Source organism: Kitasatospora sp. NPDC089913 (genome assembly GCF_044748625.1).
Taxonomy (GTDB): domain Bacteria; phylum Actinomycetota; class Actinomycetes; order Streptomycetales; family Streptomycetaceae; genus Kitasatospora.
This window is the reverse complement of the sequence record NZ_JBIVGI010000012.1, coordinates 1-112863: the sequence shown is the minus strand read 5'-3', so window position 1 is coordinate 112863 and position 112863 is coordinate 1. Positions and strand designations below refer to the sequence as shown.

The 112863-nt window shown below is 74.8% G+C and carries 101 protein-coding genes (1 of these 101 only partly in view); 50 read left to right on the top strand and 51 right to left on the bottom strand.

Translation table 11 applies throughout. The features are described 5' to 3' along the window. From ACIPYS_RS20055 to ACIPYS_RS20020, 8 genes are all read right to left on the bottom strand, one after another. Window positions 1–464 carry the 5' portion of an SDR family oxidoreductase gene (locus tag ACIPYS_RS20055; protein ID WP_173862005.1) on the bottom strand. 364 nt of this gene lie to the left of the window's left edge, so the window shows 464 of its 828 coding nt (coding positions 1–464); its start codon is at window positions 462–464; its stop codon lies off the left edge, out of view. Continuing rightward, entirely contained in the window at window positions 461–1459 is a 999-nt protein-coding gene (locus ACIPYS_RS20050; RefSeq protein ID WP_400747660.1) for a DMT family transporter, read from the bottom strand. Before ACIPYS_RS20050 ends, ACIPYS_RS20055 begins: the two co-directional genes overlap by 4 nt. A gap of 100 nt (window positions 1460–1559) precedes the next feature. Then, complete coding sequence (locus ACIPYS_RS20045; protein ID WP_400747658.1) at window positions 1560–1970, bottom strand: hypothetical protein; 411 nt, start codon at window positions 1968–1970, stop codon at window positions 1560–1562. 129 nt (window positions 1971–2099) lie between these two features. Beyond that, window positions 2100–3914 (bottom strand): condensation domain-containing protein, encoded by a 1815-nt coding sequence (locus tag ACIPYS_RS20040; protein ID WP_400747656.1) that lies wholly within the window; start codon window positions 3912–3914, stop codon window positions 2100–2102. Window positions 3915–3971: 57 nt separating this feature from the next. Beyond that, entirely contained in the window at window positions 3972–4664 is a 693-nt protein-coding gene (locus tag ACIPYS_RS20035) for a 4'-phosphopantetheinyl transferase family protein (protein ID WP_400747654.1), read from the bottom strand. Between the two features lie 134 nt (window positions 4665–4798). After that, complete coding sequence (locus ACIPYS_RS20030) at window positions 4799–5611, bottom strand: hypothetical protein (RefSeq protein WP_400747652.1); 813 nt, start codon at window positions 5609–5611, stop codon at window positions 4799–4801. 3 nt (window positions 5612–5614) lie between these two features. Beyond that, entirely contained in the window at window positions 5615–5905 is a 291-nt protein-coding gene (locus ACIPYS_RS20025; RefSeq protein WP_093858894.1) for an acyl carrier protein, read from the bottom strand. A 119-nt stretch (window positions 5906–6024) separates the two neighbouring features. Beyond that, window positions 6025–6957 (bottom strand): 3-oxoacyl-[acyl-carrier-protein] synthase III C-terminal domain-containing protein, encoded by a 933-nt coding sequence (locus ACIPYS_RS20020; RefSeq protein ID WP_400747650.1) that lies wholly within the window; start codon window positions 6955–6957, stop codon window positions 6025–6027. Window positions 6958–7103: 146 nt separating this feature from the next. On the opposite strand from ACIPYS_RS20020, the gene ACIPYS_RS20015 reads away from it, so the two are divergent. The 5 genes from ACIPYS_RS20015 (at window position 7104) to ACIPYS_RS19995 (ending at window position 11139) form a co-directional block, all read left to right on the top strand. Then, window positions 7104–7403, top strand: coding sequence for a hypothetical protein (locus ACIPYS_RS20015; protein WP_093858896.1), 300 nt, complete (start codon window positions 7104–7106; stop codon window positions 7401–7403). Beyond that, a complete protein-coding gene (locus tag ACIPYS_RS20010) occupies window positions 7400–8581 on the top strand; it encodes a glycosyltransferase (RefSeq protein WP_093858897.1) in 1182 nt (393 codons plus the stop codon). Before ACIPYS_RS20015 ends, ACIPYS_RS20010 begins: the two co-directional genes overlap by 4 nt. A 114-nt stretch (window positions 8582–8695) precedes the next feature. Next, a complete protein-coding gene (locus ACIPYS_RS20005) occupies window positions 8696–9661 on the top strand; it encodes an ATP-binding cassette domain-containing protein (protein ID WP_400747647.1) in 966 nt (321 codons plus the stop codon). A gap of 32 nt (window positions 9662–9693) precedes the next feature. Then, window positions 9694–10458, top strand: coding sequence for an ABC transporter permease (locus ACIPYS_RS20000; protein ID WP_093858899.1), 765 nt, complete (start codon window positions 9694–9696; stop codon window positions 10456–10458). A gap of 243 nt (window positions 10459–10701) precedes the next feature. Next, on the top strand, window positions 10702–11139 hold the full coding sequence (locus ACIPYS_RS19995) for a hypothetical protein (protein ID WP_400747644.1): 438 nt from the start codon (window positions 10702–10704) through the stop codon (window positions 11137–11139). 98 nt (window positions 11140–11237) lie between these two features. Here ACIPYS_RS19995 and ACIPYS_RS19990 read toward each other — a convergent pair whose 3' ends face one another. The 4 genes from ACIPYS_RS19990 to ACIPYS_RS19975 all read right to left on the bottom strand — a co-directional run bounded on the left by ACIPYS_RS19990 (window position 11238) and on the right by ACIPYS_RS19975 (window position 15632). Further along, complete coding sequence (locus ACIPYS_RS19990) at window positions 11238–12605, bottom strand: PLP-dependent aminotransferase family protein (protein WP_400747643.1); 1368 nt, start codon at window positions 12603–12605, stop codon at window positions 11238–11240. Continuing rightward, the gene (locus ACIPYS_RS19985; RefSeq protein ID WP_093858901.1) at window positions 12602–13543 is read right to left on the bottom strand and encodes an alpha/beta hydrolase; all 942 of its coding nucleotides are present in this window, start codon (window positions 13541–13543) and stop codon (window positions 12602–12604) included. The genes ACIPYS_RS19990 and ACIPYS_RS19985 overlap by 4 nt, the downstream gene beginning before the upstream one ends. A 135-nt stretch (window positions 13544–13678) precedes the next feature. Next, window positions 13679–14452, bottom strand: coding sequence for a methyltransferase domain-containing protein (locus ACIPYS_RS19980; protein WP_093858902.1), 774 nt, complete (start codon window positions 14450–14452; stop codon window positions 13679–13681). A 94-nt stretch (window positions 14453–14546) separates the two neighbouring features. Then, a complete protein-coding gene (locus tag ACIPYS_RS19975; RefSeq protein ID WP_231978299.1) occupies window positions 14547–15632 on the bottom strand; it encodes an alpha-hydroxy acid oxidase in 1086 nt (361 codons plus the stop codon). Between the two features lie 205 nt (window positions 15633–15837). Between ACIPYS_RS19975 and ACIPYS_RS19970 the strand changes: the two genes are divergently transcribed. The 11 genes from ACIPYS_RS19970 to ACIPYS_RS19920 all read left to right on the top strand — a co-directional run bounded on the left by ACIPYS_RS19970 (window position 15838) and on the right by ACIPYS_RS19920 (window position 26933). Beyond that, complete coding sequence (locus ACIPYS_RS19970; protein WP_400747806.1) at window positions 15838–17268, top strand: class I adenylate-forming enzyme family protein; 1431 nt, start codon at window positions 15838–15840, stop codon at window positions 17266–17268. A gap of 223 nt (window positions 17269–17491) precedes the next feature. Next, window positions 17492–17767, top strand: coding sequence for an acyl carrier protein (locus ACIPYS_RS19965; protein WP_030393194.1), 276 nt, complete (start codon window positions 17492–17494; stop codon window positions 17765–17767). Further along, complete coding sequence (locus tag ACIPYS_RS19960; protein ID WP_197698719.1) at window positions 17764–18093, top strand: acyl carrier protein; 330 nt, start codon at window positions 17764–17766, stop codon at window positions 18091–18093. The genes ACIPYS_RS19965 and ACIPYS_RS19960 overlap by 4 nt, the downstream gene beginning before the upstream one ends. Further along, window positions 18090–19211 (top strand): beta-ketoacyl-[acyl-carrier-protein] synthase family protein, encoded by a 1122-nt coding sequence (locus tag ACIPYS_RS19955; RefSeq protein WP_400747640.1) that lies wholly within the window; start codon window positions 18090–18092, stop codon window positions 19209–19211. Before ACIPYS_RS19960 ends, ACIPYS_RS19955 begins: the two co-directional genes overlap by 4 nt. After that, window positions 19208–19768 carry a hypothetical protein gene (locus ACIPYS_RS19950; protein WP_400747638.1) on the top strand — a complete coding sequence of 187 codons (561 nt, stop codon included), beginning with the start codon at window positions 19208–19210 and terminating at the stop codon, window positions 19766–19768. The genes ACIPYS_RS19955 and ACIPYS_RS19950 overlap by 4 nt, the downstream gene beginning before the upstream one ends. A 149-nt stretch (window positions 19769–19917) precedes the next feature. Beyond that, the gene (locus tag ACIPYS_RS19945; RefSeq protein ID WP_400747636.1) at window positions 19918–21564 is read left to right on the top strand and encodes a class I adenylate-forming enzyme family protein; all 1647 of its coding nucleotides are present in this window, start codon (window positions 19918–19920) and stop codon (window positions 21562–21564) included. Further along, on the top strand, window positions 21561–22823 hold the full coding sequence (locus ACIPYS_RS19940) for a beta-ketoacyl synthase (RefSeq protein ID WP_093858907.1): 1263 nt from the start codon (window positions 21561–21563) through the stop codon (window positions 22821–22823). The genes ACIPYS_RS19945 and ACIPYS_RS19940 overlap by 4 nt, the downstream gene beginning before the upstream one ends. Window positions 22824–22899: 76 nt before the next feature. Next, complete coding sequence (hppD, locus tag ACIPYS_RS19935) at window positions 22900–23913, top strand: 4-hydroxyphenylpyruvate dioxygenase (protein WP_400747633.1); 1014 nt, start codon at window positions 22900–22902, stop codon at window positions 23911–23913. Window positions 23914–23950: 37 nt separating this feature from the next. After that, entirely contained in the window at window positions 23951–24865 is a 915-nt protein-coding gene (locus tag ACIPYS_RS19930; protein WP_400747631.1) for a phytanoyl-CoA dioxygenase family protein, read from the top strand. Next, window positions 24862–25977: a thiamine pyrophosphate-dependent enzyme gene (locus ACIPYS_RS19925; RefSeq protein ID WP_400747629.1), complete on the top strand. Its 1116-nt coding sequence runs from the start codon at window positions 24862–24864 to the stop codon at window positions 25975–25977. Before ACIPYS_RS19930 ends, ACIPYS_RS19925 begins: the two co-directional genes overlap by 4 nt. Next, complete coding sequence (locus ACIPYS_RS19920; protein WP_400747627.1) at window positions 25974–26933, top strand: alpha-ketoacid dehydrogenase subunit beta; 960 nt, start codon at window positions 25974–25976, stop codon at window positions 26931–26933. The genes ACIPYS_RS19925 and ACIPYS_RS19920 overlap by 4 nt, the downstream gene beginning before the upstream one ends. A 142-nt stretch (window positions 26934–27075) precedes the next feature. On the opposite strand, the gene ACIPYS_RS19915 is transcribed toward ACIPYS_RS19920, so the two are convergent. Further along, the gene (locus tag ACIPYS_RS19915) at window positions 27076–28425 is read right to left on the bottom strand and encodes an acyltransferase (protein WP_159424780.1); all 1350 of its coding nucleotides are present in this window, start codon (window positions 28423–28425) and stop codon (window positions 27076–27078) included. A 250-nt stretch (window positions 28426–28675) separates the two neighbouring features. Between ACIPYS_RS19915 and ACIPYS_RS19910 the strand changes: the two genes are divergently transcribed. The 3 genes from ACIPYS_RS19910 (at window position 28676) to ACIPYS_RS19900 (ending at window position 33019) form a co-directional block, all read left to right on the top strand. Further along, window positions 28676–31054, top strand: coding sequence for an FHA domain-containing protein (locus ACIPYS_RS19910; protein WP_093858912.1), 2379 nt, complete (start codon window positions 28676–28678; stop codon window positions 31052–31054). Between the two features lie 100 nt (window positions 31055–31154). Further along, a complete protein-coding gene (locus ACIPYS_RS19905) occupies window positions 31155–31757 on the top strand; it encodes a hypothetical protein (protein ID WP_197698721.1) in 603 nt (200 codons plus the stop codon). 194 nt (window positions 31758–31951) lie between these two features. Continuing rightward, complete coding sequence (locus ACIPYS_RS19900; RefSeq protein WP_400747804.1) at window positions 31952–33019, top strand: protein kinase; 1068 nt, start codon at window positions 31952–31954, stop codon at window positions 33017–33019. Between the two features lie 38 nt (window positions 33020–33057). Here the strand turns inward: ACIPYS_RS19900 and ACIPYS_RS19895 are convergent, their stop codons facing one another. Further along, window positions 33058–33267 (bottom strand): hypothetical protein, encoded by a 210-nt coding sequence (locus tag ACIPYS_RS19895; protein ID WP_400747624.1) that lies wholly within the window; start codon window positions 33265–33267, stop codon window positions 33058–33060. A 127-nt stretch (window positions 33268–33394) separates the two neighbouring features. Between ACIPYS_RS19895 and ACIPYS_RS19890 the strand changes: the two genes are divergently transcribed. Both ACIPYS_RS19890 and ACIPYS_RS19885 read left to right on the top strand, forming a co-directional pair. Further along, window positions 33395–34153: a hypothetical protein gene (locus ACIPYS_RS19890; protein WP_400747622.1), complete on the top strand. Its 759-nt coding sequence runs from the start codon at window positions 33395–33397 to the stop codon at window positions 34151–34153. A gap of 169 nt (window positions 34154–34322) precedes the next feature. After that, window positions 34323–34727 carry a DUF4259 domain-containing protein gene (locus tag ACIPYS_RS19885; RefSeq protein ID WP_093858913.1) on the top strand — a complete coding sequence of 135 codons (405 nt, stop codon included), beginning with the start codon at window positions 34323–34325 and terminating at the stop codon, window positions 34725–34727. Between the two features lie 189 nt (window positions 34728–34916). Here the strand turns inward: ACIPYS_RS19885 and ACIPYS_RS19880 are convergent, their stop codons facing one another. After that, window positions 34917–36278, bottom strand: a complete 1362-nt coding sequence (locus ACIPYS_RS19880) for a streptophobe family protein (RefSeq protein WP_400747619.1) — start codon at window positions 36276–36278, stop codon at window positions 34917–34919. Between the two features lie 302 nt (window positions 36279–36580). Between ACIPYS_RS19880 and ACIPYS_RS19875 the strand changes: the two genes are divergently transcribed. Next, the gene (locus tag ACIPYS_RS19875; RefSeq protein WP_400747617.1) at window positions 36581–38062 is read left to right on the top strand and encodes a DUF6777 domain-containing protein; all 1482 of its coding nucleotides are present in this window, start codon (window positions 36581–36583) and stop codon (window positions 38060–38062) included. Window positions 38063–38160: 98 nt separating this feature from the next. Here ACIPYS_RS19875 and ACIPYS_RS19870 read toward each other — a convergent pair whose 3' ends face one another. Then, on the bottom strand, window positions 38161–39150 hold the full coding sequence (locus ACIPYS_RS19870; protein ID WP_400747615.1) for an endonuclease/exonuclease/phosphatase family protein: 990 nt from the start codon (window positions 39148–39150) through the stop codon (window positions 38161–38163). Window positions 39151–39378: 228 nt separating this feature from the next. Here ACIPYS_RS19870 and ACIPYS_RS19865 point away from each other — a divergent pair, with 228 nt between their 5' ends. Continuing rightward, complete coding sequence (locus ACIPYS_RS19865) at window positions 39379–41676, top strand: hypothetical protein (RefSeq protein WP_400747613.1); 2298 nt, start codon at window positions 39379–39381, stop codon at window positions 41674–41676. 94 nt (window positions 41677–41770) lie between these two features. Here the strand turns inward: ACIPYS_RS19865 and ACIPYS_RS19860 are convergent, their stop codons facing one another. Together ACIPYS_RS19860 and ACIPYS_RS19855 are read right to left on the bottom strand one after the other, a co-directional pair. After that, on the bottom strand, window positions 41771–43114 hold the full coding sequence (locus tag ACIPYS_RS19860; protein ID WP_400747611.1) for an LCP family protein: 1344 nt from the start codon (window positions 43112–43114) through the stop codon (window positions 41771–41773). Further along, the gene (locus tag ACIPYS_RS19855; protein WP_400747609.1) at window positions 43107–43721 is read right to left on the bottom strand and encodes a DUF6542 domain-containing protein; all 615 of its coding nucleotides are present in this window, start codon (window positions 43719–43721) and stop codon (window positions 43107–43109) included. Before ACIPYS_RS19855 ends, ACIPYS_RS19860 begins: the two co-directional genes overlap by 8 nt. A 202-nt stretch (window positions 43722–43923) precedes the next feature. Here ACIPYS_RS19855 and ACIPYS_RS19850 point away from each other — a divergent pair, with 202 nt between their 5' ends. Further along, entirely contained in the window at window positions 43924–44118 is a 195-nt protein-coding gene (locus tag ACIPYS_RS19850; RefSeq protein ID WP_093858918.1) for an antitoxin, read from the top strand. An 82-nt stretch (window positions 44119–44200) separates the two neighbouring features. Here the strand turns inward: ACIPYS_RS19850 and galE are convergent, their stop codons facing one another. The 5 genes from galE to ACIPYS_RS19825 all read right to left on the bottom strand — a co-directional run bounded on the left by galE (window position 44201) and on the right by ACIPYS_RS19825 (window position 50312). Then, window positions 44201–45220, bottom strand: coding sequence for a UDP-glucose 4-epimerase GalE (gene galE / locus ACIPYS_RS19845; protein ID WP_400747606.1), 1020 nt, complete (start codon window positions 45218–45220; stop codon window positions 44201–44203). A gap of 174 nt (window positions 45221–45394) precedes the next feature. Beyond that, window positions 45395–46096, bottom strand: a complete 702-nt coding sequence (locus ACIPYS_RS19840) for a hypothetical protein (RefSeq protein WP_400747604.1) — start codon at window positions 46094–46096, stop codon at window positions 45395–45397. A gap of 105 nt (window positions 46097–46201) precedes the next feature. Next, window positions 46202–48580 carry an RICIN domain-containing protein gene (locus ACIPYS_RS19835; protein WP_400747602.1) on the bottom strand — a complete coding sequence of 793 codons (2379 nt, stop codon included), beginning with the start codon at window positions 48578–48580 and terminating at the stop codon, window positions 46202–46204. A 327-nt stretch (window positions 48581–48907) separates the two neighbouring features. Next, window positions 48908–49444, bottom strand: a complete 537-nt coding sequence (locus ACIPYS_RS19830) for a hypothetical protein (protein ID WP_400747600.1) — start codon at window positions 49442–49444, stop codon at window positions 48908–48910. 88 nt (window positions 49445–49532) lie between these two features. Next, window positions 49533–50312 carry a sigma 54 modulation/S30EA ribosomal C-terminal domain-containing protein gene (locus ACIPYS_RS19825; protein ID WP_093858923.1) on the bottom strand — a complete coding sequence of 260 codons (780 nt, stop codon included), beginning with the start codon at window positions 50310–50312 and terminating at the stop codon, window positions 49533–49535. Window positions 50313–50743: 431 nt separating this feature from the next. Here ACIPYS_RS19825 and ACIPYS_RS19820 point away from each other — a divergent pair, with 431 nt between their 5' ends. Then, window positions 50744–53701, top strand: coding sequence for a cytochrome P450 (locus ACIPYS_RS19820; protein ID WP_400747597.1), 2958 nt, complete (start codon window positions 50744–50746; stop codon window positions 53699–53701). Window positions 53702–53717: 16 nt separating this feature from the next. Here ACIPYS_RS19820 and ACIPYS_RS19815 read toward each other — a convergent pair whose 3' ends face one another. The 6 genes from ACIPYS_RS19815 to ACIPYS_RS19790 form a co-directional block, all read right to left on the bottom strand. Further along, a complete protein-coding gene (locus ACIPYS_RS19815) occupies window positions 53718–53924 on the bottom strand; it encodes a DUF6126 family protein (RefSeq protein WP_400747595.1) in 207 nt (68 codons plus the stop codon). Continuing rightward, window positions 53921–54277 carry an ArsR/SmtB family transcription factor gene (locus ACIPYS_RS19810; RefSeq protein ID WP_400747593.1) on the bottom strand — a complete coding sequence of 119 codons (357 nt, stop codon included), beginning with the start codon at window positions 54275–54277 and terminating at the stop codon, window positions 53921–53923. Before ACIPYS_RS19810 ends, ACIPYS_RS19815 begins: the two co-directional genes overlap by 4 nt. A gap of 269 nt (window positions 54278–54546) precedes the next feature. After that, window positions 54547–55017 carry a hypothetical protein gene (locus ACIPYS_RS19805; protein ID WP_093858927.1) on the bottom strand — a complete coding sequence of 157 codons (471 nt, stop codon included), beginning with the start codon at window positions 55015–55017 and terminating at the stop codon, window positions 54547–54549. A 189-nt stretch (window positions 55018–55206) separates the two neighbouring features. Then, entirely contained in the window at window positions 55207–56034 is an 828-nt protein-coding gene (locus ACIPYS_RS19800) for a nucleotidyltransferase domain-containing protein (protein WP_093858928.1), read from the bottom strand. A gap of 442 nt (window positions 56035–56476) precedes the next feature. Further along, the gene (locus ACIPYS_RS19795) at window positions 56477–57766 is read right to left on the bottom strand and encodes a glycoside hydrolase family 3 N-terminal domain-containing protein (protein ID WP_400747591.1); all 1290 of its coding nucleotides are present in this window, start codon (window positions 57764–57766) and stop codon (window positions 56477–56479) included. Window positions 57767–58025: 259 nt separating this feature from the next. Then, window positions 58026–59645, bottom strand: coding sequence for a PLP-dependent aminotransferase family protein (locus ACIPYS_RS19790; RefSeq protein WP_400747589.1), 1620 nt, complete (start codon window positions 59643–59645; stop codon window positions 58026–58028). 157 nt (window positions 59646–59802) lie between these two features. Between ACIPYS_RS19790 and ACIPYS_RS19785 the strand changes: the two genes are divergently transcribed. Continuing rightward, window positions 59803–60597 carry a methyltransferase domain-containing protein gene (locus ACIPYS_RS19785; RefSeq protein WP_400747587.1) on the top strand — a complete coding sequence of 265 codons (795 nt, stop codon included), beginning with the start codon at window positions 59803–59805 and terminating at the stop codon, window positions 60595–60597. A 22-nt stretch (window positions 60598–60619) separates the two neighbouring features. On the opposite strand, the gene ACIPYS_RS19780 is transcribed toward ACIPYS_RS19785, so the two are convergent. Next, window positions 60620–61126, bottom strand: coding sequence for a MarR family winged helix-turn-helix transcriptional regulator (locus ACIPYS_RS19780; protein ID WP_093858931.1), 507 nt, complete (start codon window positions 61124–61126; stop codon window positions 60620–60622). Window positions 61127–61227: 101 nt separating this feature from the next. Here ACIPYS_RS19780 and ACIPYS_RS19775 point away from each other — a divergent pair, with 101 nt between their 5' ends. The 3 genes from ACIPYS_RS19775 to ACIPYS_RS19765 all read left to right on the top strand — a co-directional run bounded on the left by ACIPYS_RS19775 (window position 61228) and on the right by ACIPYS_RS19765 (window position 64749). Beyond that, window positions 61228–62175 carry an EamA family transporter gene (locus tag ACIPYS_RS19775; protein ID WP_162497187.1) on the top strand — a complete coding sequence of 316 codons (948 nt, stop codon included), beginning with the start codon at window positions 61228–61230 and terminating at the stop codon, window positions 62173–62175. A 66-nt stretch (window positions 62176–62241) separates the two neighbouring features. Further along, window positions 62242–62880: an NAD(P)-dependent oxidoreductase gene (locus ACIPYS_RS19770; protein WP_093858932.1), complete on the top strand. Its 639-nt coding sequence runs from the start codon at window positions 62242–62244 to the stop codon at window positions 62878–62880. Window positions 62881–63114: 234 nt separating this feature from the next. After that, on the top strand, window positions 63115–64749 hold the full coding sequence (locus ACIPYS_RS19765; RefSeq protein ID WP_400747583.1) for an alpha/beta hydrolase: 1635 nt from the start codon (window positions 63115–63117) through the stop codon (window positions 64747–64749). Window positions 64750–64920: 171 nt separating this feature from the next. On the opposite strand, the gene ACIPYS_RS19760 is transcribed toward ACIPYS_RS19765, so the two are convergent. The 3 genes from ACIPYS_RS19760 to fusA form a co-directional block, all read right to left on the bottom strand. After that, a complete protein-coding gene (locus ACIPYS_RS19760; protein WP_400747581.1) occupies window positions 64921–65286 on the bottom strand; it encodes a hypothetical protein in 366 nt (121 codons plus the stop codon). Window positions 65287–65461: 175 nt separating this feature from the next. Further along, window positions 65462–66364 (bottom strand): neutral zinc metallopeptidase, encoded by a 903-nt coding sequence (locus ACIPYS_RS19755; RefSeq protein WP_400747579.1) that lies wholly within the window; start codon window positions 66362–66364, stop codon window positions 65462–65464. Window positions 66365–66683: 319 nt separating this feature from the next. Beyond that, complete coding sequence (gene fusA / locus ACIPYS_RS19750; protein WP_400747577.1) at window positions 66684–68846, bottom strand: elongation factor G; 2163 nt, start codon at window positions 68844–68846, stop codon at window positions 66684–66686. Between the two features lie 648 nt (window positions 68847–69494). On the opposite strand from fusA, the gene ACIPYS_RS19745 reads away from it, so the two are divergent. Both ACIPYS_RS19745 and ACIPYS_RS19740 read left to right on the top strand, forming a co-directional pair. Then, complete coding sequence (locus ACIPYS_RS19745) at window positions 69495–70280, top strand: GNAT family N-acetyltransferase (protein ID WP_400747575.1); 786 nt, start codon at window positions 69495–69497, stop codon at window positions 70278–70280. A gap of 181 nt (window positions 70281–70461) precedes the next feature. Continuing rightward, window positions 70462–70773, top strand: coding sequence for a hypothetical protein (locus ACIPYS_RS19740; RefSeq protein WP_159424785.1), 312 nt, complete (start codon window positions 70462–70464; stop codon window positions 70771–70773). A gap of 166 nt (window positions 70774–70939) precedes the next feature. On the opposite strand, the gene ACIPYS_RS19735 is transcribed toward ACIPYS_RS19740, so the two are convergent. Beyond that, the gene (locus ACIPYS_RS19735) at window positions 70940–71839 is read right to left on the bottom strand and encodes a spherulation-specific family 4 protein (protein WP_093858939.1); all 900 of its coding nucleotides are present in this window, start codon (window positions 71837–71839) and stop codon (window positions 70940–70942) included. A gap of 196 nt (window positions 71840–72035) precedes the next feature. After that, window positions 72036–73079, bottom strand: a complete 1044-nt coding sequence (locus tag ACIPYS_RS19730) for an EamA family transporter (protein ID WP_400747572.1) — start codon at window positions 73077–73079, stop codon at window positions 72036–72038. A 224-nt stretch (window positions 73080–73303) separates the two neighbouring features. Between ACIPYS_RS19730 and ACIPYS_RS19725 the strand changes: the two genes are divergently transcribed. From ACIPYS_RS19725 to ACIPYS_RS19705, 5 genes are all read left to right on the top strand, one after another. Next, window positions 73304–73813 carry a MarR family winged helix-turn-helix transcriptional regulator gene (locus ACIPYS_RS19725; RefSeq protein WP_231978677.1) on the top strand — a complete coding sequence of 170 codons (510 nt, stop codon included), beginning with the start codon at window positions 73304–73306 and terminating at the stop codon, window positions 73811–73813. Between the two features lie 244 nt (window positions 73814–74057). Beyond that, window positions 74058–74312, top strand: coding sequence for a ribosomal protein L7/L12 (locus ACIPYS_RS19720; protein WP_400747570.1), 255 nt, complete (start codon window positions 74058–74060; stop codon window positions 74310–74312). A 120-nt stretch (window positions 74313–74432) separates the two neighbouring features. Then, complete coding sequence (locus ACIPYS_RS19715) at window positions 74433–75248, top strand: class I SAM-dependent methyltransferase (RefSeq protein ID WP_400747568.1); 816 nt, start codon at window positions 74433–74435, stop codon at window positions 75246–75248. A 213-nt stretch (window positions 75249–75461) separates the two neighbouring features. After that, the gene (locus tag ACIPYS_RS19710; protein ID WP_400747566.1) at window positions 75462–76163 is read left to right on the top strand and encodes an AAA family ATPase; all 702 of its coding nucleotides are present in this window, start codon (window positions 75462–75464) and stop codon (window positions 76161–76163) included. A 104-nt stretch (window positions 76164–76267) separates the two neighbouring features. Beyond that, window positions 76268–76999 (top strand): ribonuclease H, encoded by a 732-nt coding sequence (locus tag ACIPYS_RS19705; RefSeq protein ID WP_400747564.1) that lies wholly within the window; start codon window positions 76268–76270, stop codon window positions 76997–76999. 58 nt (window positions 77000–77057) lie between these two features. On the opposite strand, the gene ACIPYS_RS19700 is transcribed toward ACIPYS_RS19705, so the two are convergent. Both ACIPYS_RS19700 and ACIPYS_RS19695 read right to left on the bottom strand, forming a co-directional pair. Next, a complete protein-coding gene (locus ACIPYS_RS19700; protein ID WP_159424786.1) occupies window positions 77058–77384 on the bottom strand; it encodes a hypothetical protein in 327 nt (108 codons plus the stop codon). A 108-nt stretch (window positions 77385–77492) separates the two neighbouring features. Continuing rightward, window positions 77493–77876 (bottom strand): hypothetical protein, encoded by a 384-nt coding sequence (locus ACIPYS_RS19695; protein ID WP_093858946.1) that lies wholly within the window; start codon window positions 77874–77876, stop codon window positions 77493–77495. A gap of 475 nt (window positions 77877–78351) precedes the next feature. Between ACIPYS_RS19695 and ACIPYS_RS19690 the strand changes: the two genes are divergently transcribed. The 9 genes from ACIPYS_RS19690 to ACIPYS_RS19650 all read left to right on the top strand — a co-directional run bounded on the left by ACIPYS_RS19690 (window position 78352) and on the right by ACIPYS_RS19650 (window position 88741). After that, window positions 78352–79068, top strand: a complete 717-nt coding sequence (locus ACIPYS_RS19690) for a hypothetical protein (RefSeq protein WP_400747561.1) — start codon at window positions 78352–78354, stop codon at window positions 79066–79068. A 193-nt stretch (window positions 79069–79261) separates the two neighbouring features. Next, the gene (locus ACIPYS_RS19685) at window positions 79262–80443 is read left to right on the top strand and encodes a DUF4185 domain-containing protein (protein ID WP_400747559.1); all 1182 of its coding nucleotides are present in this window, start codon (window positions 79262–79264) and stop codon (window positions 80441–80443) included. Window positions 80444–80700: 257 nt separating this feature from the next. Then, a complete protein-coding gene (locus ACIPYS_RS19680; protein WP_400747557.1) occupies window positions 80701–82359 on the top strand; it encodes a PQQ-binding-like beta-propeller repeat protein in 1659 nt (552 codons plus the stop codon). 395 nt (window positions 82360–82754) lie between these two features. Beyond that, window positions 82755–82910, top strand: coding sequence for a pyrroloquinoline quinone precursor peptide PqqA (gene pqqA, locus ACIPYS_RS19675; RefSeq protein ID WP_093858950.1), 156 nt, complete (start codon window positions 82755–82757; stop codon window positions 82908–82910). Next, a complete protein-coding gene (gene pqqC / locus ACIPYS_RS19670) occupies window positions 82907–83674 on the top strand; it encodes a pyrroloquinoline-quinone synthase PqqC (protein WP_400747554.1) in 768 nt (255 codons plus the stop codon). The genes pqqA and pqqC overlap by 4 nt, the downstream gene beginning before the upstream one ends. After that, a complete protein-coding gene (gene pqqE / locus ACIPYS_RS19665; protein ID WP_400747552.1) occupies window positions 83671–85170 on the top strand; it encodes a pyrroloquinoline quinone biosynthesis protein PqqE in 1500 nt (499 codons plus the stop codon). Before pqqC ends, pqqE begins: the two co-directional genes overlap by 4 nt. A 37-nt stretch (window positions 85171–85207) precedes the next feature. Continuing rightward, window positions 85208–86140 carry a pyrroloquinoline quinone biosynthesis protein PqqB gene (pqqB, locus tag ACIPYS_RS19660; RefSeq protein ID WP_400747801.1) on the top strand — a complete coding sequence of 311 codons (933 nt, stop codon included), beginning with the start codon at window positions 85208–85210 and terminating at the stop codon, window positions 86138–86140. A 231-nt stretch (window positions 86141–86371) separates the two neighbouring features. Further along, window positions 86372–87940, top strand: a complete 1569-nt coding sequence (locus ACIPYS_RS19655) for a lytic murein transglycosylase (RefSeq protein ID WP_400747550.1) — start codon at window positions 86372–86374, stop codon at window positions 87938–87940. A gap of 144 nt (window positions 87941–88084) precedes the next feature. After that, window positions 88085–88741, top strand: coding sequence for an SIMPL domain-containing protein (locus ACIPYS_RS19650; protein ID WP_400747548.1), 657 nt, complete (start codon window positions 88085–88087; stop codon window positions 88739–88741). A 332-nt stretch (window positions 88742–89073) separates the two neighbouring features. Here the strand turns inward: ACIPYS_RS19650 and ACIPYS_RS19645 are convergent, their stop codons facing one another. Next, window positions 89074–89397 carry a hypothetical protein gene (locus tag ACIPYS_RS19645; RefSeq protein ID WP_400747546.1) on the bottom strand — a complete coding sequence of 108 codons (324 nt, stop codon included), beginning with the start codon at window positions 89395–89397 and terminating at the stop codon, window positions 89074–89076. Between the two features lie 438 nt (window positions 89398–89835). On the opposite strand from ACIPYS_RS19645, the gene fxsT reads away from it, so the two are divergent. The 3 genes from fxsT to ACIPYS_RS19630 all read left to right on the top strand — a co-directional run bounded on the left by fxsT (window position 89836) and on the right by ACIPYS_RS19630 (window position 95254). Continuing rightward, window positions 89836–92760, top strand: a complete 2925-nt coding sequence (gene fxsT / locus ACIPYS_RS19640) for an FxSxx-COOH system tetratricopeptide repeat protein (RefSeq protein ID WP_400747544.1) — start codon at window positions 89836–89838, stop codon at window positions 92758–92760. A gap of 180 nt (window positions 92761–92940) precedes the next feature. Further along, complete coding sequence (locus ACIPYS_RS19635; protein ID WP_093858956.1) at window positions 92941–93873, top strand: RimK family alpha-L-glutamate ligase; 933 nt, start codon at window positions 92941–92943, stop codon at window positions 93871–93873. A gap of 61 nt (window positions 93874–93934) precedes the next feature. Beyond that, a complete protein-coding gene (locus ACIPYS_RS19630; RefSeq protein WP_400747542.1) occupies window positions 93935–95254 on the top strand; it encodes a cytochrome P450 in 1320 nt (439 codons plus the stop codon). A 50-nt stretch (window positions 95255–95304) separates the two neighbouring features. On the opposite strand, the gene ACIPYS_RS19625 is transcribed toward ACIPYS_RS19630, so the two are convergent. From ACIPYS_RS19625 to ACIPYS_RS19615, 3 genes are all read right to left on the bottom strand, one after another. Then, window positions 95305–96426 (bottom strand): DUF5954 family protein, encoded by a 1122-nt coding sequence (locus tag ACIPYS_RS19625; RefSeq protein ID WP_400747540.1) that lies wholly within the window; start codon window positions 96424–96426, stop codon window positions 95305–95307. A gap of 150 nt (window positions 96427–96576) precedes the next feature. Further along, the gene (locus ACIPYS_RS19620; protein ID WP_400747538.1) at window positions 96577–97161 is read right to left on the bottom strand and encodes a TerD family protein; all 585 of its coding nucleotides are present in this window, start codon (window positions 97159–97161) and stop codon (window positions 96577–96579) included. A gap of 228 nt (window positions 97162–97389) precedes the next feature. Then, window positions 97390–98037: a bifunctional 2-polyprenyl-6-hydroxyphenol methylase/3-demethylubiquinol 3-O-methyltransferase UbiG gene (locus tag ACIPYS_RS19615; protein ID WP_107452478.1), complete on the bottom strand. Its 648-nt coding sequence runs from the start codon at window positions 98035–98037 to the stop codon at window positions 97390–97392. A 334-nt stretch (window positions 98038–98371) separates the two neighbouring features. On the opposite strand from ACIPYS_RS19615, the gene ACIPYS_RS19610 reads away from it, so the two are divergent. Beyond that, on the top strand, window positions 98372–100723 hold the full coding sequence (locus ACIPYS_RS19610) for a glycosyl hydrolase family 18 protein (protein ID WP_400747535.1): 2352 nt from the start codon (window positions 98372–98374) through the stop codon (window positions 100721–100723). A 149-nt stretch (window positions 100724–100872) separates the two neighbouring features. Here ACIPYS_RS19610 and yidD read toward each other — a convergent pair whose 3' ends face one another. The 9 genes from yidD to ACIPYS_RS19565 all read right to left on the bottom strand — a co-directional run bounded on the left by yidD (window position 100873) and on the right by ACIPYS_RS19565 (window position 111071). Beyond that, on the bottom strand, window positions 100873–101541 hold the full coding sequence (gene yidD / locus ACIPYS_RS19605; protein ID WP_400747533.1) for a membrane protein insertion efficiency factor YidD: 669 nt from the start codon (window positions 101539–101541) through the stop codon (window positions 100873–100875). Window positions 101542–101654: 113 nt separating this feature from the next. Continuing rightward, a complete protein-coding gene (locus ACIPYS_RS19600; protein WP_093858961.1) occupies window positions 101655–102428 on the bottom strand; it encodes a DUF4239 domain-containing protein in 774 nt (257 codons plus the stop codon). A 160-nt stretch (window positions 102429–102588) separates the two neighbouring features. Then, complete coding sequence (locus ACIPYS_RS19595; protein ID WP_400747531.1) at window positions 102589–102801, bottom strand: hypothetical protein; 213 nt, start codon at window positions 102799–102801, stop codon at window positions 102589–102591. A 1264-nt stretch (window positions 102802–104065) separates the two neighbouring features. Next, a complete protein-coding gene (locus tag ACIPYS_RS19590; protein ID WP_093858963.1) occupies window positions 104066–105472 on the bottom strand; it encodes a family 2B encapsulin nanocompartment shell protein in 1407 nt (468 codons plus the stop codon). 483 nt (window positions 105473–105955) lie between these two features. After that, entirely contained in the window at window positions 105956–106915 is a 960-nt protein-coding gene (locus ACIPYS_RS19585; RefSeq protein ID WP_093858964.1) for a hypothetical protein, read from the bottom strand. Window positions 106916–107189: 274 nt separating this feature from the next. After that, the gene (locus ACIPYS_RS19580) at window positions 107190–108011 is read right to left on the bottom strand and encodes a DUF1963 domain-containing protein (RefSeq protein ID WP_400747529.1); all 822 of its coding nucleotides are present in this window, start codon (window positions 108009–108011) and stop codon (window positions 107190–107192) included. Window positions 108012–108231: 220 nt separating this feature from the next. Next, a complete protein-coding gene (locus ACIPYS_RS19575) occupies window positions 108232–108744 on the bottom strand; it encodes a hypothetical protein (RefSeq protein ID WP_093858966.1) in 513 nt (170 codons plus the stop codon). 163 nt (window positions 108745–108907) lie between these two features. Further along, the gene (locus ACIPYS_RS19570; protein ID WP_400747526.1) at window positions 108908–110635 is read right to left on the bottom strand and encodes a PLP-dependent aminotransferase family protein; all 1728 of its coding nucleotides are present in this window, start codon (window positions 110633–110635) and stop codon (window positions 108908–108910) included. A 148-nt stretch (window positions 110636–110783) separates the two neighbouring features. After that, complete coding sequence (locus ACIPYS_RS19565) at window positions 110784–111071, bottom strand: hypothetical protein (protein WP_093858968.1); 288 nt, start codon at window positions 111069–111071, stop codon at window positions 110784–110786. A gap of 320 nt (window positions 111072–111391) precedes the next feature. Here ACIPYS_RS19565 and ACIPYS_RS19560 point away from each other — a divergent pair, with 320 nt between their 5' ends. Next, window positions 111392–111694 (top strand): chaplin, encoded by a 303-nt coding sequence (locus ACIPYS_RS19560; protein WP_400747524.1) that lies wholly within the window; start codon window positions 111392–111394, stop codon window positions 111692–111694. A 121-nt stretch (window positions 111695–111815) separates the two neighbouring features. On the opposite strand, the gene ACIPYS_RS19555 is transcribed toward ACIPYS_RS19560, so the two are convergent. Beyond that, complete coding sequence (locus ACIPYS_RS19555; protein WP_231978678.1) at window positions 111816–112229, bottom strand: universal stress protein; 414 nt, start codon at window positions 112227–112229, stop codon at window positions 111816–111818. Window positions 112230–112863 lie beyond the last annotated feature (634 nt).

Sequence of the window (112863 nt, the reverse complement as noted above, 5' to 3'; positions counted from 1 at the left end):
CGGCCCCGGTCGCGTTCCAGCATGGCGGGCAGGAGGAGCCGGGCCAGCCGGAGCGGGGCGGCGAGGTTGACCTCCAGCATCCGGTCCAGGGTGTCGGTGGGGGTCTGCGCGAAGGGGCCGCGCCAGCCGAGACCGGCGCTGGCGATCAGGGCGTCCACCCGGCCGGCGGCGGCGAGGGCGGCTTCGGCCAGGCGCTGGGCGCCGTCGGGTTTGGCGAGGTCCGCGGGGAGCGGGCGGCCTCCGGTGCGCGCGGCGACGGCGTCGAGGCGGGCCTGGTCGGTACCGGAGAGCAGCAGCCGCCAGCCGGCGGCGGCGAGCCGTTCGGCGGTGGCGGCGCCGATGCCGGAGGAGGCTCCGGTGACGAGGGCGATCGGCGGGTTGTCGGCGGGGCACCGCCGGGCCCCCCGGGAGCGTGGACGGGCGTCTTCGGTGCCGTCCGTGCTGTCCGTGGCGTCCGTGGTCATGGCACCTGCCGCTCTGTGCGCGTCTCGCCGTCCGATTTGTCCGGCAAATCACCTTTGCATGGCGGAGCCGTTCGGGCGACCGGGGTGACGTCCGGGCCGGTCACGTCCGGACCGGACGGCGGGGACGGCGGGGACGGCGCGGACGGCGCGGACGGCGCGGACGGGACCAGCTCGGACTCCACCTCGCCGAACCGGGACAGTACGAAGGTGCCGCCGACCGCCACCACGAACCCGGTCAGCGCGCACCAGGCGTAACCGGACCTGGCGGTGTCACCGAGCGCCACCACCCCGACCAGCGCCGGGCCGAAGGTCTCCGAGACGGTCCCGGCGGCGGTCACCGCCGTCACCGTGCCGCGCTGGAGCGCCAGCGCGTAGGCGAGGTACCCGCCGAGGCCGCCCAGGGCCAGCCCGTAGGCGGCCGGGTCGGTGAACACGTCCAGCGGCCCGGAGACGTCGAGGACCCGGACCGCGAGGCTGGTGACCCCGAAGCCGACCCCCGCCAGCAGGCCGAGGCCGACCGCCGCCGCGTTCCCGCTGCGGCGGGCGAGGACGAACGTGAGCAGCAGCATCAGCACGGTGGCGGCGAGCAGCGCCCAGTGGAACGCGGCCGAGGCGTGGTCCCGGCCCGCGTGCCCGGAGCCGAGGGCCAGCAGGGTCAGGCCGGCCACCACGGCGGCGATGCCCAGCAGGTCGGCGCGGTGCAGCCGGGCCCCGAGCAGCCGGGCGGCGGCGAGCGCGGTGACGGCCAGGCTGGCGTTGGTGACGGCCTGGACCAGGAACAGCGGCAGGGTGCGCAGGGCGACGACGCTCAGCGCGAAGCCCGCGATGTCGAGGCCGGTGCCGAGCAGGAACCGCCAGGACCGGAGCAGGGCGGCCAGCAGGCCGACGCGTACCCGGTCCGCGTGCGGCGCCTCCCGCGCGCCGCCCGCCTGGAACACCGAGCCGAAGCCGAAGCAGACGGTGGCGACCAGGGCGGTGGTGAGTCCGAGCAGCATGGCCCTCCCGGCGTCCGGGGCACCCCGGGGGCCGGGGTCCGTCCCCAGTCTCCGCCGGGCCCGGCCGAGCCGCAGCGGGGAGGCCCGGGGCCGGGCGGGGTCAGCCCTCGGCCGGGCGGCCCGCGGCGGCGAGCGCGCCGTGGGCCGGACGGCCCGCGGCGAGGGCGAGCACGCCGTTGGCCAGCGGCAGCGCGACGAACAGGGCGATCGCGCCGACCGGCCCGGTCCCGGCGGCGTCCGGCAGCACGCGGTCCGCCACCGTCGCGACCCCGACGGCCACCACACCGAGGACGGCCAGGCCGGACAGCAGCCCGCGCAGCCGACGCGGCGGACGTTCACGGTCGTACTCGACCGCGACCCCCACGGCGCCGAGGGCACCGAGGGCCCAGGGCAGGTCGCGCAGCCACTGCTCACCCAGCAGCAGCCACACCGCCAGGGCCAGCAGGCAGGCGAACAGCAGCCCCACCACCTCGGCCACCACCGTCGCCGCCACCATGTCCCGGACGTGCATCCGCCTCCCCCTCCGCTCGCCCCACCGGGAGGCTACCCGGGAAGGAGCGCGTACGGTACAGGGCCGAACGCGGCGCGTGAGCGGGTGCAGGCGTTCCCCGGGAGGACCGGGGCGGGCCCCGGCGGGCCGCTACCCGGCCGGCGCCGCCTCCGCGCGGCCCGAACCCTCCACGTGGGCGGGGAGGGTCGGCCAGGTGAGCGGCGGCAGCGGGCCGGGGTGGCGGTGGACGGCGTAGCGGTGCGGGGCCATCGCGGTCTCGTGGCCGGGGAGGGTGGCGACGACCGCGCGGTGCACCTCGGCCGGAATGAGGTCCTGCTCGGTGGTGGCGACCCGGGCGGTGAGCCGGCCGTCCTCGCACCCGAGGTCTACCGCCGTCGCCCGCGTGCCGAGGGCGTCGGCGACCAGGGCGCGGACGGCCTCGAGGTCGATCCAGTCGGCGCCGATCCGCCGCCAGTCGCCGGTGCGGGTGGCGGGGCTCAGGCCACTGAGGGCGGCCAGCCCGGAGAGCGGCAGCGGTCCCGCCGCCGCGGCCGCGAGTACGGCGGGGACGGCGCGGGCGAAGCGCTCGGTGTCGGCACGCTCGAACACCTGGGGGCAGGCCAGCAGGGCGAACTCCAGACTGCCGGCGGTCCGCAGGATGTTGAGCATCAGGCGCACCGGCAGCGGCTGGTCCGGCAGCCACAGCACCTCGGGGTCGGCGGTCGCGGCGGGGCGGGCCTCGGAGAGGGTCTCGGGGATGGCGAGGCTGAGGTCGTTGACGACGATCTGCCGGGCGAAGCGGGCGCCGCGCCGCTCCGCGACGTCCTCCACCAGTTGCCAGACCTTGTCCGCGTTGAGCGTGCTGTGCCAGTAGCCGGTGAAGGAGGCGACCTTGGTACGGCCGATCAGGGCGTCCAGGTCGTCGTCCTCGGCGAGGGGACCGACCTCGAGGGCGATCAGGGCGTCCTGGGCCAGGGTGCCGATGTGGTCGGCGAGGGCGGAGCGCTGGCGGTTCGCCGACAGGGCCGAGATCACCAGGTCGGTGCGGGCCGCGCGGTGTGCGGCGAGGGCGGCGAAGACGGCCAGCAGCACGGCCGACGGGCCGGCGGCGGTGCGGCGGCAGACCGCTTCGAGGTCGGCGGCGGCATTCCGGGAGCGCAGCAGCAGGGCGGCCGTGCCCTCGGACGGGCCGGGGGTCATGCCGTCGACGGAGAAGGAGCTCGACGGCCCGGTGGTGAGGACGCTCTCCCAGTGCTTGAGCGCGGCCGCGGTCTTGCGGCGCCCCTGGGGGCTCTGCTCCAGGGCGGCCAGTTCCAGCGGGGTGCGGGAGGCGGCGGGCGGCAGCCGCACCCCGGTGGCGAGGGCGAGCCAGTCCCGGATGAGCAGGGTGACGGCGACGCCGTCGACCCCGGCGTGGCAGCCCACCACGACCAGCCGGCGCACGAGTTGTCCGTCGGTGAGCAGCGTGAAGCGCAGCCGCGGGGCAGCGGTGAGGTCGAAGGGCAGGGCGACGTCGGTCCGGCCCGTCTCGTCGGCGAGGGCGTCGATCCCGGCACCCTCGCGGTCGCCGACGGGGACCAGGGCGACGGTGAACTCGCCCTCGGTGCGCACCTCCTGGCGTTCGGGGAAGCCGTCCGGGCCGGGGCCGGGCGGGAAGGCGGTGCGCAGCGACTCGTGCCGTTCCAGCAGTGCGCGCAGGGCGTCGACGGCGGTGGCGACGGTGGTGCCCTCGGGGACGGGCCAGACCGACTCTCGGTTGATCTGTTCGGGCCGGTCGCGCCCGATGCAGCGGAGCATGTTGTCCTGGCCGAGGGTGAGCGGGCCGGAGCCGCCGCCCACGCCGTGGAAGCGGGCCGTGATCAGGCCCTCGGTCTCGGTCACGTCGTGCGTCATCACGTCGATCGCGCCCTTCGGTTCGCAGGTCTGGGCGAGGTGCGGTCGGGACGCTACCAGCGGGCCGATCATGTGGTCCAGACCAGAAACCTGGGATACCGGCGGGGCACGCAAATTTCTGATGTTTCGTCAAGTACCTGTCAGACCAGGGGAGTTGGTCGGAGCCCAGATCCTGGCGCGGACGCTGCACGGGTCGGCGCCGACGGCGGCCACCGCGGCCCGGAACCGGCCGGGCGCGGGTACGTCCTCGATCCGGCAGGGGCCGGCGCCGAGCGTTCCGGGATCGGCGAGCAGCAGCGGCGACGGCCCGTCCAGCGGCAGCCCGAAGCCCTGGACCAGCCGCCCGCCGTAAGCCTTGACGCACGCCTCGCGGCGGCACCAGAGCACGGTGAAGCGCCCGGCCGGGTCCGGGTCGGCGGCGACCGACTCGGCCTCGGCGGGCGGGAACCAGCGCCGGGTCATCCGCAGCGCGACCCGCACGTCCCGGACCTCCTCGACGTCCACCCCGACGGCGCGCCCCTCGGTGAGGGCGACGGCCGCCAGCGCGCCGGAGGCGGAGTGGTTGACGGCGAGCCCGTCGATCCCGGGCTTGCCGTGCGGGCCGTAGTGCCAGGCCAGCCGCGCGGGGTCGCGGCCGAGCCGGGCACCGGCGAGCAGGCGCACCGCGCCGTGGGCGACGGTGAAGCGCCGCCCGAAGCGCCGGTCCGGACCGTCCGCGCGGGCGCGTTCGGCCGGGTCGAGCAGACCGTACAGGGCGCGGACCACCGGCTCGGGCTGGTCGGTGGGGATCAGCCACACGTCGACCAGGTCGGCGCGGAGCACCGGGACGACCGGAGCACCGGCAGTACCGGAAGCACCGCAAGCACTGGAAGCACCGGGAACGACCGGAGCACCGGGAACGACGAAGTGCGCAGGAGCAGTGGGACCGGTACCGGCCGGGGCCGCACCGGAACCGGTCACGACGGCGGACCCGCGCGCAGGGTCAGGGTGGAGAGCACGCCGAGCCTCGGGTCGAGGTCGGCCAGCAGCACGGGTCGCCGCTCGGACCGCCAGCCGGGCAACCGGTCGGCGAGCACCGACCAGAGTCCGGTGAACGGCTGGCCGGCGGGGGTGCGGACGACGTCCGGACCGGGCACCTCCAGCCCGGCGGCGAGCAGCACGACGGCCTCCTCCCCCAGCTCCTTCGCCTGCCGGCGGACCTCCTCGGCGGCCGACTCGGCCGTCGCACCACTGTCCTGACGGACCGTCAGCTCCTCGCCGGGCAAGGTCTCGCAGACCAGGACGACGGCGCAGTGGCGGTCCGGCAGCGTGACCGGTTCGGGCGGCAGATGGTGCAGGGTGGTCTGCTCGGCGAGGACGACCACCGCACGCCGGGCGACGCCGGTCCGCTGGTACGCGAGCGCGGCGCGCAGCGCGGCGAACGCCCCGGCGGTGCCCTGGTCGCAGAGCGCGAGCGCGGTGGGCGTTCCCGCGCAGGAGCGGCTGAGCGCGAGCGAGGTGGGTGCGCCGGGCCGGACGTCCGGCGAGTCGAAGGCCTGGATCAGCACGTCCGCCGGTTCGTCCGGCCCGAGAGCCTCGGCGAGCAGGCCGGCGGCCAGTTCCTCGTACGCGTGTCCGGCCCCTTCGGCCAGCAGGTCCTCGCGCAGCGGCAGGCCGTAGGGGCGGACCAGGTCGGTGACGAAGACCCGGAGGTCGGGGTCGAGGGAGAGTTCGGAGCGGCCGTCGGCGTACCGCGTCAGCACCCGGGTGAGACCCGGGGCGGCGGACATCGGTCAGTCCTCGGCGATGATGTGCGCGGCGACGTAGTCGGCCAGGTTGGTGACCGAGCGCAGGTCGTCCTCGGTGATCTGCTCGACGTCGACCTGGATGTCGAGCGCCTCCTCGACCTCGAGGATCAGCTCGATGGTGCCGGCCGAGGTGAGGCCGAGGTCGTCGAAGAGGCAGGCGTTCTCGGGGATCTCGAACGGGTCCCGCTTCAGGACGCGCGGGATCAGCTCGCCGAGGCTGTGCAGGATCCGGACGCGCAGCTCGGCGTCGGTGGTCTGGACCACTTGGTCGGACATGGATGGGACCGTCCCGTCGTGCGTGGTGGAGTGGGGCGGAGCGGCCGGAGGGCCGGCGCCCGGGGGAAGAGGACAAGGACCGGGGGAGGACGGACCGACGGCGGGTCGGTCGTCCGGCCTCAGTGCTCGACGACCATGGCGGAGAAGGTCGCTCCGATACCGGCGGCCGCGACGAGGTAGCGGTCGCCCCGCTCGAGCAGCCCCCGCGTGGTGGCGGTGTGCAGGTTGATGAGGCCGTCCGCAGCGAAACTGTGCCCCACCGACGTCACGTTGTCCAGCACCACCTTCCCGATCGGGAAGCCGATCCGGCGCGCGATCGTGCGCCAGGACGCCTGGTTGACGTTGTGCGGGAGCACCAGCGCCAGCTCGGAGAGGTCCAGACCTGCCTGGTCGAGGGCGGCCTCGATCGCCTCGACCATCACGTCCGGGTACTCCCGCTGGTAGCGGGCGAGCAGATCCGGGTCCTCGGCCAGCCGGCCGTCGAACTCGGGCCGCTGGCGCACCGCGTAGGACAGCACCCGGTCGTGCTCGCCGTCGGCGCTGACCAGACAGGCGGCCGCGCCCTCGGCGAAGATCCCGGTCTCGGGCACCACCTGGGCGTCCTTGGTGAAGGTCTTCTCCCCCGTGAGCACCAGGGCCAGCGCCCGCGGATCGCCCTCACCGGCGAGCAGGCGCCCGGCCAGGTCGACGGCCAGCAGGCCGACGGCGCAGGCATGGTGGGTCACGGTGAAGGCCTGGGCGTGGCCCAGGCCGTAGCGCGGGAGCAGGTCGTGCAGGGGGTTGAGCGGGTACGGCACGGCCACCGGCATGCTGCGCGCGTGGATCACGAAACGGACGTCCCGTTCGCGTCCGCGCAGCTCCGGAAGGGCGTCGACGGCGGCGCCGAGCAGGTCGGACAGCCTCCCGTCCGGGTCCAGCCGCAGCTGGTCCAGGCCGTGGAAGCGGCGGAAGAGTCGAAGTTGACGTGGGGTCAGGCCCAGACGCTCGCCCACTGCCTCGATGGGCACGATGTGGTGGGGGAGGTGGACGGCCACTGCCTCCAGTGCGGTCACGCGGGCTAGTATTCCCACGCCCGACGGGTCCGCACAAGTGATCTCGGGCGGTTGCGGCACACAGTCCGCACAGCTCACCCCACGGAACGCGCAGGCCGAGCGCCGCCGTCCCCCGCCCCCGCGTCGTCGAGCCGGTGGAGTCCCAGATGAACGATCGTGAACGTCCCGTCCCCGTACCGCCGGTCCGTCCGGCCCTGGTCGCACTGCTGGTGGAGGCCGCACAGGCGCCGCCGGGCTGGGCCGCCGGTGTGACCGGGCAGTCCCGGCTGGACGGGGACCTGCTGCTCGACGAGACCGAGCTCGCCGCACTGCACGAGGGTCTGCGCCGGAGCTTCGGCCCCTCGGTGGACCTCGCCGCGCTGCGGGCCGGACTGGACCTGGCGGCGCTGGAGGCCCTCACCGTCGCCGACGTCGAGCGGCTGCTGCCCGCGGAGGACGCCCGATGAGCCGCTTCCTGCTGGTGGTCCCGCCGTTGACCGGACACGTCAATCCGACCGTGGGCCTGGCCCGGGAACTGGTGGCGCGCGGCCACGAGGTGGCCTGGACCGGCACCGAGTCGGCGCTGCGGCCGCTGCTCGGGCCGGACGCGACCGTGTTCGGCACCGGCACCCGGGCGTTCCGGGCCCAGGGCGGGCACGGGCTGGCCGCCGTCCGCTCGCTGTGGGAGGGCTTCATCGTCCCGTACGCGCGGTTCACCACCAAGGCGCTGGACGCGGCGGTGCGGGAGTACCGGCCGGACGCGCTGCTGGTGGACCAGCACACCCCGGCCGGGGCGCTGGTGGCGCACCGGCACCGGCTGCCCTGGGGCACGCTGGCGCCGGGGGCGATGGAGCTGGGGCGGCCGTTCCGGGGGCTGCCGCTGCTGGAGGAGTGGATGACCGGCCTGCTCCAGGGCCTGTGGCGGCGGGCCGGACTGCCCGAGGAGGAGTACGTCGACCCGCGCTTCTCCCCCGCGCTGGTGCTCGCCTTCACCGGTCCGGCGCTGACCGGCCCCGAGCCCGTTGCCCCGCACTGTGCGGCCGTCGGACCGGTGCTGACGGACCGGCCGGCCGATCCGGCCTTCCCCTGGGAGCGGCTGCTGCCCGAACGGCGCCGCGTCCTGGTCACCATGGGCACCCTGTCCGGCGAGCTCGGCGCGGACTTCCTGGCCCGGGCGGTGCGGGCACTCGAGCTGTGCGGGCCGGACGTGCAGCCGGTGTTCGCGGCGCCCGACGGGCTGCTGCCGGAACTGCCCGGCCACGCGGTGGCGGTGGACCGGGCACCGGTGCTGGAACTGATGCGGCGCGGGGCGCTGGACGCCGTGCTGTGCCACGGCGGGATGAACACCGTCGGCGAGGCCCTGGTGCACGGACTTCCGCTGGTCACGGCACCGATCCGGCACGACCAGCCGTTCGTCGCGGCGCAGGTGGCGGCCGCCGGGGCGGGTCTGCGGGTACCGTTCGCCCGGGTGACGCCGGATCACCTGGCAGCAGCGCTGCGGAGCGTGCTGGAGGAGCCCGGGTACCGGTCGGCGGCCGCCCGGGTCGGGGCGGGACTGCTCGCCGGCGGCGGGGCCGCGGCGGCCGCCGACCGGGTGGAGGCACTGGTCACACCGGGTGCCCCTCGGGCCAATCCATTGGTCTAGGCCATTGTTTCCGGGGTGCCGGAACCCCTAGGGTGGCCCGCAGCACCACTTCCCAGGTGTCCCGCGCGCCGCCTTCCGGCGCCCCGGCAACCCCACCCCGCACGGGAGTTCTGGTTGATCGAGACCAAGGGGCTCAGCAAGTCCTACCCCTCCAAGAAACGCGGCCAGCCCCCCGTGGACGCCGTCCGAGGCATCGACCTGGACGTCGCTCCGGGTGAGATCTTCGGCTTCCTCGGCCCCAACGGCGCCGGGAAGACCACCACCCTGCGGATGCTCGCCACCCTGATCCGCCCCGACGGCGGCGAGGCCCGGATCGCCGGGGCCGACCTGTTCGCCGATCCCGCCGAGGTCCGCCGCCGGATCGGATACGTCGCCCAGGGCGGCGGCACCACCGACGCCGTCACCGCGCGCGAGGAACTCGTGATGCAGGCGCGGATGCACGGCACCGGCAAGGCCCAGGCGGTCCGCCGCGCCGGCGAGGCACTCGAGGCCTTCGAACTCACCGAGTTCGCCGACCGGCCGTGCCGCACCTACTCCGGCGGCCAGCGCCGCCGGGTGGACATCGCGCTCGGTGTCATCCACTCGCCCAAGGTGCTGTTCCTGGACGAGCCCACGGTGGGCCTCGACCCGGCCAGCCGGGGCCACGTCTGGACCGAGATCCGGCGGCTGCGCGACGAGGGCATGACCGTCGTCGTCACCACGCACTACCTCGACGAGGCCGACGCGCTCTGCGACCGGGTCTCCATCGTCGACCACGGCGGCATCGTCGCCGAGGGCACACCGGAGACGCTCAAGCGCGAGATATCCGGTGACGTCGTCCTCGTCGGCCTCGACACCGGTGAGGCCGAGCGCGCCGCCAAGGCCCTGCGCGAGCAGCCCGGCCTGCCGGAACTGCACCGGCTGGAACTGCGCGGCGAGGACGGTCTGCGGCTCTACCTGGACGACGGCGCGGCCGCCGTCCCGCACCTGCTGCGCGCCCTCGACGGGGCGGGTGTCACCACCGGCACGGTCCAGCTGCAGCGCCCGAGCCTGGACGACGTGTTCCTGGCCCGCACGGGCCGCTCCATCGACCAGTCCTGACCCTCACCTCCGAACCCCGAGGAGGGGCTCCGATGAAGCTCGCCCGCGACACCTGGCTGGTCTTCCAGCGCCAGCTGCTGCTGATGTGGCGAACCCCGGTCTGGATCGCCGTCGGCGTGATCCAGCCGATCTTCTACCTGCTGCTGTTCGCACCACTGCTCAAGCAGGTGCTGGCGCCGATGGGCGCGACCACCTATGCCGAGGCCTACCAGATCTACGTGCCGGGCCTGTTGGCGGTGCTGTGCATCTTCGGCGGTCTGTACACCGGCTTCAGCCTGCTCGGCGAACTCAAGGCCGGCATCATCGAACGGGCCCGGGTGACCCCGGTCAGCCGGCTCGCGCTGCTGCTCGGCCGGGCACTGCGGGAGACCGTGGCGCTGCTCGTCCAGGCGGTGATCATCACGCTCATCGCACTGCCGTTCGGCCTGCGGGTCGGCCCGCTGAACCTGGTGCTGGCCTTCCTGCTGATGGGCCTGCTCGCGCTGATGACCTCGGCGATCTCGTACGGGATCGCGCTGGTGCTGCCGGCCGACGAGGCGATGGCGCCGGTGGTGAACACCCTCGCCCAGCCGATCGCGCTGCTCTCGGGGGTGCTGCTGCCGCTGGCGCTGGCGCCGATGTGGCTGCAGACCATGGCCAAGTGGAACCCCTTCTACTGGGCCGTGGAGGGCATGCGCGCGCTGTTCTCGGGCCATGTCGGGGACAACGTGGTCTGGCAGGGGCTGCTGGTGGTCGCCGTGATGACGGTGGCGGCCGTGTACTGGTCGGCCCGGCTGTTCTCGACCCGGGTGCGCTGAGGGGGACGGCCCCCGGACGGGCGGTCGGACGGGAGGCGGGCGGGCCGGGCCGGAGGGGATCCGGTCGGCCCGCCTTCCGGCCTCCGCGTTCCCGCCGCCGTGTTCCGGCCTCCGCATTCCGCCCGGGTTCTGCTCCGCGTTCCGCCCCGTCAACACGGTTCGGGCGACGAGCGGTTGTGGGGTCGGAGGCCACGGCCCTATCGTCGGGACCGGTCGATCGTCCGTTCGTCAGGAGGAATCCGAATGAGCCCCCGGTCCGAGAACACCCCGGCCTCCGCCCGGCGCCGCGGCACCCGCCTGGCCATCGCGGGCGGGGCCATCGCCGCGCTGCCGGTGGTCGGCCTGCTCACCGCGGGCCCGGCCGCCGCGAAGCCGCCGATCAAGGCCGCCGAGGCCCGGCCGGCGGCGGTGGCCGAGGTCGCTCCCGACGCCGTGGCCGCTAAGCCGCCGATGAAGATCGCCGCCAAGCCGCCCGTCAAGGCCGTCGCCGCGAAGCCGCCGGTCAAGGCCACGGCCGCCAAGCCGCCCGTCAAGGCGATCGCCGCCAAGCCCCCGACGAAGGCCGTCCCCGCGAAGCCCCCCGTCAAGGCGATCGCCGCCAAGCCCCCGACGAAGGCCGTCGCCGCGAAGCCGCCCGCCAAGGCTGCGGCGAGCGACCCCCGGGCCGTCCAGGGCCACTGAGGCCCGACGCTCCGCCGGACCCCGCCCGCGCGCACGACGGAACGGCGGTGCCCCTTGCACGAAGGGGCACCGCCGTTCCGTCGTGCGCCGGTCGCGGGCTACCCCGCCGTCCCGGCTCCGGCCCGCAGGAAGCCCGCCAGCCGGGCCACGCCCTCCGCGATCCGCTCGGGCGTCAACGAGCTGATGGAGAGCCGCAACCGCCGCTCCCCGCCCCCGGCGGGGTAGAACGGCGCCATCGGCGTCCACAGCACGCCGTAGTCCCGCGCACAGCGCTCCATCGCCGCTTCGTCGGCCGCGAATCCCACCGTGAGCACGGCGAAGAACCCACCCTCCGGCACGTTCCACGACACGCCCAGGCGGTCCCGCTCGGCGGCCGGGAGCTGCCGCTCCAGCTCGGTCAGCAACGCCCCCATGGCGGCCGCGTAGTGGGCCGTCGCCGGGGCGTTGGCGGCCCGCAGCCGGCAGTCGTGGGTCAGCAGCATCCCCCCGATCACCGCCTGGCTGAGGGCCGGGGTGTTGACCGTCGTCATGCTCTTCAGCTTGGCGATCTCGTCGGCCAGCAGGGTGCGGCGGCCGCCCGGACCGGTCACCTTCTGGTCGGCGACCAGATAGCCGAGCCGCGCGCCGGGGAAGCAGGTCTTGGCGAAGGAGCCCAGGTAGACCACCCGGCGGTCGCGGTCGAGCGCCTTCAGGGTGGGCCTGGCGCCGATGTCCCGGGCGAAGAACCCGTACGGATTGTCCTCGACGACCAGCAGGCCCTCCTCGGCGGCCGTCTCCAGCAGCCGGGCCCTGGCGGCCACCGGCATCGAGGTGCCGGAGGGGTTGGCGAAGTCCGGCACCACGTACAGCGCGCGCGGACGCCGGCCGGTGGCGCGGACCTCCCGGGCGGCGGCGCGGACGGCCGCCGGGTCCGGCCCGCCCTCCGGGCCCTCGGGGACCGGCACCGTGGTCAGGTCGAGCAGCCGGGCCGCCCCGGTGACCCCGACGTAGCAGGGCGAACTGACCAGCAGGACGTCGTCGGGGCCCGCGCAGAGCGCCCGCAGCGTCAGCAGCATGCCCTCCTGGGCGCCGACGGTCAGCACCAGCGCCTCGGGCGCCACGGTGAGGCCCTCGTCGTGGGCCAGGGTGCGGGCGACGAGGTCGTTGATGATGCCCTTGGTCGGGCCGTACTGGAACAGCGTGGTGCGGATCACGTCGCGGTCCAGGCCGGTGGCCGCCAGGTGGTCGAGGTAGGCGTCCAGGTAGGCGGGGACGTCCTCGGGCTCGAAGAAGCCCTCGTAGGGGCGGCCCGGGGCGAAGGAGATCGCCTGCGGGTAGCGGGTGGTGACCTCGTTCAGGAAGGTCATCGCGTCCAGCAGCGGGTCCGCGAGCGAGCCGTGCAGTTCCGCGAGCGGAAGCGTGACGGGACCGGTGGCGGCCGCACCGGACGGAGCGGCGGGAGCGGCCGGGACGGCCGGGGCGCTCACGCGAGGGCCTCGCGCAACCGCGCGGCCGCGTACGCCTGGGCCTCGGCGGCGCCGTCCAGGGTGCCGGTCATGGCGAAGAAGCCGTGCGGCATGCCCTCCCAGCGGCGGAGCTCCACCGGGACCCCGGCCGCGCGCAGCGCCTCGGCGTACTGCTCGCCCTCGTCGCGCAGCGGGTCGTACTCGGCGGTGACGACGGTGGCGGGCGGCAGTCCGGTCAGGTCCGGGGCCCGCAGCGGGGAGGCGTGCGGGTGGTCGCCGTCGGCCGGGTCGGCCAGGTAGTTGCCCCAGTACCAGGCGACCGAGCGGCGGTTGAACAGCGCCGGGTCGTCGTGCTCGCGCAGCGACGGGGTGTCGGCGCGGGCGTCGGTGTTGGGGTAGACGAGCAACTGGTGGCGCAGCGCGGGGCCGCCCCGGTCGCGGGCGAGCAGGGCGAGGACGGCGGCCAGGTTGCCGCCCGCGCTGTCACCGGCGACGGCGAGGCGCCCGGTATCGAGGCCCAGTTCCTCCCCGTGGGCGGCGAGCCAGTCCGCCGCGGCGGCGCAGTCCTGGACGGCGGCGGGGAAGGGGTGTTCGGGGGCCAGCCGGTAGCCGACGGAGGCGGTGGCGCAGCCGACGGCGTTGGTCAGCGCGCGGCAGATCGCGTCGCTGGTGTCGGGCGAGCCGAGGGTCCAGCCGCCGCCGAACAGGTAGAGCAGGACGGGCGGGCGGCCGCCGTCGGCGGGCGGTGCGGGCCGGTAGAGCCGGAGCGTGAGCTCGCCGCCGGGGCCGGCGAGGAGGTGCTCCTCGACGGCCTCGACCGGCTCGGGCGTGCCCGCGGCGGCACGGATGTCGGCGAGGTCGGCGGCGCGGGCCTCGGCCACGGTGAGCCGGTAGAGCGGGGGTGTTCCGGCGCTCGCGCGGCGGTCGCGCAGGGCCTGGGCCTGGGGGTGCAGGGGCATCGGGGTTCCTCGGGACGGCGGTCCGGCCGTGGCGGCGGCCGGCGGTCGGGTGGGCGGCCGGCGGTCGGGTCGGCAGCCGTCGGTCGGGTCGGCAGCCGGGACGGCCTCGGTTCGGCGGCCGTGGCGGCCGTCGGGTCAGCGGTCGGCCTCGACGTAGATGGTCTCGTCGGTGCGGAAGGCGGTGTCCAGGTCGGCGACGTCGGCGCGGACGCCCTCGCGGTAGGCGCAGTGGCGGATCCGCGCCTCCTCGAAGCCGGCCTCGGTGAGGACGTACCGCAGTTCGTCCAGATCGTAGATCCACTGGTGGCCGTAGTAGCGGAAGATCTGGTTGACCAGGAACGCCGGGCGCTTCGGCATCGGCGGGCCGAAGCCCATGGTGCTGAGCCGGCGGTGGTGCTTGGCGAGGAAGCCGTCGCCCGTCGCGTAGCCGTTCAGGTAGCGGGCCAGGTCAGGAGTGGTGACGCGCAGGACGCCGCCGGGGCGCAGGACCCGCCGGGCCTCGCGCAGCCAGCCGATCGCCACCGGCATGGTGACGTGCTCGATCAGGTGCTCCCCGTACACCCAGTCGACGCTGGCGTCGGCGAAGGGCAGCGGGCGGGAGATGTCGAGCTGGGTGAACCAGCGGTCACCGTCGACCCGGTAGAGCGTGCCCGGCTCGGTGACGGTGCCGGGACCGCGGAGCGCGGTGAGGTCGCTGCCGAGGCCGCCCGGGTGGGCGGTCCTGAAGGCGGCGAACTCGATGCCGGTGAGGCCGAGGGCGGTGAAGTCCTGGTGGTCGAACGGGAGCCCGCCGTCGGCCGGTTCGAGGCTGCGGCAGGTGGCGACGTCGGCGCTGAAGCGGTCGAGCTGCTCGGCCAGGCCGTCGGGGTCCTCCCAGTCCCAGCCGGGGAAGGCGTCCTGTCTGTTCATGGTCTCGCTCTTTCGGTCGCGGCGGTGGGGACGGAAGTCGGGGTGGCGGTCGGGGCGGTGGCCAGCGGGTCGGGGGCGATCGATGCACGCACCGTCAGAGCGGCCAGGGGGCGAGGGCGGTGCGGTCCAGGTCCGCGACCGAGGGGCGGCCCAACAGGGCCATGGTGTGGTCCAGTTCGTCGCGCAGCAGGTCGAGGACCTGTCCTACGCCGGCCTCGCCGCCGGTGGCCAGGCCCCAGAACACCGGTCGGCCGACCAGGACGGCGCGGGCGCCCAGGGCGAGCGCGACGGCGATGTCGGCGCCGCTCCGGACCCCGCCGTCGAGCAGTGCCGGGATGTGCGGCGGCAGGGCGTCGACGACCTCGGGCAGTGCGGCGAGGGCGGGCAGCACGCCGTCGAGCTGGCGGCCGCCGTGGTTGGAGACCACGACCGCGTCCACCCCGTGGTCGGCGGCGCGGCGGGCGTCCTCGGCGGTCAGCACGCCCTTGAGGACCAGCGGCAGCCGGCTGCGTTCGCGGAGCCAGGCGAGGTCGGCCCAGGTCAGGGTGGGGTCGAACTGCTCCCTGGCGTGCTCGGCGATGCCCGAACTGCCCCGGCTCGCGCGGTGGCTGGCGGCCATCAGGGCGGGGTCGAGGTTCACCGCGCGGATCTCGGGCGGGACGGCGAAGCCGTTGCGCAGGTCGCGCAGCCGGCGGCCGATCCGGGGGGCGTCGACGGTGAGCAGCAGGGCCCGGTATCCGGCCGCCTCGGCGCGTTCGACCAGGGCGGCGAGGGCTTCCCGGCGGCGCAGCCAGTAGAGCTGGAGCCAGAGCGGGCCGGTGGCGGCCTCGGCGATGTCCTCCAGGGTGCGGCTGGCGAAGATTCCGGCGACGAGCAGCGCACCGGCCTTTCCGGCCGCCCGGGCGGTCGCTGTTTCCCCGTCCGGATGGACCAACCGGTGGTAGGCCATCGGGGCAATTCCCACCGGGAGGCGCAGCGTTGCGCCGAGCAGGTCGACCGCCTGGGCGCACTCGGAGACGTCGACGAGCGCGCGCGGGCGGAACGCATGGCGTCCGAACATTTCCCGGTTCGCCGCCGCGGTGCGTTCCGCACCACTGCCGCCTTCGACGAAGTCCCAGATTTCCGGGGGAAGTTGATCGCGGGCCGCGCGTTCGATCCCGGCCAGTCCAAGTGGTGCCACGGGCGTCCTCGTTCCCGGACCGGCCGCGTTCGGACCGGCCCACGGATCGGCAGCGTAGGAGGTCTGGACCTGATTGGTATAGACCTTGATTTGACCAATCGTCTGTGCAATCGTCTGGCAACGGAATTGGACGTATTGCCTGGTGTCGGCCACGGCCCGGGAAAGTAGCGACCAAGTGTCCATGACAAATCTCCTCACGTGTGGAGTGGCGTTGACCGGCTTTTCCTCTTCTTCACCGGCGCCCTTCTCACCCCCGCACGCCGATGCTCCCGCCGACTGGGTCGACCGGGTGCTGCTGGCCGGACCCGGGGGTGAGGAGTGCCTCCGCTTCGGCACACCCGTCGACCGCGACGCCCTGCGCGCGCTGGTCGCCGAGCAGGCCGAACGACTGGCCTCGGCCGGGCTCGGCCCGGGCGGCACCGCCGCCCTGCGGCTGCCGCCCTCGCTGGGCTTCGTCGCCGTGCTCCTGGCCGCCTGGCGGCTGGGGGCCCAGGTGGCACTGCTCGACCACCGGCTGACCGAGCACGAGGTCGAGCAGGCGGTCGCCCGGCTGCGCCCGCAGGTGCTGGTCGGCTCCGCCGGGCGGCCCGCGGCGTCCGCCCTGCGCGGCTACTCCGTGGTCGACCCGGTGGCCGTGCAGCGGCCCGACGGCCGCCCCGCCGGGACCGGCCACGCGCTGGTCCAGCTCAGCTCGGGCTCGACCGGACCGGCCAAGGTGATCGCCCGCACCGCGAGCGACCTGATCCGCGAACTCGACTGCTACCGGAGGCTGGTGACGTTCCCCGGCGAGGGCGAGCGGGTGGTCCTGCTGTCCTCGGTGGTGCACGTGCTCGGCCTGGTCGGCGGGCTGCTCAACAGTCTGCACGCGCGCGCGCCGCTCACCGTCCCGGACCGGATGACGGCGGCCGGCATCCTCGGCACGGTCGCCGCCGACGACCGCCCGACCACCGTGATCGGGGTGCCGTTCCACGCCGAACTGCTGGCCGGCGCGAGCGATCCGCCGGAACTCCCGCAGCTGCGGCGCATGGTGGTCGCCGGCGAACTGGTCCGGCCCGGCCTGTCCGAGACCTTCACCGCCCGCTACGGCGTGCCGCTCGGCACCATGTACGGGATGACCGAGCTCGGGGTGATCGCCACCGACCTGGACGGCACCCTGCACCCGGCCAAGCAGCCCGTGCACGGCATGGAACTGCGGCTCGTCGACGGCGAACTGCGGCTGCGCACCGCCGCCTCCCCCTACCCGGGGCTCGACGACCCGACCCGCTGGGCGGACGGCTGGCTGCACACCCGTGACGCCGCCACCCTCGACCCCGGCACCGGCCGGGTCACCGTACTCGGCCGCCGGGACTCGCAGGTCTCGATCGGCGGCCTCAAGGTCGACCTCACCGAGGTCGAGCAGACCCTCGCCGCGCTCCCCCACGTCCGGGAGGCCGTCGTGGTCTTCGACGAGGGCGCGATCGAGGCCTACCTCTCCGCCGAGGACGGCGCCGACCGGGCGCTCGTCCAGGACGGGCTCGCCCGGCAGCTGGCCGCCTACAAGCGGCCGCGCCGGCTCGCCTTCCTCCCCCAGCTCCCCCGTACCGCCACCGGCAAACTGCTGCGCGACCCGGCCGCCCTGCGCGCCGCCGCCGGCTGAGGCGGGCGCGCCGCGACCCGGCGCGCCCGCCCGCACGCCGACCCACGCCACCGGGCGGGACCTCGCGTCCCGGCCGCCACGAACCACCCGGAAGGGCCGGGCGGGATTCCCCGACGGGCAGCCAGAACCTGCCCGCGGGCACCCGGGTCCGCCCCGAAGGACGGCTTTCCCCTCCCCGACGACCCCGTGCGCACCGCCTGCGCCCGGGCACAAGGAGCACACCATGCAGGACCGCATCCGCGCGTTCGTCCTCGCCGCACTGGCCGAGATGCAGTACGACGTCGAGGGCGTCACCGGCGACACCGACCTCGGGCCGGCCGGCCTGGACCTGGAGTCGCTCGCCCTCGCCGACCTCTCCGTCCAGGTCGAGGACGAGTTCGGGGTCAAGTTCGACCTCGACGAGATGGAGACCACCGCGCTGATGACGCTCGACCAGTTCACCGCCGACGTCGAGGCCCGGATCACCGCCGCCACCGCCACCTCGGGCAGCCCGGCGTGACCGACCTCGCCCGCCCCGACCGGGCCGAGGTCCTGGAGATGCTCGCGGCGTTCGGGCAGCGCGCCGCCGAGGACGTGCCCGACGAACTCGGCTCGCTCGAACTCACCTGGCTGATAGCCGAGTTCGAGCAGCGCTACGGCATCGAGCCGGATCTGGACGACGAGGCGTTCGAGGCCGTCCGGACGGTGGACGACGCCGTCGCGGTGTTCCGCGCGGCCGTCCTCGCGGCCGGCGGCGGTACTTCCGCCGCGCCCTCCGACAGCGCCGGCCCGGACCGCACCGACGCCGCCGACGCCGCCGTCACCGCGGGAGCCGCGCGGCCATGAACCGCCACGCCCCGACCGCCGTCCGGCCCGTGGTGACCGGCGTCGGCGTGCTCAGCGCCGCCGGCGACGGGACCACCGCGCTGGCCGAGGCCGTCGTGCACGGCAAGGCCGCGTTCGGCCCGGTCACCCGGTTCGACGTCTCCGCCCGCCGCACCACCCGCGCCGCGCTGCTGCCCGAGCCGCGTCCGCTCGCCGACGCGGTGCTCGCCGCCGTCGGCCAGGCCTGCCGAGGGGCCGGCCTGGACCCGGCCGGTCCCGACGGCGGCCCGCCCGTGCTGCTCGCCCTCCACAGCGACCGGCACACCAGGACGGCCCTGGCCGAGGTCTCCGCCGGGACCACCGCCCGCTGGGGCGGCCCGGGGGTGCTGCGCGCCTACACCGGCGCCTGCGTGGCCGCCGGAACGGCCGTCGCGGACGCCGCCCGGCTGGTCGCCACCGGACGTCGGGACCGGGTCCTGGTCGCCGCCGGACACCTGGTCGAACCGGGCGTCTTCGCCGCTTTCGACGCCGGCCGGGCCCTCGCCCGGGACGGCGAGCTGCGCCCGTTCAGCACCGGCCGCAGCGGCACCCTGCTCGGTGACGCGGCGGTCGCCGTGCTGGTCGAGGCCGAGCCGGAGGCCGAACGGCGCGGCGCCCCCGTGCTGGCCCGGCTGGCCGGCTGGGGCCGGGCCGGCGACGCCCACCACGTCTGCCGCCCCGAACCCGAGGGCGACGGCGTGGCCCGGGCGATCGAGGCCGCGCTCGGCCGGGCCGGGATCGCGCCGGAGGAGGTCGACTACGTCAACGCCAACGGCACCGGCTCGACCCTCTCCGACCACGCCGAGGCCCTCGCCCTGCGGCGGGTCTTCGGCCGGCACACCGACCGACTGCCGGTCAGCTCCAGCAAGGCCGTGCACGGCCACGCGCTGGAGGCCTCGGCACTGCTCGAACTCGTCGTCACCATCGGCGCGTTGACCGACGGCCTGCTGCCGGTCAACGCCGGCTGGCTGGGCCCGGACCCGGACATCGGCCTGGACCTCGTCCTGGACGGTCCGCGTACCGCCCGGCCGCGCTACGCGCTCACCCTCAACTCCGCCTTCGGCGGCGCCAACACCGCACTCCTGGTGGCCGCCCGATGACCGCGCTGCGCATCCTCGCCGAGGCCGCCTGGCCCGACCCCGAGGCCGACGGACCCGAGCAACTGCCGCCGCTGCCGGGCTTCTCCGCGTCCAGCTTCAACCCGCTGGTGGCCGAGACCGCCGAGCGCTGCCTGCGGGCCCGGCACGGCACCGCCCCCGCGCCCGGCCGGACGGCACTGCTGCTGGCCAGCGCGAGCGGCGACCTCGCCACCGCCCGGGCCATCGAGGAGGCCGCCGCCGACACCGCCCGGCGGATGCCCCCGCTGCTGTTCTTCCAGTCCAACCCGAACGCCGTGCTCGGCCACATCGCCGCCCGCTGGGGCCTGACCGGCCCGGTGGTGGCGATCTGCCCGCGCCAGCCCCCGCCGCCCGGACGGGTCCCCCAGGACGCGCTGGACCTGGCGGAACTGCTGCTCGCCGACGGCGACGCCGACCAGGTGCTCGTCATCGCCGCCGAGCAGGCCGACGACGGCGCCGACGACGACGCCCACGACCGCGGCACCGACCGCACCGACCGCCCCGACCGGGCGGTGGCCCTGCTGGTCACCACCGCCTGACCCGGATCTCGAACCGACCGGAGCACCGACCCGAACCCGCCGAACGCCCCGCCCCACCCCCTGCGCACCCAGCGGCACGAGCGGTCCCCCGCCCGCCGCGTCCCGCCGCAGCACGCCCGCACGCCCGCACCTCGGGAGGGATCCACCCCGTGAGCATCCGCAGTATCCGCACCCTGCTGGCGGACGACCCGGCCGTCGGCGCCGGCAACGTCCTCACCCGCCGCGTCGAACTCGGCCTCGGCCTCGACGAGCCGCTGCTGACCTTCGACACCCCGGTCGACGACCACCCCGCCTGGCACCCGCTGACCCTCACCGAGCTGGACCGCGCCGTCCGGGCCCGGGCCGCCGCCCTGCACGCCCTCGGCATCGGCCGCCGCGACCCGGTCGTGGTGTACGCCGGCGACGCCGCCGACCAGGTCCTCGCCTTCCTCGCGCTGGCCCGGATCGGCGCCATCCCCGCGCTGCTCAACCCCAACCTGGACGGTGAGCGGGCCGCCCGCTACATCGCCAAGCTCGGCCCGGTCGGCGTCCTCGCCGACCCGCCGCACCTGGCCGCACTGGCCGGCCACGAGACCGGCGCCCCCGCGCTGCCGGAGATCGCGACGCTCGGCGCCGGCGACCCCGCGGCCGCCCCCGCGCCCTACCGGCACTCGGCCGACGACCCGGTGGCGATCACCCACTCCTCCGGCACCACCGGCCTCCCCAAGGCCGTCGTCCACTCGCACGCGAGCCTCTACGCGGCGATCCGCCACCGCGCCCGGCTGCCCCGCCCGCAGGGACAGGAGCGGATGCTCAGCGCGCTGCCCGCCCCGCACGCCGCCACCCTGATCGCGGTCAACCTCTCGCTCGCCTCGCACACCCAACTCGCCGTGCTCTCCAGCCAGTCCGGCGCCGGAGTGCTGGACGCGATCGAGCAGTGGCGCCCCAGCGGTGTGGTCGGCTTCGCCGCCACCTGGGCCGAGCTCGCCCACCACGACCTCACCGCCAGGCAGTTGGACTCCGTCGCACTCTGGTGGAACACCGGCGACTGCGCCCACGAGGTGCACATCCGCCGCCTCGTCGCCGCCGGCAGCCGTGAGTCGGTGACCCGCGAGGGCCGGGTCAGGGTGCCGGGATCGCTGTTCGTGGACGGCCTCGGCTCCACCGAGATGGGCCACTCGCACTTCTTCATCACCCACGGACCCGGCACCGAGCGCTACGGCCGCTGCGTCGGCCGCCCGCACGCGTTCGTCGACTGCGAGCTGGTCGGCCCGGACGGCGAGCCGCTCGGCCCCGGCGAGGTCGGCGAACTCGCCACCACCTCACCGACCCTGGCGCTCGGCTACTGGAACGACTCGGCCACCACCTACCGCACCCGGCTCCGCGGCCGCTTCCTCACCGGCGACCTCATGTACCGGGACGAGGAGGGCTACTACTACCACGTCGACCGGGCCGTCGACTCGGTCGAACTCGGCGACGGCAAGCGGCTGTTCACCGCCATGTCGGAGGAACGGGTGCTGGCCGCCCACCCCGACGTGCTGGACTGCACCGTGGTCGCGGTGCGCGACGGCGACCGGGTGGTCACCGATGTGCTGCTGGTCCTCGCCGCCGGCGCCGACCCGGACGCCGACCGCACCGCGAGCGTCACCGCCGCCCTGGACTCCGCCGCCGCGGCCACCGTCCGACAGGTGCTCGTGGTCGGCGGGGACGACATCCCGCTCGGCCCGACCGGCAAGGTCCGCAAGGTGCTGCTGCGGCAGCGCTACCTCGACTCGGTCGCCGCCGCGCCCGTCGCCGCCGCGGTGGCCGCCCGATGAGCGCCGGACGCCGCCCGGGCGCCGTGGTCACCGGCATCGGCCTGGTCACCCCGCTCGGCCGCAAGCCCGCCGAGGTCTTCGACGCCCTCACCGCGGGCCGCTCCGGCATCCGCGCCGTCCCCGAGGGCCACGCCGCCCACGGCTGGCTGAACGCCGCCGGCATCGCCCCGGCGATCGACGGCCGCGAGGTGCTGCCGCCCACCGAGACCCGCTGCGTGGACCGCTTCGTGCTGCTCGCCCTGGCGGCCGCCGACGACGCCCTGGCCGACGCCGGTCTGGTCGTCGGCCGGGACGCCGACCCGCACCGCACCGCCGTGGTGCTGGCCACCGGCGGCGGAGGCCTGGAGACCTTCGAGCAGCAGTCTCAGCGGCGCACGGAACGCGGCCGCCCCGGCGTCAGCCCCTATCTGCTGCCGGGCATGCTCTCCAACATGGCCACCGCCCGGATCGCCATCAAGCACGGCATCCGCGGCTTCAGCACGGCCATCGTCACCGCCTGCGCGGCCGGCGCCCAGGCCGTCGCCGAGGGCCTGCGCCTGATCCGCTCCGGCGACGCCGACGTGGTGGTGTGCGGCGGCACCGAGTCCTCGCTGCACCCCACCATCGCCGCCGCGTTCACCAACGCCCGTGCCCTGGCCTCCGGCTGGGACGACCCCGGGCAGGCCAGCCGGCCGTTCGACAGCCGCCGCAACGGCTTCGTCCTGGGCGAGGGCAGCGCGGTACTGATCCTGGAGAGCCCCGAGCACGCCGCCGCCCGCGGCGCCGCCGGTTACGCCGAACTCACCGGCTGGGGTGCCTCCACCGACGCGCACCACCCGACCATGCCGCGCCCCGACGGCGCGGGCGCCGCCGACGCGATGCGCTCCGCCCTCGCCAACGCGGGGCTGGGCCCGTCCGACATCGGCTACGTCAACGCCCACGGCACCGGCACCAAGCTCGGCGACGTCGCCGAGACCGCCGCCCTGCGGGCCGTCTTCGGCGGACACACCCCCGCAGTCAGCTCCACCAAGGGAGCAACCGGTCATCTGCTGGGCGCCGCAGGCGCGTTGGAGGCAGCGGTCACCGCCCTGGCGGTGGCCCGGGGGACGCTGCCACCGACCGTCAACCTCAACGAGCCGGACCCGGCCTGCGACCTGGACCACGTCCGGGGCGCGGCCCGCACCGGCCCGCTCACCGCGGCCCTGAGCAACGCCTTCGCCTTCGGCGGGCACAACCTCAGCCTGGTCTTCGAGCCCGCCTCCACCCCGTCCCTCCGCTGACGCCGCAACCGCGCCGCAGCACGCGGACATCCGGGCCAGGCCACTCGTCAACTCGCGATCCCCCGGGGAGATCCCGTTGTCCATCCAGTCCATAGCCCACGTCGAGTACCACAGCGCCGACGCCGACGCCACCGCGGCGGACCTCTGCGCCGACTACGGCTTCACCGCCGTCCCGCCCGAGCCGGAACAGCTGGCCGCGGCCGAGTCCGCGAACGCCCGCACCGTCCTGGTGCGCCAGGGCAGCATCCGGTTCCTGCTGCGCTCCGCCGCCGACCCCGAGCACCCGGTGGCCCGCTACGCCGCCCGGCACGGCGAGGGCGTGGCCGCCCTCGCGCTCTCCTGCCCCGACCCGCAGGCCGCCCTCGACCGCGCCGAGCGGCACGGCGCCCGCGTCCTGGACCGGGCCGGCGGCCTGGTCGCCGGCTTCGGCGACACCGCCCTGCGGTTCGTCCCCGAGGTGCCGACCGCGGCCGGGACCACCGGGGACGGCCCGCAGCTGCTGGACGCCCTCGACCACGCCGCGATCTGCCTGCCGGCCGGCCAACTGGCGGACGCGGTGCGCTTCTGCGAGGCCGCGCTCGGCATGCACCGGATCTTCGGCGAGTACATCGAGGTCGGCGAGCAGGCGATGGACTCCAGCGTGGTGCAGAGCGCCTCCGGCGAGGTCACCTTCACCCTGATCGAGCCCGACACCAGCCGCCGGGCCGGCCAGATCGACACCTTCCTCGCCGACCACGACGGCGCCGGTGTCCAGCACCTCGCCTTCCGCACCGCGGACATCGCCACCGCCGTGCGCGGCGCCCGCGAGCGCGGTGTGGCGTTCCTGACCACGCCCGGCACGTACTACGACGCGCTCGCCGAGCGGCTCGGCACCACCGCCATCCCGGTCGAGACCCTGCGCGAACTGGACGTCCTGGTCGACCAGGACCACGGCGGGCAGCTGTTCCAGATCTTCGCCCGGTCCACCCACCCGCGGCGGACGTACTTCGTGGAGCTGATCGAGCGCCAGGGCGCCGGCACCTTCGGCACCGCCAACATCAAGGCCCTGTACGAGGCCGTCGAACGGCAGCGCGCCGCCGCCTCCGTCTGATTCCACCCGCACCGCCCGAAGAGGAGGCCCGACCCCCATGACCACCGCACCCGAGTTCCACCTCACCGAGGCCGAACGCGCCCTGCTGCCCACCCCCGAGGAGGTGGCCGGCTACCTGGAGCACGGCTGGTACCTGTCCCGCCGGCTGTTCAGCGACGAGGAGCTGGACACCCTCCAGGCCGCCACCGAGCACTACTACACCGGCCACCGCGACCGCGACCTCCCGGTCCGCCCGCCGCGGCTGGCCTCCTGGTCGGCCGCGGACGGCCCGGTCCAGCGGCACAACGACTACGTGCACTACGAGAGCGACGCGATCGGCGCGATCCTGCGCAAGCCGCTGCTCGGCGCCGTCGCGGCGCTGCTCGCCGAGGCCGAGGAGACCCGGATCTTCCAGGCCACCCTCATCTACAAGCCCCCGGTGCCGGGCGAGCCCAGCAACCAGGTGCCGTGGCACTTCGACAAGCACTACTGGCAGACCTCCTCCTCGGACCGGATGCTGACCGCCTTCCTGCCGTTCCACGACTGCGGCGAGGAGAACGGCACCATCACCATGGTCGACGGCAGCCACCGCTGGAAGGAGCTTCCCTCGGGGGAGGACTCCACCCGGCACTTCGCCGAGCGCGACAACTCCGAGCTGGACTCCATCCTGGACGCCAACGCGGAGTACAACGGCACCGAGGTCCGCAAGATCCCGATGATCATCCCGCGCGGGCACGTCAGCTTCCACCACTGCCGCACGTACCACGGCAGCGGCCCCAACCTGGCCTCCTACCCGCGCCGGGCGGTGTCGCTGCACCTCCAGGACGGCGGCAACGCGTACCAGGCCGCCACCCGGCCCGACGGCGGGCCGGTGGTCTACAACCACGACGTGCTGGTCCGCCGCACCCCCGACGGCCGGCCCGACTACGCCGACCCGGACTTCTGCCCGACCGTCTGGCGGGGAGCGCTGTGACGCCTGGGGCTCCCGCCGGCACCGCGCCCGTGACCGCGCCCGCCGTCCCGTCGGCCGATGCCGCCCCGTCCGCCGACGTCCCGCCCGCCGACGCCCCTTCGGCCGCCATCCCTTCGGCCGATGCCCCGCCCGTCGTGGCGGCGCTCGACACGCCCGAGCGGCGGTACCGGATGCTGCGGCTGATCCGCTCCTTCGAGGAGCGGGCCCTCGGGCTGGTCAAGTCCGGGGTGATCACCGGCGGCATCCACCCCTACATCGGGCAGGAGGCCGTCGCGGTCGGCGTCTGCGCCGCGCTCGGCACGGGCGACCGGCTCGCCTCCACCCACCGGGGCCACGGCCATGTGCTGGCCCGCGGCCTCGACCCGGCCCGGCTGCTGGCCGAGCTCGCCGGTCGGGTCGGCGGGTCCAACCGGGGCCGGGGCGGCTCGATGCACGCAGCCGACCTGCGGCTGGGCATCCTCGGCGCCAACGGCATCGTCGGCGCCGGCGCCCCGATCGCGGTCGGCGCCGCCTGGGCCGACCGGCAGGCCGGTTCGGACGCGGTCGCGGTGGCGTTCTTCGGCGACGGCGCGCTCAACCAGGGCGTGCTGCTGGAGTCGCTCAACCTGGCCGCGATGTGGCGGCTGCCGGTGCTCTTCGTCTGCGAGAACAACGGCTACGCCACCACCCTGCCGGCCGGCACCGCGGTCGCGGGCAGCGCGACCGGTCGGGCCGCCGCCTTCGGCATCCCGGCCACCGAGGTGGACGGCATGGACACCGAGGCGGTGCGGGCCGCCGCCGAGGAGGCCGTCGCCCGCGCCCGGAACGGCGGCGGACCGAGCTTCCTGGAATGCCGCACCTACCGGTTCGAGGGCCACCACACCATGGAACGGCTGATGAAGCTGCACTACCGCACCACCGAGGAGGTGGCCGCCTGGCGCGAACGCGACCCGCTCCCCCGGGCCGCCACCGCGCTCGGCACCGGGCTCGCCGCCGCCCTGGACGCCGAGGTCGCCGCCGAACTCGCGGCGGCCGAGGAGTTCGCGCTCGCCTCGCCGCACCCCGACCCGGCCGGCGCCGCCGACCACCTGTACGCCTCCGGCCTGCGGCCCCGGGCGGGGGCGGTCGTATGAGACTGTCGTACACCAAGGCGCTCAACCGGGCGCTCGCCGACGAACTGGACGCCGACCCCTCGGTCTGCGTGTTCGGCGAGGACATCGGCGCCGGGATGGCCGGGCCCACGCTCGGGCTGCTGGACCGGTTCGGGTCGGAGCGGATCGTCGACACCCCGCTCTCCGAGCAGGCGTTCACCGCGATGGCGGTCGGTGCGGCGCTGGCCGGGCGGCGGCCGGTGCTGGAGTTCCAGATCCCGTCCCTGCTGTTCCTGGTCTTCGAGCAACTCGTCAACCAGGCACACAAGTTCTCGCTGATGAGCGGCGGGCAGGCGGGCGTCCCGCTCACCTGTCTGGTCCCCGGCTCCGGCTCCCGGACCGGCTGGGCCGGCCAGCACTCGGACCACCCCTACAGCCTGTTCGCGCACTCGGGGGTGAAGACCGTCGTCCCGGCCACGCCGACCGACGCCTACGGGCTGCTCCGCTCGGCGATCCAGGACCCCGACCCGGTGGTGGTGTTCGCCCCGGCCGCCGCGCTGCCGGTCCGCGAGACCGTCACCTGGGACCTCGTCCCGGTGCCGCTCGGCCGGGCCCGGGTGCACCGGGCCGGCACCGACGTCACCCTGGTCGCGGTCGGGCACCTGGTGCACGACGCCCTGGCGGTGGCGGAGGAACTCGCCGGCGAGATCTCGGTCGAGGTGCTCGACCCGCGCACGCTGTACCCGTTCGACTGGGCCGCGCTGGGCGAGTCGCTGGAGCGCACCGGGCGGCTGGTGGTGATCGACGACTCCAACCGCAGCTGCGGGATCGGCGCGGAGGTACTGGCCACCGCCGCCGAGGAGTTCCGGCTCACCGCCCCGCCCCGCCGGATCACCCGCCCGGACGGCACGGTGCTGCCGTTCGCCCCCGCGCTGGACCGGGCGCTGCAGCCGGAGCGGGAGCAGCTGCGGCACGCGCTGCGCGCCGCCATGAAGTAGGTCCCGCGACAACCGGGAGAACACCCTCCGGGGGCGGCCGCCGCGGCCGCCCCCGGTCGGCGTTCGTTCGGCCTTCGGTCGGCGTTCGGTGCCCCGGCCGGTCTACGGCCGGGGCACCGGTTCGGACGGCCGGGGCGCCGGTTCAGAGCACCTTCGGCACGGCCGCGAGCAGCGCCGGGAGCGGGTCGGACGCGTCCCGGTAGCGGTGCAGGACCGCCCGGCCGTCCGTCCCGCGCAGCCGGGCGGCCAGCCGGGCGGGGACCACCAGTGTGGTGAGGAGTCCGGTGCCGCCGAAGCCCTCCACGCTCCACGAGACCCACGGCAGCGGATAGTTGGCGGTCGGGCTGAAGAACACCGGCCGCTGCCCCTGGAAGCTGGCCTCGTAGAGGCCGAAGCGGCTCCAGTTGGAGAAGCTGAACCGGCGGTGCTGCGGGTCGAAACCGAGCGGCACGCACCCGGCCAGCCCGGGGCGGCCCAGCTCGGCCAGGAAGCGCAGGTTGGAGCGCAGGTTGAGGTGCTCCTCGGCGTAGTCCCGCACGGCGGTGCGCAGCGCCCCGGCGAGGACGCCGGGGCCGTCGGCGGGCGTGTACGGCAGGTGGATGTCGCCGAGCAGGTTGCCGATCAGGGTGTCCGGCAGGCCGAGCGGGCGTCGGACGTTCACCGGGACGGTGAGCCAGCGGGTCTCCGGGTCGCCGTCCAACTCCCTGACGGTGTGCACGACATGGGCGCAGACGGCGTCACCGGCGGAGACCTTGGTGCCGGCCGCCGCGCCGAACTCCTCGCGCATCCGGGCGATCTCGTCGTCCCCGAAGTAGAGCTGCACGGTCCGGTTGGCGCGCGGCCCGGCCGCCACCTCGCGGTCCAGCAGCAGGCGTTCGGCGTCCCCGGGCACCCGGAAGCCGGGCCGTCCGCTGTCCTCGGCGGGCAGCACCCGGTCGAGCAGCGCGTCCTGGTCCTCGACGAGTTCGGCCACCGGCAGCTCCTCGCCCTCGACCGCCGCCGACCAGGCGCGCAGCAGCAGGGCGAAGCTCTGCAGGTCGCCGATCGCGTGGTGCCAGGAGCAGCCGAGCACGGTGCCGCCGTCGCCGGTGCGGGTGACCCGGACGCCGAACAGCGGCCCGTCGCCGGTCCGGGCGGCCCGGGCGTCCAGCGGGTCGACGTGCTGGGCGCCGGGCGCGGTGACCCGTCCCATCGACTCGGCGAGGGTGCCGTCGACCCGGTAACTCACCATCGGCACACCGGAGTCGTCGCAGACGGCTTCCAACACCCCGTCCACGGTGCGCAGTCGGCCGGCGAACACCGGGATCCGCTCCAGCGCCCGGGCCAGCCCGGCGGCGAGCCGCTCCTCGTCCAGGGCCCGGTCGAAGAACAGCACGACCGAGACGGAGAGGTCGGCGAGCATCGTGTCGACGAGGCCGCAGCGGAGCACCGTCCCGGGCGCGACGCCGGCTCTGACCGTTCGGGTGTCGCGCAACTGCGGCCAGACGCTCAATGGATCCATCCCGGGGCTCGCGTGGCGTGTCGTACGGAGGGCCCCGACGACCGTACAGATCTCCCCGAACGATAGGGCAGTACCCGGGCGGCAATCCAGTGGTCCAGTCCAATTGCGTGGCATCGGCCCGACCGGCCGGGCCGCACCCCGGGCGACCGGGCCGGGCGGGCGCCGCGTGACCGGGCCGGGCGGGCGCCACCCATGCCGCGTGACCGGGCCGGGCGGGCGCCACCCGGCTAGACTCCGAAGCATGGGAGAGCGCCCGGGCGCGCCCGGCGCGCCGCCCCTGGTCCTCGTCACCGACACGGATTCGCAGCTGCTCGATCCGCGCCGGGCGTACCACGTCGGCCGCGACCCGACCAGCGAGATCGTCCTCGACGACCCCCGGGTCTCCTGGCACCACGCCGTACTGCACACCACCGCCGACCACTGGCAGCTGGAGGACGTCGGCAGTACCAACGGCACCTTCGCCGACAGTCGCCGGATCCGGTCCGAGGAGGTCGGCCCCGGCACCAGGCTGCGGTTCGGCGACGCGGCGGACGGGCCGTCCGCCACCTTCGCGGGCCTGCCCGCCGCCGCCCCGGCCGAGCGGCCCTCGCTCGTCGCACCGGCCGTCTCCGGCACCTTCCGCCGCCCCAGCGCCGTGCTCAGGCTGCCCGGCCGGACGGTGCGGATCGGGCGGGCCCCCGACAACGACCTGGTGCTGGAGGACCTCGTGGTCTCCCGGCACCACGCCGAACTGCGCACCCTGCCCGACGGCGGCCACGAGATCGTCGACCTGGGCAGCCACAACGGCACCTACCTCAACGGCAGCCCGGTCCAGCGGTCCCCGGTCGGCCCGGCGGACATCGTCGGCATCGGCCACTTCGCGCTCTGCCTCTCCGGCGACGAACTCGTCGAGTACACCGACACCGGGGAGGTCTCGCTCAATGTGCAGAACCTGGTCGTACGGGTCGGCTCCGACCGGCGGGTGCTGCTCGACGACGTCTCCTTCCCGCTCGCCGAGAAGGCCCTGCTCGCCGTGGCCGGCCCCAGCGGCGCCGGCAAGTCCACCCTGCTGAACGCGCTCACCGGGCTGCGCCCGGCCGACGAGGGCACCGTGCTGTACGACGGCCGCGACCTCTACCGCGACTACGCCGAGCTGCGCCGCCGGATCGGCCTGGTGCCGCAGGACGACATCCTGCACACCCAGCTCACCGTCCGGCGGGCGCTCTCCTACGCCGCCGAACTGCGCTTCCCCGGTGACACCGCCAAGGGGGAACGGGAGGCCAGGGTCTCCGAGGTGATCCACGAACTCGGCCTGGACGCCCGCGCCGACCTGGTGATCTCCAGTCTCTCCGGCGGCCAGCGCAAACGCGTCAGCGTCGCCCTCGAACTGCTCACCAAACCCTCGCTGCTCTTCCTCGACGAACCCACCTCCGGCCTGGACCCGGGCATGGAACGCTCGGTGATGCAGATGCTGCGCGGCCTGGCCGACGACGGACGCACCGTCGTCGTGGTCACCCACAGTGTGCTCAGTCTCGACGTCTGCGACCGGCTCCTGGTGCTCGCGCCCGGCGGCCGCACCGCCTACTACGGCCCGCCCGACGAGGCCCTGCCGTTCTTCGGCTTCACCGAGTGGCCGCAGGCCTTCGAGGCGTTCGAGAACGAGGACCACGCGGCCTGGCAGCGCCGGTTCCGGGAGTCGCCCCAGTACGAGCGGTACGTCGCCGCCGAGGCGCTGCCGCCCGCGCGGCCGGTCCCGGTGGCCGCTCCCGGGGCGGCGCAGGCCGCCGCCGGCATCGGCCCGGAGCAGCCGCAGGGCTGGTTCGCCCAGTTGGGCACACTGATCCGCCGCTACACGGCGGTGCTCGCCGCGGACCGGCTGTTCCTGACCGTGATGATCGCCCTGCCGTTCCTGATCGGCGTGATGTGCCGGGCGATGGCGGGCAGCCGGCTCTCCTCCGACAACGCGCTGAACTGCCTGCTCACGCTCTGCATCGGCGGCCTGCTCACCGGCTCGGCCAACGCGGTGCGCGAGATCGTCAAGGAACGGCCGATCTACCAGCGGGAACGTGTGGTCGGGCTGTCCCGCTCGGCCTATCTGGTCTCCAAGGTGGTGGTGCTCGGCACGATCACGGTGGTGCAGGCCGCCGTCCTGACGGTGGTCGGCCTGGCCGGCGTCGATCTCAGCCCCACCCTGGCCAACGGGGTGACGGTGCACAGCGGCGTACTGCTGCCACCACTGGCCGAGCTGATCATCGCGGTGGCGCTGCTGTCCTTCTCCGCGATGATGCTCGGCCTGCTGGTGTCCGCGCTGGTCCGCAAGGAGGAGGCGACGATGCCGCTGCTGGTGCTGCTCTCCGTGGTGCAGATCGTGTTCAGCGGCGCCATGCTGAAGCTGCACGGCGTGCCCGGCCTGGAGCAGTTCTCCTGGCTGGTGCCGTCCCGCTGGGGCCTGTCCGCGATGGCCCGCACCGTCGACCTGCACACCGTGCTGCCGACCGCGATCACCGCGGACCCGATGTTCCGGCAGGACCGGGCCGGCTGGCTGCTGTCGCTGGGCCTGCTGGTCGGGCTCGCGGTGCTGCTGGCCGTCGCCGTGCTCGCCCTGCTGCGCCGGCAGGAGCCGGCGATCATGCGGAAGTGACCCGACCGATGCCCCCGACCGACGCCCCGACCGTTGCCCGACCGACGCCCCGACCGATGCGACCCCGCGGAAGTGGACCAGCGGAAGCGACCCTGCGGAAGTGACCCTGCCGATGGACGAGTTCGGGTTCCGCCCCACCCATGTGGCCCCGCCCGACGGCCTGCCCAGCTGGGCCGCCCCGGACCCGGCGCAACCCGCGTCCCCGCTGGACCCGCTGCTGCCGCTGCAACTGCTCGGCCGGGCCGGTGACTGGGCCCAGGTGCTCTGCTCCAACGGCTGGACCACCTGGGTCGACGGCCGGCTGCTCCTCTCGCTCCCCGGGGTCCCGCCCACCGCCACCGGCCCGCCGGCCCGCACCGCCGACCCGCGCCCCGCGCTCGCCGAGGCGGAGGGCGGCCTGGCCCGCTACCGCTCGCTGCTGGAGGACCTCGCCGCCGGCGGCGTGGACCTGGAGACCTTCCGGGACCGGACGCGCGGCCTGCGGATCGGGCTGGTCGTCGACGGCGAGCGGCTCTGGGTGTTCGACCCGGTGCACGACCGCTGGTCCTACTGCGACGGCCTCCAGCTCCACACCTACGCCGTCGGCGACCGGCCGCGGCTCCCCGACAGCGGGAGGCCGGCCGCCCCGGCGCCGAACGCCGCAGCCCCGAACGCCGGGCCGCCGCCGGACGCCGGCGAGCCCACCCGACTGGTGGAGCCGTGAGCACGCCCCCGGAACCGCCACCCGGCGAGCAGCCGCCCGCCGGGCCGCCGCCTGCCCCGGAACCGCCTGCCCCGGAACCGCCCGCCCCGGAACCGCCCGCCGAGCCGTCCCCGCACCCCGCCACCGCCGCGCGGGCCACCCGGGTGCCCGACGCCGGTCCCACCGCGGCGGCCGCTCCCGCCGGGCCCGCCCCCCTGCCCGGGCCCGACCTCCCGGCGGACCCCGACGACGACGCCCTCGCGCTGCCGAGCCTGCCCGCCGGCCTGGTCGGACGGCGGGTCGCCGGGTACCGGCTGGAGGCGGAGATCGGCCGCGGCGGCATGGCCGTCGTCTACCGGGCCAAGGACCTGCGGCTGGGCCGGACCGTCGCGGTCAAACTGCTCGCCCCCGAGCTCGCCCGCAACGAGGTGTTCCGGCGCCGTTTCATCCACGAGTCGCAGGTCGCCGCCGCGATCGACCACCCGCACATCATCCCCGTGTTCGAGGCGGGCGAGGCGGACGGCATCCTCTTCATCGCGATGCGCTACGTCGAGCGCGGCGACCTGCGCGGCCTCATCGCCCGGGGCGGCCCCTTCCCGGTCGAGCGGGCCGCCGGGCTCGCCCTGCAGATCGCGTCCGCGCTGGACGCCGCGCACGACCACGACCTGGTCCACCGGGACGTCAAACCCGGCAATGTGCTCGTCGCCCCCGGTACCGACAGCGAGCACCCGGAACACCTCTACCTCGCCGACTTCGGCCTCACCAAGAAGTCCCTGTCGCTGAGCGGCCTGACCGGCGTCGGCCAGATCGTCGGCACCCTCGACTACGCCGCGCCCGAGCAGATCTCGGGACGCCCGCTGGACGGCAGCTGCGACCAGTACGGCCTCGGCTGCGTGGTGTTCGAGATGCTCTCCGGAGCACCGCCGTTCCGCCGGGAGAGCGACCTCGCGCTGCTCTGGGCCCACCTCAACGACCCGCCGCCCACCGTGCGCGAGCACCGGCCGGACCTGCCGTCCGCCGTGGACGAGGTGGTCGGCCGGGCCCTGGCCAAGACCCCCGAGGAACGGTTCGCCAGCTGCCTGCAGTTCGTCGCCGAGCTGCGCGCGGCGGCCACCGTCACCCCGGCCGGCGGCCCTCCCGGCGCCCAGTGGGGCACGGCCGGCCCACCGACCCAGGTCGTCCCCGCCGCCGTACCCCCGTTCGGCGCCACCCCCGGCGTCCCCGACCCGCCCCCCTGGGCCCTCCCGGCCGTCCGCCCGCCCGGCCCCTCCCACTGGCGGTGACGCTCCGCCTCCGGCCCGGCATCCCCGCCGGGCCGGGCTCAGCTCCCGGTCGACCTGTACCAGGTGAGCAACACGGTGAGGAGCGTCAGCGTCGCACAGAACGCCCAGGCACTACCGGCCTTGAGGGAGGCGATCACGCTACCCGGGGCACCCCGGGAGTCGAGCAGATCGAGGAGCATACGCAGAAGGCCGACGATCACCGCCGTTTCCACCATGACCATCAGCATCAACAACCGAATCGTGTTCATCCCTCGCACTGCCTTCCGCGCCGCAGCAATTCCTTGGGATCACCATGCCCGGGGCAGCGGACGCTCGATACGATCCGAGCCATCGCGGGACGAACGCGAGACCGATCGAGACGCGCCCGGGAGACGTATGGAACAGCAGCCGACGGAGGTGCACCCTGCCGTTCAGGCATTTGCCACGCAGCTACGAAACCTCCGGCACGCAGCAGGCATCGCCGGAGGTTTCTCGGAAACGGTCAGGGCCACCGGGCTCGGAGTTTCGACCGTCAAGGCAGTCGTGGCCCACCGGAGCCCACGACTCCCCAGCCGAAACACCATGCAGTTGCTGGCAGGCCACTGGGGCGGCGACCCGGAACGATGGCTGCAACGGCTGAACCGGGCTCAACGCGACAGTCGGACCCCGATCGTCCAAGGCCAGGACTCCCTCCCGGCTGGTCCGGCCCGGTCGCTCCCCGCGGGTGAGACGCGCAACCTGTCGATTCCCACGCAGCTGGATCACGTCCGGACAGAGGTGACCGAGCTCCAGATCGTTTCCAAACTGGCGCGCAGCAGCCACCGGGAGCTGATGCGCACCCTGCGACTTCTACTGGCCCGGATGGAGGCCGAAAGTCCGGCCATCCTGGCGGCGTTCACCCGGCCGACGATTCCCGTCGACCGGATACAGCAAGTCTGGAGCGACAAGCTCCCGCTGCAGGAGGACATCACCCCGCTGTTCGGCGACTGGATGAACATCATCCTCACCATGGAGAACTTCCTGCGGTTCGTCCTCGAGAAGGATCCGGTCGAGGTCGACGAGGCCAAGGCGTTCGCACGCCTGACAGCCGATCAGGTTCAGCAATTCCGACGGATCGAAGCAGAGGTCGTCGTGAAGAGCCGCCACATGCGATAGGTGTTGCCGCGTAGGTACGGACCCACGCGGCAGAAAGACATCGGCGAGGACGGCCACGAGCTCTCGGGCTCGCCGCAGCGGGGCGTACGGGCGACGGCAGCGGCCGTTGTCGGTCCGGTCTGCTTCGATGGCGTCGACAGCGAGGACGGCAGCACGCAGGGGAGCGATCGTGGGCACGTGGGGCAGTGGGAACTTCGAGAGCGACGCGGCGCTGGACCACCTGTCGGCCGTCGTCGGCCGCCTCGTCGAGGAGGTCGCCGAGGCGATGGCCGGCGACCCGGTCGAGCTCGAACCCGACGAGTACTGGGGCGTCGCCGTGCCGTGCAACCTGGAGCTCCTGCACGTCCTCGCCCAGGCCGGCCACACCGCCGGCGAGCTGCCGAAGGCCGAGGTGGTCGAGGGCTGGAAGGAGACCTTCCTGGCCGTCTGGGAGCGCAGCATCGACGGTCTGGGCCCCAAGCCCGCGTACAAGGCGGAGCGCCGGGAGGTCCTGCACCGCACCTTCGACCGGTTGGCCGCCGCCGCGCGCCGGGAGGCCGCCGACCGGGACGGCGAGGAGTACGAGGAGGGCTAGGGGTTGTCTGACAATTCCCGCCGCGCGCGCGACGCCGGGCATCCTCCCCCAGCCTTCGGCCGGGAGGTACCCCCACCTGGACGCACCGCCGAATCGTCCAAGTACGTCCAGTACGAGGACGCTTCGGCGGCACGCCCAGCCGGGCGCCCAACGCCGCGCGCTGATGCGACGCGAATTGTCAGACAACCCCTAGCCGGTCTCGCCGCGCCGTGGCAGCCGGGCGGCGGCGAGGGCGCCCAGGGCGCCCGTCAGCAGCCCCCAGCCGGCGGCGAGCGGCACGGTGATCCAGAGCACCGGGTCGAGCGTGAGCGTGCCGCCGGTCAGGGCGGCGGCCGGGCCGACCGGGCCCGCCTCCTGGCCGAGGACGGAGCCGAGCAGGTCGCCCAGACCGCCCTCACCGAGGCCCACCCCGAGGACCGAGAGGCCGTAGTCGGCGGAGATCCTGGTCCACACGCCGACCAGCAGCACGGTGACGGCCGCAGCGGCCGCCAGCCGCACCGCGTGCTGCCACAGCCGGACCCCGCGCGGTGCGCGGTGCGCGGCGAACACCCCGGCGGCGAGCATCAGCACGGCGGCCGCCGGGAGCAACCACCAGGCGCGGGCGTTCTGTTCGGCGAGCGTGCCGAGGCTGACCGTGCCCTCCTGGCCCTCGCCGACGCGCAGCACGGCGGCCAGCGACTTGGGCACGGGCAGTCCGATCGCGCCGACCAGATGGCCGTTCCACTCGCCGCCGAGACCGACGCCGAAGGCGAGCCAGACCAGGTTGGGCAGGGCGAGCAGGGCGACGGCGGCGACCTCGCGGGCGTTCCCGTTCACCGCGGCGGTGACGATCGCGGCCACCACCCCCAGCACCACGCACCCGAGCAGGACCAGCAGCATGGCGAACCCGGCCGGGCGCACGGCCTGTTGGAAGGGCACCAGGGAGCGCGGCAGCGGGGCCCGGCGGGAGACGGCGAAGGTCGCGGCCAGCACCACCAGCAGCCAGAGCAGCCCGAGGCCGAGGGTGGACGCCGGCTCCGCGTGGAAGCCCACCTCGGGCTCGATCCCGAGCGCGCCGCCGAGCTGCTCGACCAGCCCGCCACCGAGCGGCACCGGGAAGGTGTGCCGGGCCGCGACGCAGAGCAGGGCCAGGGCGACCAGCCAGACCACCGCCGTCCGGGCGGCCCGGCCGAGCAGCTCCCGGCCGCCCGCGACCGCACGGAACCGCAGTTGGCGCAGGAACACCTCGGCCACGGCCAGCGCGCCGACCAGGCTCACGGACAGCGGCATCGCGACGATCCCGGCATCGACGGAGGCGAAGAAACCCGCCCCGCCGTCGAGGCCGACCGAGCCCCCGACCGCGAGGGCGAGGGTGGCGGCGAGCACGTACGGGAAGCCCCCGCCGGGCAGGTCGTTCGCCCCCGCCGCCCAGAGGCCGAGCGCGGCGACGGCCGCCATCGCGGCGAATCCGGCCAGGACGACCGCCACCGCGTCCAGCCAGCCGCGCAGCGCGCCGGGTAGTCCGGCCGCCGCGGTGCGGGCCGGCCCGCTCGAACGGGCCTGCTGGTGCATACGGCCTCCCTGTCGGCTCGGTCTCCCCCGTGCGTCCGGCTCCGGCCCCCACGCCTGCGACCAGGGTGGCCCAGGACCGGCCCGCCCGCCTGTCCGCCTGGCCGCCTGTCCGCCCACCGGTCCCGTCGCCCCACGCCGCCCCGCCCCGCCCCGCGCCGCCACGCCCGCCGATCATGCCCGCCGTTCCCGTCGGCCGCCCGCTGCTGTTGCGACGGACCGGCACCCGGGGCAGAAATGGATCCCAGTGGCAGGAGCCTCCTGCGCCGGCCGGGTGGACCGGCCGCCTGCGAAACGGAGCCTCGATGAGTTCCCAACCGCCTTCGTCCGGGCCGCCCCTCGGCCCGCCCTCCGGACCGCCGTCCGGCCCGCTCTCCGGGCCGCCCTCGGGCGGCCGCTCCGGGCCGCCCGGTCCCCCGTCCGGCCCGGCCTCCGGCGGAGCCGGCGGACCGTCCGGCGGCGGCGGACCGGGCGGCTCGTCCGGCGGACCGGGCGGGGGGCGTCCGACGCCGTGGTGGCGCTCCGGCCGGAAGGCCGCCCTGGTGGCCGGCACCGCCGCGCTGGCCGTGGTGGCGGCGGTGCTGATCGTCAACAACAACAGCGGCGGTGGCGGCAGCAGCGACACCACCGTGCCGACCGCGAACGAGGTCGCGCTGCAGGGTCCGCAGGACCCGGGCCCGGCGCCGTTCACCCCGTCGGTCCAGACGGAGGCCGTGCAGGCCCCCGCCCCGGCGCCGGCCACGGCGACCGCCACCCGAACGGCCGGTGCCACGGCCACCGCGAGCACCGGCCTGCACAACGTCGAGGGGACGTCGGCCGGCGTCTACGGCGGGACGATGAACAAGCCGAGCTGCGACGTGGAGCGGCTGATCTCGATCACTTCGACCGGCGACACCGGCCGGGCCTGGGCCTCGGCCCAGGGCATCGAGCAGTCCGCCGTCCCCGGCTACCTGCGGTCGCTGACCTCGGCGTACCTGCGGGTGGACACCCGGGTGACCAATCACAGCTACCAGGGCGGCGCGGCCGTCGCCTACCAGTCCGTGCTCCAGGCCGGCACCGCGGTGCTGGTCGACGCGCAGGGCGTGCCGCGGGTGCGCTGCGGCTGCGGCAACCCGCTGAAGGCACCGACGCTGGTCTCGGACGCCAAGTACGTCGGCAAGCCGTGGACCGGCTTCCAGCCGAGCACAGTGATCATCGTGGTCGCCGCGCCCCGGCCGGTGACCGAGATCGTCCTCGTGGACATCGTGACCGGCGGTTGGTTCGCGCGGGTGACGGGGCAGATCAAGGTCGTCGACAAGGAGGTCCGGGAGCCGCGAGGTCCGCTGGCACCCGGTGTGCCGCCCGCCACCTCCTGGCCGTCCGCCTCGTCGAGCCCGTCGAACTCGGGCTCCACCTCCGCCTCGACCTCGTCCTCGGCGTCGACCTCGGGAAGCACGTCCACCTCGGGTTCGCCGTCCGGCTCGACCTCCGGTTCCAGCGGGCCGTCCAGCAGCCCGGCGACGGCGTCGACCTCGGGCGCGACCTCCTCGGGTGCCACGTCCTCCGGGGCCACGTCCTCGGGTGCGACCTCCTCGTCCGCCTCGGCCGGTACCTCGACCAGTGCCTCCACCGAGTCGGCGACCTCGAAGCCGACGGTGACCTCCACCCCGGCCGCCACCACGACGACCACGAAGACGGCCGCGTCCACCACCTCGGCCCAGCAGCCGGCGACGGCCACGGCGACCTGCGCCACCACCGCGCCGTCCACCCTGCCGCCCTGCCCCACGGTCACGGACACCACCGGCTGATCCGACCGGCCGGACCGGCCGGGGTGTCACCCCGGCCGGTCCGCACCCCGGTGCCGTCCGGCACCGGCACCCGGCCGCCCGGCGCGCGCGGCCCCGCCTCAGCCGGTGACGGCCAGCTCCGCGACCACCGCGCGGTGGTCGGCGCCCCGCACCCGGTGCTCCGTCACCGACACGGCGCGCAGCGCCTCCCCGTGCAGTACGTGGTCGATCTGGATCACCGGCCGCAGTCCGGGGACGTAGGTGTTCGACTCCGGCCAGGTGGGCGCGGCACCCCGGCCCAGCTCCGCGTGGGTGTCGGTGAGGCCGGTGTCGAGCAGGGCGCGCATCGGCGTGTGGTCGAGCGTCGCGTTGAAGTCACCCAGCAGGACGGCGTTGCGGGTGGCACCGGCCACCGCCGCCCGCAGTCCGTCGAAGTCCTCCGACCAGCGTCCGGAGTCGCCCAGCGGGTAGTAGGTGTGCACGGCCGTCAGCCGGACGGTCCGACCGCCGACCGTCACCTCGGCCGCGATCTGCTCCCGGGCCGCCTCCGAGGCCGAGCCGTCGAGCGGCGTCAGCGGGAGCCGCGAGTAGATCGCGGTGTCCCGACCGGGCCTCAGCTCCCGGTGCGGCAGCACCTCGGCGATGCCCGCCCGGTCCAGCCGCGCGACCGCGCCCGGCCCCAGCTCCTCCATCGCGAGGACGTCGACACGCTGTTCGCGCACCAGCCGGACGATCTCGTCGGCATCGGCCTGCCCCACCCAGGCGTTGCTGGTGGCGAGCCGCAGCCGGGGCGCGTCGGCCGCCGGAGCCGCGCCGCCGTCCGGCACCAGCCTCGGGACCAGCCAGAAGAGCTGCACCGCCGCCAGGACACCGGCGACCGCCGCCGCCCACCACGAGCGGAGCGCCAGCAGCACACCGAGCGCGAGCACGCCGCCCAGCGCCGCGTACGGCACCAGCACCACGGCGAGCGCGAGCGGCGTCCCGTCGTCCCACCCGCCGAAGCGGACCGCCAGCAGGGCCGCCGACAGCGCCGACACCGCCCAGCCGGACCACTCCAGCACCCGCCGCACCCACACCCACCAGCGTGCCCGCTCCACCGGCTTCCCCACCCCTCGCTCCAGCCCCTCGCCTCTGCCTCAGGACGCGCCCGTCCGTGGCGCGGTTCCGCACCGCTCCCTGCCCTGGCCTGCGGCGTCGAGCCGCCCCGCCTTCGCCCGGAGCCCCGGGCACTGAGCTGATGAGGTGATCGCTCCCGCGTGTCCGGACCGCACGGTCCGGAGGCCGCGCGAGGGTGGGACGGACCTGCCCCGATCCGATCGCCCGTTGTGAGGCAACCCGTGGTTCATCGACCCTCCCCGCACCGCAGACGTCTCTACGCCCTGTGCGCCGCGGTCCCGCTGGCGGCGGGGCTGGCGGCCCCGTTCGCCCTGGACCGGGCCTTCGCGGCGCCGGACCTGCCGCAGCGGCAGACGGCGGTCCGCGGGGCCGGCACCCAGCGGCCGATCGGTCCCGACCCGGTGCTCGACCTGCTGACCCACGGCAACCTGACGATGGCGTCGAACTCGGTCCTGACCTGTGACGACAGCGACGGATCGGTCTGCAACGACACCGAGGGCACCAACAACGGCCGCACCAAGTACGTCAAGACCGACCCGAACGCGCCGGGGAACAACGCGTCCTCGGCCCAGCTGGTCGTCCCGGCCGGGGCGGAGGTGCTCTCCGCCCGGCTGTACTGGCAGTTCAACCCGACCAACACCAGCAACGCCGGCGGCACCTCCGGGGACATCAACAAGGGCAACACGGTGTCCTGGAAGGTCCCGGGCGGCACCTCGTACGAGCAGGTCACCGCCGACACCTACGACTGGTTCGACCAGCAGGTCGGCGGTAACCCGCCCGAGCCGCTGCTGGCCGGGGCCGGCGTGAAGGACGTCACCGCCCAGGTGAAGGCCGCGGGCGCGGGCAGCTACACCGTCGCGGACATCCAGGCGTGCGCCGGGCGCTCCTCCGCGCAGAACTTCGGCGGCAACAACGTGGGCTGCTGGGGCGGCTGGTCACTCGTGGTCGCCTACCAGGACCAGGCCGACCCGCTGCGCTACCTCCAGGTCTGGGACGGCTTCCAGCTGCTGCGCTCCCCCGACAACCTGGCGACGCTCACCCTCGCGGGCATCCGCACCCCGGCCACCGCCCCGCCGGCCACCATGGGCGTCACCGTCGGCGACGGCGACGTGCCGATCTCGGGCGACGAGCTGCTGGTCGGCTCCGCGACCGACAACCTGACCCTGCTGCCGATGCCCGGCCCCGCCGGTGTCGTCACCGACAACGCCTTCACCAGCCGGATCGACCGGGTCGCCGCCGACGGCACCGGCAGCAACATCACGACCCGCGATCCCGCGCCGGTCAACAACTACGGCTACGACGCCCGGACGATCGACGTCACCGGAAAGATCCCCGCCGACGCCACCCAGGCCGTGCTGCGGATCAACGGCGCCGGCGACGCACTGCACCCGCAGGCCGTCTGGCTCGCCGTCGACGCCCTCGAACCGGACCTGCAGATCACCAAGGCCAACACCCCGGCCGGTACCACCGACAACAACCCGCCCGGCAACGTCTCCCCCGGCGACAGCATCACCTACACCTTCACCGTCGCCAACCGGCACGCCGACGGCGGCACCACCGACCTCGACACCGCCACCGGCATCACCGTCACCGACCGGCTGCCCGCCGGCACCACCTTCGTCGCGGGCTCCAACCCCTCCTGCAGCGCCGCCGGGCAGACCGTCACCTGCCAGGTCGCCGACCTCGCCCCGGGTGCGAGCACCGACATCGCCTTCCGGGCCACCGTCGACCCGGCGGCCACCGGCGGGACCGTGCTGGACGACAGCGCGAGCCTGACCTTCCGGGGCAAGCAGACGCAGCGGGAGCAGAGCCGTACCAGCAACACGGTGCGCAACACCGTGGTCGAGGCCCCGGTCTACTCGATCGCGAAGACCGCCACCCCGACCTCCACCACCCCGGGCCGGACCGTCGGCTACCGGATCGAGGTCACCAACACCGGCCGGGTCGCCGCCCCCCGCGTCAGCCTCGACGACGACCTCGCCGACGTGCTCTCCCGGGCCGACTACAACGGTGACGCCGTCACCGACCTGGGCTCCGTCACCGTCACCGGCAGCACCCTGCACTGGACCGGGGACCTGCCGGTCGGCGGGAGCGCCACCATCATCTACTCGGTGACCGTGCACAGTTCGCTCACCACCGACACGGCGCTCGGCAACACCGTCACCTCCGCCACGTACCGCAACAACTGCCCGCCCGGCGAGGGCGACGCCCGCTGCCGCGCCGACGTCACGGTGACCGTCCCCACGCCGTCGCCGTCCCCCACGACCTCGCCCTCACCGACGGCGTCCCCGTCCCCGACGGCTTCCCCGACCGCGTCGCCCAGCCCCACCGCGTCCCCTTCCCCCACGGCGACGCACGGCCACGGCCACCGGCCCACCGCCGGGCCGACGCACTCCCCCGGGCCTGACGGGAAACTGCCCGACACCGGCTCCGGCGCGCTCCCGGTGCTCGCCCTCGGCGCGCTCGGCTGCCTGATGACCGGCCTGCTCGTCCTGCGCACCCGGGGCCGCCGACACTAGGCTCCCGCCCCGTCCTCGGACAACGACCGACAGCGAGCCCGTGCCGGGCGGAAGGCCCGGCACGGGCTCGCTGTCATGGGACGGCGCCTCGGGTTCAGTCCACGCAGGGGATGCCCCCGGCCTTCACCGCGGGGCCCTGCATGGGAAGGTCGGGCGTCGGCTCGGCAGTGGGTCCGGTCGACGGGGCCTCCGGTGATGCGGACGGGCTCCCGGCGCGTGGGGAGTGCGTGGAGCGGGGCGCGGCCGGAGTCGTCGTCCGGGTGGCGACGGGCGCCGCGAACGCCGCCGGTACGACGGGCGCGACCTGCTCTCCGGAGGCGGAGGGCGCGGCCTCCGGTGGGACCTCGTGGCCGAACAGCTGCTTGACGATCCGCTTGATCTGGACCGGGTCGACGGTGTTGACCTCCTGACCGCCGATGTTCTTGAACCCGGTGATCGGCAGCGTGTTGAACTCCACATTGCCACCGGTCAGGTTGGGCGCCTGCTGGGCGAAGTCCAGGACGTTCCAACGGTCGTCGATGACGACGTCCTTCTTCACCGCGTCGAACAGCCGCTGGAGCCGGCCGAGGTCGCCGACCACGCCGTCCTGCTTCAACTTGTAGACGACGGAGGAGATGAAGGCCTGCTGCCGGTGGGTCCGGTCCAGGTCACCGTTCTTGAGGTGGTGGCGCTGACGGACGAACGACAGTGCCTGCCGGGCGTCGAGCGAGCTGACACCGGCCGGGAGCCGCAGCCCCGTCCCGCCGCCCTCGCGGGTCTCCGTCCGGGCCACGATCGGGTCGTCGACCGGGCTGTTGAGGCAGACCTGGATCGGCTCGACGGCCTTGGCGATGTCGTAGAAGCCGATCAGGTTCACCTCCGCGAAGTGGTCGATCGGGATGTCCAGGAAGGACTGGACGGTCTGGACGGTCGCGGCCCGCCCGGCTTCCCGGCTCTGCCGTTCCAGCTCCGGCTTCGACAGCCCCTTGCCGCTCAGCTTCTGCTCGGCGGCGCCCTTGGCGATGCCGTACGCCTCCTTGATCTTGTGCATCTTCCCGTCCGCGCCGACGGTCTGCACGTAGTCGTCGCGCGGGACGGACAGCGCCGTCACCTTGCCCCCGTTCGCCGGTATGTGCAGGACGATCAGCGCGTTGGTGTTGTACCCGCCGATCTCGCTGGAGCCGGCGTGCAGTTCCTCCTCGACGAACTCCTTCGGCAGATCGTTGCCGTCCATGTCCTTGCGGCTGTCGAGGCCGATGAGCAGCAGGTTGACGGACTTGTCGAGGTGCGGCGGCGCGTTCTTCCGGGCCTCGGTGAGCGCGCCCGACTTCACCATGCCGCTGTCGAGCTGCCGGTACTCGTACCAGACCAGGCCGCTCGTGCCGAGGACGACCACCGAGAGGGTGCCGGCGAGCACCCGGCCGACGACGGTCAACGGCCCGGTGCGGGGCTCAGCCATGACGACGCCTCCGGTCAGCGGTCCGGCCGGCGGGGACCGCGGCCGGGGTGGGGGTGGGGGTGACCCGGGCCGGGCCGGGGGCCGGAACCGTACGTGGGCGCGGGCTCGGGACCCGGCTCGCGCTCCCGGCCCCGCTCCCGCTTGCGGTCGCGGTCGCGGTCGGGCGGGTGCGGGCCGACCGGGCCGCGAGGGCCGCTCGTCCGGCGACCACCGACAGCGCCACGACCAGGGCCAGCGCCATCACCGGGAAGGCGTCGACCACCCAGCGCACCGCCGCCGAGGCGAGCGCCTTGCCCTGTGCGGCATCGGATCCGGCGTCGGATGCGGTGGCGGTGGCCCAGGCGGTGCCGGCCCTGGCGACCAGGACCACGGGCGGCGCGGCGATGACGACCCACCAGCGCCCGGGGCGGGTGCAGCGGGCCGCCGCGACGCCGGTTCCCAGAACGGCACCGACGGCGAGGAGCGGACCGCCGCCGTTCCCGGTCAGCTCCCCGGCGACCGCGCCGGCCAGCGGCAGCCCGGTCGCGGCCAGCAGGACCACCGCCGTGCCACCGGGGCGGGGCGGCGGGGCCGATCCTCCCGCGCCTCTCGCGTGTTGCCCGACCATTCCCCACACCCCTTCCGTGGTGCCCCTCCGGTGAACTTCTACAATGCTGTAGAGCAAGAGTGCAGCATACAAACCCGTCCCCGCGAATTCACCCCGGCCTCACCCGCCACCTCACCACCACGGTGTCTCCCGGCCGGGAAAACGGCAGGTCAGGGGCGGCTAGGATGAACACGAACCGGGCGGAACGAACAGAAGGACCATCATGTTCGAGCACCTCAAGAACCTCGCCGACAAGGCCACCGACCTCGCCCGCGAGCACAGCGGAGCCGTCACCCAGGGACTGGACAAGGTCGCCGGGATCGTCGACGACAGGACGGACGGCAAGTACAGCGGGCACATCGAGACCGCCACGGGCAAGGCCAAGGACTTCGTCAACGGCCTGGACGAGCCCAAGTAACGCCCGGCGCGGACCGTCCCCGCCCGGACCCCGCCCCGGACCGGCCGGGTCCGGGGCGGGACGGGCCGCGCTCGGCCGGCCGTCAGACGGTCGTGGCCAGGCGCTCGATCCAGCGGGCGCGCCACGCGAGCGCGTCCCGGACGCCCTCCGCGATGCTCCGGCGCGGCTCCCAGCCGAGCAGTTCGCGCGCCGCCGTCACGTCGCTGTAGCAGCCGAGCACGTCCCCGGGGCGCGGCTCCGCCTCCCGGACGTCCAGCTTCTCGCCGATCGCCTGCTCGAAGGCCTCGACCAGCTCGCGGACCGTGGTGCCGTCACCGGTACCGATGTTGACGACCCGATAGCGGTCCTCGGCCCCGGGCCGGACCACCTCGTCGAACCGGACCAGCGCGGCGACGTGGGCGTCGGCGACGTCCTGGACGTGGATGTAGTCCCGGATCCCCGAGCCGTCCCGGGTGTCCCAGTCGACACCGGTGATGGTGAACGGGGTACCGCTGACGTGCGCCTCGATCAGCTTGCCGAGCGCGTGGCTCGGCGCGAGGTCCTGGAGACCGGTCCGCAGCCGCGGGTCGGCGCCGATCGGGTTGAAGTAGCGCAGCGCGACGACCCGCGTCCCGTCGGCGTCGGCCCCCCGGGTCCAGTCCTGGAGCACCTGCTCCATCATCTGCTTGGTGCGCGCGTACGGGCTGCTCCCGTCGACCGGGCAGCTCTCGTCGACCCGGCCGGTCGGGGTGGGGCGGTAGATGGAGGCGGAGCTGCTGAAGACCACCCGGGTGCAGCCGTTGCGCTGGAGCGACTCCAGCAGTTCGACGGTCTTGCCGACGTTCTCCCGGTAGTAGAACAGCGGGCGCGCGACCGACTCGGGGACGACGATCCGGGCGGCGCAGTGCAGCGTCGCGTCGATGTCGGGGTGCTCCGCGAAGATCCGGTCGACCAGCGCCGCGTCCGCGATGTCCCCCCGGTAGAACTCCCGGCCCTCGACGAACTCGGCCCGGCCCTTGGAGAGGTCGTCGAGGACGACCGGGGTGATGCCCGCGTCCAGCAACGCGGACGCCACGGTGCTTCCGATGAATCCTGCCCCGCCGGTGATCAGTACCTTTCGCACGATCCGCATGCTCCCTCGCCTCATGACGGACGCCCCGTGACGCCCGTTGCGGGGAGGACGAGCAGTTCGCACCCGGCGGTTCCCGGCGGCGGATCGCCGGGGTGCCGCCGGGCCGGGGTCGACTCGGGGACGGCGGCTCGGGAACGGCGGGCCCGGCGGACCGGGAACGGCGGCTCAGGAACGGCGGGCCCGGCGGCGCAGGACGAGGCCGGTGCCGACCAGGGCGACTGCGACCACGGCGGTGCCCACGGCGGCCCAGGTGCCGAGATCGGACCCGTCGGACCCCTCGGACCCGTCCGCTCGGGCGGCGGCCGCAGTGGCGTCGGAGGCGGAGGCGGCACCCGGCGGGGTCCGGGTGCCGGCGGGGTCGGGAGCCGTGCCCGCCGCCGTCGGCCGGACCGTGGGACCGTGGGTACCCGGGCCTGCCGTGCCCGGACCCACCGTGCCGGGACCCGCCGTGCCCGGACCGGTGGGCGTCGGCAGCGTCGGGTCGGAGATCACGGCCGTCTCGACGTCGAGTTCGCGCTCACCGTGCCCGAGCGAGGGGAACGCGCAGTCCACCACGATCCGCCAGTGCCCGGCCGGCAGGAACTCCCGTGTGGTGTAGGTACCCGGCCGCCCCGGCACGGCGACCAGCCGCCACGGTCCGGCCGCCCGGCCGTCGGCGGAGGTGGCGGAGAGCGTCCCGGCGAACTGCTCGGTGACCGGGTCGTGGTCGTTCTCCCAGGTGGCGACGGTGGTCACGTGCCCGCCGTCCTGGCCGGACACCTCCAGGTGGACGGTGTCCCCGTGCGCGGCGGCGGGGACTGCGGCGGGGGCGAGCACGACCGCCCCGGCGAGGGCCAGAGCGGCGAGGGACTGACGGGTGCGGGACATCGCGGGTCTTCCTGGTGAAGTGGAACGGGCCGGGTGCGGCCGCCACTGCGTCAGCGGCGGCCGCACCCGGCTCGGGTCCGGGGATCGGGGGTCGAACCCCGGACGTCAGGTGGTCTTCTGCAGGTTCCAGCTCTGGTAGGTCTGGCCGTTCGGCTTCTGCAGCTCCAGCAGCCAACCGCCGTAGTACCAGCGCTTGCCGGCACCGAGGACGAGCTCGGAACCGTCGGCGGTCAGGACGACCGCACCGCCGGCGGAGCTGACCCGCCACTTCTGCCCGGCCGCGTCCGAGCAGGGGCGCTGCGCGACGTACTGTCCGGCGACCGGGTTGCCGCCGAGCTGCAGGCACTTCTCCGAGCGGACGGACTTGATCCGCAGCGTGCCCGCGCCGCTGTCCTCGAAGGTCCACTTCTGGTTGGCGTAACCGGTGCGCTGGTAGGCGATGGCCACCGTGCCGTCGTTGAGCGAGCTGCCCCAGAGGTCGGCGGCCTGGCCGGTGAGGCCGTTCAGCAGGCTGTAGCGGGTCCCGGGCTGCGGCTTCCCGGCGTCGGCGGCCGTGCGGAAGGAGGCCGCGCGACCCGGCTTGGAGACCGCTCCGGCGGCGTCCCGGACGGCCACCGCGACGGAGTAGGCGGTGTCGGGCGCGAGCCGGACCACGCCGACCACGGTCGCCCGGACGGTGCCGATCGTCTGGCCGTTCAGCAGCACGTCGTACCCGTTCGCGCCCTTCACCGCGGGCCAGCTCAACACGGCCGAGGTCTGGGTGACCTGACTGACCGTCATGGCCGGGCCGGTGCCGCCGGTGGGCGAGGCGGTCGGGGTCGGGGTCGGGCTCGGGGTGGTCGATCCGGTGGGACTCGGCGTACCGGTGGAGGTCGGGGTGCCGGTCGGCGTCGGGGTACCGGTGCCGGTCGGAGAGCCGGTCGGGCTCGGGGTGCCGGTCGGGCTCGCGGTCGGCGAGGCGCTGTTGGTGGCGGTCGGCCCCGCGGTGGGCGAACCGGTCGCGGTCGGCGTGCCGGTGGGCGTCGGGGTGCCGCCGGTCGCGGTGGGCGACGGGCTGCGGGTCGGCGAGTTCGTCGGGGTGGGCGAGCCGGTCGGGCTCTTCGTCGGGTCGGGCGTCGGCCCGGTGCCGCCGCCGGCGATCAGGAAGCGGTTGTTGGCGACGTTCCAGTGGGTGGCGAGGTAGCTGCCCGGCGCCGGGTCGGTGTGGTAGTAGTCGTCGTGCCGGCAGTCCAGGCGCATGTCACTGGCGTTGTCCGGGCAGACCGTGCGCATCGCCGGGTAGTACGGGGTGTCCGAGTAGCACATGATGTCCCACTCGTCGACGCAGTGGCCGCCCTTGCTGGAGTTGGGCGCGCTGTTGCTCACCGCGCCCAGGTTGTGGCCGAGTTCGTGCGCGGCGGTGTGGCCGCCCCAGCAGCCCGAGTCCGTCCGGCCGTAGGAGGGGCCGAAGTTGCTCAGGTTGTCCTGGCCGGGCCGCTCGTCGCCGGCGAAGGTGCCGATGCCGCAGTACACCTTGGCGTCGGCGAAGATCATGTACTTGCGGTCCTTGCGGTTGAGGCCCTGGGCCGCGATCGCACGGTTGCTGGTGTTGAAGTCGGCCATCTCCGCGTCGGACACCTGGATGTTCAACACCGAGGCGGAGCAGTCGGATTCGGTGACGAACCGGACGTGCCGGACACCACCCGTCTCCTGGGCGCTCGCGTTGTAGATGACGTCGACGTCGGCGGCCCACTTCTTGAAGGAGGCCAGGTACTGGGCGAACCGGTCGTTGCCCGGGGTGTGCGCGTAGACCACCTGGACCCGGTTGCCGGCACTGCCGTCGCCCTCGCAGACGACGCCCTGGCCGCCGGCGGCGGGCGCGGCGGCGACCACCTGGTCACCGGCCGCGTCGGCCAGCAGCGTCTTGGTCGCCGCGTCCAGGACCGGCATCGAACCCTTCACCAGGTCCGCGGCGGTGGGCGGTTGGGCATCGGCCGGGGGCGTCAGCGGGGCCGGCTGGGCGACGGAAGCGGCCACCGGCGGGACGTCCTTGCGGATGTCCACGTCCTTCGGCGGCGCGTCCGGGCCGTGGCTGCACAGCTCGCCGCCGGTCACCTCCAGCGAACCGGCGCAGCGGTCGCCGGCGGGCAGGTTCAGTCCGGCGTAGACCAGGCCGCGTTCGGGCTGGTCCTTGGGTATCTCCTTGATCGGCGCGGCCTTCTGGTCGCGCTTCGGCCCGGGGGCCCTGGTGGCGTTCTCGGCGGTGCCGGTCTCGCCCGTGCCGTCGTCGGCGATCGTGCCCGCCATGGCACCGCCCACCCCGTCGGCCGAACCCGCCACCGCGCTCGCCGCGGCGGTGTCGTGCACCGCGGACGACTCCATGGCGGTGCTGATGCCCAGCGCGCCCGCGACCAGTCCGGCCGCGACCGCCAGTGAGATCAGTGCCGTGCGCTTGCCCGTCCGTCGACGCCGCCGACGGCGGAGCTCCGTGCTCCGGTGCCCCATCGGGTGACTCCTCTCCTCGTGCGAGGGTCCGGCCACCGCTCGGGGTGATGGCCTGAACCTTCCGACACTCCGGAGACCGGCCCGGGCGGGCCGGATAACAAAAACCTCTTTTCGAAATTCGCGCGGGCGGACGAGGGCGTCCGGCCGGGACTCGAGGCGCGGTCGATGACACGTCGTCGGCGCCCCGCCCGGGGGCCGGTGCGCGCCTCGGGACCGGCAGGACTCCCTCGTGAGCGGCAGGACGCCCTCGGAAGCAGCAGGGGCGCCCTCGTAGCGGTAGGACGCCCTTGTGAGCGGTAGGACGCCCTCGGAAGCAGCGAGTCCGTCTCAGGCCGCGACGTCGAGCCGCTGCGGGGCGAGACCGGGGCTGCCCTGCCGGTGCAGCGCGGCGAGGCCCGCCGCGAGCTGCCCCGGATCACCCGCCAGCCAGTACCGGAGCGCGGCCGACAGGGCGGCGCTCGCCGGGCCGATCCGCAGACCGGTCACCGCCGTGATCCGCTCGCCGACCAGCGGGAGCAGATCGGCGACCGGCGCCGGCAGCCAGAGGGTGACCGCGCACGGCGCCGGCCGGGCCAGCACCCGCAGCAGCCGCAGCACGTCCGCGTCCCCCGGGCCCGGCCCCGGCGCCGCCTCGGGCCCTGTCGCGGCCCCGGCCCCGGCCCCGATCCCCTGGGCGACGGGCAGCACCGTCGGCTCCGGCCGGGCCGGGAACAGCGGGAGGACGTGCAGACTGGGGACGACGTCGATCAGCCCGTCCGCCGCGACGTCGGACATGTCGGCGCCGTGTCCACGCGCGAGTTCACGCAGCAGGGCCCGTTCGGCGGCCGCGATCCTGACGGTCAGCATGACTTCTTCGCAGTCCATGGTCCCAGTTCCCCGTCCAGAGCGTGAGGGTGTGCTCGTCCGTTGTCGGTCGTGTACCGGTCAGCCCTTGCCGATCATTACCTGCCCGTCAGTAGGGGTCCGCTATCGGCGTGATCAAGCCATAGTGGCCGTCGTAGCGGCGGTACAGGATCCGGCCGCGCCCGTCACCGGGATCGGTGTGGAAGACGAAGGGCCAGCAGGTCAGCCAGAGTTGGCGGGCCGCTTCGAGGACGTCCAGCCGGGAAGCCGGGTGCGCGCTCTCCGTCAGTGGCAGCCCCGAGCTGCCGAGCCGGGCCGTGGAGTGGGCCCGTACCAGCCGGAATCCCCCGCTCGCGGGTGTCCGGTGGACCACGCTGTCCTGGCCGGTGAGCACGTCCGAGAAGAGGTGGAACCGGTAGTCGAGGGCCAGCATCTCGCGCACCGCCTGCTCGGGCGTGTGCCGGACCAGCAGCACCGACTTCCGCCGGACGATCCGCCGTTCGGCGAGCGGCCGCGGCGCGTACTGGGGACGGTAGGAGCTCTCGTACGCCGTCGCCAGCCCGATGTCGCCGAGCTCGCGCAGCCGGACGGCGCGCCCGGCGAGAGTGCCGAGCGCCAGGTCGACCGCCTCCCGGACGGTCACCGCCGCCAGTTCCACCCGGACCCGCCCCACGCCCGCCAGGTCCAGCGCGGCCTGGGCGACGGCGGGCCTGGTCACCGACCGGTCCCGCGGCCGGGTGAGCCGCAGCCGGGCGGTGTGCGCGTCCGGCCCGAGGTCCGCGATCAGCGCCAGGCACCGGCTCCGGGCGTACTCCGCGTCCTCGCGGGGCAGTTCGCCCCGGATCTCCACCCGGACGTCGAGGGCGGGCCGGTGGCGCAGACGGGTCATCAGGGGATCCTCCTCGGTTCGGCACCATGCTGGACCCGTGCACGCCCTCCCGCCGAGGGCCGAAAGGCCCTGCCCACCAGGCAGGACGACCCGGGCGGACCCGAACGGTCCGCCCCCCGGGCGGGGTCGCCGACGGCCGTCCGGACGGCCCCATCGGGACGCCACGCGTACACCTTGAGGACACTCCACCGATGGGGTGATCAACCCGGGTACGGCGCAACGCTCACGGGACCGGCGCGTTTCCCATGGCGTGCGCCCTCTGGCAGCGGCGCGCGCGGGGTCCGCGTCGACCGGCCCCCGGAACCCGGCGGTCGCGGCGGCGGCTCCGGTGGTACCGCAACGCCGGGCCGTTCGACCGGTCCGACACCGACCGGTCGCGCCGGACCGTCCCACCGGTCCGTTCCCCGGTCCATCTGGTGAGAGGTGATGTCATGATCCTGACGAACGAGACCCGCAGACCGCCCGCCCCGCCGAGAACCCCCCCGGCAGGGCCCCGCCGAGCGGTCGTTCCCCCGCTCGCCCCCGGCGCACTGCCCGGGCTCGGCCACGCCCCGGCCCTGCTGCGGGACCCGCTCGGCTTCCTCGGCTCCCTCTCCCGGTACGGCGACGTGGTCCGGATCCGCCTCGGCCCGCGCACCGTCTGCGTCGTCACCGACGCCGGCCTCGTGCACACGCTGCTCGTCGCGCTCGCCCACGACTGCCCCCGCGGCGCCGTCCAGGACACCCTGAGGACGGCTTTCGGGGACGGCCTGCTGATGTCCGAGGGCCGCGCCCACCGCGACCGCCGCCGGATCATCCAGCCCGCCTTCGGCCCGGACCGGATGGCCGACTACCTGGCGGTCATGCACCGGGTCACCGAGGAGCGGGCCGATCGCTGGCGCCCCGGCCAGGTCCTCGACGTGGCCAAGGAGATGAACCACCTCGCGCTGGAGATCGTCACCCGCGCGCTCTTCGACGCCCGGCTGAGCGAGGACGCCACCCTCGCCTTCCACCGCGCCCTGCCCGACCTGGTGAAGGGACAGATCGTCCAGTCCCTCTACCCGCACCCGGCGCTCGCCCGGCTGCCACTGCCGGTGAACCGGCGCTTCGACGCCGCCGTCCGGGTGCTCAACCGCGTCGTCGACCAGGCCGTCAACGGCACCGCGCCCGGCGGCCGGTACGGCGCGCGCGGCGGACCGGCCGAGCACGGCGGACCCGGCGGACCGGCGTTGCGCGGCGGGCCGGTCGGGCCCGGCGCCGGTGCGGCCGGGGGCGGCTGCCCGATGACCGGGGGCGGGGCCCGGCGCCCCACCCTGCCCGCCCTGCTGCGCGCCGCCGTCGACCCCGCCACCGGACGGCCGCTCACCGAGGCGGACGTCCGCTCCGAGGCGATCACCATGTTCGGCGCCGGCACCGAGACCGTCTCCACCACGCTGACCTGGCTGATCGACGAACTGGTCCGGCACCCCCACATCGAGGCCCGCGTCCTGGCCGAACTGGACGAGCACCTCCCGGCCGGGACGGTGCCCACCCCGGAGGCGCTCGCCCGACTCGCCTACACCCGTGCCGTCACCCAGGAGGTGGTCCGGCTGCACGCGCCGAACGCCTTCCTGATGCGCACCGCGCGCGTCCCGGTCACGCTCGGCGCCTACCGGATCCCGGCCGGCACCGAACTGCTCTACAGCCTCACCGCGATCCACCGCGACCCCGCCCTCCACCCGGACCCGCTCCGGTTCGACCCCGACCGCTGGTACGACCCCGACGGGACCGGGGGAACGGGCACCGGCGGTACCGCCGCGACCCGGCAGGCCTTCCTCCCGTTCGGCGCCGGCAAGCACAAGTGCATCGGCGAGGCCTTCGCCTGGGCCGAGTTGACCGTGGCGGCCGCCGCCGTCCTGCGGCGCTGGCACCCGACGGCCGTCCCCGACGCGCGGGCCCGCGAGGTCGTCTGGACGACCGTCCAGGCCCAGGGCCTGCGGGTGCGGCTCACGCCGCGCGGCGGAAGCCGGGCGCCGCACGCCCCCGGCTCGCGCCGCACCCCGGCGCCGGGCGGCCGGGACGACGCGCCGGCCCGGTGCCTGCCGATCGCCGGGCCGCGCCGCTCGACCCTGCTGCCCGCACGGTCGACGGTGCTGCCCGGCCGGTCGGCCCGGTCCGCTCCCGGCCGGTCGTACCCGGCGGCGCTGCACACCACCGCGCTGCGGACCGCCGCCCGGACGGTCGCCCGCACGGCTTCGCGGGCCACCGATCCGCGTACCTCCGACTCGCGCGCCACGGAGGCGCGCAGCGTCTCGCGCAACGCCGACCGAACGGGCCCGCGCCCTCGCGGCGCCGGCAGCGAGCCCCTCGCGCCTGGGCCGGGCACCGCTCGGCGCCTCGTCCTCCTCGGACCCGTAACGGCCGTCCCCCGGCCCGCGCCGTCCCCCCGAACCACGCCGCGGGCCCGACCGGCGGGCCGCACCGGCACGGCCCGCCGTCCGCTCCTCCGGCCCGGCACCGAATTGGCCCGAACCCCGGCCGAACTCACCGCCGCCACCGCCCGGCACGACGACTGGGCGCTCGCCCACGGCCTGCTCGCCCCGGCCGACCTCGCCCGCTACCAGTCGTTCGCGCTGCCCGAGCTGATCGGCCACGCCTACCCCCGCGCCCGCGGCGCGGAACTGGACCTGCTGATCGACATCCTGGGCTGGTTCACCATCCTCGACGACCGCTTCGACGGCCCGCCGGGACGGGACCCCGCCACGGCCCGCGCCGTCGTCGCACCGCTGCTCGCCGTCGTGGCCGGCCGCCCCGTCCCGGCTGGCGGCCCCCAGCCCCACCTGGTCGACGCCTGGCGGGAACTGTGGCAGCGCCAGACCGCCCCCATGTCACCGGAGTGGCGCCGACGCACCGCCGACGAATGGCGCTCCTGCCTGGAGACCTTCCTCGCCGAGACCGCCCACCGCGCCGCGTGCACCCACCCCGACCTCGCCGAGACCGTCCGGCTGCGCCGCCACGCCAGCTGCCTCTATCCGTTCATGGGCATACTGGAGCACGTCCACGGCGGCGAGGCACCGGCCGCCCTGCACCGGGACCCGGCGCTGCACCGCCTGCGCGCGAACACCGCCGATGCGGCGACGCTGATCAACGACCTGTACTCGGCCGACCGGGAGGAACGCCAGCAGGTCGCGGCCTTCAACACCGTGCTCACGCTGCAACGGGTCCGCGGCTGCACCCGGGCGCGGGCGGTGCGGTCCGTCGGCACGAGGATCGCCCGGCTGACCGCGGAGAGCGAGTCGCTGCGCCGCCGGCTGCTGCTCCGTCACCCGGAGGGCGGCTGGTACCTCCACGGCACCCGGGAACTCGTCGAGGGCGTCCACGCCTGGACCAGCACCAGCCGGCGCTACACCGGCGGGGACGCCGCGCGCTGATCCCGGGCGGGCCGGGTCACTTCCGGTCGCCGAGGGCGAACAGCAACAGGACGAAGCCGGCGAACAGGTGCGTGGCGAAGATGTAGATGCCCGCCCGGATCAGCATCGCCCGACGCCGGGCCTTCTCCTCCAGCGTCGCCCGCCGACCCGTGGTGGCATCGTCGCCCGCGGCACCGCTACCGGGTGCGGTGCCGTCGTGGCCGGTGGTGCCGTCCGGGCTCATCGGTGGCCCGCCGGGGTCGCGGCGGCCTCGGGCCCGCGCAGCTCGCCGAGCAGCGCGTCCTGGTCGGTGATCAGCTCGGTCAGGATCCGCCGGGCGGCCCGCAGCAGTTCGGCGACGTCCGGTGTGCTGAGGGCGTAGACGACGGTGTTGCCCTCGCGGGTCGCGGTCACCAGCTGGGTACGGCGCAGGACGGACAACTGCTGGGAGAGATTGGACGGCTCGATCCTGATCTCGGCCAGCAGCTCGCGCACCGGTCGCGGTCCGTTCTGGAGCAGTTCCAGGACGCGGATACGGACCGGGTGTCCGAGCGTGCGGAAGAACTCCGCTTTCGCCTGGTAGAGCGGGACCGGCATCGTCCGTTCTCTCCTGCGGGTCGGGGACGGGCTCGTTGGCCGCCGGGCGGCGTGAAGCATCATCCTTGCGGATGAAGATTTCTTCAAGTCGTCATCACCGAACACGGAAAGCGGATGCAGAGCGGCGGGAAAGCCGGGGGCGCCGAGGAGCCGACAGCCGCGGGGATACGCGGCGAGCCGTGGGGAACCGTGGCGCGCCGCGGGGAGGCAACAGTGCGGGCCCGGGACCGTTGGCCCCGGGCCCGCACCGCCCTACCGGGCGCGCGTCATCAACACGGCACCACGACGTCGACGGTCACCGGAACGGGACCCCACGGGTAGGCGGAGGCACTGAAGCTGCCGTGCACGGTGGAACCGCACGGAACGGTGCCGCCGACGCCACGCACCTGCACGGTGCTGGCGGTGAAGCGGGTGTACCCGCTGACCGAGCCGAGCGACGCGCCGCCGACGACCTGACCGGACAGGCCGGTGATCAGCTCGACGGTCTGCGGCCACGGGGTGCCGGGGCTCGGCGGGCCGGCCAGGCTGATCTGCCCGTACAGCTGGACGTTGTCACCGGTGATCTCGGCGCACACCCGGGTCGACAGACCGGCCTGCAGGCCGGAGGCACCGCAGGTGGTGGTGGTGCCGATGATGCCCGTGGTGGCGGTCTGGGCGGCACTCGCCTCGGCCGGCACGGCCAGCAGGGCAGCCGCGCCGACGATCCCGGCCGCGGTCAGGGTGAGTCGGTTCATCCGCATGTCCGCTCCTCCTCTTCTCTCTTTGACTGCAAGGAATCAACATGGCCACATGTGACATTTCACATGTGGCATGTCGTAAGACTTTCATGCGATTCCAATGCAAGAAAGGGCCAAGATCAGAACAGTTGATGATCAGACTGGAAACTGGCCTTCGATGGCGTGATTCTCAGCCCTCGATGGCGTGAATCACTACTCGCCCAACGGCACTCGGCCGGCACTCAGCCGCTGGGCGCTCTCGATCGCCATGTCCATGAACGCGAGGGCGTCGGCCCGCCGGGTCAACGGGTTCGGATAGCGGGAGCGCCCCCGTCCGCCGTCCCGGATCCGCAGGCACTCGTCCACGATCCGGTACCAGCGCTCGTCGAACACCGCCCGGGCGTACTCGCCCGCCCCGCGCTTCGAGGCGATCCGCCCGGTCGCCAGCGTGAAGTGCGCGCGGCTCACCCCGAGCACGCCGTGGGCCGGGCCGGCCCCGTCCAGAAGGGCCAACCCCGCCCGCGAGGCCAGCCGCGAGGAACGCCGCCGCCACGGGCGCCAGTAGTCCTCCAGACTCCCGGCCGTCCACACCGCGAGCTCCCCCGGCGCGGTGTCGATCATCAGCTCCTGGGCCCGTGGACCACAGAGCGTGACGCCGTGCCGCGCCAGGGTGTGCCAGAGCACCGGCGTGCGGTCGGTTCTCACCCGGTGCCGGACCGTCCCCCCGAGCACCTGCGGTCCCGGCGCCGCCTGGGTGGGCGGGCCCGCGAGTTCGTGCCAGGTCAGATAGGGGCCGTCGAACGCGGGGCGCGGATAGCGGGCCGCCAGCCGGGCGTGCGCGCGCTCCAGCCCCGCGAGCTGCGCCGCCGTCACCGGATCGGCGGACACGGCCACGAAGTCGATGTCGCTCCGCGCCGGGTGGAAGTCCCCCAGCGCGGCCGAACCGACCACGTAGAGGCCCTCGACCAGCCCGGGTGCGGCGGCGTCGACCAGGGTCAGGTAGGCGTCGGCGATCTCGTGTACGAGAGGGTGCACAGTCACGGCGGCAAGCCTGCCATCCGGATGACCCTCCGTGTCCGCTCGTTTCCGCTAAGGATCGGCGCGTGTTGGTCAGCTGTGCACCCTCTTCGCGCCACCCTCACTCCCTTTCGCGCCACCCCCTCGCCACCCTCGCCACCCGCGCCACCCCGGGTGGGAGCGGGCGGACAGGCTCTGCGGGGGCCGGCCGACCGGGGCGGCGGGGGCAGCCGGCCGGGCGGCGAGCGCCGGTGGACGGGGGCGGGTGCGCGCGGATGCCGAAGGCACGGGCGTAGGCACGGGCGTAGGCACGGGCGTAGGCACGGGCCTCGGGTGCAGGCGGGACTCAGCGGGCGTGCGGGAGCCGGAGCGTGCGGGCCCAGGGACGGACGGGCCGGGCAGGCTCAGGAGCGGGCAGGCCCAGGGGCGGGCAGGCTCAGGAGCGGGCGAGCCGGGCCGGGCAGGCTCAGGGCCGACTGAAGGAAGTGCGGAGGGTGTCCACGCGGCCGACGGCGCTGCTGAACTCCCCGGCGTCCAGACGGCCACTGTCGAGGGCGACCGCGATGGCCTCCGCGGCGGCGTCTCCCTGCTGGACGTCGCGGGCGGAGCACAGCAGGAGGTCCATGCCCGCCAGGGCCGCGGCGACCGCCCGCTCCCCGGTGTCCCCGAAGGCGGCGAGAGCACCGGCCTCCAAGGCATCGGTGACGGTCACCCCGCGGAATCCGAGGCGCCGACGCAGCTCGCCCTGGACGACGGCGCCGGACAGTCCGGCCGGGCGCTCGGCGTCGAGGGCCGGATAGACCGCCCAGGAGGCCATCACCAGCCGGACCCCGCCGGCGATGGCGGCACGGTAGGGCTCCTCGCCCCGTGCCCGGAGCTCGGCCAGCGGGACCGGCAGGACGACCGGGCGTTCGTCGGTGTTCTCGTCACGGGCCGCGGCGCCGAGACCGGGGAAGTGCTTGGCGGTGGCGGCGACCCCCAGCTGCTGCTGGGCGGCGAGGAAGGCGGTGGCCGACTCGGCGACCGCCTCGGGCTGCCCGCCGTAGGAGCGCTCGAAGTGGTCGATGAAGTTGTCCGGTGCGTCGAAGACGTCGAGTACCGGCGCGAGGTTGACGTTCAGGCCCGCGTCGATCAGGGTGCCTGCCGCTCCCGCGCCGGACCGGGCCGCGTCCCCGGCCGGATCGGCGGCCGCGCCGGTCTGCCGGGCCGAGCGGACGGGCTCCCCGGGCAGCCGCCGGACCTTCCCGCCCTCCTGGTCGGTCATCAGCAACAGCGGTGCGCCGGAGGGCGATTCCTGCGCCGCGCCCTTCAGCATCTGCACGGCCAGCCGGAGTTGCTCGGGCGAGGGAGCGTTCTCCTTGAACAGGATGACACCGGCGGCGCGGCCCGCCCGGATGGTGTCGAGCAGTTCCGGCGGAGGGGTGTCGCCGGGGTAGGAGTAGACGATCCGACGGCCGGCGAGCCGGAGCGACGCGGCGGTGGGCGCAGCGGTGGGCACGGTGGTGCTCCTTCCGGTGGGAGTCGGGTTCCCCGGGGTCGTCCCGACCCCGTCGGTGTCGCTGGCGGCGCGGGTCGCGGTGCCCGTGCCCGGGTCGACGGGCCCGGTCGGCCGGTCGGGTGGCGCCTGTACCGCCACCGGCGCGACCGGGCCGAGCCCGGTCGCCGGACCCACCGCCGCCAGCAGCAGTACCAGGAGCGCGAAGCGGACCCGTCGGCGGGACGTCCGACGGGTGCTGCGGCGTGACGGGCGGGGCATGGGGCCTCCACGGCGGGGCGTCGACATCCGGCCTCCCTCGGTCGGTCGGGATCCGGGCCGGGCGGGATCCGGACCGGGCGGGCGGGCCGGTCGGGTCAGGCGGGTCGGGCGGGCGGGTCGGCCCGGTTTGGTCGGGTCGGGCGGGTCGCCCCGGGAACGGCCAGGATCGTCGATCGGTGCGCGGGAGTCGACGGGTTCGACCGCGGACACGCCGCCGGTGCCGCGGACCCCGCGACCGGACGGCGTAACAGCAGCAGCCTCACCCCGGGCACGGTGGTCCCGCCTCCCGGAGCAGCCGTCCGAGGACGGCGACGCCCTCCTCGATCTCGCCCGGTGTGCCGGCCCCGTACCCGAGGACCAGTCCCGGCGGGTGCGGCAGCCGGGCGTGCCAGGACAGCGGGTGCACCTTCACCCCGTGGGCCAGCGCCGCCGTCGCGAGCTCGGTGTCGGTGCAGGGCAGACCGTCGGGGAAGGTGAGCATGAGGTGCAGCCCGGCCGCCGCGCCGTGGACCGCGGCACCGGGCAGGTGGGCGGCGACGGCGGCCGTCGTGGCATCGCGTCGGCGCCGGTGGCGGGTGCGCTGCAGCCGGAGGTGGCGCTCCAGGGCGCCCGATTCCATCAGGTGGGCGAGGACCAGCTGCGGGAGTGCGGCGTTGCCGAGGTCGCTGAGCCGTTTGGCGTCGACCAGGGCGTCCCGGTAGCGGGCGGGGGCGAGCACCCATCCGGTGCGCAGCGCGGGGGCGAGCAGCTTGGAGACGCTGCCGAGGTAGACGACCTGCTCGGGGAGGACACCGCGCAGGGCGGGCACGGGCGGGCGGTCGTAGCGGTGTTCGGCGTCGTAGTCGTCCTCGATCACGAGCCCGCCGTCGGCCGCCCATTGGAGCAGTTCGCGGCGTCGGGCGCCGCCGAGTACGACGCCGGTCGGGAACTGGTGGGCCGGCGTCAGCAGCACGGCCCGGGCGCCGACGGCGCGCAGCGCGTCCACCCGGATGCCGTCCGCGTCGACGGGGACGGGCGGGGTGGCGGTGATCCGGTGACCGAGGTGCTGCCGGGTGCCGAGGGAGCCCGGGTCCTCGACGGCGACCACGTCCAGGCCGTCCGCACGCAACACCTCACCGACGAGGGCGAGCGCCTGGGCCGCCCCGGCGACGACGAGAACCTCCCCGGGATCGGCGCGGATGCCGCGGTTGCGGGCCAGCCAGTCGGCGACGGCGCGGCGCAGGGCCGGGGTGCCGCGCGGGTCGCCGTAGCCGAAGTCCGGTGCGGCGAGGTCGCGCAGGACGGCGCGTTCGGCGCGCAGCCAGGCGGTACGGGGGAAGGCGGCGAGGTCGGGGACGCCGGGGGTGAGGTCGATCCGGGCGGGGGCGGTGCGGAGGGAGTCGAAGACGGTCGTGGCGGGTGCGCCGTCGAACGGCGAGGCGGGCGCGGGGGTGGTGCGGGCGGGTCCGGGGCGGGCGGGTCCGGGGCCGGTACCGGCGGGGTGTGTGCCGGCGGGGCGGGCGGGCGTCGGGCGGGCGGGCGTCGGGCGGGGGGCCGGCGGGCGGGTGGTCGTGGGCCGGGGCGGCGGCACGGTCTCCGGGGCGAACTGGTCGACCACGACGGTGCCGCCCCGGCCCAGGCCCGCGATCCTCCCCTCCTCGGTGAGGCGGCGGTAGGCCTCGGTCACCACGCCGCGCGAGACCCGCAGGTCGGCGGCGAGCACCCGGGTGGCGGGCAGCCGGCTGCCGACGGGGAGCCGGCCGTCATCGATCGCCGCCCGGAGCCGGCGCGCCAGCCAGTCCGCGAGTCCACCGGCGGGCGCCTGCCCGGGGTCGAGCTGGAGAAAGTCCGCACCCGCCGTTCTGGACCTGTCGATCGAATGATCATTGGACCTGTGCACCGGTCCATTGTGCCGGGAGGGTGAAGACATGACGACCACCAGTGCATCGGCCGACACCACCGCGATCGCTTCCCCTTCGGCCCCTTCCCCTGCGGCCCCTTCCCCTGCGACTCCTTCCCTTTCGACTGCTTCCCCGGCGCACCCCGACCGGGCCTATGTGCACGGCTACTCCCCCGCCGAGGCCCGCCGCCTGGGCGATCAGGCCGACAGCCTCGCCGGGCTGCTGCACGCCGGCACGGTGTACCCGCCGGGCAGCCGGGTCCTGGAGGCCGGCTGCGGGGTCGGCGCCCAGACGGTGCACCTGCTGGAGTCCAGCCCGGGGCTGCTGCTGACGGCCGCCGACATCTCCGCCGACTCGCTGGCCCGGGCCCGGGCCCGGGTCGCGGAACAGCTGCCGGAGGCCCGGGTCTCCTGGCACCACGGCGATCTGCACCGACTCCCGTTCCCCGACGGTTCGTTCGACCACCTCTTCCTCTGCTTCGTCCTGGAACACCTCGCCGACCCGGCGGCCGCGCTGACAGCACTGCGCCGGGTGCTGCGCCCGGGCGGCACCGTCACGGTGATCGAGGGCGACCACGGCTCGGCGTTCTTCCACCCCCGTGGTGAGGCCGCGCAGCGCGTCGTCGGCCACCTGGTCCGGCTCCAGGCGGACGGCGGCGGGGACGGCCTGATCGGACGGCGGCTGTACCCGCTGCTCACCGGGGCCGGGTTCCGCGACGTCTCGGTCGCCCCGCGCACGATGTACGTGGACGGCGGCCGCCCCGAACTGGCCGAGGGGTTCACCCGGCGCACCTTCGTCGCGATGGTCGAGGCGGTCCGCGCCGACGCGCTCGCGGCCGGCCTCGACACGGCCGAGGACTTCGACCGCGGCGTCGCCGAGCTGCGCCGCACGGCCGAGCCGGACGGGTCGTTCCACTACACGTTCTTCAAGGCGGTGGCGGTCGGTCCGTGACCGGCCGTCGGGTGCGGCCCGATCATTCGGGGTCGTCCCCGAGGGTGCCGAGGAGGGTGCGCAGGGCGGCGACGAAGTCGGCGGTCCTCGGCTCGTCGAGGTCGCCCAGGATCCGGCGCTCGGTCGCCAGGTGGTCCGGCAGGGCGCGGTCGATCAGGGCGTAGCCCTCCTCGGTGAGCTCGACCTCGCGGCTCCGGCCGTCGGAACCGCTGGGGGTGCGCGTGACCAGGCCGCGCGCCTCCAGCCGGTCGAGGCGCTGGCTGATCGCCCCGGAGGTGACCATCGCCGACTGCATCAGCAGGGTCGGGGTGAGCCGGTACGGCGGGCCGCTGCGGCGCAGGGTGGCGAGCACGTCGAAGGAGGCGAAGTCGAGGTCGTGCCGGGCGAAGGTCTCCTTCAGCTCGGCGTCGACCAGTCGGGACAGCCGCTTGAGGCGGCCGATCACCTCCATCGGCGAGACATCCAGGTCGGGGCGCTCGGCACCCCACTGCTGCACGATCCGGTCCACATGATCCACGCGGTCTGCCATGCCCCCACCCTAAACGATGCCTTAGCGGTGAGATACCTCACAGCACCCGCCCCTCGGGCGGACCTTGCAAAGATGCCTTAGCGCTGAGATATATTGGCTTAGTGCTAAGGAATCGACTCGCCATCGTGCTGCTGACCGCCCTGGCCCCGGCCATCTGGGGCTCCACCTACCTCGTCACCACCGAACTGCTGCCGCCGGGACGCCCGCTGCTCGCCGGCGTGCTCCGCGCCCTGCCCGCCGGACTGCTGCTGATCGCCCTCACCCGCCGCCTGCCGACCGGCAGTTGGTGGTGGCGCTCGCTCGTCCTAGGCGCCCTGAACATCGGTGCCTTCTTCGCCCTCCTCTTCGTCGCCGCCTACCGTCTTCCCGGCGGGGTCGCCGCCACCGTCGGCGCCGTACAACCGCTGATCGCCGCCGGCCTGTCGGCCGCCCTGCTCGGCGACCGGCTCTCCCCGCGCACCCTCCTCTCCGGCATAGCCGGGGTGGCCGGCGTCAGCCTGCTCGTCCTGCGTGCCGGCGCCCAGTTGGACGCCCTCGGCATCGTGGCCGCGCTCGGCGGCGCGGTGGTCATGGCGACCGGCGTCGTCCTCTCCAAGCGCTGGACCTCACCGGCGCCGCTGCTCGCCACCACCGGATGGCAGCTCACCGCCGGCGGCCTGCTGCTGCTCCCGGTCGCCCTCCTGGTCGAGGGACCGCCCCCGTCCCACCTCACCGGCGCCAACCTGCTCGGCTACGGCTATCTGAGCCTCATCGGCGCGGCCGTCGCCTACGCGCTCTGGTTCCGCGGCATCCGCGCCCTCCCTCCGACCTCCGTCACCTTCCTCGGACTGCTCAGCCCCGTGGTCGCCACCGCCCTCGGCTGGCTGGTCCTCGGCCAGGACCTCTCGCCCGTGCAGGCCCTCGGCGCGCTGATCGTGCTCGGCTCCCTCGTCGCCGCCCAGACCCAGCGCCCGCGCACCCCGTCGAGGACGGTGACGGCCCCGCCCGTCGGCGTACCCTCCGACCACAGCGGTCGACCGGCCGACGACCGCACCCGCCAGTCCGTCTGACCGAGCGCCCGCGTCACCTCCGTCCCGCCGTTCCGATCCGTTCGACCCACCCGAGGAGAACCGCCCATGAACATCACCGTCTTCGGCGCCACCGGCAACGTCGGCAGCCGGGTCGTGGCCGAGGCCGTCGCCCGCGGCCACCACGTCACCGCCGTGCTGCGCGACCCGCACCGCCCGCACACGCTCCCCGCCACCGTCCGGATCGCCACCGGGGACGCCCGCGACCCCGAGGACGTCCGCCGCCTCGCCGCCGACCAGGACCTGCTGGTCACGGCCACCCGCCCGGCCCCCGGGCGGGAGGACGAACTGGCCGTCGCCACCAAGGGTCTGCTCGCCGGACTGGCCGGCACCGGCGTCCGACTCCTGGTCGTCGGCGGCGCCGGAAGCCTCACCGTGCCCGGTGGCGACGGCGTCACCCTCGCCGACTCCCGGGACTTCCCCGCCGCCCTGCTGCCCATCGCCAACGCCTGCGGCGAGCAGTTCTCCCTCTACCTCGCCGAGACCGAGGTCGACTGGACCTACCTCAGCCCCTCCGCCCTGCTCGCCCCGGGCGAGCGCACCGGACTCTTCCGGCTCGGCCGCGACGAACTCCTCGTCGCCCCCGACGGCACCTCGACCATCTCCATGGAGGACCTCGCCGTCGCCCTCCTCGACGAGGCCGAGCGGCCCGCGCACCGCCGCGTCCGCTTCACCGCCGGCTACTGAGTGCCGCCCACCGGCATGCCTCCCCCCGCCCGCTCCGCCCGAAACACCCCATCACCGACACGGTGGTGTGTTTCGGGCGGAGTCGTGTGACGACACGTCAACTACTGGACGAGGCCGTCACTCCGGAGGACGGCCGGCTGCACCGGGCCACCGGTTCGGGGTGGTGCAGGCACCACCGGAAAGACGGGTGCGCACCTGATCGACCACGATCGATCCGACCGTCAGGATCGTGCCATGACCACACGAGACCTGACCCGTACCAGCACCCCCAGCACAGGTACCTCCGCCACCGGTACCTCCACGACCGGCGCCCCCACCAGCGGAGCCTTGGCCCGCCGCGTCCGCCGAACCGGGCCCGGCCGGCGCACCGCCGCGCTGCTCACCCTCCTCGCCCTCGCCTCCACCACCGGCACCGCCGGTGCCGTCGCGGCGCCCACCGGGGCGGCCGCCGCCGTCCCCACCCGCTACGCCCACCAGCAACTCACCTGGCAGACCTGTGCGGAGGAGGCCACGCTGGAGTGCACCACCATGACCGCACCCAGGGACTGGCACCACCCGGGCCGCGGCCCGGACATCACCGTCGCGGTCTCCCGGCACCGCGCGACCGATCCGGCCCGGCGGATCGGCACCCTGCTCACGGCCGCGGGCGGCCCCGGCGGCGAGGGGCTGCTCCGCCCGGCCGACCACGTGCGCAACGCACCCGCCCTCGGCGCCTCCTACGACATCATCGGGTTCGACCAGCGCGGCGTCGGCCACAGCACCCGGGCCGTCTGTCGGACCACCGAGGAGCTCCGCTCCTTCTTCTCCGGGGACTTCCGCGACGACACGCCGGCCGACCGTGCCCGCGTGATCGCCGGCTCCGCCGCCTTCGCCGCCGACTGCGAGCAGCGCAGCGGCGGCCTGCTGCCCTTCCTGACCACCGAGCAGACCGCCCGGGACATCGACCTGCTGCGCGCCCTCCTCGGCGAGCGCCGGATCAGCTACTACGGACCCTCCTACGCCACGATGATCGGCGCCTACTACGCGACGCTCTTCCCGCACCGGATCGAGCGGATGGTGCTGGACAGCAACATCGGCTTCGACGACACCTGGGAGCGGTTCCAGTCGGGCCAGCCGATGAGCTTCCAGCGGCGCTTCGAGGAGGACTTCCTGCCGTGGCTCGCCGCCCGCGACGGCGTCTACCACTACGGCACCACCCCCGCCGAGGCGAAGGCCCACTGGGAGGCCCGTCGCGCCGCACTCCACGAGCACCCGATCGTCGACGGCCGGCTCACCCTCGGCCCGAACCAGCTGGACAACGGCACCATCCAGGGCATCTACCGCGAGAGCAACGGCTTCGCCCAGCTGGCCACCGCGCTGACCGCACTCGACGACTGGCCGGGCGCCGACCCGGCCGCCCGCACCACTGCCCGGCGGGTCTTCGGCGACTACCTCGGCCCGGGGTTCCTGGCCGAGTACTTCGCCGTCACCTGCAGCGACACCCCCTGGGACCGCGACCTCTCCCACTGGGCCGCCCGGGGCACCGAGAACACCGCCCGCTGGCCGCTGGTCGGGGCCCGCACCCTCGCCTTCGCCGCCGTCTGCGCCTCCTGGCCGACCCCGACCGCGCCCCGGGTCCGGGTCACCGGCGCGGGCCTGCCCCCCACCCTGATGCTCAACTCGGTGCACGACCCCGCCACGTACTACGAAGCCGCCCTCTCCGCCCACCGAGCCCTGCGCGGCTCCCGCCTGGTGACCGTCACCGGCAACGGCGACCACGGCCAGTACCCGGGCCCCAATGCCTGCGTCCGCAACGTCGTCGAGTCCTACCTGCTGACCGGCGCGGCCCCCGCCGACGACCTCACCTGCCCCTCCCCCACGACATCCTGAAGGGCGGGACGCGTGGCACGGCCGACCACGGAACGCCCCGCCGCCGGGTCTCCCCCCGGAGGACCCGGCGACGGCGCGCACGGCGGGTGCGGGCGGCGGCCCGCCGGTTCAGGGACTCAGGCGCTCAAGGGCGAGCGGCCCGGGCGTCCAGGGGCTGAGGGGATCGGGGACTCAGGGGCGGTCCAGGGTGATGGAGTTGATCGGGGTGAGGTCGGCGTAGACGCCGGCCTGGGCGGCGATGTCGTAGCCGCAGCCGCCGCCGTTGGAGCCGGTGCACAGGTGGGCATGGGCGCCGCCGGACTGGTTGTTGAGCACCCAGTGCCAGCCGTACTGGTTGTGGAGGTTGTGGGGGCCGTAGCTGTAGAAGACATCGGTCGGCGGCCGGCTGGTGTCGGAGTCCTGGGGGTAGATGCAGACAGCCCCGTACGGACACCCGTCCCAGGAACCGTCGGCCGCCTGGGCGCCGGAGCTCCCCACCGTGGTGACGGCGGCCGCCGCCAGGGCGAGCGCGGCGAAGGTGTGCATGATCTTGCGCATAGTGGTTCTCTCCCAGTTGCCGGTCCGGCCCGGTTTCGGCCGGTGTTCAGCAGCGTAGGAAGCCACCGCCCGCAGCGGTCCCTGACACATGACAGGGTGGCGCGGGGCCGGGACGCACGACACGGAGCGCATCACCGGCGGCGCACGATGGGCGACGCACGACCGGGAGCACGGGTCAGCTCGACGTCGCGAAGGTGTCGCAGCGGGCCGGGTCGCCGAAGCGGTAGCCGGCGGTGAACCAGGCCTTGCGCTGGTCCGAGGAGCCGTGGGTCCAGGTGTCCGGGTCGATCCGGCCGGTGGACTGCTTCTGGATCCGGTCGTCACCGACGGCCGCCGCCGCGTCCAGTCCCTGGGCGATGTCCTGATCGGTCAGGGTGCGGATCAGCGGCCGACCGGTGGACGCCTGCGGGGTGGTGGTGGCGTGGTGGGCCCAGACACCGGCGTAGCAGTCCGCCTGGAGTTCGAGCTTCACCGAGGCGCTGCTGGCACCCTGCCGGTCGCGGCCGACCTTCTGCATGGTGCCGGTCAGGTTCTGGATGTGGTGTCCGTACTCGTGCGCGACGACATAGGCCTCGGCGAACGGACCCCCGGAGGCGCCGAAGCGGGTGGCCAGCTCGTCGAAGAAGCCGAGGTCGAAGTAGGCCCGCCGGTCGACCGGGCAGTAGAACGGGCCGACCGCCGAGCTCGCCGCGCCGCAGCCGGTGGACACCCGCCCGGTGAACAGGACCGTCTCGGCGGGGCGGTAGGCCACCCCGGACCGGGGCAACTGACCACCCCAGTAGTCCTGGAGACTGTTGGTGACGGCGACGATCCGGCAGTCCTGACGGCTGTTGGCATCGGCACCGGTCCGGCAGACCTGTTGCACCTCACCCGCCGTGGTACCCCGGCCGGACCCGGCGCCCGTGTCTCCTCCGCTGTCGGAGAGCCCGAGGACGCTCGGGTCGACACCGAAGAGCACCGCGATCAGGACGGCGATCAGACCGGCCGCACCACCCCCGACAGCGACCTTCCCGCCGGGGATGCGGCGCCGGTCGTCGACCTGCGAGGTGTCGAGGTCGCCCTGATCGTCGAACTGCATGCCTGCCGTCCCTGGTGGTGCCGACGGCGCCCGTAGACGCCGCGCGACCGGCCGCGGCCGCCACGCCACGCTAACCGCTCACCCGTCACCTCCGAGGAAGGACGCGCAGGTCAGAGGCGGTTCTCCGCCCTCCCCGGGCGGAGCACCGCCGAACGGACCGAACGGACCGCACCGGGCACCGCCACCACCCGCCCACCACCCGCCCACCGTCTGCCGACCACGCGCCCAGCAGCTTCCCACCACCTGCCCACCGCTCGCCCACCACCAGGCCGACGGTGCCGCCGGACCCACCCGGAGGCGGGTCCGGCGGCCGACCCGCCTACCGGGCGGCGGCCGGTGCCGGGGCGTACCCGGCCGGACGAGTGGTGAACGTGCCCCGGCCCTGGGTACGGCTGCGCAGGGCGGTGGCGTAGCCGAACAGCTCGGCCAGCGGCACGACCGCCGTCACCGAAGCCGTCGCACCCTGCGGGTCCGAACCCTGGACCCGCCCCCGGCGGGCGGCGAGGTCACCGAGGACCCCGCCCACCGCCTCCTGCGGCACCGTCACCGTCACCTCGACGACCGGCTCCAGCAGCACCACCCGGCAGGCGCGCAGCGCGTCGCGGAGCGCCGTCCGCCCGGCGGTGCGGAAGGCGAGGTCCGAGGAGTCCTTGGTGTGGGTGGCCCCGTCGGTCAGGGTGACCCGCAGGCCGGTGACCGGGTGACCGCCCAACGGGCCCTCGGCGAGCGCGTCCCGGCAGCCCGCCTCGACCGCCTGGACGTACTCCTTCGGTACCCGCCCGCCGGTCACGGTGGACGCGAACACGAAGCCCCCGCCCTCCTGCGCGCCGACCGGCCCGTCCAGCGGCGCCACGTCGATCACGACCTGGGCGAACTGGCCGGCGCCGCCGTCCTGCTTGACGTGACGGTGGACGTGACCGGTGACTCCGCGTTCGACCGTCTCCCGAAGGGCGACCTGCGGGCGACCGACGGTCACCTCCAGACCGTTGTGATCACGGCGGATCTTCTCCACCGCCACCTCCAGGTGCAGTTCACCCAGGCCCGAGAGCACCCGCTGCCCGGTCTCCGGATCGGTCCGGACGACCAGCGACGGGTCCTCCTCCGCCAGCCGGGCCAGCGCGACCGCCAGCCGGTCGGTGTCCACCGAGCGCCGCGCCTCGACCGCGACCGTCACCACCGGCTCGGCGGTGACGGGCGGTTCGAGGACCAGCGGCGCGCCGGGCGCGCACAACGTGGCGCCCGTGCGCGCGGCCTTGACCCCGATCACCGCGACGATGTCCCCGGCGACCGCCGAGTCCGTCTCGGTGTGGCTGTCGGCCTGCACCCGCAGGATCCGGGCGATCCGTTCGGTACGACCGGTCGTGGCGTCCAGCACGGTGTCCCCCTTACGCAGCGTTCCGGTGTAGAGGCGCAGATAGGTCAGTCGGCCGGAGGCGGTGACGTTCACCTTGAACACCAGCGCGGTGAGCGGACCGGCGGGATCGGCGGCCCGCTCCACCTCCGCGCCCTCCGCGCCCTCGGCACCCTCCGCACTCTCCGCGCCCACGGAGGATCCGCGCACCGCGGGGACGTCCAGCGGTGAGGGCAGGTAGGCCGTGACGGCTGCCAGCAGCGGTTCGACACCGCGGTTGCGGTAGGCCGATCCGCACAGCACGACCACGGCCTCTCCGCTACGGGTGAGGTCCCGCAGCGCGGCGGCCAGGGTCGCGGTGGAGAGTGCAGAGTGCTCGTAGTACTCCTCCAGTGCGGCCGGATGGAGCCCGGCCACGGCCTCGTCCAGCCGTCGGCGCCGGTGCTCGGCCTCGGCCCGGAGCTCCTCCGGCACCGGCACTTCCCGCAGGCCGTCCCGTCCTGGGCCGTCGTCCCAGGTCAGAGCACGCATTGTCAGCAGGTCGACGACGCCGATGAAGTCGCCCTCCCGCCCGACGGGCAGTTGGACGGCGAGCGGGACCGGGTGCAGCCGTTCCCGGATCGAGGCGACGGCCGCGTCGAGATCGGCTCCGGCCCGGTCCATCTTGTTGACGAAGGCGATCCGGGGCACGCCGTGCCGGTCGGCCTGGCGCCAGACGCTCTCGCTCTGCGGCTCCACCCCGGCGACGGCGTCGAACACCGCGACCGCCCCGTCCAGCACCCGCAGCGAGCGTTCGACCTCGTCGGCGAAGTCGACGTGTCCGGGGGTGTCGATGAGGTTGATCCGGTGGCCGTCCCAGAGGCAGCTGACGGCGGCGGCGAAAATGGTGATGCCGCGTTCGCGCTCCTGCGGGTGGCAGTCGGTGACGGTGGTCCCGTCGTGGACCTCGCCGCGCTTGTGGGTCTCGCCGGCCAGGAAGAGGATCCGCTCGGTAACGGTGGTCTTGCCCGCGTCCACGTGGGCCAGGATGCCCAGGTTGCGGACGGTGTTGATGCCGGCCAGGACGGCGGCGGCAGCAGCGGTGCTGGTGGTGGTGACGGTGGTGTGCGTACGGCGGACGTCGGTGCGCATGGCCCGGTGCCTTTCGAGGTGGAGCGAGGTGCTGGGGGCAGCGCGATTGCGGCGACGACGTACCCGGCCGGGCCGGCCCGCCCCGTCCGGTCCACCCCACGAACCCACCCCCGCCCCTCCCAGCCCGGCCCGGCCCGGTCACCACGATCAACATGATCGATCTGATCGACGTGATCGACACGGGGACGGCGGTGGTCGAGCACCCGATGACGGCACCCGGGGCACCCGGGGGCCTGGGAACCCACAGGCAGAAGAAGGAGGAGAACAGCAGAGCCGGAAGGGCGGCGGACGACCGGAGGAGTGACCCGAGGTCAGCGGTGCGTCGCGCGGATCCGGTGCCGGCCGCGCAGCGGGCACCGGAGGAACGAGGACACCAGGATCACCTCGAACCGGGACGAGGGAACGACGGCAGCGGTGCGGTGTCGCACGACCGGTCCTCCCTCGGCTCATCACGGCGCGCGCACCGCCACCGGAACCACGGCGGTGCGTCTCTGGCTGCCGAGTGTAGGGAGCGGACCGCCTCCGGGTCACGTGGTTTTCCCGTTCCCCCCTCGCACCGGCCCTCGGCGCACCGGCCTTGTGACGAAAGGGTCCTGATCGTGCAACAGCACCGCGTACGCACCGACCGGGGCGCCTAGGCTCCGCCGCATGAGTCTCTCAACTGCCGACGTCGTCGCCGCCGGTGCGGCCTGGGTGTGGAAACCGGACGACGCCGAGGTGGTCGAGACCGCCGAGTACACGATCCTGCGACTGCCCGAGCATGTCGCCTTCGACCTCTCGGTGGTCTCCTTCACCCCGGCCGGTCCGCTCCCGACGGCCGTCGAAGCGGTCCTCGACCGGGCCCGCGCCTTCGGGCCGCCGATCCTGGACTGGCAGGTGCCGGTCGGTTCCCCGGACGGCCTGGCCGCCGAACTCGCCTCCCGGGGAGGGCGGGTGAAGCTCGGCCTGGAACTTCTGGCCGCGGACCTGAGTGGGGGCGCGCCCCCACTGCGGCCGCCGACGGTGGACATCTCGCTCCGCTGGGCGACGGACCCGGCGACAGCGCGGGACGCGGCGGCGATAGAGGTCACCGGGTTCGGCGGCGCGCTCCCGCCCGAGCAGCGGATCGAAGCGACCGCGGCGAAGGTCGCGAAGGCCTTCCCGGCCGGCGAGGGCGGCACGGTCGTCGCCCATGTGGACGGTGAACCGGCCGGCTGCGGCGGCGTGTCGATCGTGGACGGGGTCGCACGGCTGACGGGCGGTGTGGTGGCGCCGCCGTGGCGGGGCCGGGGCGTGTACCGGGCATTGCTCGCCGCCCGGCTCTCCTACGCGGCGACGCACGGGGCGACCATGGCCCTGGTCAAGGCCAACAGCACCACGTCCGGCCCGATCCTGCGCAGAAGCGGCTTCACCGCCTTCGGGCCGGAACCGGTCTACGCCGTCCCCCTGCACTGAGACCCCGCAGCGCAGCACCGTCCCCGAACCCCTGCGGACGGACCCGCCCCCGGACGGGCCCGCCCCCGGAAGGAACCGTCCCGCTCCTCCCGCACGTCGAAGGGCGTGTGCGTACGCACCGGCCGCCCACCGCAGCCGTGCGGAGTCGTCGGCGTCGGAGGAATCCGGGGAGGCTCTCCAGGTGTTGATCCCACTCGTCCTGCTGGTCGCCGGTGTCGGCCTGGTCCTCGTGGGCGCCGACAAGCTGAACGGCGCCGAACCCACCTGCTACGGCCGGCCTATGTCACCCGGCGAGATCTGCCACGTCCAGGTGAAGGGCTCGTTCGGTGAGGGCATGCCGGAACCTCACGACACCACCTACCAGGAGCAGTTGGACAGTATGACCAGCGGTGGCTGGACGGCGATCGGCTTCGGAGTCGTCCTGCTGGCACTCGCGGCCGTGATCATGATCTCCTGGACCGTCGCCGCCGCCCGGCGGGACCGGGAGTACTGAGGCGCGACGCACTCCGTCCTCACCCTCCACCCGCCAGGCCCGCGCCGCACCCCACCGCATCGCCCAGGCCGAATCCCACCGGCCGCATCACGCCCGGCCGCTCCTGCGGGGACATCCCTCCCCGCAGGAGCGGCCGGACCGACCAGACCGGACCGTTCCGCGCCCGTCAGCCCTTGGCGGCCGCGTACGCGGTCTCGGCGGAGAAGCCCCAGCCCGGGGCTTCGTCCCAGGGCACCAGCAGCTCGTCGTCCGTGGCGTAGACGTACCCGGCGCCCCGGGTGAACGCGGCGTCGAGGGCGGTGCGCATCGCGGCCCGGTCCGGGGTGTCGTACACCAGGTGCCAGAAGGCCGTGCCGCTGGCGTCGAGGGTCGCGCCGGAGTAGTAGCCCGCCGTGGGGTTGAAGACGTTGCCGCCCAGCCAGGCGCCGGTGTAGTCGTCGTAGTCGCCCTCGAAGGTCACGAAGACGTCGGCCGTACGGTGACCGGGTTCGAGGTAGCAGTCGGCGACGGCGGTTCCCGGGTTGTTCACCACCAGGTCCTGGGCCTGCGGGGCGACGGCGTAGACGGTCTCCTGGACGTAGCGGCGCAGGTCCGCGTAGTAGTCGCGGGCACTGTCGCCAGGGCCGCAGTCGCGCCCGGTCTGGTCGAAGAAGATGCCGTCGACGTGCAGCCGGTGGTCGGCCGTCCTCAGGTAGTTGTCGACGACCGCGCGGACGGCGGACTGCGGGAGCGAACCGTGGCCCGTGTCGACGTAGCCCAGCACCCGGGTGGCCGTGCCGTGCGCGGTGACCCCGGCACGCAGCGCGTCGGCCTGCGCCTGCCAGGCCGCGTCGAAGGGGGCGTAGCCGTTGGACGGGTTGAGGACGACGATCGACGGTGCCGGGCGGGCGCCCGCCGCGGCGACCAGCATGGCCTCGCCGGGCAGGACGTAGGCCGGCACGGCGACCTCCAGACCGTGGGGTCTTTCGGTGGTCGCCGCGTCGGCCCCGCCGGGGGACGCCAGCGCGGCCGCGGTGAGCGCCACGCCGGCCAGCAGGACGGGCAGGGTCTTGGTGAACGAACGCATCGGGTCCCTTGCTCGCAGAAGACAGGAAAGCCGGAGAGGGCTCCCCCGCGGCGCCCGGGCACGGTCGGTCCAGCCCCTCGCGCCCCGTCCCCTCCACCCGCCCCGGCCGGGTCGGGCGTTCCCATTCCTACCGGTCCGATCCGCCCCTGGTGGCCAACTTTCGGTGAACGCAAGGAAGTTCGAGCAAGCACCGACGTCACTCGGAATCTCTCCGAGCACTCCTGCCCCATCCGTCCCCAGCGCCACTGCCCCCACCGGCGCCGCTCCCAGCCCCTCCGGCGACCCCTCCGACCACCCTTCCGACCACGCCCGCCGCCACGCCACGCCCGGACGGGCCGCCTCCGAGGCCGGCCTCCGAATCACCCCCTGAACCACGCCCCCGACCACCCCCCGAACCGGGCCGCGGGCGGCCGAGCGCGACCCCCGCCAGGACCAGCAGCAGCCCGGCGACCTGCGGCGGGCCGAGCCCCTCGCCCGCCACCACGGTGCCGAGCAGCACGCCGGTCAGCGGATTGAGCAGCCCCAGCAGCCCGACCGTGCCCGCCGGCAGCCGGCGCAGGCCCGCGAACCAGGCGGCGAAAGCCAGCGCGGTCGCCACCACCGCGACATAGCCGAAGGCCGCCGACTCCCGCCCGGTGGGCACCACAGGCGGGCCCTCGACCAACACGGCCAGGGGCAGCAGGACCAGTCCGCCCGCCAGCAGTTGCCAGGCGGTGGTGGCGAGGACGTCCGCCCCCTCCCGCCAGCGGGCGGCGAGGACGTAACCGAGCGAGGAGACCAGCATCGCCGCCGCCGAGGCGGCCAGGCCCGGCAGGCTGACCGGTTCGCTCCTGGTCAGCAGCATCAGCCCGACGCCGGCCAGGCCGACCAGGGCGCCGAGCAGGTGCGCCCGGGCGGGGCGGGCGGCGGTCAGCACCCAGGCCAGGAGCAGCATCGCGAGCGGCGAGGCCGCCATCACGGTGGAGGCGACGCTGGTGGCCAGGGACTGCGAGGCGACGTAGAGCAGGACGAAGAATCCCGCCGTGTTGAGCAGCCCGAGGACGGCCGTGCGCCACCACCAGGCTCCCCGCGGCCGACGCGGGCGCAGCGCGAACAGGAGCAGTCCGGCGGGCAGGGCCCGCAGGGCGGCCCCCCAGAGCGGGCGGTCCGCCGGGAGGAACTCGCGGGTGACGTAGTAGTTCGCGCCCCACGCCACCGGCGCGACGGCGGTCAGCAGCACCCATCGAAAACTTGCTTCCATGGAAGCCAATATACCTTCCATGGAAGCTACAGCGTTAGGATGGAGCCATGGCACCCACGCCCACCGACTCCGACCACGGCCCCAGCACCCCTGCGACCACCGGTCCCTCGGCCATCGGTCGCGCGGCCACCACCCCCTCGGGCACCTCCGCGCACACCGGCCGCGCGGCCTCCGACCGTGCAGGCCAGGACCGTACGGCCCAGGACCGTACGGCCCCCGACCATGTGGCCACCATCCAGGCCGAGTGGCGCCGGGAGCGTCCCGACCTGGACGTCTCCCCGCAGGCGGTGATCGGACGCCTGCACCGGCTGTCCGGCCGGCTGACCGAGGAACTCTGCCTGGTCTACGGCCGCTACGGCCTCGGCGAGGGCGAGTTCGACGTGCTCGCCGCACTCCGCCGGGCGGGCGCACCGTTCGAACGGGCACCCGGGGAGCTCGCCGCCCGCACCATGGTCACCACCGGCGCCATGACCAAGCGCATCGACCGGCTGGAACGGGCCGGTCTGGTCACCCGCCGCCGCAGCGAGGCGGACGGCCGGGGCCGCGTGGTGGCACTCACCGAGGCCGGCCGACGGCTGTTCGACGAGGCCTTCACGGCACACATGCGCAACGAGCACCGCCTGCTGAGCGTCCTCACCCCCGAAGAGGCGGCCGCCCTGGAGACCCTCCTGACCGCTTGGCAGCGCCGGCTCGACCACCCCGAACCGCCCCCGGCCGGACACCCGGAGCCCTGACCCGGCGTCCCGGCGGCCCGGCGTCCCTGCGGTCATCGGGCCCCCGGGGCCGCCGACAGGGCCGAGGGTGCCGGGCCCCCGCCGCTGGGCGGCCGCCCGGGAACGTGTGCGGACCGCCGTGCCGCCCCGGGACGGTGCCCGACAGGTGAGAGCAGGCCGCATCGCCGGTCCGCTGCCGCAAAATGCCCGCGAACCGTCGGACACACCTTCTAGGCTGCCTTCCACCCTGGAGCGAGGAGGCGCCTTGACGGTCGAGCACTTCACGCTGATCTGCGACAACGTGCCCAACGACGTGGTTCTGACCGCCTTCGGACCCCGGGTGATCGAGGTCGTGAAGGTGCTCCGCCGGCGCACGGAGCTCGGCCTGTGGCAGAGCAGGTCGCTCCTGGACCGTCTTCCGGCGACCGTCCTCGAGGACGTGTCGCAGGAGAGGGCCGAAGCCACGGTCCGTGAACTCCTCGCCGTGGGGGCCAAGGCCGAAGTACGGGAACAGAGATAGCCGCCGAACGCTGCCGAACGCATGCGTGGCGGAGCCGAGGGGGAGGGAGCGGCTGTGAACGAGCCTCGTCACCTCGGCGCTCCGCAGCCCTCATCACCCCGACGAATCAAGGGCGGGTACATGTCCGAGTTCTCCGTGCGGGACTTCTACGACCGGTTGGCCGGTGACTACCACCTGATGTTCCGGGACTGGGACGCGAGCGTGGCGCACCAGGCCGGGGTGCTGGGCGAGTTGGTCCGCCAGGGTCTCGGGCCCGGGCCGCAGCGGGTGCTCGACTGCTCGTGCGGGATCGGTACCCAGGCGATCGGGCTGGCCGCGGCCGGGCATCGGGTGGTCGGCGGCGACCTCAGTCCGGTCGCCGCCGCCCGCGCCTCGGCCGAGGCGGCGGCCCGGGGCGGCCGGGTTCCGGCCGTTGCGGCGGACATGCGCCGACTGCCCTTCGCGGACCGGGCCTTCGACGCCATCGTCTGCGCGGACAACTCGCTGCCGCACCTGCTCTCCGGCGAGGACGTCCGGACGGCGCTCCTCGGCATGGGGCGGGTCCTCCGGGAGGACGGACTGCTGATGGTCACCGTCCGGAACTACGACGAGGCCCGGCGGGCCCGACCCACCACGACGCCTCCGCAGGTCTCGGGGACGAGTGCGGGAAAGGTGATCACCTTCCAGCTCTGGCACTGGCACGAGGACGGTGAGCGCTACGACCTGGAGCACTTCCAGCTCGTTCCCGCGGGAGGCACCTGGGACGTCCGGGTCCGCCGGACCACCTACTGGGCGCTGACGCGCTCGCAGTTGACGGAGTTCGTGGCCGGGGCCGGTTTCACCGACATCACCTGGCACAGCCCGGAGTCCAGCGGCTACTACCAACCGGTACTCACCGCCCGGCGCGGCGGCCCGGACGGCGGTTCCGTTCCCCCCGCGCGCTTCGTGCGGCCGTGACCGGCCGAACGGACCCACGGCCGAACGGACCCACCGCCGAACCGACCCGCAGGCGAACCGACCCACAGGCGAACCGACCCACGGCCGAACGACCTCCTGAGCCGGCGGACTCCCGAGCCGGCCGCCCCCGAGCCGGCGGCCCCGGGCAGGCGGCCCCCGGCAGGCGGGGAAATCCGGATGATCCGCCCGGATCCCGCACGATAGTGTCGTCGGATGCCGAAACGGACCTGGGAACTCGTACTGCTCGGTGGCGCCTCCGGCGTCGGGAAGAGCGTGGCGGCCGCACGGATCGCGGCGGCGACCGGCGCGTTCGTGGTCGAGTTCGACGACGTGGTCGCCGCCGTCCAGGAGCTCACCACCGCCGAACAGCACCCGGCACTGCACCATTTCGACGGGCCCGACGCACCCGGGCGCCCCGAGGACGTGTGGGCCCCCGGGCACGTACTGGAGCTCCAGATCGCCACCGCCGAGGCCCTGGAACCGGCCGCGCTCGGTGCGGTGCGCAACCGGCTGACCGTCCCCGTCCCGGCCGTGATCGAGGGCGACTACCTCACCCCCGCCGTCTGCGCGCGGGCCGTCGCCCTCGGGAGGGCGACGGGCCGGGACGTCCGGGCGGTGTTCCTGCACGAGGGCGACGCGGACCGGATCGCCGCCAACTACGCGGCGCGCGAACCGGCGAGCGGCGACCAGACGGGCCGCGCCGAGGTCGGTGCCCGGTACTCGCGCTGGCTCGCCGACGAGGCCCGCCGGCACGCGCTCCCGGTGGTCGACTGCCGTCCGTGGAGCACGCTCGCCGATCGCCTGGACGCGGCACTGGACGGAGCACTGGACGCGGCTCCGAAGACAACTCCGAGGACAACTCCGAGGACGACCCCGGACACGACTCCGGACGTCGCTCCGACCGGCACACCCTGACCGACGCCTCGGCGCCCGGAGCGGCGTACCCTCGCGGGAGGCGCCGTGGCCCGGACGGACCGCCGTGGTCCGGGGGACACCGCCCGTCCTGGCATGATCGCCGTATGAACGACCGAATCATTGCCGCCTGTGACGGGGCGGCCAAGGGAAACCCGGGCCCGGCGGCCTGGGCCTACGTGGTGGCGGACAGCGCCGGGGTGCCGCAGCGCTGGCAGGCCGGACCGCTGGGGCACAGCACCAACAACGTGGGCGAACTCACGGCGCTGGAGCGGCTGCTGGCCGCCACGGACGCCGCCGTTCCGCTGGAGGTGCGGCTGGACAGCACCTACACCCGTGATTCGGTCACCAAGTGGCTGAAGGGCTGGAAGCGCAACGGCTGGAAGACCGCCGCGGGCAAGCCGGTCGCCAACCAGGAGCTGATCCAGCGGATCGACGAGCTGCTCGACGGGCGGGACGTCACCTTCGTCTACGTGCCCGCCCACCAGGTCGACGGCGACCCCCTGAACGCCGTCGCCGACAAGGCCGCCAGCGACGCCGCCCGCACCCAGGAGGCCGCCGGCGGAACGGCCGCCGACCTCCCCGTGCCGGACCCGGCCGCGAGCGGCCCGGCCCGCGGCGGAGCCTCGCGCGGGGGTGCGGCCAGGACCGGCACCCGAAGCGCGGGTGCCGCCTCCCCGGCCGCCGCGAAGCGCCGGTCCTCGGGCAGCGCTCCGGCGCTGTCCGCGCGCTTCCCCGGCACCTGCCCGTGCTCGCGGCCCTACGCCAAGGGGGACAAGATCACCAAGGTGGGCGGCAGTTGGGGCCACCCCGAGTGCGCGACGGCCGCGCAGGACTGAACTCCCGCGCCCGGGCCGCCCCAGGGGTTGCCGAAGGATCCTTGACGGCCCGGGCGCCTCAGGCGCCGTCCGCCGTCCGCCGCTCCGAGCGGCGGGCCCGGAGCCAGCCGAGGGCGGCGACCAGTCCGACCGTGCCGCCGACGCCGATCTTCACGGCGCCCTTGGCGACCAGCCAACCGAGGCCGGGAGCCGTCCAGCCCAGCCCGTGCAGCACGAGGAGTATCACCAGCGCGCCGCAGACGGCGGCGAGCACGGTGACCAGCACGGCCGCGCCGGTGGACAGTTCGCGCTCCTCCGGCTCCGACGCGCGGTCCCCGGCCGTCAGCACCCGGGCTTCCGGCGCCGGGGCTTCCGGCGCCGGATCGTTCGTTCCCCCAGTGTTCATGGGGTGAGTCTAACGACGGCCCGACCCGCCCGGTCCCCGCCGATCGGCGCCTCCCTCCGCGTCCGGCCCCCGCCGATCGACCCCTCCTCCTCGAGGACTCCCCCGCCGTCAGCGCCGGGCGTGGTGGGTGTCCCCGGCGTGCTCGCCGGTCTCCCGGTCGGGAAAGCTGACGGCGAGGGTGACCCGGTACTCGAAGACGTCGTCGCGATGGCCGGGGACACGTGCCCAGGCCAGCGAGTGCACCTCGGCCTCCGGCGCCTGCCGGCACCAGGCGGCGGCCTCCTCCAGGGCGCGGGCCGCCGAACGCCCGGTGCACACCACCGCGGTGTACGCGGCCACCGCGAGGTCCCCTCCGCTCCGGCCGCCCCGGGACGCGGCCCGGACGGCGGCCGCCGCGTGGGTGAGGTCGCGGGCCAGGTCGTCGACGACTCTCGGCGGCGCGGGCAGCGCGGCCGGGGCCTCGACCACGGTCTCCGGCAGGTTGGTGCTCATTGTCAGGGCCTCCGTCCCTCAGGTGTCCCACTGGTCGCGCGACCCGCCCCGTCCCGGGATCCGCCTGATCACCGGCTCAGGATGACGGGCCGCCGTTCCTGGCATGACCACTTTCACCAGAACGTCACCCGTCCGGGGAAGACGCCCTCCGGTCCTCGACAGCGACCCGACCGCACTGGTATGGAGGGGTTCCGCATCCGGCCTGGTCAGTCGCTCGGCCGAGGGCGCCGCCGGGAGCCCGGCCGCACGTGCGCGTACCACCCCTGTGCCCCGGACCGCCGTCCCGACCCCCGGAGGCGCCGGCTCCGCGCCCGCGACGGGCTGTCCCGGCGCCCGTGGCCCGGCGGTCTCCGCTCCCGTGACCGGGTTGTCCAACTCCCGTAGCCGGAACGGGAAATATCGGCCCGTTCCCGGCCGTAGGATCCTGCCACCACGCAGTCCGCCACACCGGTGGACGACCATCGGAGGGGGTTCCATGGACCGCAGGACACCGATCACGCCCCGCACCCGGATCACGTCGGGCCGCCGGTACGCCTGGCTGCCGGCGCTGGCCCTCGCGGCCGTCGCGGTGGCCGGCTGCTCCTCCTCGGGCGGCGGATCCACCGCGGCCTCCGCGCCGCCGAGCACCGCCGGCAGCACCACGGCCCCCGGTACCGGCACCACGCCCGGCACCGCGCCCGGCACCGCGAACAGCCCGGCGGCCACCGGCCCCGCCGCACCGCCCTCGGCCGCCCCCACCCTCGCGTCCCCGGCCGCCACCACCCCGGCCGGTACCACCAAGCGCCCCGCGGACGCCTGCACCCTCCTCACCTCCCCGCAGGTCGTGGCCGCCGTCGGTACCGCCGGCCCGTTCAACGGCACCCACCCCGACAAGGTGGACGGCAAGGAAGTCTGGGGTTGCACCTGGGGCTCCCGGCAGTCCTACGCCCACATCCGGGAGACCTCCCCCACCGTCCTCGCCGCACTGAGGACCAACCCGGACTACACGCTCACCCCGCTCCCGGGCGTGGGCGAGGAGGCCTACCTGGTCCAGCGCAAGGACGGCTACCGGCCCGAGGTGTACTTCGTCTCCTCCGGACGCCTCTACTCCGTCGAGGTGGTCAAGGACCGGGGCCCGAACGACGAGGTCAACGCCCCGGCCGAGGCGGCGGCGGCGAGCGGGCTGGCGCTCGCCCTGTCCAAGCTGGTCTAGCCGGCGTCAGGGCCGGCCGGGAGCGGACCAACGCCTCCGGCCTACGCAGTTCGGGTGAAGGTCCGTCCACCGGCCGATGCGGCGAGCACCCGGCACCATAGTCTCGGTGACGGACCGTCACCGCCACCATCCGGATGTCCACGGTCCGTTCGCAGCCGCGGGAACGCGGCTCTCCGGAAGGGCCATCGGCACCATGACACACACATCGGACGGACACGTGGCGGCGACCGGCGGGCGGGCAGGGACGACCGGCGGGCGGGCAGGGACGACCGCCGGGCAGGCAGGGACGACCGCCGGGCCCTCCCGCCGCGAGCTCCTGAGGATCGGCCTCGGGGTCGCGGTGGGGGCGGGGGCGATCACTGCGGGCACCCCGGCGGCGGTCGCCAACGGCCCGTACGACCCGACCGGTCCGACGATCACGGTCAAGGTGAAGAACCTCAGCGGCCCGGCCGAGACCGGGCGGTTCGGGGCACCGTGGACGGACCTGGGCATCCCCGTCCGCTGCCCCGACGGCTCCATGCTCTTCGTCTGCGGCGACACCTTCGGCGGCGACCGGGTCCCCGAACCCGATTGGAACGCCCCGGTCGGCCTGCGGTCCGGCAGCGCGGACCTCGGCAACCTCCGCATCGACGACGTCGTCCGCGGCGCCCACGGCATCAGCCTCGTAGAGGAACCGCACAACCCGGTCGGCAACGACTTCACGACCGCGATCCCGTCCGACGCCTTCGTCGTCGACGGGGTGATGTACATGCACCTCATGCGCGGCGTCATCTACGACACCCACCACACCGACTTCTGGCGCTCCACGGACAACGGCAACACCTGGGAGTACCTCTGCCAGTGGCCGGGGGACCTGCACGGCGGACAGTTCCAGCAGAAGACCTACGCCGTGGCCGACGACGGCTACTGCTACGTGCTGTCCACGGTCTTCGACCGTGACGTGCAGTCGGGCATGCTGCTGCACCGGGTGCGCCAGGACCGCCTCGGCGACCCCGACGCCTACGAGCCGTGGGGCTACGACGGCGGCTGGCGGTGGGGCGCGTCCCCGACCTCGGTGTTCGGCACCCGCAAGTGGGGCGAGCTGTGCTTCCGCGCCATGGACGGCAAGTACGTCCTCACCTGGCTCAACACGGACCCGCTGTCGATCAGGGCGATGGTCTTCCCGCTCCCGACCTCCGACCTGACCAGGACGCTGGAACAGACCATGGTCCTGCCCTGCGCCCCGGGCCAGGAGGTCGCCAACCTGGTCGCCGCCCCGTACGGCGGCTTCGTCGTCCCCGGCTCCACGTTCGGCAACTTCCACATCGTCGTCAGCCAGTGGTACGACCCGACGAACTACCGGATCATGCAGTACCGCAGCGCCCTGCTGTCCTGACCGGGGACCGGGCACCGCGTCCCGCCCGGGGCGCCGCCGCCCGGCGCAGTGCGTTCCCCCCGGGGCGTGAACGGGGCGGGCTCCGGGGTTCGGGCGGATGCGGGTGCGGCGCGGGCGTTCGCAGAATGACGCCACGGCGCCGCAGCCGTACTCCCCCGACAGCCGAGGCGAATCGCATGAGCCGATCCCACCCGCCCGCCCGTTCCACCGGACCGCAGCCCGCCGGACCGCACCCGGAACCGATACCCCCGGGCCCGATGTCCCGGGGCCCGGTCCCCGGGCGCTCGGCGTCCCGGGGCCCGACCTCCCCGCCACCGGGCCCCGCGGCGCCGCCGGCCGGCCCCCGGCGCAGGCTCACCGGGGCGGCCCTGCTCTCCGGATTCGCGCTGCTCGCCCCGGCCCTCGCCGCCGGTGCGCTCGGCGGCGCGGCCCCCGCCCGGGCCGACAGCCCGACCGTCTCGGTCAACACGATGCGCACCGCCTGGGACGCCAACGAACCCGGCCTCGCGCCCGCCCAGGTGTCCGGCTCCGACTTCGGCCGCCGCTGGTCGACCGCCGTCGACGGCGCGGTGTACGCCCAACCGCTGGTGGCCGGCTCGACCGTGGTGGTGGCAACCTCGACCAACCACGTCTACGGCGTCAACGCGGCGGACGGGAAGATCCTCTGGCAGCGCGCGCTCGGCACCCCGGTGGCGTCCTCCAGCGCCTGCCTCTCCCCGGGCACCGGCATCATCTCGACCCCGGTCTACGACAAGGCCACCAAGACCGTCTACCTGGTGAGCAAGTCCGGCGAGGGCGGTGCGCACTTCTCGGTGCACGCCCTGGACGCCACCACCGGCACCTCGCGCAGCGGCTGGCCGGTCACCGTCGCGGGCTCGCCGGTGAACAGCCCGGGGGTGGCGTTCAATCCGAACAGTTCCGCGCAGCGGGCCGGACTGCTGCTGCTCGACGGCGCGGTCTACTTCGGCTTCGCCTCGGACTGCGGGATCGGCGCCTACGTCGGCACGGTCGCGGGCGTCAACACCAGCACCCGCAAACTCACCCTCTGGTCCACCGAGTCCGGCTCCGCCTCGCAGAACGCGGGCGTCTGGATGAGCGGCGGCGGCCTGGTCTCGGACGGCTCCGGGCGGATCTTCATCGCGACCGGCAACGGCGCGGGCGAGGGCTCCTCGCCGCTGAAGGGCCCGGGCGACAAACCCGGCGGCCACTTCGCCGAGTCCGTCGTCCGGCTGGGCGTCAACAGCGACGGCAGCCTCGCCCCGCGGGACTTCTTCAGCCCCACCAACAACCGCGAGATGGACCACGGCGACGTGGACCTCGGCTCCGGCGGACCGGTCGCCCTGCCGTCCGGTTTCGGCAACGCCGCGCACCCGCACCTCATGGTGCAGGTGGGCAAGGACGGCCGGATCTTCCTGCTCGACCGGGACAAGCTCGGCGGCATGGGCCAGGGCCCCAACGGCACGGACGGCGTGGTCGGCACCACCGGCCCGTTCAAGGGCGTCTGGGGCCACGCGGGCGTCTGGGGCGGCGACGGCGGCTACGTCTATCTGACGGAGAACTACGGTTCGCTGCGCGCCCTGAAGTACTCGGTCAACAGTGCCGGGAACCCCCAGCTGACCAGTGCCGCGACCAGCCCCGAGGGCTTCGGCTACGCCTCCGGCTCCCCCGTCGTCACCTCCAACGGGACGGCGGCCGGTTCGGCCCTGGTGTGGTCGGTCTACTCGGGCACCGGACCGGGCGGCCAGAACGGCGAACTGCGGGTCTACGACGCGCTTCCGGTCAACGGCTCGCTCAAACTCCGGCGCAGCTTCGCACTCGGCACGGTGACCAGGTTCTCCGTCCCGGCGACGGACGGCGGGCGGGTGTTCGTCGGCACCAAGGACGGCCACCTGGTGGCCTTCGGCCGGGCCACCTGAGCCCGTGGTCCGTCCGGACCGCCGGGCCGCCCGGGCCACCGCTCCACCTGGGCCACCTGGGCCACCTGCGCCGGTGGAGTCGGTGGAACACACGCCGCACTCCGGCACATCCCGCCCGGAACACCCCGTCCCGCCCTGACCGGAACTGCCCGCCGCACCCCGACACACCCCGTGACGCCCACTCGACACGGCACTGCCGGACCGGCACACTCGACACCGGTTTCCCTCCCGGGCCCCGCCCGGGTGCGGAGTCCGTCGCGTCACCCGTTCGCTCGCGAATGTCACACGATCGCACGGTTCGGACCGGCGGGCGGACCCGGTGGCTCGTAGCGTCCTGCTCCAAGGGCCGCCGGACCCCGACCCCCACCCCCACTTCACCGAGGAGGGCAACTCCCATGAAGTCCACGCTCGCGCCCCAGCTGCCCGTCACCACCGCCACCGTCGCGCCGGCCGCTCCGGCCGCCGCCAAGCCCACCTGGTCCGCCCCGTCGGTGGAGTGCCACCGCACCGGCGCCGAGGTCACCGCGTACGCCGCGCGGACCACTCGGTGACCCAGGCTTCCACCACCGCGTCGACCCGCGACGAGTTCGCGGCCAGGCTGTACGGCCTGCGGGAACGGTACTGGGACACCCACCCGTTCCATCTGCGCCTGCACTCCGGTGGCTGCACGCCACCGGAGTTGCGGCGCTGGGTCGCCAACCGCTGGTACTACCAGCTGTGCCTGACCCGGAAGAACGCCGCGATCATCGCCAACTGCCCGCTCCCGGAGGTCCGTCGGGAGTGGACCCGGCGGCTCGGCCAGCAGGACGGGCCGCAGGAGGGCGAGGGCGGGCTGGCCGACTGGCTGGTGCTCGCCGAGGCCGTCGGCCTGGACCGCGCCGAGGTCCTGGACGAACGGCACGTGGCGCGCGGTGTGCGCTTCGCCGTCGACGGCTACCTGCACTTCTGCCAGACCCGGCCGTGGACCGAGGGCGTCGCGGCCGCGCTGACCGAGATGTTCTCGCCCGACCACATGGCCGAGCGGGTGATCGCCTGGCAGAAGCACTACGACTGGATCGACCCGGCCGGCTACGCCTACTTCGAGCACCGGATCCCCGACGCGCGCCGGGACAGCGCCCGGACGCTCGACGTGGTGCTGGACCACTGCGTGACGGCCGAGCAGCAGCACGCCGCGGTGTCGGCGCTCGCCTTCAAGTGCGAGGTGCTGCGGGCGATGCTCGACGCGGTCGACTACGGCCCGGAGACCGCCGCCACCACCGCCGCCACCGGGGCCACCGCCGCCGGAACCCCGGTGCCCGCCGGGGCCGGCCGGTGAACGCCGCACCCGCCGCCGCGGCCCCCGGGCTGCGGCGCGGGGTGCGGCTGGTCCACGACCCGGTCCGGCAACAGGCCGCCCTGCTCTACCCGGAGGGCGTGCTGCTGCTCAACGGGACCGCCGCGGCCGTGCTCCGGCACTGCGACGGACGGCGCGACGTCGCCGGGGTCACCGCCCGGCTGGCCGAGGAGTACGAGGGCGTGGACGCCGGTCAGGTGCTCGCCCTGCTGGCCGACCTCGCCGAACGGCGGCTGCTCGCCCTCGACGGCACCGGCGGCCCGGCCGATCCGCAGCCGGCCGCCGGCCTGCCCGGGGCCGCGGCCGGCAAGCGCGCGCCCGCCCCCCTCGGTCTGGTCGCCGAACTCACCCACCGGTGCCCGCTGCAGTGCCACTACTGCGCCAACCCGGTCGAACTCGTCCGGCAGCGGAACGAACTGGACACCGGGCAGTGGCTGCGGGTGCTCGACCAGGCACGCGGGCTCGGTGTGCTCCAGGTCCACCTCACCGGTGGCGAGCCGCTGCTCCGCCGCGATCTGGCGACCATCGTCGCGCACGCCCGCGATCTGGGCCTCTACACCAATCTGATCACCAGCGGCCTGCCGCTGGACGGCCCCCGGGCCGCCGAACTCGTCGCGGCCGGGCTGGACCACGTGCAACTGTCCGTCCAGGACGCCGACCCGCGGCAGGCCGACAGCATCGCCGGGCTGACCCGGCTCAAGGGCCCCACCGGGCACGAGCGCAAGCTCGCCGCGGCCGCCCTGCTCACCGCCGCCGGGCTGCCGCTCACCGTCAACGCCGTGCTGCACCGCGCCAACGTCGGGCGCATCGGCGAGATCGCCGACCTCGCGGTCGGGCTCGGCGCCGACCGGGTGGAGCTCGCGCACACCCAGTTCTACGGCTGGGCCTGGGTCAACCGGGCCCACCTCGCGCCGAGCGACGAGCAGGTCCGGCAGGCCGAACAGGACGTCGCCGCCGCCCGCGCGCGGCACGGCGACCGGATCGAGATCACCCATGTCGTCGCCGACCACCACAGCGGCACCGCCAAACCGTGCATGAACGGCTGGGGCAACGAGCAGTTGGTGGTCGCTCCCGACGGCGCCGTGCTGCCCTGCCTGGCCGCCGCCCAACTGCCCGGGCTTCGGCTGCCGAACGCGGTCACCGACGGACTGGCCGCGAGCTGGCACGACTCGCCGGCGTTCAACCGCTACCGCGGCACCGACTGGATGCCCGAACCGTGCCGCAGCTGCGACCTGCGCGAGCAGGACTTCGGCGGCTGCCGCTGCCAGGCCTTCCAGTTCACCGGCGACGCGGGCGTCACCGACCCCGCGTGCCGGCTCTCCCCGCAGCACCACCTGGTGCACGCGCCGGACCCGGAGGCCGGTCCGGCCCCCCGGGCGCGCCGGTTCACCGCGCCCGTCCCCCCGGTGCCGTCGGTACCGCCGGTCCCGGCCGTCCCGGCGCCGACGCCCGACCCGTCCGTGCCGGGCCCGGCGTGAGCGCCCCCGGCCCCGGACCCGTCCCTCGGAGCACGCACTGAAGATCCGGATCCTCGGCACCGCCGCCGGCGGCGGCCTGCCCCAGTGGAACTGCGGCTGCGCGGGCTGCGCCACCGCCCGCCGCACCGGTACCGCCCGCAGTCAGGACTGCCTCGCGGTCAGCGCCGACGGCGCCGCCTGGTACCTGGTCAACGCCTCCCCCGACCTGCGGTCCCAGCTGCTCGCCACCCCCGAGCTGGCGCCCCCGCCCGGCACCCGGGACACCCCGCTCCGCGGCGTCCTGCTGACCAGCGGCGAACTCGACCACACCCTGGGCCTGGTGACCCTGCGCGAGGCCGCCGGGCTGACCGTGCACGCGACCGCTCCGGTCCGGGCCGCGCTGCACGAGGCGTTCCCGGTCGGCCCGCTGCTCGCCCCCTACACCGAGGCGCGCTGGCACACCGTCGTCCCGGGGGAGCCGGTCGAGCTGGCCGGCGGGCTGGTGGCCGAACCGCTGGCCCTCGGCGGCAAGCGCCCCCGGTACGCCGCCGACCTGGCCGCCCTCCCGGCGGGCGAACGTGCCGGGGAACCGGCCGGCGCGCGAACGGACTGGGTGATCGGCTACCGCTTCACCGAGACCGGCGGCCGCGCCCGCGCCGTCTACGCCCCCGGACTGGCCGCGTGGACGCCCGCCGTCGACCGGGCGGTGGCCGACGCGGACGTGGTGATCCTGGACGGCACCTTCGCAACGGACGAGGAGCTCGCCGAGCGCACCGGCGGCGCCCGGGGCTCGCGCGGCATGGGACACCTGGCGGTCGCCGACTCGCTCCCCCACCTGTCCGGCCGGCCCGGCCCGCGCTACCTCTACACCCACCTCAACAACACCAACCCGCTGGCCCACCGGGGTTCGCCGGAGGCGATCGCGCTGGCCCCGGCGCTGGCGGCGGCCGGCGCGGCCGTGGCCGAGGACGGGATGCTCCTGGAGCTCTGAAGCGCGGCCCGTCCTGCCCCGTCCCGGCCGCGTGTGACCGTGTCCGGTCGAACCGCTCCACCGTCCGTTCACCGAACGGTGGCGCCCGGTACTGCCCCGGGCCACCGGGGACCTGTCAGATCGTCGTGATACTAATCATTCGGGTGATGAGATCTGTCATGCACCGGCAGGCACGATGGTGACAGCCTGTCCGTTCCCAGGGGACCGGACGGTGACGGGGAGGGGCAGAGCATGGTGACCAGGAGCGGCACGGCCACGCGAGGCGACGGCGGAGCCACGGGGACGGAGCGACGGACCGGTCGGACGACCGGCCGCCGGCTGCGGCTCGGCAAGCGGCTCACCGGCATGCTGGCGGTCTTCACCGCCCTCGCGGCGCTGACCGGCTCCCAGGTGACCGGCCTCCGGCTCGCCCCGGCCGCCGCGGCCGAGCCCGTTCCCGACCGGCCCGGCGGCAGCGCAGCCCCGGTCCCGGGCCTCGGCGCCGACGGCACCGCCACCCCGTTCGGCACCGGTGCCACCCCGCTCCCGGGCGTCCTCGGCACCGCGCCGGTCGACGGCGGCGGCACCCTGCCGCTGACCCAGCCGCCGCTCGCGCCGCTCACCTCGCCGTTCGCCGATCCGCTGCGCTCCGGGCCGGCCCTGCCGGAGACGGTGTTCGCCGCCTACCGCAAGGCCGAGGCCGCGCTGCTCCTGCGCTCCCCCGGCTGCCACCTGCCCTGGCAGCTGCTCGCCGCGATCGGCGAGGTCGAGTCCGGCCAGGCCGGCCGCGGCGCGGTCGACGCCGGCGGGACGACGTTCCGTCCGATCCTCGGCCCGGCCCTGAACGGCGCCGGCTTCGCGGCGATCGGTGACACCGACGGCGGCCGCTTCGACGGCGACACCCAGTGGGACCGCGCCGTCGGGCCGATGCAGTTCATCCCGTCCACCTGGGCCTCCTGGGGCGTGGACGCCAACGGGGACGGCAAGGCCGACCCGAACAACGTCTTCGACGCCGCCGAGGCGGCCGGCCGGTACCTGTGCGCGGGCGGCCGCGACCTCTCCGACCCGGCCCAGCTGGACCGGGCGATCCTCGGCTACAACCACTCCGCCGAGTACCTGCGCACGGTCCGGAACTGGATGGCCCACTTCGGCACCGGCAGCCCGGTCACCACCCCGAACCGCCCGGGCACCCCGAGCCCGCTGACGCCGCAGCTCCCGGTCGCACCGGTGGCGCTGCTCGTCCCGACCGCCCCGCCGGCCCCGGTCCTGCCGACCCCTGGCACGACGCCCGCGCCGACGCCGGGCCAGAACACGGCTCCGACGACGCCCGGCACCCCGAGCACCACGCCGACCGTCCCGGGCACCACCCCGTCGGGCGAGCCCTCGCCGAGCGCGACGCCCTCCGGCACCCCCTCGCCCTCCGCGTCCGCCTCGCCGTCCGCCGAGCCGAGCGGCACCCCGAGCGGCACGCCCACCGCCCCCGTCACCACGCCGTCCGGGAACCCGAGCCCCAGCGCGACCGCGACCCCGACGACAACCCCCACCACGACGCCGACCGGCACCCCGTCGACGACGCCGACGTCCACGGGCACCCCGACCAGCTGCCCCACCCCGACCGGCACGCCGACCGCGACCGCGAGCCCCTCCGCGACGCCGTCCGGCAGCCCGTCGGCCGGCCCCTCGGTGACCCCGAGCGCGACGGCGACCCCGAGCGCCCCGGGCTGCCCCACCCCCGCCCCGTCGGACACCCCGTCCGCGACCGTCACCCCGAGCGCCACGACCTCCCCGTCCGCCGCGCCGTCCCCTTCGGCCCAGCAGTAACCCGACCACGCTCCCCCTTCCCCGGTCGAGGACTCGGGCCGGCGGGGTGCGGCAGCAGTGGAGCGAGACCCGAGGGCCCGGCACGACCGCCGGGCCCTCGTCGTGCACGCGCACCCCTGGATCGTCAGTCGTCACACTGATTGGATGAGCCGCATGTTCGACAAGCACTCGATAGACACCCCCTGGGGCGCGTCCGTGTTCGGCGCCGCGAGCGTGGACGCCACACCGGACCTGGCCCGGGTCCGGGTGGCGATCGCGGAGGCACGACCCAAGCCGGCCGAGGCGTTCGAGGCCACCCGGGGCGGGGTCAACCGGATCCGGGAGGTCCTGCGCGGCCACGGGATCCCCGATACGGCGGTCTCGACCTCCCGGCTGGACCTGAAGTCCTCCTGGGACTACGGCAACGAGCGCACGTTCCTCGGCTACGAGTGCACCGCCTCGTTCGTGATCGAGCTGCGCGAGCTCGATCTGCTGGAGTCCGTGCTCGTCGATGTCGTCGAGGCCGGGGCGAACCAGGTCGACGGTGTCGAGTTCGACGTCAGTACCAAGAAGGAGTTGCGCGCGCAGGCACGCACCGCCGCGGTGACGGCCGCACGGGAGAAGGCGGAGCTGTACGCCGAGGCCGCCCAGGTCCGGCTCGGTCCCGTCGTCCACATCAAGGACGTGGACTCCGAGCAACTGCAGAGCAGTTACCGCAGTCACCGCGGCAGCGGGGGCGGCGACGGCGACGGCGACCTGACACCGGGAAGGATCAGTGTCACCGCGGGCGTGGTCGTCGGCTTCGCGCTCATCGGGGGCTGACCGCGCCCGCCCGGGTCACGGTGCCCGACCGCGCGTACCGCCGGGCACGGCGACCCGTCGAGCGTGACCGGGCGGTCAGCGCCCGGCCCGCCGCGGGTGTCACCGTCCGTCCCGTCCCCGACCTCGTCGGCGCCGGACTCGATCGCGATGTCCTGGACCACGGTGGCGACGGCCGTTCTCCCTGCCGGTGGTGATGACTGACGGTCCGTCGCGATCGAACGGAACCGGTAGCCGACCGAACGGGACCGGATCGGACGGGACGGGACCGGTGCGAACCGGTACGGCGCCGGGGAAGGCTTTGCCGATCGGGACGGGACCGGACGACGGACGGATCAGGCGGCGTCCGGGCCGGGGTCCGGGTCCGGGCCGGGGACCGCCTCGTCGGTACCGGCGGGGCCGCCGTCCGGCCGGCCGGGGGCCCGGCCGGCCGGGGGGAAGGCCGCGATGAGCGTGGTGGTCACCGCGAGGCCGAAGTTCCCGGCGTTGACCGCGGTGGCTCCGGCGAGAGTCATGGCGATTCCGGCGATCGCGCCCGACAGGGCGAGTCCGGTGAGCCGGACGGTTCGGCCGGCGAGCCGGCCGCGGAGCCGGCGGCCTTGGGTCCGCCCGGCCGGCCGCCGCGGACCGCGGCCGGTCGAGGGTGTCTGCTGGTGCACGCGAAGCCCTCCTCCCGTGCGGCCCGGCCCGCCGGCCGAACCGCCGTTCTCCGAGACCTCGGAATATCGACATCCGATTCGATTCCGGAAATTTCGGTGCCCGTTCCCGCGGAGAACTCCCCGTAACTCCCCGTGCCGCGCGACGTCACCGGAATCGGCCGGTGCGACCGCGGAATTCCCGACAGCGCACCGCGTCTACAGATCACCACCCCGCGCGCCGTCCCGCCAGAACCGGAGCCGATCACGCGCCAGGTCCGGGCAGATCGCTCCTTTTCACGGACAACGGTTCGACGAGTCGGGACGCGGCGCGTCCCGGATTGGCACGGGACGCGTATGCTGTCGGACACCTCGGGACACCGTCGGACAGGCATGGGGGGCTGTGCGATCTCGATGAACGGGAACTCCGCGGATCGTCTCGATCCCGCTTCCGCCACGAGCATGGAAGACCTCGCACGCTGTCTGAGAACACTGCGGATCCGTGCGGACAGCCCTTCCTACCGGGACCTGGAGAAGCGGGCGCTCCAGAGCGGCCGCTCGCTGCCGAGGACGACGCTCGGCGAGGTCCTCTCCGGCCGCCGCTTCCCGAGCAAGGCGTTCCTGCTCGCCTTCGTCGAGCTGTGCGGCGTGGACCCGGTGGCCGAGCCGAGCTGGGAGAGTGCCTGGAACCGCCTGGCCGTCCACTACAAGACCGACGTCCGGAGCGAGCCGGGACCCGGCGCGGAGGATCCACGCCCCGATCTGTCCCGCCAGGAGCTCCGGGCGACCCGGCAGCGGGTTCGGGAGCTGGAAGAACGGGTGGCGGAGCTGCACGCCGCCTCGACCGCCCGGACCGAGGCCTCCCAGCGTGCCGGCGAGGCCGTCGGACGGGCCGTCGAGGCGTGGACGGCGGTGGCCGACGAACTCGACCGGCGGGGCGAGCGCGCGCTCGCGGCCCGCGCCCGCACCGCTCTCGCCGAGCTGGCCGAAACCGAGTTCGCCGAGGCCGGAACGGGGACGGGGGCAGAGGTCGGAGCAGTGGCGCGAGCGGGGGTGGGGGTCGGAGCGGGCACGAGAACCGCAGCCGCGACCGGGGCGGAGGCCGCAGCCCCACCCACCGGCCCGGAACCCGTCACCGCCGCCGGTCCCTTCCTCACTGCCGGTGCCCTCCCCACCGCCGGTCCCCGCCCCGCCGCCGTCCCGCCCGCCCGGTCGGCCCCCGAGGCCGACCCGGACGCCGCGCCACTGCCCGGCCGGGTCAGCGGCAGCCTCCCGGCGGTCTGGAACGTCGAACCCCGGAATCCGGAGTTCACCGGCCGGGACGCCGTCCTGTCGGACCTGCGCCGCCGCCTCGGCGGCGGGACCGCCGGCGGGGTGCAGGCCCTGCGCGGGGTCGGCGGCGTCGGCAAGACCCAGATCGCGATCGAGTTCGCCTGCCGGTTCGCCTCGCACTACGACGTGGTCTGGTGGATCGCCGCCGAGGACCCGGCGCTGATCGGCGAACAGGTGGCGGCCCTGGCGGTGGAGCTGGCGCTCGCCGAGCCCGGCACCGACACGGCGACGGCCGTCGCCGTCCTCAAGGCCCACCTGCGCGGCCGCAACCGCTGGCTGCTGGTCTTCGACAACGCCGACGACCGCGCCGGGGTGGCCAAGTGGCTGCCGGGCGGCCCCGGCCACGTGCTGATCACCTCGAGGGCCGGCGGCTGGGAAGGGATCGCCACCACCGTCCCGGTCGACGTCATGGAACGGGACGAGTCGGTGGCCCTGCTGCGCACCCGTCGGCCCGAGCTGAGCCCGGAGGACGCGGATCTGCTGGCGAGCGCCCTCGCCGACCTGCCGCTCGCCCTGGCCCAGGCGGGCGGCTTCCTCGCCGAGACGGCCACCCGGGTCGGCGACTACCTGGCCCTGCTGGACACCCACGCGACGGCGGTGCTGACCGAGGGCAGCACCGGCGACTACCGCAAGCCGCTCGCGGGGGCCATCGACCTCAGCGCGACGAGGCTGGCCCGGCTGGACCCGCTCGGTCTGGCGGTGGTGCGGCTGTGCGCGTTCCTCGCCCCGGAGTCCGTCCCGGTGCACTGGCTGCTCGCGTTCGGACGGTCGACGGCGGGCCGGACCCCGCAGGCCCCCGGCCCGCTCGCTCCCGGCGGCCCGCTGGCCGCCCTGGCGCTGGCCGACACCGACCCGGTCGCCCTGCACCGGGGGGTCGGTTCGGCCGTCCGGCTGGGGCTGGCGACCAGCACCCACGACGGCGTCCGGCTGCACCGCCTCGTCCAGGCCGTCATCCGGGACCAGTTGGGCGAGGAGGCCGCCGACGTGCGCCGCCACGCGCGGAGCGTCCTCGTCCAGGCCGCGCCCGGCGACCCTGAGGACCCCGCCACCTGGGCGACCTGGGCCCGGGTGGTCCCGCACCTGCTGGCCGTCGACCCGGGCGGCGCCGACTCGCCGGAGCTGCGCGGCCTCGCCTGCGACGCCGCCTGGTACCTCACCGAGCGCGGGGACTCCGAGGCCGCCGCCCGCCTGGCGGTGGACCTCCGCACCAGCTGGACCGCGTCCTCCGGTCCCGACGACCGGCACGTGCTCTGGGCGAGCCGCTGCCTGGCGCGCGCCCACCGCGAGCAGGGCCGGTACGAGGCGGCGCACCTGCTCTACCAGGCGTCCATGCCGCGCAGCCGCCGCGCCCTGGGCGAGGACGACCCGCAGACCCTGCGGCTGGCCCACGGGCAGGCGATCAACCTGCGCCTCCGGGGCTGCTACGAGGAGTCCCGACGGCTCCAGGAGGACACCCTCGCCCGGTACCGTCGCCTGCTCGGGCACGACCACCCGCACACCCTGCACTCGGCGAACCACCTGGCCGCCGACCTCAGCGCGCTCGGCCGCTACGAGGAGGCCCGCGAACTCCACCAGGAGACCCTCGCCCGGTACCGGCGGGTGCTCGGCGACGACCACCCCGACACCCTCCGCTCGGCGAACCACCTGGCCGCCGACCTCAGCGCGCTCGGCCGCTACGAGGAGGCCCGCGAACTCCACCAGGAGACCCTCGCCCGCTGCCGGCGGGCGTTCGGCGAGGACAGCCCGCACACGCTCCGGGCGGCGGACTCCTACGGCACCACGCTGCGCCGCCTGGGGCGGCTGGAGGAGGCGCACCGCCTCCAGCGGGAGACCCTCGCCCGGTACCGCCGGGTGCTCGGCGACGACCATCCGCAGACGCTGCGGACGGCGCACAACTTCTCCGAGACGCTGCTCGCCCGGGGAGAGGCCGAGGAGGCCCACCGGCTCCAGGCCGACGCTCTGGAGGCCGCCAGGCGGGTGCTCGGCACGGACCACCCGGAGACGCTCCACGCGGCCCGGCACCTGGCGCTCATCCGGTCCGGCCTGGGCCGCTGAACGGACGGGACGCGCGGACTTCCGCCATTCCTGGGACAACCCTGGCCGCCGGCGGTCAGGACATTCTACGATTGACCGACACCGGTCAGTAATCGGCACCTCGATCGCGTGGGAATTCCCCGGGCCGGCCAGCTGGTAGCTTACTGCCGCACTGCCGCCCCCGAGCCGAGGAAATGGCCGATGATCGATCCTAAGATCGCACTGGTAATGGCTAGGCCCCGTCCGGAAATCAATGCCGACCATGACATGCCCCTGCTCCTCCGGGCGCTTTCCGAAGCGGGTGCCGACGCAATCTCTGCGGAATGGGACGATCCGGGCGTCGACTGGTCGGAATTCGATCTCGCGGTGATCCGGTCCACCTGGGACTACACCTGGCGCAAGCCCGAATTCCTCGACTGGGTCGACCGCTGCAGCCGCGCGACCCGGCTGGCCAACCCCCCGGAGGTGGTGCGCTGGAGCTCGGACAAGAGCTACCTCGGCACCCTCGCGGCGGCCGGCGTCCCGGTCGTCCGCACCCGTTACCTGGCCCCCGGCGACCCGGCCGACCTTCCGGACGACCACGAGTACGTGCTCAAGCCGGTGATCGGCGCAGGTGCCCGCTACGCCGCCCGGTACCGGCCCGAGCAGCACGACGAGGCGCACGACCAGGTGGCCCGGATGCACGCCGAGGGCCTCACCGCCATCCTCCAGCCGTACATGAGCGGCATCGACAGCACCGGCGAACGCGCGCTGGTCTTCGTCCGGGGACGCTTCCTGCACGCGATCCGGAAGAACGCCGTACTCTCCCCCGACGTGCCGTTCGACCGGCGCAAGGTCGCCCACCCGGGGCTCCAGCCGTGGTCACCGACCCCCGCCGACCTCGCGGTGGCCGAACGGGCGCTGGCCACGGTGCCGGGCTCGGCGGACCTGCTGTACGCCCGGGTGGACCTCGTCGACAACGCCGACGGCACACCGCTGGTGATGGAACTCGAACTGGTCGAGCCCAACCTCTTCCTGGCCGCCCACCCGGGCTCGATGTCCACCGTGGTCCAGGCGATCACAACGGCGGCCGCGGCGGCCGCGGCCCAGCGCGGCACCCGGCGCCGCGCCGAGGACGGCCGGGCGGTCCACTAGCGACGCCGAGCCGGGAACGCGACTGGCACCGGCCACCGCGGCCGGCGAGGGGGGACACGTCATGAGTGCGGGCAGCGACACCGGCACGGGCAGCGACAGCAGCGGCACCGGCACCGGGGCGACCGGCGGGAAAGCCGCCCGGGGGGCGGACGAGGACGCGGCCGGGACGGGCGCGCTTCCGTTCGCCTGCCCCGCCGCCCTGGCCGAGCCGCCCGGGCTCGCCGCGCTCCGCGAGCGCGGCGGCCTGGCCAGGCTCCCCACGGCCACCGGCGACCGGGCCTGGCTCGTCACCCGCCACGCCGACGTCCGCGCGCTCTGCGGCGACCCGCGGATCGGCAAGTCGCACCCCGACCCGGCCCGCGCGCCCCGGCTCTGGGACGCGGCGCTGCTCGGCCCGGAGACCAACCACGCCACGGCGGTGGCGGACCATCGGCGCTGGCGGAGCACCCTCACCGAGGCCTTCGGGGCGCGTCGCGTCGAACAACTCCGGCCCCGGCTCCAGGCGTCCTTCGACGCACTGCTCGGAGCACTGCTCGACACCGGCCCGCCGGCCGAACTGTGCGCGGACCTCGCCCGGCCCTTCGCCCTCGGCGTGATCTGCGACCTCATCGGCATCCCGGCCGAACGGCGGGTCGCGTTCGCCGCCTGGTCGGACCGGGTGCGCCGGGTCCCGGACCCCGGGGGGACGGCGGACGCGGCGGAGCGGCGGGGCCTCGACCGCATCATCGGCGAACTCCTCGACCAGCGCCGCCGCAACCCCGCGGACGACCTGCTCACCGAGCTCGCCGCCCGTGCCGACGGGCCCGACGCGACACGGCCCGGTGCCCTGCGCCCCGACGAACTCCCGCACACCCTCAGCGGCCTCCTGCTGGCCGGCTACGAGACCGTCGCCACCCGGCTGCCCTACGGCCTGCTGTACCTGCTCGCCGACCCCGCCGCCCGGACGGCGCTCGCCGCCGACCCCGGCCTCGCCCCCTCCGCCGTGGAGGAGGTCATGCGCCTCGCGGTGCCGGGCGGCAGCTGGATGCCCCGCTACGCCCGCGCCGACCTGGAGTACGGCGGCGGTCGGATCGCCGCCGGCGACCTCGTCGTGTTCTCCTTCCAGTCCGCCAACCGGGACGAGCGGGTGTTCCCGGACCCGGACACCCTCGACCTCGGCCGGACGTCCAATCCCCATCTGGCCTTCGGGCACGGCAAGTTCTTCTGTCTGGGCGCCGGACTGGCCCGGCTGGAGCTGCGGATCGCCTACGAGACCCTGTTCCGACGCCTGCCGGACCTCCGTCTCGGCTGCGCGCCGGAAGAGGTCCGGGTCGACGGCGCGAGTGTGACCGGCGGCCTCCACGCCCTCCCCGTCAACTGGAGCCGTCCCACCGACAGGTGACGGACCCGCGACCGGCCGGACCGGGAGCGTGCCCGATCCGGAGCAGTCCCTCAGCCGTTCGCCGCCCCTGCGTCGTCACCGGCGCTCGCGTTCCCGCTCTCGCCCCCGTCCTCGCCCTCGCCCTCGCCCTCGCCCTCGCCCCCGTCCTCGGCGTAGCGGATGCCCGCCTCCAGGTCGCGCTGTTCCTGGAGGCGCAGCGGGAGTTCCGGGTCCCAGTCCGAACTGCGGGGCAGTTCCGGGCCGTCGGGGCCGAGGCGGACCACCGGCTCGACCCGGACCAGCCGGAAGTGGCGGTCCGCGGCGCGGAGTTCGTCGGAACGCTCGGCGTCCAGCCGGTCGGCGGCCTCCGCGTAGCGGGCGAGTTCCTCCGCACCGAGGCCCGGGTCGAGCCTGGGGGCGAACTCCCGGAGGTAGGCGGCCAGGGTGTCGCGGGCCTGCTGCGGGGTCTCGCAGGCACCGGTCATCGGGCCCCAGCCGCCGTCCCGGTACTCCGCGACCGCGCAGTGCACGGGCAGCACCAGCACGTTCGGGTAGAGGTGGGAGGAGCGTCGCGCCTGCTCCCGGACGTTCTCCGGGATGGAACGGCCGGTCGGTACCAGCAACATCATGTCCAGCCGCAGGATTCCGTCGACCAGGGTGACGCCCGCGGCCGGGTCGATCACGAACCCGCTCGTCCGGGGCGGCAGCCGGTGCCCCTCTCCCACGGCAGCCGGGTCCGGATCGGTCGGCCGGGGCGGTTCGATGCCGTCCGGGCCCGAGCGCAGCACCTGCTCGGCGCGGAAGATCCGGTAGTCGCGCCCGCCGGCGGAGATCTCGTCGAGCGGCTCCCGTTCCAGCCGCTCGTAGGCCGCGCGGTAGGAGGCCCGCTCCTCCTCGTCGAGGCCCCGGTCGGCGGCCGCGCCCGAACCGGGTTCGGCGAGCGCCCAGAGGCGGAACGCGTGGCCCAGGTCGTCCCGGGCGGCCTGCGGGGTGGTGGCGTGGAACTCGACGATCCGCCAGGTGCCCGCGCCCGTCCGCTCCAGACTGCCGAACACGGGCGGCATCATCATCAGGTTCGGGTACTTCTCGCGGGATGCCCAGGCCTCCAGACCGGCCACCGCGGCGACCGGGTCGTCCGTGTGGGTGACCCGGATCGTCAGGTGCTCCGGCAGCTGCGCAGCGTCATCGTCCATGCGGCCAGTGTTAGCGGACCCGCCGAGAGCCCCGCAGGGTTATCGCGGAACTCCACCCGACCGCGCCCGGCCCCCGCCGGCCGGGACCTGCGGGCACCCGGACCGGCCCGTCCGGGACACCCGGGCGGGCCGTGCGACCGGGCTGCTGCTTCAGAGGTGCTTGACCAGCTCCGGCATGAGGTCCTGGAAGGTGCGGCCGCCGGCCGGCTGCCCGATCGCGGTCATCTGCCAACCGGCCTGGGTGCGCTGCATCTTGGCCATGATCTGCGCGGTGTAGGCGCCGCCGCCGGTGAGCGTGTACCGGGCGAGCTCGGTGTCGGTCTGGGTGTCGACCAGCCGGCAGAAGGCGTTCTCGACCTCCTGGAAGGTCTGGCCGGTGAAGGAGTTCACGGTGAACAGGATCTGGTCCACCTCGGCCGGTACGGCGTTGAGGTCGACGGTGATGGTCTCGTCGTCGGTGGCGTCCCCGGCACCGCCGGTCAGGTTGTCGCCGCTGTGCCGCACCGAGCCGTCATTGCTGGTGAGGTGCTGGAAGAACACCACGTCGACCGGCTTGCCCCCGGAGAACAGCACCGCCGAGGCGTCCAGGTCGATCTCCTGGGACGCGAACAGCTTGGCGAGGAAGCCCTTGCGCTGCGCCGCCCGCCAGCCGAGGCCCATCCGTACCACGCCCAGGCGGCCTCCGCCCGGCTTCTCCAGGCTGAGCTTCTGCCCCTTCGCCAGCGAAACGCTCATCGCGCCCTCCTCGTTGCTCGCACTCGCGCTTTGAATCTACAGCACTGTAGATCTTTTTGGCGCTGCGGGACGCCTTCGTCCCGGGACACCTGCATACCCCGTGGGACCGCCGCGGATGCGGGAGACCTCGCACCGCGCCGCACCGCTCCACGCACTCGCGCCCACGCTCCCGCCCACGGCGGGCGGGCCGCCCGGGCAGGTCGGTTCGGGCCGTCCGGACGGGTCGGGTCAGGCCGTCCGCTCCAGCCGGACCAGGGCGTCCACCGCCACCGTACCCCCGCCCTCGGCCCCTCCCCCGCCCCGATGGCCGGCCTCGGCGGCGACCGGGCGGAGCACCCGATCGGCCCGGACGGTCCGCAGACCGGCACCGGCCAGGTCGGCGAGCACGTCCCCGGCGGTGTAGAGCACGGCCGGGTCCTGCGGACCGCCGAAGCCCTCGGTCAGGTTGTCGGAGTCGTGCCCGACCACCAGCAGGGTGCCGCCGGGCGCGACCGCCGCCGCGGCGCGCCGCAGCGCCGCCCGCCGGTCCTCGGCCGGGAGCTGGAGGTAGGCGACCACGACCAGGTCGTAGCCCTCCGGCGGGGCCTCGAAGCTCCGGGCGTCGCCGTGCCGCCAGGTGAGCCGGTCGGCGACCTCGTCGGGCAGCGAGGCGGTGAGCCGTTCGGCGCGACCGAGGGCGACGGTGGAGAAGTCGAGCCCGGTGACCTCCCAGCCGAGACCGGCCAGCCAGATGCTGTTGCGGCCCTCCCCGGCGGCCAGGTCCAGGGCCCGTCCGGGTGCGAGTCCGGCCAGTTCACGGACCACCCAGCGATTGGGCTCGGTGCCCCAGACCAGCTCGCTGGCGGCGTAGCGCTCGTCCCAGGCGCGGCTGTCCATGGCCGTTCTCCGTTCGACGCGGGGACTTCTCGGGAGGCCACCGTACCGGTCCCCGGGCCGGCCCACCGGGCGCCCGGACGCTCCGCGATTCCCCCGCCGGGCACCCTTGACGGCGAATATTGGTCCAGTCCAATCTGTGATGTCGTGATGCACCGGCCCCGGCCGGTCCGCATCGGGACGCCTGCACGCCCGCATGCCCGCACACCCGTACGCCCGCACTTCCTGCCGCACCGTCTTCACCCGGCCGCGCGCCCCCACAGCGCCCGGCCCGGCTCCCCTGGCCCGTCCGGGCCGTCGCACCGCCGGAAACCCCACTCCTCCGGAGGACAACCGCATGCACGACCGTGTCATGTCCGCGCGCCCTGACGAGCGCCGGGCCGTCGCGCCGCGCCGCCGAGCACTCGCACTCGTCCTGGCCGCCACGCTCAGTACCGGCGGCGCCGCCCTCGCGCTCACGCTCGACACCGCCTCGGCCGCCGCCGCCAACCTGCTGGCCAACGCGGACCTGGAGACCGGAACCCTGGCCGGCTGGACCTGTGCCAACGGCTCCGTGGTCACCACCCCGGTCCACGGCGGCGGTTACGCGCTCAACGGCGCTGTCTCGGCCTCCGACACCGCCGAGTGCCGGCAGACCGTCACCGTCCTGCCGAACACCACCTACACCCTGGCCGGCTGGGTCCGGGGCAACTACGTCTACCTCGGAGCGACCGGGACCGGCGTCAACTCCCAGAGCTGGACGCCCGGTACCGGCGGCTGGACACAGCTGAGCAGCACCTTCACCACGGGTGCGAGCACCACCTCGGTGACGGTCTTCACCCACGGCTGGTACGGCACCGGCGCCTACCAGGCCGACGACCTGAGCCTGACCGGCCCGGCCGGGCCGACCGGGACCGCCAGCCCGACCGCGACCAACAGCCCGACGGCCAGCCCGACCGCGACCGGCAGCCCCACGACCAGCCCCACCGTGACCACCAGCCCGACCGCGACGAACAGCCCGACGGCCACCGGCAGCCCCACCGCCACCGGGACCGCGACGGCGACGCCGACCGCCACCTCGACGGCCACCGGCCCCGCCGGGGACGGCAAGGTCACCACACCGGCCGGTGTCACCGTCACCAAGGTCACCCACAACGCCGTGGTGCTCCAGTGGCAGCCGTCCACCGCGACCGCCGGTGACGCCCCGGTCGCCTACAAGGTCTACGCCGGCGACCAGTTGGTGGCCACCTCGATGGGCACCTCGGTGGCGGTCAGCTCGCTGCTGCCCTCGCGCGGCTACGCCTTCACCGTCCAGGGCTACTCCGGCAGCCACGCCTCCGCCCAGTCGGCCCGGGTGAGCACCACCACCACCGCAGCGCCCGCGACCAGCCCGTTCCGCTCGGCCTACTTCGACCAGTGGGGCGTCTACGAGAACGCGTACCACGCGAAGAACGTCGACACCAGCGGCGCCGCCGGCAAGCTGGACGTCATCAACTACGCGTTCGCCAACATCCACCCGAGCAACCTCACCTGCTTCCAGGCGGTCAAGGCCTCCGACTCGGCGAACGAGAACAACCCCAACGCCGGTGACGGCGCCGGCGACGCGTACGCCGACTACCAGGCCGACTACAACGGCGCGGCCAGTGTGGACGGCAGCGCCGACACCTGGGAGCAGCCGCTCAAGGGCAACTTCAACCAGTTGCGCCAGCTGAAGGCCAAGTACCCGAACCTGAGGTTCACCATCTCGATCGGCGGCTGGACCTACTCCAAGTACTTCTCGGACGCGGCGGCCTCGGACGCCTCCCGCAAGAAGTTCGTCTCCTCCTGCCTGGACATGTTCCTCAAGGGGAACCTGCCGGCCAACGTCGCCGGTGACCCGGCGGGCGGCGCCGCCTCGGCGGCCGGGCTCTTCGACGGCGTCGACCTCGACTGGGAGTACCCGGGTTCGGCCGGCGGCCACACCGGCAACCACACCTCGCCCGCCGACAAGCAGAACTTCACCCTGCTGCTGAAGGAGTTCCGCACCCAGCTGGACGCCCTCGGCAACGCCCAGGGCAAGCGCTTCCTGCTGACGGCGGCGCTCCCCAGCGGCCAGGACAAGATCGCCCAGCTGGAGACCGACAAGATCGGCGCGTACCTCGACTACGCCGACATCATGACCTACGACATGCACGGCTCGTGGGACGCCAAGGGCCCGACCAACCACCAGGACCCGCTGCACGACAGCCCGGCCGACCCGACCACGCCGATCACCCCGGGCAACCGGAAGTACAACATCGACACCACGCTCACCGCGTACACCTCCGGCCTGCCGGAGTACGGCATCGCGGGCGGGTTCCCGGCGTCCAAGCTGGTACTGGGCGTGCCGTTCTACTGGCGCGGCTGGACGGGCGTGCCGGCCGGTGCCAACTTCGGCCTGTACCAGAGCGCGACCGGTCCGACCCCGGCCAAGCCGCTGAGCGCGGAGGCCGGTCTGGCCGCCTGGAAGGAGCTCAACCCCACCGCCGCCAACACCCACTGGGACCCGGTGACCGAGTCCTCCTGGGTGTACGACGGCACCAACTTCTGGACCGGTGACACCCCGCAGGCCGTCCAGGCCCGCGGCGCGTACGCCAGGAGCAAGGGGCTGGCCGGGATGTTCGCGTTCTCGCTGGAGAACGACGACGCCGCCGGGACGATGCTCAACGCGATGAACAGCAGCCTGCACTGACGTCGAGCGGTACGGCGGGGCCCGACCGGCACATCCGGCCGGGCCCCGCCCACGTGCGCTCCGGCGCGCCGGAGCGGGACAAGCGCCACGGCATCAGCACGGTGGCATCAGCGCCGCGGGATCAGCACCGCGGCATCAGCGCCGCAGGATCAGCGCTCCGGCACCGGGTCGACGCCGTTCCTCCGCCGGGCCGCCTCGGGCCGGCAGCGCAGCAGCCGGCCCGCCGTCAGCCGGGCGCCGCGCACCGCGCCGTGCCGGTGCAGCGCCTGCACCGCGTAGGTGGAGCAACTCGGCGTGTACAGGCAGCAGGCGGGCCGCTTCGGGCTGATCTCGGTGCGGTAGTGGCGCACCGCGCCGTAGAGCACCCCGGCCACCAGGCCCCGCGGCGCGGGCGCGGCCCGGTCGGCCGGGCGGGGACCGGCGCCGCCTCCCCGGCCGGCGGTCAGGGCGAACCGGAGGCCGGCGGCCAGGACCGTCGGGAGCAGCGCGAGCAGGCAGGGGCCGTCGCAGCCGCCGCCTCCCCCGCCGCAGCCTCCGTTGCCGCCACCGCAACCGCCGTTGCCACCACCGCCGTTGCCACCACCGCCGTTGCCGCCGGTCCGGCAGCCGCCGCCACTTCCGCCGCTGCAACCGGGGGGCAGGAAGTCGTCGAGGTCGTTGTCCTTCTTCCGCTCCCCGTGCCTGCGCAGGTAGGCCTTCCACTCCTGCTGCCGGCGTTTGCGGTCGCGCCTCTCCTCGGCCGGCAGCCACCACCAGGCACGTCCGGGGCGCTGGGTCGTCGGGAACTGTTCACCCTGGCCGGGCTGCTGGTACGCCACTGCTCGCGATTCCTCTCCGCGCGCACGCCGGGGCCGACCCCCAGCGGCCCGATCAGATTATCGAAAGCCCGGATCGTGGGGGTCGGCCCGCAGGAGGATCCCGCGCGGTGCGCTCAGCCGCTGCCGCCACCCAGGGTGGGGAACAGGTCGGTGAACGTCTGGGTGGTGACCGAGACGCTCCGGCCGAACGGGTCGTCGAAGTCCCAGATCAGGAAGAGCAGGAAGGCGATCAGCGCGCTGAACGCGCCGGCCAGGATCAACTCCCGCGGGGAGCGCCGGATCTGGAGGAAGAACACCATGCCCACCGTGACGACGGCGCCGACGATCAGGCCGAACCAGACCACGCCGGGCATGCTCGGGCCGGCGTTCTGGCCGCGCGCGTTGCGGGCGTCGTCGACGACGCTGATCCGGTCCAGCATCGGCTGGTACGCCTGTGCCTCCAGGTCGGAGGCCGGCGGGCGGGTCGCCACATCGGTGCGCAGCTTGTCGAGCAGCTCGGTGCCGCGTTCGGAGATCTCGCCGTTCTCGCGCATGTACGTCCACTCCACGTCGACCACGTAGGAGACGTAGGCGTCGACGTCGGCCCGGATCCTGTCGCGGAACTCCACCGGGTAGACCTGCGCACGGGCGCTCACCTCGTGCAGCGCCTGCGCCTCGCGGAAGACGTCGTCCTGCGCCGCGCCGCGGGTCTCCCAGACTCCGGCGATGGCCAGGCCGAGCACGATCGCGTAGACCACGCCGATCATCATCGTCATGTACTCGATGACGTCGGGCGTCTCGTCGGTGTCCTCGTCCGCACCGGCGCGGCGGTGCCTCAGCAGCACCACCGCCACCACCACGGCACAGGCCGCCAGCATGGCGATGGCCAGCGCCAACCATTCGGACATCGGGACTCCTTTCTCGGTCGGGGATCGACATGAGTCGATCGAAATCAGTCGGACAGTCGGGCCGGGCCGCATCGGGCCCGGCCCGTGCGGACCAGGAACGCGTACGAGCGACGGGGCACGGACGCGGGAACGGGGGAACGGAGCAGGGGGTGGGGCGGCGTCAGGAGCCGCTCGAGCCGGCGGAACCGCTCGAACCGGCGGAACCTCCGGCCCCGGCCCGGCCACCGGCACGACCCCGGCTGCCTCCCCCGCCGCCGCGCGGGCGCAGCGCCGCCACGGCGAGCACGGCGGGCACGGTGACCACCAGCATGGTCCGCGTCGGCGAGCTGCCGTGGTGCACGGGTGGCGCCGCCAGCGGCTGGGTCTTCGGCACCGGCCGCAGCGTGGGGGCCGGTCGCACCGGGCTGGGCACCGGGGACACCGGGGGCGGCGTCGGGACCGGGGCCGGCGGCGCGGGAGCGGCGGGAACCGGCGGCGGTACCGCCGGCGCGGTGGACGGCCGCGGGCTCGCCGGTCTCGGCGAGGGCGCCGGCGGCGGTGGCGTCGGAGTGGGCGGCCGGGGCGACGCGGGCGTCGGGGCGGGCGGCGGCGTCGGGGCGGGCGGCACCGGGGCCGGGGTCGGGGTCGGCGGCGGTGTCGGCACCGGGGTGGGGGTGGGCGTGACGGTCGGCTTCGGCGTGGGTGTGGGCGTCGGCGTCGGCGTCACGGTGGGGCTCGGGGTGGGCGTGGGTGTCGGGGTGGCCGTCCGCGTCGGAGTCGGAGTCGGGGTGGGTGTCGGCGTCGGCGAGGGACAGGGGTGGTGGTGCGTCGGCTTCGGCGGCCGGGGCCGGGTGGGCCACGGCTTCGGGTGGTGCAGGATTCCGGAGAGGTCGACGTCCACCCCCACCTCCGCGTCCACGTCCACCTCGGTGTCCACGCCGTCCCGGCCCGCCCCGACCGACACACTCGTACCGACGCAGACGCAGGTGTCGACGACCGGACCGTGCGGTTGCCCGCCCTGCCGGTCCGACGAGGAGCGGGCGGTGGCCGAACCGGTCAGCAGCGCGCAGAGCGCGACCACACCGGCGGCGGCTCCGACCAGTCGGACCCTCCGCGCCCGCGGCTCGCCGGCCTGGGCGGCGCCCGCTCCGGGTAAGCCGGCGCGGCTGCGGGGGGCGCCGTCCGCCGACGCCCGGCCCGCGGTCACGATGCCCCGTCCATCGGTATCCGCCGGGGCGGCTGGTGCTGCGGCATGGGCTCCATGCACCTCTCGTGTCGTCAGGAGGACCGGCCCACGCCGGAAGGGGGGCCGACACCGGACGGCCCGCCGCAGTGGGCGGGCCGTCCGGCATCAGGTGAAACGATCATGCGGAGAACCGGTTACGGCCGCTCCGGGGTGTGTGCCCGGGGTGGGGGCGGGGGGGGGGGCCCCCGCCCCCCCCCCCCGGGGGGGGGGGGGGGGGGGCCGGGGGGGCCGGGGGGGGGGTCAACAACACCCACCCGGGCCCGACCCACCAACCCGCCCGCCCCGCCGCGGGGGGGGGGCGGGCCGGATCCGGTCAAAACCATATGGCGTCAACCGGTTTCCGCCCGGGGGGGGGGGGGGGCGGGGGGGGGGCCGGGGCCCGCCCCCCCGCCCCCACCGCGCGGTGCGGGGCTCAGTGGCGGCCGTGCGCGATCTCGACGTTCTCCAGGACACCGACGGCGTCCGGCACCAGGATCGCGGCCGAGTAGTAGGCACTGACCAGGTAGGAGATGATCGCCTTCTCGTCGATGCCCATGAAGCGGACCGACAGGCCGGGCTGGTACTCGTCCGGGAGGCCGGTCTGGTGCAGGCCGATGACGCCCTGGTTGTCCTCGCCGGTCCGGATCACCAGGATGGAGCTGGTGTTCTCCTTGCTGATCGGGATCTTGTTGCAGGGCAGGATCGGCACACCGCGCCAGGCCGGCACCTGCTGTCCGCCGAGGTCGACGTGGTGCGGGTAGATCCCGCGGGCGTTCAGCTCGCGGCCGATCGCGGCGATCGCGCGCGGGTGGGCGAGCAGGTAGTCCGGGTCCCGGCGGCGGCTGAGCAGCTCGTCCAGGTCGTCCGGGGTGGGCGGGCCCGAGTGGGTCTGGATCCGCTGGGCGAAGTCGGCGTTGTTGAGCAGGCCGAACTCCGGGTTGTTGACCAGCTCGTGCTCCTGGCGCTCGCGCAGCGCCTCGATGGTCAGCCGGAGCTGGTGCTCGATCTGGTTCATCGGCTGGTTGTAGAGGTCGGCGACCCGGGTGTGCACCTTGAGGATCGTCTGCGCGACGCTCAGCTCGTACTCGCGCGGCTTCAGCTCGTAGTCCACGAACGCGCCGGGCAGCTGGTACTCGCCGTGGTGGCCGGCGGACATCGCGATCTCGGCCTCGCCGCGCTCGTTCTGGCGCTGGAGCGGGAGGGCGAGGAAGGCGGTGAGGTGCTCCTGGAGCGCCGGCGAGTTGTCCCGGATCTGCTCGAAGTCGCGGCGGGGCAGCGACAGCACCGTGCCCGCCGTCACCGTCCTCGCGGTGAACTCCCAGACGGCGTCCTGGTCGAGCACGGACTGCTCGCCGAACCGGTCGCCGTCACCGAGTACGCCGACCACCGTCTCGTCACCGTACTTGCCGGTGCCGATCTGGTTGATCTTGCCGTGTGCGATCAGGTAGATCCGGTCCGCAGCCCCACCGCGTTCGGCGAGCACCTCGCCGGGACCGAAGTCGCGCTGCTCGCAGCGGTCGGCCAGCGCGGTCAGCACCTCGTCGTCCTCGAACCCGCGCAGCAGGGCCAGCTCACCCAGCTCCTGGGGGATGACCCGGACCTCGGAACCGGTCTTGATGAACTCGACCCGGCCGTCACCGACGGTGTAGGTCAGCCGGCGGTTGACCCGGTAGGCACCACCGGCGGCCTGCACCCAGGGCAGCACCTTGAGCAGCCAGCGGGAGGTGATCTCCTGCATCTGCGGCGCGGACTTGGTGGTGGTGGCGAGATTGCGGGCAGCAGCCGTCGTCAGGCTCGACTGCGCCACCTGCGGTGTCTCCGGGGCCGTCTCCACGGTCATCGGCAGGGTTCTCCATTTCGTGTGATCAGTCACGCCGACCCGTCGCGCGACCGGCGGCAGCCGGGGGCCAGGTATCGACGGATCATCAGATACGCGTATCGGTGCGGGTGTTGACTGTCTTCGCGATGCGGCGCGCCCGCTCGGGCGATCCATCGGAACCCTAGATCACCACCGCACGGCCCATCCCGTACGACAACCGAGTGCCCCCCGATTGGGTGAATCTCTCCGATCGGAAGGTTTGAATCCGTCGCCCTTGCGCCGGTGGGCCGACACGTTTCTGCGCATGCGAATCGTCCAGACGTAGGAACGATTCACCCCACCCGAACGGAGCAGCGCGAAGGCGCGCGCCCCAGCCGGTGGGGCGCGGGCGTGACAAACACACGTTCGATGCTCGAACACAGTGCGAATCCGGGTGCCGGTCGGCCCGGTGCGAGCGCCCCCGCGCGCCCCGCGTTTCCACCCACCGGCCGGACGCGCACGGACTCACCCGCCGGCCCCGTGCTCCGAGCGGGCCGCCCGCCGGGCCGCCCGCAGACTGCGCCGGTGCACGGTCCACCACAGCGCGCCCACCGTGACGGACAGGACGATCAGGACCGGGGCCAGCACCGGCCAGCGGCTGTCGGCGAGCCGGACGTCGGCCAGCAGCAGCCCGGCCACCGCCGCGACCGGGACGAGCAGCGCGGCCAGGGCCCGGCCCGTCGCGGCCACCACCCCGGGATCCGCGCGGGCCCGGTGCAGCCCGGGCCACCCGGTCGGGTCGCCGCCGAAGTAGTGGGCGACCCCGCGGACCGCCAGCCGGTCGGTGGCCCAGGTGTAGGACAGCGCCATGTACGGGAGCCAGACCAGCGGGGCCACGGTACCCATCAGAAGGACCAGCGCCAGCAGGGACCACTCCCCCGCCGACCGCCAGCGGGACGGCGGCGGGACGGTGTCCTCACTGGTGATGCCGAGCAGCCGGGCCATCCTCCGGACCAGCTCCCAGAACCCCCGGAGGCGGCCGGGCGGACGGGAGGCGGCAACGGGCTCCGGACCCGCCGCGAGCGCGCGCTCGGCGGCGGCGAGGTCGGGGTGGGCGCCCTGGAGGACGAGCAGTTCGGGGGCCCGGGCCCGGTCGGCCGGATCCTTCCCGGCGAGGGCGGCCAGCTCCAGCAGCAGCTGCGCCTGGGCGAGCAGGGCGGTGCAGAAGGCGAACGGGACGAGCCAGAGGAACGGCCCGCCGACGAAGGCGCCCTCGCTCTGGCTGACCAGCCGGGCGTGGTCGACGGCCCGCGCCGCCAGGTCACCGGTACTGGCCTCCGGGTGGGCGGCGCGGAGTGCCGCGACCCGGCGCGCGGCCCTGGGGCCCCGGTGCCGGACGGCGAAGACGGCGAGGAGTTCCGGCAGCCGGGCGGGGTGGGCCCGCATCGAGCGCACCAGTTCGGCGACGGGGGCGCTCTCCTTCACCGCTCCGGGGCCGGCGGGCCGCGGGGCGGCCGGGGCGTCGGGCGGTTCTGCGGGCCCCGGGCGCCCGGGGTGTTCCGGTCGTTCGGGGTCCGGGTGCTCGGGGTTCGCGTCTGTCCTCGGGGCCACGTTCGTCCCACCGCTCCGCCGCACGCTCCGGCCATGCCCGGACCGGCGTCCGACCGCTCACGTCCGACCGCTGACGTCCGACCGCTCACCCGGGCCTCCCTCCACCCTAGGCTCCGCCCTCCGGCTCCCGCCTGCCGGGCGGCCGCGGTCAGGCGACCTCGAAGCCGTGCCGGACCCGGTCGAGGCGGCCGACGGCGAAGTCCTCCTCGGAGATCCAGAAGGAGACGTTCACGCACTCGCCCCAGTCGACGGCCAGCGCACCGCTCCCGATCTGGAGCAGCGGGCGGTGCCCCTCGGGCCGGCCGGTGTCCGTGTCGCACCAGCCCAGCAACCGGACCTCGGGCCGCGGCATCCGCTCGGCGAGGTCCTGGGCGAGGTCGAAGGCGACCAGGAAGTCGTCCGGGAACAGCCGCTCCAGCTCCTGGTCCTGGTAGGACGGCGCGGAGAGCGCCCGGGCGGCCCGGACCGGAACGGCGGGGACGACGGGCGTGCCCCGCTCGACCACCGGGGCCGGCCGGGGCGGCGCACCGGCGGGGACGTGCAGCACCCGGCACCCCCGGCCGGTGAAGTCGGAGAGCCATTCGTCGTGGAAGAAGAGCAGCAGCCCTTCGGCGGGCAGCGGCCAGCCCTCGGCGCCCGGACCGGTCGACCGGAAGGCCGTGGCGAGGGCGGCGCAGTCCAGCTGGGCGAGCAGCTGCATCGGGCGGCCGGCGGCCTCGGGCCAGGCCGTGCCCACCGGGAGCTCGGGCAGACCGCCGAGCCGCCCGACCGGCACCGCGTCCGGCGTCTCGCCCCGCGTTTCGTCCGGCAGCTCCTCCAGCACGAGGGAGGAGCGGAACAGCCGCTCGACCAGGGGCGCCGACCGCTCGCCGACCCGGGCCCGGATCAGCTCCGCGACGTCGCCCGGGATCGGCGGCGCGCCCTCGGCGGACGCAGCCTCGGCGGTGTCGGTGGTCACGAGTTCGGCCATGCGCCAAGCCTGCCACGAGGGTCCGACAACACCGGGTCGGCCGGCCCGGCGAACGGCGGGCGGCGGGCGGCAGGCGGCAGGAACCGCGAAGGCCCCGTCAGATGCCGGTACGGGGGGATGACCGGCACCTGACGGGGAGCGGGCCGACGGCCTGTCGGCCCGGCTGGGGGAGCGGTTCTGCGGAGGCGGTTCGGACGGAGGCGGTTCAGGCGGGGGTGGTTCAGGCGGGGCAGACGACCTCGTTGCCGGGGACCTGGAAGATGCCGGAGTCACTGGCCGCACCGGCCGCGTACTCGTAGTAGAGGTACGTGTAGAAGTCGATCCGGGCGCCGTTGCCGCAGACCGAGTCGGTGCCGACGGTGTAGGTCAGGGTGACGGTGGTGGTCGCGCCCGCGGCGACCGGGACGGAGTGGTGGACCAGGCCGCTGGTGGCACCGGTGTCACAGGCGGTGACGTTGCCGCCGCAGGAGGAGAAGGCGTACTTCAGACCGGTGTTCAGGGTGGTGCCGTAGGTCGGCTGGACGGACTCGTAGACGAAGTAGGCGGCGGTGTCGTGCGGGTTCGTCAGGGTCAGCGTCAGGGTGACGTCCGAGCCGGGGGTGGCCGTCGTCTTGTCGACGGAGACCGAGAGCAACGGGGTGTCCGCGTGGGCGGGGGTGGCCGACAGCAGCAGGCCGAGGAGGAGGGCGAGGATCGCGGGCAGGCCGAAACGGCTCAGAAATGAAGTGCGCATGACCAATGAGCGTAGGCGGCCGTCCCCGCTCCGGGGCCCGCCTCCGGGCCGGTCCGTACTGGCATATGACAGCGGAGCGGACGCCACGGGCCATTGCCTCCCGGTTCCGCCCCGGTTGCGCCCTCCGTCCGGCAGCCGGGCGCCTACCCTCCGCGCCCGCCCCTCAGAGCGGCGGCGGCAGGATCGCGCAGAGCGCCTCCAGCGCCGCCGGGTAGGCGTGGTCCGGCGGGGTCGCGTAGCCCACGACCAGACCGTCCGTCGCCGGCATCGCCTCCGCCGCGAGCAGCGGGTGCCGGTAGTCGGCCAGGCCGTCCAGCACCAGCCCCCGGTAGGCGGCGGCCTTGAGCACCGAGCGCTCCGTCCCGGGCGCGAGCCGGAGCACCGCGTGCAGCCCGGCCGCGATCCCGGTGACCTCGATGTGCGGGGCGTGCTCGGCCAGCGCGCCGACCAGCCGGTCCCGGCGGTCGCGGTAGCGGCGGCGCATCCGCCGCACGTGCCGGTCGTAGCCGCCGGACTCGATGAACTCGGCGAGGGTCAGCTGGTCCAGGGCGCTGGCCCAGGCCTCCCGCTCGCCCTTCGCCGCCAGCACCCGGTCCACCAGGTGGTCCGGCAGCACCATCCAGCCGAGCCGCAGCGCGGGACTGAGGCTCTTGCTGGCCGTCCCCAGATAGACCACCCGCTCCGGGTCCAGTCCCTGCAGAGCGCCGACCGGCTGCCGGTCGTAGCGGAACTCCCCGTCGTAGTCGTCCTCCAGGACCAGCCCGCCGCGGCCGCGGGCCCAGTCGACCACCGCCGCGCGGCGGCCGGGGTGCAGCGGTCCACCGGTCGGGAACTGGTGGGCGGGCGTCAGCAGCACCGTACGGATCTCCGGATCCTCCGCCAGCCCGCCCACCCGGGCGCCGTGCTCGTCGAGCGGGAGCGGGCGGGTGGTGGCACCGGCGGCGGCCAGCAGCCCGCGGTGGAACGCCAGTCCGTAGCCCTCGACGGCGAGCGCCCCGGCCGTCCGGGCCGGGAGGACCGCGCGCGGGCCGTCGAACAGCAGCCGCAGCGCGTGTGCGAAGCCCGAGCAGACCACGATCCGCTCCGGGTCGGTGCGGACGCCGCGGGCCCGGGCGAGGTAGTCGGCGAGGGCTTCGCGCAGCTCCCGCCGGCCCTGCGGATCACCGGGCCCGAACGCCTCGTTGGGCGCGGCGGTGAGCGCCCGGCGCCCGGCGGCGAGCCAGGCGGTGCGCGGGAAGGCGGCGGCGTCGGGCTGGCCCTGCCGCAGGTCGTGGGCGGGGCGCGGCGGGCGGGAGGAACGGCGGGCCCGGGCCGGGGGGACGGGTTCGGCCCGTTCGGCGACGGTGGTGCCGGAGCCCTGACGCGCGGTGAGCCAGCCCTCGGCGACCAGTTCGGCGTAGGCGTCGGCGGCGGTGTTGCGGGCGATGCCGAGGTCCGCGGCGAGCGCGCGGTAGGGCGGCAGCCGGGTGCCCGGGGCGAGCCGGCCGCTGCGGATCGCCTCGCGCAGGGCGGCCATCAGGGCGGACCGGCGGCTGCCGGTGGCGGGCAGGTCCAGGTGCAGGTCGGCCCCGGCCGGGCCCGCGGACGCCGCGTCCGCCGCGTCCGCCGCGTCCGCCGCGTCCGCTCCGGCGACGGCGCGACCGGCGGCCGAAGGGGTCGAACGGGCCGGAGGCGTCGAGGAGGCCGAGGAGGCCGCGGGGGCCGTGCCCTCGGCGGGGCGGGCGGTGGTCGGCCGGGTGCCGGGCGGGCGGGTGGCGGCGGTGGCGTTCCCGTCGTCCGGCCGGGTGGTGCCCGGCCGGTGGCCCCGCCGGGCGGCCGGGCGCGGTGCCTCGGCCGCTCCGGCGGGACTGCGGCGGGGTGTCCGGGGCGGATCGACCGAGGTGTCCGTCATGGTCCCGCAGCCTAGCGCCGGGCCCCGGCGGCCCCGGGGGCGGGCCTGTCGCCCGGGGGCCGCCGGACCGTCCGGCGCGGTTCGGCGCCGGGCGGCGCCGGCCGGCACCGGTCAGCGGTCCGGCACCGGCCGACGGTCCGGCGCCGGGTCAGTCGATCCGGATCGAGCTGACGATGAACGAGCGCACGTCGTTGCGGGTGCGCTCGGCGAGCGCCGAGTCGGTGGAGAAGGCGCTGACGGTCAGCCAGATGTTCCCGGACTGCGGGACGCAGACGACGATCGCGATCACGTCCGCGTTGCCCCCGATCACCTGGTAGTCGCCGTCGCCCGCGAGGTCCCAGACCTGGAAGCCCTGGCGCAGCAGCGCGGTCTGGGCCAGGCCGAGGCAGTCGCCGAGGGTGTCGTTCTTGGTGAAGGTGCCCCAGTGTGCGTACATACGGGTCTCCCGTTCGTGCCGTGGTGGCGGCCGCCGCCGGAGTGGTCCGACCCCGGTGGCGGCCGTACCTCGAGCGTCGGGGAGCGGCTGTCCCGGGCGCACGGGGCCGGGGTCCCGTTCCGGCCCGGTCCTCCGGCCGGGACGGACCCGACGGGCGCCCGCTCGGGGTCCGTCCGCACCACAGCGGCGGCCGGACCGCCCCTCCGGTGCGCCGGGCGGGCGGCGCGGCTCCTGCATCGGTGTTCGATTACGCCTGCGATCGAGTGACCTTATGGTCGGATTATGTCGTCACGGGCGTGTCGACTGGCTATTCCTTCGCCATGACCAACACCAGGAAGTACCTGCTCGCCGCCGGCCTCAGTGCCGCGCTGGCGGTCCTCTCCGCCGGTCCCGCCCTCGCGCTCGACTGCGACACCCCCGTGCACCACACCCCGGCCCCGCCCGTCCACAACGGCCTCCCGGGCGGTCTCCCGGGCGGCGGCGGCACCGTCTGCATCAACGAGGGCGGCGCCTACGCCAACGGCATCGTGGCCAACTCCCCGGGTGTGCTGTCCGGCAACCAGATCCAGATCCCGATCAACATCCAGACCAACATCTGCGGCAACGGCCTCTCCATTCTCTGACCGCCGCCTGGCGCGCGCCCGAGGTTCGCCCGGCGCCCCGCACCGACCGCACGAGGGCTGCGGCCCCGGCACCCGCCGGGACCGCAGCCCTCGCTCCTCTTCCCCGCTCCCCGTGCGGCGGCTACGGCACCACGGTGACCGGCCAGCGGCCCGCCTTGACCAGCCGGACCGCGACCGAGCCGATCACCCGGTGCCCGGCCTGCTCGGAGGCGCCGACCACCACCGCGTCCGCCCGCAGTTCGTCGGCCAGCCGGGCCAGACCCGTATAGGGGTCACCGCGCACGGTCAGGAAGCGCCACTCCACCCGCCAGACGTCGCGCAGCCGGTCCTCGGCCTCGCGGACGGCGGCGAGCAGTTCCTCGGCGATCTCCTGGGTGGTCTCCTCCACGGCGGCGCCCGCGAGCGCGGTGGCCGCGCCCAGCACCGGCTGGATGTACGCGATCGCCAGGGTGGCGTTCTGCCGCCGGGCCAGGCCCGCCGCGTAGGCGGTCGCCCGCCAGGAGGAGTCCGAGCCGTCGAGGCCCGCCACGATCATCTTGGGCCCGTCGGTGCCCAGCTCGAATCCGGACGGCGCCACGGCCGCGCCCGGCTCCTCGGCCCCGTCGGCGGCCGCCGCCCCCTGCTCCGCATCACTCTCGTTGCTCATGGCCCGAGGCTATGCCGGACACGGCGGGTGACGGCGTCGGGCACGGCGGGTGAGGGCTGTGGCCCGGGCCACCCGGCGCCGCCTCCGGGGCCCGCCCGGGAGCGCGGTTTCCGCACCCGCCGGAACCGGGCCGCCACGCCTCGTCGACCGTGTGCCCGGCCTCACAGGCCCGCCGACGTGGCTCAGGCCACTTCCGGCCGGTATTCGATCTTGAAAATCGGGGCATTTGCCTTCAAATCAACCCATTCTCATGATCCATACCCACGGTAACCCCCCGCTGACGTGCCTAAACCTCCGAATCCTTGAAACACCACCCCCACCCCCGTAACTTCGAATGCGTCGCACCGAACGAGCACACCGCTCACCGGGAACACCGTGCGAGCCCCCCGCAACCACAAGCCCCCAGGGCCTGGTTCCGCACGCCCGCACCCCCTCCGAAAGGAACCGCATGACCTTCCGTAACGAGACCACCGCCACCACCGCCGTCACCGCCACCCCCAAGCGCCGCAACCGCGTCCGGACG

What these genes read in the sequence shown, in the direction of transcription:
- ACIPYS_RS20050 (WP_400747660.1), bottom strand. Translation starts at nt 1,459, where the DNA reads ATGCTGCTCGGACTCACCACCGCCCTGGTCGCCACCGTCTGCTTCGGC.
- ACIPYS_RS20045 (WP_400747658.1), bottom strand. Translation starts at nt 1,970, where the DNA reads ATGCACGTCCGGGACATGGTGGCGGCGACGGTGGTGGCCGAGGTGGTG.
- ACIPYS_RS20040 (WP_400747656.1), bottom strand. Translation starts at nt 3,914, where the DNA reads ATGATCGGCCCGCTGGTAGCGTCCCGACCGCACCTCGCCCAGACCTGC.
- ACIPYS_RS20030 (WP_400747652.1), bottom strand. Translation starts at nt 5,611, where the DNA reads ATGTCCGCCGCCCCGGGTCTCACCCGGGTGCTGACGCGGTACGCCGAC.
- ACIPYS_RS20025 (WP_093858894.1), bottom strand. Translation starts at nt 5,905, where the DNA reads ATGTCCGACCAAGTGGTCCAGACCACCGACGCCGAGCTGCGCGTCCGG.
- ACIPYS_RS20015 (WP_093858896.1), top strand. Translation starts at nt 7,104, where the DNA reads ATGAACGATCGTGAACGTCCCGTCCCCGTACCGCCGGTCCGTCCGGCC.
- ACIPYS_RS20010 (WP_093858897.1), top strand. Translation starts at nt 7,400, where the DNA reads ATGAGCCGCTTCCTGCTGGTGGTCCCGCCGTTGACCGGACACGTCAAT.
- ACIPYS_RS20000 (WP_093858899.1), top strand. Translation starts at nt 9,694, where the DNA reads ATGAAGCTCGCCCGCGACACCTGGCTGGTCTTCCAGCGCCAGCTGCTG.
- ACIPYS_RS19995 (WP_400747644.1), top strand. Translation starts at nt 10,702, where the DNA reads ATGAGCCCCCGGTCCGAGAACACCCCGGCCTCCGCCCGGCGCCGCGGC.
- ACIPYS_RS19985 (WP_093858901.1), bottom strand. Translation starts at nt 13,543, where the DNA reads ATGCCCCTGCACCCCCAGGCCCAGGCCCTGCGCGACCGCCGCGCGAGC.
- ACIPYS_RS19980 (WP_093858902.1), bottom strand. Translation starts at nt 14,452, where the DNA reads ATGAACAGACAGGACGCCTTCCCCGGCTGGGACTGGGAGGACCCCGAC.
- ACIPYS_RS19965 (WP_030393194.1), top strand. Translation starts at nt 17,492, where the DNA reads ATGCAGGACCGCATCCGCGCGTTCGTCCTCGCCGCACTGGCCGAGATG.
- ACIPYS_RS19955 (WP_400747640.1), top strand. Translation starts at nt 18,090, where the DNA reads ATGAACCGCCACGCCCCGACCGCCGTCCGGCCCGTGGTGACCGGCGTC.
- ACIPYS_RS19950 (WP_400747638.1), top strand. Translation starts at nt 19,208, where the DNA reads ATGACCGCGCTGCGCATCCTCGCCGAGGCCGCCTGGCCCGACCCCGAG.
- ACIPYS_RS19940 (WP_093858907.1), top strand. Translation starts at nt 21,561, where the DNA reads ATGAGCGCCGGACGCCGCCCGGGCGCCGTGGTCACCGGCATCGGCCTG.
- ACIPYS_RS19930 (WP_400747631.1), top strand. Translation starts at nt 23,951, where the DNA reads ATGACCACCGCACCCGAGTTCCACCTCACCGAGGCCGAACGCGCCCTG.
- ACIPYS_RS19920 (WP_400747627.1), top strand. Translation starts at nt 25,974, where the DNA reads ATGAGACTGTCGTACACCAAGGCGCTCAACCGGGCGCTCGCCGACGAA.
- ACIPYS_RS19910 (WP_093858912.1), top strand. Translation starts at nt 28,676, where the DNA reads ATGGGAGAGCGCCCGGGCGCGCCCGGCGCGCCGCCCCTGGTCCTCGTC.
- ACIPYS_RS19895 (WP_400747624.1), bottom strand. Translation starts at nt 33,267, where the DNA reads ATGAACACGATTCGGTTGTTGATGCTGATGGTCATGGTGGAAACGGCG.
- ACIPYS_RS19890 (WP_400747622.1), top strand. Translation starts at nt 33,395, where the DNA reads ATGGAACAGCAGCCGACGGAGGTGCACCCTGCCGTTCAGGCATTTGCC.
- ACIPYS_RS19880 (WP_400747619.1), bottom strand. Translation starts at nt 36,278, where the DNA reads ATGCACCAGCAGGCCCGTTCGAGCGGGCCGGCCCGCACCGCGGCGGCC.
- ACIPYS_RS19875 (WP_400747617.1), top strand. Translation starts at nt 36,581, where the DNA reads ATGAGTTCCCAACCGCCTTCGTCCGGGCCGCCCCTCGGCCCGCCCTCC.
- ACIPYS_RS19860 (WP_400747611.1), bottom strand. Translation starts at nt 43,114, where the DNA reads ATGGCTGAGCCCCGCACCGGGCCGTTGACCGTCGTCGGCCGGGTGCTC.
- ACIPYS_RS19855 (WP_400747609.1), bottom strand. Translation starts at nt 43,721, where the DNA reads ATGGTCGGGCAACACGCGAGAGGCGCGGGAGGATCGGCCCCGCCGCCC.
- ACIPYS_RS19850 (WP_093858918.1), top strand. Translation starts at nt 43,924, where the DNA reads ATGTTCGAGCACCTCAAGAACCTCGCCGACAAGGCCACCGACCTCGCC.
- ACIPYS_RS19840 (WP_400747604.1), bottom strand. Translation starts at nt 46,096, where the DNA reads ATGTCCCGCACCCGTCAGTCCCTCGCCGCTCTGGCCCTCGCCGGGGCG.
- ACIPYS_RS19835 (WP_400747602.1), bottom strand. Translation starts at nt 48,580, where the DNA reads ATGGGGCACCGGAGCACGGAGCTCCGCCGTCGGCGGCGTCGACGGACG.
- ACIPYS_RS19830 (WP_400747600.1), bottom strand. Translation starts at nt 49,444, where the DNA reads ATGGACTGCGAAGAAGTCATGCTGACCGTCAGGATCGCGGCCGCCGAA.
- ACIPYS_RS19825 (WP_093858923.1), bottom strand. Translation starts at nt 50,312, where the DNA reads ATGACCCGTCTGCGCCACCGGCCCGCCCTCGACGTCCGGGTGGAGATC.
- ACIPYS_RS19820 (WP_400747597.1), top strand. Translation starts at nt 50,744, where the DNA reads ATGATCCTGACGAACGAGACCCGCAGACCGCCCGCCCCGCCGAGAACC.
- ACIPYS_RS19815 (WP_400747595.1), bottom strand. Translation starts at nt 53,924, where the DNA reads ATGAGCCCGGACGGCACCACCGGCCACGACGGCACCGCACCCGGTAGC.
- ACIPYS_RS19810 (WP_400747593.1), bottom strand. Translation starts at nt 54,277, where the DNA reads ATGCCGGTCCCGCTCTACCAGGCGAAAGCGGAGTTCTTCCGCACGCTC.
- ACIPYS_RS19805 (WP_093858927.1), bottom strand. Translation starts at nt 55,017, where the DNA reads ATGCGGATGAACCGACTCACCCTGACCGCGGCCGGGATCGTCGGCGCG.
- ACIPYS_RS19795 (WP_400747591.1), bottom strand. Translation starts at nt 57,766, where the DNA reads ATGCCCCGCCCGTCACGCCGCAGCACCCGTCGGACGTCCCGCCGACGG.
- ACIPYS_RS19780 (WP_093858931.1), bottom strand. Translation starts at nt 61,126, where the DNA reads ATGGCAGACCGCGTGGATCATGTGGACCGGATCGTGCAGCAGTGGGGT.
- ACIPYS_RS19770 (WP_093858932.1), top strand. Translation starts at nt 62,242, where the DNA reads ATGAACATCACCGTCTTCGGCGCCACCGGCAACGTCGGCAGCCGGGTC.
- ACIPYS_RS19765 (WP_400747583.1), top strand. Translation starts at nt 63,115, where the DNA reads ATGACCACACGAGACCTGACCCGTACCAGCACCCCCAGCACAGGTACC.
- ACIPYS_RS19760 (WP_400747581.1), bottom strand. Translation starts at nt 65,286, where the DNA reads ATGCGCAAGATCATGCACACCTTCGCCGCGCTCGCCCTGGCGGCGGCC.
- ACIPYS_RS19755 (WP_400747579.1), bottom strand. Translation starts at nt 66,364, where the DNA reads ATGCAGTTCGACGATCAGGGCGACCTCGACACCTCGCAGGTCGACGAC.
- fusA (WP_400747577.1), bottom strand. Translation starts at nt 68,846, where the DNA reads ATGCGCACCGACGTCCGCCGTACGCACACCACCGTCACCACCACCAGC.
- ACIPYS_RS19745 (WP_400747575.1), top strand. Translation starts at nt 69,495, where the DNA reads ATGAGTCTCTCAACTGCCGACGTCGTCGCCGCCGGTGCGGCCTGGGTG.
- ACIPYS_RS19735 (WP_093858939.1), bottom strand. Translation starts at nt 71,839, where the DNA reads ATGCGTTCGTTCACCAAGACCCTGCCCGTCCTGCTGGCCGGCGTGGCG.
- ACIPYS_RS19730 (WP_400747572.1), bottom strand. Translation starts at nt 73,079, where the DNA reads ATGGAAGCAAGTTTTCGATGGGTGCTGCTGACCGCCGTCGCGCCGGTG.
- ACIPYS_RS19715 (WP_400747568.1), top strand. Translation starts at nt 74,433, where the DNA reads ATGTCCGAGTTCTCCGTGCGGGACTTCTACGACCGGTTGGCCGGTGAC.
- ACIPYS_RS19710 (WP_400747566.1), top strand. Translation starts at nt 75,462, where the DNA reads ATGCCGAAACGGACCTGGGAACTCGTACTGCTCGGTGGCGCCTCCGGC.
- ACIPYS_RS19705 (WP_400747564.1), top strand. Translation starts at nt 76,268, where the DNA reads ATGAACGACCGAATCATTGCCGCCTGTGACGGGGCGGCCAAGGGAAAC.
- ACIPYS_RS19700 (WP_159424786.1), bottom strand. Translation starts at nt 77,384, where the DNA reads ATGAACACTGGGGGAACGAACGATCCGGCGCCGGAAGCCCCGGCGCCG.
- ACIPYS_RS19695 (WP_093858946.1), bottom strand. Translation starts at nt 77,876, where the DNA reads ATGAGCACCAACCTGCCGGAGACCGTGGTCGAGGCCCCGGCCGCGCTG.
- ACIPYS_RS19690 (WP_400747561.1), top strand. Translation starts at nt 78,352, where the DNA reads ATGGACCGCAGGACACCGATCACGCCCCGCACCCGGATCACGTCGGGC.
- ACIPYS_RS19685 (WP_400747559.1), top strand. Translation starts at nt 79,262, where the DNA reads ATGACACACACATCGGACGGACACGTGGCGGCGACCGGCGGGCGGGCA.
- ACIPYS_RS19680 (WP_400747557.1), top strand. Translation starts at nt 80,701, where the DNA reads ATGTCCCGGGGCCCGGTCCCCGGGCGCTCGGCGTCCCGGGGCCCGACC.
- pqqA (WP_093858950.1), top strand. Translation starts at nt 82,755, where the DNA reads ATGAAGTCCACGCTCGCGCCCCAGCTGCCCGTCACCACCGCCACCGTC.
- ACIPYS_RS19655 (WP_400747550.1), top strand. Translation starts at nt 86,372, where the DNA reads ATGGTGACCAGGAGCGGCACGGCCACGCGAGGCGACGGCGGAGCCACG.
- ACIPYS_RS19650 (WP_400747548.1), top strand. Translation starts at nt 88,085, where the DNA reads ATGAGCCGCATGTTCGACAAGCACTCGATAGACACCCCCTGGGGCGCG.
- fxsT (WP_400747544.1), top strand. Translation starts at nt 89,836, where the DNA reads ATGGAAGACCTCGCACGCTGTCTGAGAACACTGCGGATCCGTGCGGAC.
- ACIPYS_RS19635 (WP_093858956.1), top strand. Translation starts at nt 92,941, where the DNA reads ATGATCGATCCTAAGATCGCACTGGTAATGGCTAGGCCCCGTCCGGAA.
- ACIPYS_RS19630 (WP_400747542.1), top strand. Translation starts at nt 93,935, where the DNA reads ATGAGTGCGGGCAGCGACACCGGCACGGGCAGCGACAGCAGCGGCACC.
- ACIPYS_RS19625 (WP_400747540.1), bottom strand. Translation starts at nt 96,426, where the DNA reads ATGGACGATGACGCTGCGCAGCTGCCGGAGCACCTGACGATCCGGGTC.
- ACIPYS_RS19620 (WP_400747538.1), bottom strand. Translation starts at nt 97,161, where the DNA reads ATGAGCGTTTCGCTGGCGAAGGGGCAGAAGCTCAGCCTGGAGAAGCCG.
- ACIPYS_RS19615 (WP_107452478.1), bottom strand. Translation starts at nt 98,037, where the DNA reads ATGGACAGCCGCGCCTGGGACGAGCGCTACGCCGCCAGCGAGCTGGTC.
- ACIPYS_RS19610 (WP_400747535.1), top strand. Translation starts at nt 98,372, where the DNA reads ATGCACGACCGTGTCATGTCCGCGCGCCCTGACGAGCGCCGGGCCGTC.
- ACIPYS_RS19600 (WP_093858961.1), bottom strand. Translation starts at nt 102,428, where the DNA reads ATGTCCGAATGGTTGGCGCTGGCCATCGCCATGCTGGCGGCCTGTGCC.
- ACIPYS_RS19590 (WP_093858963.1), bottom strand. Translation starts at nt 105,472, where the DNA reads ATGACCGTGGAGACGGCCCCGGAGACACCGCAGGTGGCGCAGTCGAGC.
- ACIPYS_RS19580 (WP_400747529.1), bottom strand. Translation starts at nt 108,011, where the DNA reads ATGGCCGAACTCGTGACCACCGACACCGCCGAGGCTGCGTCCGCCGAG.
- ACIPYS_RS19575 (WP_093858966.1), bottom strand. Translation starts at nt 108,744, where the DNA reads ATGCGCACTTCATTTCTGAGCCGTTTCGGCCTGCCCGCGATCCTCGCC.
- ACIPYS_RS19570 (WP_400747526.1), bottom strand. Translation starts at nt 110,635, where the DNA reads ATGACGGACACCTCGGTCGATCCGCCCCGGACACCCCGCCGCAGTCCC.
- ACIPYS_RS19565 (WP_093858968.1), bottom strand. Translation starts at nt 111,071, where the DNA reads ATGTACGCACACTGGGGCACCTTCACCAAGAACGACACCCTCGGCGAC.
- ACIPYS_RS19560 (WP_400747524.1), top strand. Translation starts at nt 111,392, where the DNA reads ATGACCAACACCAGGAAGTACCTGCTCGCCGCCGGCCTCAGTGCCGCG.
- ACIPYS_RS19555 (WP_231978678.1), bottom strand. Translation starts at nt 112,229, where the DNA reads ATGATCGTGGCGGGCCTCGACGGCTCGGACTCCTCCTGGCGGGCGACC.